The sequence below is a fragment of the Sphingomicrobium clamense genome (assembly GCF_019264355.1).
GTDB classification, from domain to species: domain Bacteria; phylum Pseudomonadota; class Alphaproteobacteria; order Sphingomonadales; family Sphingomonadaceae; genus Sphingomicrobium; species Sphingomicrobium clamense.
Window position 1 is genome coordinate 1,720,058 of the sequence record NZ_JAHVAH010000001.1, and the last position, 111,462, is coordinate 1,831,519.

At 62.9% G+C, this 111,462-nt stretch carries 108 protein-coding genes and 3 tRNA genes (2 of these 111 only partly in view); 55 read left to right on the top strand and 56 right to left on the bottom strand.

What is annotated here, in order from left to right; translation table 11 throughout:
* Nucleotides 1–1,436: the 5' portion of an HWE histidine kinase domain-containing protein gene (locus tag KTQ36_RS08845; RefSeq protein ID WP_218633306.1), read on the bottom strand. It extends 100 nt beyond the left edge of the window; the window shows 1,436 of its 1,536 coding nt (coding positions 1–1,436); the start codon lies at nt 1,434–1,436; its stop codon lies off the left edge, out of view.
* A 278-nt stretch (nt 1,437–1,714) separates the two neighbouring features.
* Nucleotides 1,715–2,002: a PilZ domain-containing protein gene (locus tag KTQ36_RS11555; protein WP_218633307.1), complete on the bottom strand. Its 288-nt coding sequence runs from the start codon at nt 2,000–2,002 to the stop codon at nt 1,715–1,717.
* A gap of 241 nt (nt 2,003–2,243) precedes the next feature.
* On the opposite strand from KTQ36_RS11555, the gene KTQ36_RS08855 reads away from it, so the two are divergent.
* The 4 genes from KTQ36_RS08855 (at nt 2,244) to KTQ36_RS08870 (ending at nt 7,727) form a co-directional block, all read left to right on the top strand.
* A complete protein-coding gene (locus KTQ36_RS08855) occupies nt 2,244–4,556 on the top strand; it encodes an EAL domain-containing protein (RefSeq protein WP_218633308.1) in 2,313 nt (770 codons plus the stop codon).
* A gap of 129 nt (nt 4,557–4,685) precedes the next feature.
* On the top strand, nt 4,686–6,173 hold the full coding sequence (locus tag KTQ36_RS08860) for a FecR domain-containing protein (RefSeq protein WP_218633309.1): 1,488 nt from the start codon (nt 4,686–4,688) through the stop codon (nt 6,171–6,173).
* 65 nt (nt 6,174–6,238) lie between these two features.
* A complete protein-coding gene (locus KTQ36_RS08865) occupies nt 6,239–7,159 on the top strand; it encodes an outer membrane beta-barrel protein (RefSeq protein ID WP_218633310.1) in 921 nt (306 codons plus the stop codon).
* 494 nt (nt 7,160–7,653) lie between these two features.
* Nucleotides 7,654–7,727, top strand: a tRNA-Gly gene (locus tag KTQ36_RS08870).
* A gap of 98 nt (nt 7,728–7,825) precedes the next feature.
* Here the strand turns inward: KTQ36_RS08870 and KTQ36_RS08875 are convergent.
* Together KTQ36_RS08875 and KTQ36_RS08880 are read right to left on the bottom strand one after the other, a co-directional pair.
* Nucleotides 7,826–8,416, bottom strand: coding sequence for an OmpA family protein (locus tag KTQ36_RS08875; protein WP_218633311.1), 591 nt, complete (start codon nt 8,414–8,416; stop codon nt 7,826–7,828).
* Nucleotides 8,413–10,278: a cation:proton antiporter gene (locus KTQ36_RS08880; RefSeq protein ID WP_425600738.1), complete on the bottom strand. Its 1,866-nt coding sequence runs from the start codon at nt 10,276–10,278 to the stop codon at nt 8,413–8,415. The genes KTQ36_RS08875 and KTQ36_RS08880 overlap by 4 nt, the downstream gene beginning before the upstream one ends.
* A gap of 121 nt (nt 10,279–10,399) precedes the next feature.
* Between KTQ36_RS08880 and KTQ36_RS08885 the strand changes: the two genes are divergently transcribed.
* Nucleotides 10,400–10,732 (top strand): hypothetical protein, encoded by a 333-nt coding sequence (locus KTQ36_RS08885; RefSeq protein ID WP_218633313.1) that lies wholly within the window; start codon nt 10,400–10,402, stop codon nt 10,730–10,732.
* Here KTQ36_RS08885 and KTQ36_RS08890 read toward each other — a convergent pair.
* Both KTQ36_RS08890 and KTQ36_RS08895 read right to left on the bottom strand, forming a co-directional pair.
* Complete coding sequence (locus KTQ36_RS08890; RefSeq protein ID WP_218633314.1) at nt 10,705–11,460, bottom strand: competence/damage-inducible protein A; 756 nt, start codon at nt 11,458–11,460, stop codon at nt 10,705–10,707. The genes KTQ36_RS08885 and KTQ36_RS08890 overlap by 28 nt on opposite strands.
* Nucleotides 11,457–11,927 carry a GFA family protein gene (locus KTQ36_RS08895; protein WP_218633315.1) on the bottom strand — a complete coding sequence of 157 codons (471 nt, stop codon included), beginning with the start codon at nt 11,925–11,927 and terminating at the stop codon, nt 11,457–11,459. Before KTQ36_RS08895 ends, KTQ36_RS08890 begins: the two co-directional genes overlap by 4 nt.
* A gap of 45 nt (nt 11,928–11,972) precedes the next feature.
* On the opposite strand from KTQ36_RS08895, the gene KTQ36_RS08900 reads away from it, so the two are divergent.
* Genes KTQ36_RS08900 through KTQ36_RS08920 form a run of 5 tightly spaced genes read left to right on the top strand, consistent with a single transcriptional unit; the run spans nt 11,973 to nt 14,632 of the window.
* Complete coding sequence (locus KTQ36_RS08900; RefSeq protein ID WP_218633316.1) at nt 11,973–12,902, top strand: MBL fold metallo-hydrolase; 930 nt, start codon at nt 11,973–11,975, stop codon at nt 12,900–12,902.
* A gap of 40 nt (nt 12,903–12,942) precedes the next feature.
* Nucleotides 12,943–13,776, top strand: coding sequence for a type I methionyl aminopeptidase (gene map / locus KTQ36_RS08905; RefSeq protein ID WP_218633898.1), 834 nt, complete (start codon nt 12,943–12,945; stop codon nt 13,774–13,776).
* A gap of 1 nt (nt 13,777) precedes the next feature.
* The gene (locus KTQ36_RS08910; RefSeq protein ID WP_218633317.1) at nt 13,778–14,116 is read left to right on the top strand and encodes a P-II family nitrogen regulator; all 339 of its coding nucleotides are present in this window, start codon (nt 13,778–13,780) and stop codon (nt 14,114–14,116) included.
* Nucleotides 14,113–14,424, top strand: a complete 312-nt coding sequence (locus tag KTQ36_RS08915; protein ID WP_218633318.1) for a DUF6968 family protein — start codon at nt 14,113–14,115, stop codon at nt 14,422–14,424. The genes KTQ36_RS08910 and KTQ36_RS08915 overlap by 4 nt, the downstream gene beginning before the upstream one ends.
* Entirely contained in the window at nt 14,417–14,632 is a 216-nt protein-coding gene (locus KTQ36_RS08920) for a helix-turn-helix domain-containing protein (RefSeq protein WP_218633319.1), read from the top strand. The genes KTQ36_RS08915 and KTQ36_RS08920 overlap by 8 nt, the downstream gene beginning before the upstream one ends.
* Here KTQ36_RS08920 and KTQ36_RS08925 read toward each other — a convergent pair.
* Nucleotides 14,629–15,957, bottom strand: a complete 1,329-nt coding sequence (locus tag KTQ36_RS08925; protein ID WP_218633320.1) for a sensor histidine kinase — start codon at nt 15,955–15,957, stop codon at nt 14,629–14,631. The genes KTQ36_RS08920 and KTQ36_RS08925 overlap by 4 nt on opposite strands.
* Before the next feature lie 179 nt (nt 15,958–16,136).
* Here KTQ36_RS08925 and glnA point away from each other — a divergent pair, with 179 nt between their 5' ends.
* Together glnA and KTQ36_RS08935 are read left to right on the top strand one after the other, a co-directional pair.
* On the top strand, nt 16,137–17,549 hold the full coding sequence (glnA, locus tag KTQ36_RS08930; protein WP_218633899.1) for a type I glutamate--ammonia ligase: 1,413 nt from the start codon (nt 16,137–16,139) through the stop codon (nt 17,547–17,549).
* A 129-nt stretch (nt 17,550–17,678) separates the two neighbouring features.
* Nucleotides 17,679–17,837 carry a hypothetical protein gene (locus tag KTQ36_RS08935; protein ID WP_218633321.1) on the top strand — a complete coding sequence of 53 codons (159 nt, stop codon included), beginning with the start codon at nt 17,679–17,681 and terminating at the stop codon, nt 17,835–17,837.
* On the opposite strand, the gene KTQ36_RS08940 is transcribed toward KTQ36_RS08935, so the two are convergent.
* The 5 genes from KTQ36_RS08940 to KTQ36_RS08960 all read right to left on the bottom strand — a co-directional run bounded on the left by KTQ36_RS08940 (nt 17,834) and on the right by KTQ36_RS08960 (nt 25,637).
* Nucleotides 17,834–21,976: a translocation/assembly module TamB domain-containing protein gene (locus KTQ36_RS08940; protein WP_218633322.1), complete on the bottom strand. Its 4,143-nt coding sequence runs from the start codon at nt 21,974–21,976 to the stop codon at nt 17,834–17,836. The two genes, KTQ36_RS08935 and KTQ36_RS08940, sit on opposite strands and share 4 nt — an antisense overlap.
* Nucleotides 21,976–23,943, bottom strand: a complete 1,968-nt coding sequence (locus KTQ36_RS08945) for an autotransporter assembly complex protein TamA (protein ID WP_218633323.1) — start codon at nt 23,941–23,943, stop codon at nt 21,976–21,978. Before KTQ36_RS08945 ends, KTQ36_RS08940 begins: the two co-directional genes overlap by 1 nt.
* Before the next feature lie 70 nt (nt 23,944–24,013).
* Entirely contained in the window at nt 24,014–24,223 is a 210-nt protein-coding gene (locus KTQ36_RS08950; RefSeq protein ID WP_218633324.1) for a hypothetical protein, read from the bottom strand.
* A 270-nt stretch (nt 24,224–24,493) separates the two neighbouring features.
* Entirely contained in the window at nt 24,494–25,066 is a 573-nt protein-coding gene (locus KTQ36_RS08955) for a hypothetical protein (protein ID WP_218633325.1), read from the bottom strand.
* 34 nt (nt 25,067–25,100) lie between these two features.
* Complete coding sequence (locus KTQ36_RS08960) at nt 25,101–25,637, bottom strand: type 1 glutamine amidotransferase domain-containing protein (protein ID WP_218633326.1); 537 nt, start codon at nt 25,635–25,637, stop codon at nt 25,101–25,103.
* Nucleotides 25,638–25,704: 67 nt separating this feature from the next.
* On the opposite strand from KTQ36_RS08960, the gene KTQ36_RS08965 reads away from it, so the two are divergent.
* Genes KTQ36_RS08965 through KTQ36_RS08980 form a run of 4 tightly spaced genes read left to right on the top strand, consistent with a single transcriptional unit; the run spans nt 25,705 to nt 29,770 of the window.
* Nucleotides 25,705–26,748: a DNA topoisomerase IB gene (locus KTQ36_RS08965; RefSeq protein WP_218633327.1), complete on the top strand. Its 1,044-nt coding sequence runs from the start codon at nt 25,705–25,707 to the stop codon at nt 26,746–26,748.
* A gap of 32 nt (nt 26,749–26,780) precedes the next feature.
* Entirely contained in the window at nt 26,781–28,061 is a 1,281-nt protein-coding gene (locus tag KTQ36_RS08970; protein ID WP_218633328.1) for a mechanosensitive ion channel domain-containing protein, read from the top strand.
* 56 nt (nt 28,062–28,117) lie between these two features.
* Entirely contained in the window at nt 28,118–28,573 is a 456-nt protein-coding gene (locus KTQ36_RS08975; RefSeq protein ID WP_218633329.1) for a MaoC family dehydratase, read from the top strand.
* Nucleotides 28,574–28,588: 15 nt separating this feature from the next.
* Complete coding sequence (locus KTQ36_RS08980; RefSeq protein ID WP_218633330.1) at nt 28,589–29,770, top strand: acetyl-CoA C-acyltransferase; 1,182 nt, start codon at nt 28,589–28,591, stop codon at nt 29,768–29,770.
* A 70-nt stretch (nt 29,771–29,840) separates the two neighbouring features.
* Here KTQ36_RS08980 and KTQ36_RS11440 read toward each other — a convergent pair whose 3' ends face one another.
* The 3 genes from KTQ36_RS11440 to KTQ36_RS08990 all read right to left on the bottom strand — a co-directional run bounded on the left by KTQ36_RS11440 (nt 29,841) and on the right by KTQ36_RS08990 (nt 31,850).
* Entirely contained in the window at nt 29,841–29,969 is a 129-nt protein-coding gene (locus KTQ36_RS11440) for a hypothetical protein (protein WP_255554476.1), read from the bottom strand.
* Between the two features lie 126 nt (nt 29,970–30,095).
* Nucleotides 30,096–30,521, bottom strand: a complete 426-nt coding sequence (locus KTQ36_RS08985; RefSeq protein WP_218633331.1) for a DoxX family protein — start codon at nt 30,519–30,521, stop codon at nt 30,096–30,098.
* Between the two features lie 66 nt (nt 30,522–30,587).
* Nucleotides 30,588–31,850, bottom strand: coding sequence for a metal-dependent hydrolase family protein (locus KTQ36_RS08990; protein ID WP_218633332.1), 1,263 nt, complete (start codon nt 31,848–31,850; stop codon nt 30,588–30,590).
* A 98-nt stretch (nt 31,851–31,948) separates the two neighbouring features.
* Here KTQ36_RS08990 and KTQ36_RS08995 point away from each other — a divergent pair, with 98 nt between their 5' ends.
* Nucleotides 31,949–32,560, top strand: a complete 612-nt coding sequence (locus KTQ36_RS08995) for a DUF4126 domain-containing protein (RefSeq protein ID WP_218633900.1) — start codon at nt 31,949–31,951, stop codon at nt 32,558–32,560.
* Here the strand turns inward: KTQ36_RS08995 and KTQ36_RS09000 are convergent.
* Nucleotides 32,557–33,795 carry a polyhydroxyalkanoate depolymerase gene (locus tag KTQ36_RS09000; RefSeq protein ID WP_218633333.1) on the bottom strand — a complete coding sequence of 413 codons (1,239 nt, stop codon included), beginning with the start codon at nt 33,793–33,795 and terminating at the stop codon, nt 32,557–32,559. The two genes, KTQ36_RS08995 and KTQ36_RS09000, sit on opposite strands and share 4 nt — an antisense overlap.
* Nucleotides 33,796–33,940: 145 nt before the next feature.
* Here KTQ36_RS09000 and KTQ36_RS09005 point away from each other — a divergent pair, with 145 nt between their 5' ends.
* From KTQ36_RS09005 to KTQ36_RS09015, 3 genes are read left to right on the top strand one after another with little or no spacing between them, the layout of a single operon-like run.
* Entirely contained in the window at nt 33,941–35,704 is a 1,764-nt protein-coding gene (locus KTQ36_RS09005; protein WP_218633334.1) for an ABC transporter transmembrane domain-containing protein, read from the top strand.
* Nucleotides 35,705–35,746: 42 nt separating this feature from the next.
* Entirely contained in the window at nt 35,747–36,244 is a 498-nt protein-coding gene (msrB, locus tag KTQ36_RS09010) for a peptide-methionine (R)-S-oxide reductase MsrB (protein ID WP_218633335.1), read from the top strand.
* Nucleotides 36,241–37,947 (top strand): cytochrome c biogenesis protein DipZ, encoded by a 1,707-nt coding sequence (locus tag KTQ36_RS09015; RefSeq protein WP_218633336.1) that lies wholly within the window; start codon nt 36,241–36,243, stop codon nt 37,945–37,947. The genes msrB and KTQ36_RS09015 overlap by 4 nt, the downstream gene beginning before the upstream one ends.
* Nucleotides 37,948–38,121: 174 nt before the next feature.
* On the opposite strand, the gene KTQ36_RS09020 is transcribed toward KTQ36_RS09015, so the two are convergent.
* The 6 genes from KTQ36_RS09020 to KTQ36_RS09045 all read right to left on the bottom strand — a co-directional run bounded on the left by KTQ36_RS09020 (nt 38,122) and on the right by KTQ36_RS09045 (nt 41,969).
* Nucleotides 38,122–38,550 (bottom strand): ExbD/TolR family protein, encoded by a 429-nt coding sequence (locus KTQ36_RS09020; RefSeq protein ID WP_218633337.1) that lies wholly within the window; start codon nt 38,548–38,550, stop codon nt 38,122–38,124.
* A 16-nt stretch (nt 38,551–38,566) separates the two neighbouring features.
* Nucleotides 38,567–39,055: an ExbD/TolR family protein gene (locus KTQ36_RS09025; RefSeq protein WP_218633338.1), complete on the bottom strand. Its 489-nt coding sequence runs from the start codon at nt 39,053–39,055 to the stop codon at nt 38,567–38,569.
* Nucleotides 39,056–39,154: 99 nt separating this feature from the next.
* A complete protein-coding gene (locus KTQ36_RS09030; RefSeq protein WP_218633339.1) occupies nt 39,155–39,940 on the bottom strand; it encodes a MotA/TolQ/ExbB proton channel family protein in 786 nt (261 codons plus the stop codon).
* Nucleotides 39,941–39,971: 31 nt separating this feature from the next.
* Nucleotides 39,972–40,643, bottom strand: coding sequence for an energy transducer TonB (locus KTQ36_RS09035; protein ID WP_218633340.1), 672 nt, complete (start codon nt 40,641–40,643; stop codon nt 39,972–39,974).
* A gap of 181 nt (nt 40,644–40,824) precedes the next feature.
* Nucleotides 40,825–41,241: a dihydroneopterin aldolase gene (locus tag KTQ36_RS09040; RefSeq protein ID WP_218633341.1), complete on the bottom strand. Its 417-nt coding sequence runs from the start codon at nt 41,239–41,241 to the stop codon at nt 40,825–40,827.
* A complete protein-coding gene (locus tag KTQ36_RS09045; RefSeq protein WP_218633342.1) occupies nt 41,238–41,969 on the bottom strand; it encodes an SDR family oxidoreductase in 732 nt (243 codons plus the stop codon). Before KTQ36_RS09045 ends, KTQ36_RS09040 begins: the two co-directional genes overlap by 4 nt.
* Before the next feature lie 66 nt (nt 41,970–42,035).
* Here KTQ36_RS09045 and KTQ36_RS09050 point away from each other — a divergent pair, with 66 nt between their 5' ends.
* Genes KTQ36_RS09050 through KTQ36_RS09060 form a run of 3 tightly spaced genes read left to right on the top strand, consistent with a single transcriptional unit; the run spans nt 42,036 to nt 44,340 of the window.
* Complete coding sequence (locus tag KTQ36_RS09050) at nt 42,036–42,593, top strand: DUF1285 domain-containing protein (protein WP_218633343.1); 558 nt, start codon at nt 42,036–42,038, stop codon at nt 42,591–42,593.
* Nucleotides 42,590–43,165 (top strand): CoA pyrophosphatase, encoded by a 576-nt coding sequence (locus tag KTQ36_RS09055; protein WP_218633344.1) that lies wholly within the window; start codon nt 42,590–42,592, stop codon nt 43,163–43,165. The genes KTQ36_RS09050 and KTQ36_RS09055 overlap by 4 nt, the downstream gene beginning before the upstream one ends.
* Before the next feature lie 35 nt (nt 43,166–43,200).
* A complete protein-coding gene (locus tag KTQ36_RS09060; protein WP_218633901.1) occupies nt 43,201–44,340 on the top strand; it encodes a CCA tRNA nucleotidyltransferase in 1,140 nt (379 codons plus the stop codon).
* A 13-nt stretch (nt 44,341–44,353) separates the two neighbouring features.
* On the opposite strand, the gene KTQ36_RS09065 is transcribed toward KTQ36_RS09060, so the two are convergent.
* From KTQ36_RS09065 to parC, 3 genes are all read right to left on the bottom strand, one after another.
* On the bottom strand, nt 44,354–44,647 hold the full coding sequence (locus KTQ36_RS09065) for a PilZ domain-containing protein (RefSeq protein WP_218633345.1): 294 nt from the start codon (nt 44,645–44,647) through the stop codon (nt 44,354–44,356).
* Between the two features lie 70 nt (nt 44,648–44,717).
* On the bottom strand, nt 44,718–46,439 hold the full coding sequence (locus KTQ36_RS09070; RefSeq protein WP_345777699.1) for a putative bifunctional diguanylate cyclase/phosphodiesterase: 1,722 nt from the start codon (nt 46,437–46,439) through the stop codon (nt 44,718–44,720).
* Between the two features lie 104 nt (nt 46,440–46,543).
* Nucleotides 46,544–48,796, bottom strand: coding sequence for a DNA topoisomerase IV subunit A (parC, locus tag KTQ36_RS09075; RefSeq protein WP_218633347.1), 2,253 nt, complete (start codon nt 48,794–48,796; stop codon nt 46,544–46,546).
* A 376-nt stretch (nt 48,797–49,172) separates the two neighbouring features.
* Here parC and KTQ36_RS09080 point away from each other — a divergent pair, with 376 nt between their 5' ends.
* The 5 genes from KTQ36_RS09080 to KTQ36_RS09100 all read left to right on the top strand — a co-directional run bounded on the left by KTQ36_RS09080 (nt 49,173) and on the right by KTQ36_RS09100 (nt 56,277).
* Complete coding sequence (locus KTQ36_RS09080) at nt 49,173–49,784, top strand: hypothetical protein (RefSeq protein ID WP_218633348.1); 612 nt, start codon at nt 49,173–49,175, stop codon at nt 49,782–49,784.
* Between the two features lie 163 nt (nt 49,785–49,947).
* Nucleotides 49,948–50,733, top strand: coding sequence for a phosphoribosylaminoimidazolesuccinocarboxamide synthase (gene purC, locus KTQ36_RS09085; RefSeq protein ID WP_218633349.1), 786 nt, complete (start codon nt 49,948–49,950; stop codon nt 50,731–50,733).
* Nucleotides 50,730–52,895, top strand: coding sequence for a primosomal protein N' (locus KTQ36_RS09090; RefSeq protein ID WP_218633350.1), 2,166 nt, complete (start codon nt 50,730–50,732; stop codon nt 52,893–52,895). The genes purC and KTQ36_RS09090 overlap by 4 nt, the downstream gene beginning before the upstream one ends.
* A gap of 89 nt (nt 52,896–52,984) precedes the next feature.
* A complete protein-coding gene (locus KTQ36_RS09095) occupies nt 52,985–54,673 on the top strand; it encodes a DUF1570 domain-containing protein (protein ID WP_218633351.1) in 1,689 nt (562 codons plus the stop codon).
* A 53-nt stretch (nt 54,674–54,726) separates the two neighbouring features.
* The gene (locus KTQ36_RS09100) at nt 54,727–56,277 is read left to right on the top strand and encodes a cryptochrome/photolyase family protein (protein ID WP_218633352.1); all 1,551 of its coding nucleotides are present in this window, start codon (nt 54,727–54,729) and stop codon (nt 56,275–56,277) included.
* On the opposite strand, the gene KTQ36_RS09105 is transcribed toward KTQ36_RS09100, so the two are convergent.
* A complete protein-coding gene (locus tag KTQ36_RS09105; RefSeq protein WP_218633353.1) occupies nt 56,246–57,154 on the bottom strand; it encodes a CPBP family intramembrane glutamic endopeptidase in 909 nt (302 codons plus the stop codon). The genes KTQ36_RS09100 and KTQ36_RS09105 overlap by 32 nt on opposite strands.
* A 58-nt stretch (nt 57,155–57,212) precedes the next feature.
* Complete coding sequence (ada, locus tag KTQ36_RS09110; protein WP_218633354.1) at nt 57,213–58,253, bottom strand: bifunctional DNA-binding transcriptional regulator/O6-methylguanine-DNA methyltransferase Ada; 1,041 nt, start codon at nt 58,251–58,253, stop codon at nt 57,213–57,215.
* Nucleotides 58,254–58,319: 66 nt separating this feature from the next.
* Here ada and KTQ36_RS09115 point away from each other — a divergent pair, with 66 nt between their 5' ends.
* Nucleotides 58,320–58,835, top strand: a complete 516-nt coding sequence (locus KTQ36_RS09115; protein WP_218633355.1) for a GNAT family N-acetyltransferase — start codon at nt 58,320–58,322, stop codon at nt 58,833–58,835.
* Here the strand turns inward: KTQ36_RS09115 and KTQ36_RS09120 are convergent.
* Nucleotides 58,832–59,620 carry an alpha/beta hydrolase gene (locus KTQ36_RS09120; protein WP_218633356.1) on the bottom strand — a complete coding sequence of 263 codons (789 nt, stop codon included), beginning with the start codon at nt 59,618–59,620 and terminating at the stop codon, nt 58,832–58,834. The genes KTQ36_RS09115 and KTQ36_RS09120 overlap by 4 nt on opposite strands.
* Before the next feature lie 241 nt (nt 59,621–59,861).
* Here KTQ36_RS09120 and KTQ36_RS09125 point away from each other — a divergent pair, with 241 nt between their 5' ends.
* The 7 genes from KTQ36_RS09125 (at nt 59,862) to KTQ36_RS09155 (ending at nt 67,092) form a co-directional block, all read left to right on the top strand.
* A complete protein-coding gene (locus KTQ36_RS09125; protein WP_218633357.1) occupies nt 59,862–60,416 on the top strand; it encodes a F0F1 ATP synthase subunit delta in 555 nt (184 codons plus the stop codon).
* A 3-nt stretch (nt 60,417–60,419) separates the two neighbouring features.
* Nucleotides 60,420–61,949 carry a F0F1 ATP synthase subunit alpha gene (atpA, locus tag KTQ36_RS09130; RefSeq protein ID WP_218633902.1) on the top strand — a complete coding sequence of 510 codons (1,530 nt, stop codon included), beginning with the start codon at nt 60,420–60,422 and terminating at the stop codon, nt 61,947–61,949.
* A 32-nt stretch (nt 61,950–61,981) separates the two neighbouring features.
* Nucleotides 61,982–62,860, top strand: a complete 879-nt coding sequence (locus KTQ36_RS09135; RefSeq protein ID WP_218633358.1) for a F0F1 ATP synthase subunit gamma — start codon at nt 61,982–61,984, stop codon at nt 62,858–62,860.
* A gap of 23 nt (nt 62,861–62,883) precedes the next feature.
* Complete coding sequence (atpD, locus tag KTQ36_RS09140; RefSeq protein ID WP_218633359.1) at nt 62,884–64,332, top strand: F0F1 ATP synthase subunit beta; 1,449 nt, start codon at nt 62,884–62,886, stop codon at nt 64,330–64,332.
* A gap of 5 nt (nt 64,333–64,337) precedes the next feature.
* A complete protein-coding gene (locus tag KTQ36_RS09145; protein ID WP_218633360.1) occupies nt 64,338–64,520 on the top strand; it encodes a glutathione S-transferase in 183 nt (60 codons plus the stop codon).
* Nucleotides 64,521–64,526: 6 nt separating this feature from the next.
* On the top strand, nt 64,527–64,781 hold the full coding sequence (locus KTQ36_RS09150) for an ATP synthase F1 subunit epsilon (protein WP_218633361.1): 255 nt from the start codon (nt 64,527–64,529) through the stop codon (nt 64,779–64,781).
* A 748-nt stretch (nt 64,782–65,529) separates the two neighbouring features.
* On the top strand, nt 65,530–67,092 hold the full coding sequence (locus tag KTQ36_RS09155) for an ArnT family glycosyltransferase (RefSeq protein ID WP_218633362.1): 1,563 nt from the start codon (nt 65,530–65,532) through the stop codon (nt 67,090–67,092).
* Between the two features lie 39 nt (nt 67,093–67,131).
* On the opposite strand, the gene KTQ36_RS09160 is transcribed toward KTQ36_RS09155, so the two are convergent.
* From KTQ36_RS09160 to KTQ36_RS09170, 3 genes are read right to left on the bottom strand one after another with little or no spacing between them, the layout of a single operon-like run.
* Nucleotides 67,132–68,058 (bottom strand): phosphatase PAP2 family protein, encoded by a 927-nt coding sequence (locus tag KTQ36_RS09160; RefSeq protein ID WP_218633363.1) that lies wholly within the window; start codon nt 68,056–68,058, stop codon nt 67,132–67,134.
* 34 nt (nt 68,059–68,092) lie between these two features.
* Entirely contained in the window at nt 68,093–68,737 is a 645-nt protein-coding gene (locus KTQ36_RS09165; RefSeq protein ID WP_218633364.1) for a PI-PLC domain-containing protein, read from the bottom strand.
* 40 nt (nt 68,738–68,777) lie between these two features.
* A complete protein-coding gene (locus KTQ36_RS09170) occupies nt 68,778–69,803 on the bottom strand; it encodes a glycosyltransferase family 2 protein (RefSeq protein WP_218633365.1) in 1,026 nt (341 codons plus the stop codon).
* A 189-nt stretch (nt 69,804–69,992) separates the two neighbouring features.
* Here KTQ36_RS09170 and KTQ36_RS09175 point away from each other — a divergent pair, with 189 nt between their 5' ends.
* From KTQ36_RS09175 to KTQ36_RS09195, 5 genes are all read left to right on the top strand, one after another.
* Entirely contained in the window at nt 69,993–71,519 is a 1,527-nt protein-coding gene (locus KTQ36_RS09175) for a TadA family conjugal transfer-associated ATPase (RefSeq protein WP_218633366.1), read from the top strand.
* Nucleotides 71,520–71,583: 64 nt separating this feature from the next.
* Nucleotides 71,584–72,402 (top strand): class I SAM-dependent methyltransferase, encoded by an 819-nt coding sequence (locus KTQ36_RS09180; protein ID WP_218633367.1) that lies wholly within the window; start codon nt 71,584–71,586, stop codon nt 72,400–72,402.
* A gap of 2 nt (nt 72,403–72,404) precedes the next feature.
* A complete protein-coding gene (locus KTQ36_RS09185; protein ID WP_218633368.1) occupies nt 72,405–72,731 on the top strand; it encodes a TraR/DksA family transcriptional regulator in 327 nt (108 codons plus the stop codon).
* Between the two features lie 74 nt (nt 72,732–72,805).
* Nucleotides 72,806–73,189, top strand: coding sequence for a response regulator (locus KTQ36_RS09190; protein ID WP_218633369.1), 384 nt, complete (start codon nt 72,806–72,808; stop codon nt 73,187–73,189).
* Between the two features lie 65 nt (nt 73,190–73,254).
* Nucleotides 73,255–74,778, top strand: coding sequence for a tryptophan halogenase family protein (locus KTQ36_RS09195; protein WP_218633370.1), 1,524 nt, complete (start codon nt 73,255–73,257; stop codon nt 74,776–74,778).
* Nucleotides 74,779–74,808: 30 nt separating this feature from the next.
* Here KTQ36_RS09195 and KTQ36_RS09200 read toward each other — a convergent pair.
* Together KTQ36_RS09200 and cpdR are read right to left on the bottom strand one after the other, a co-directional pair.
* A tRNA-Val gene (locus KTQ36_RS09200) sits at nt 74,809–74,883 on the bottom strand.
* Nucleotides 74,884–74,968: 85 nt separating this feature from the next.
* The gene (cpdR, locus tag KTQ36_RS09205; protein WP_218633371.1) at nt 74,969–75,346 is read right to left on the bottom strand and encodes a cell cycle two-component system response regulator CpdR; all 378 of its coding nucleotides are present in this window, start codon (nt 75,344–75,346) and stop codon (nt 74,969–74,971) included.
* 9 nt (nt 75,347–75,355) lie between these two features.
* Between cpdR and KTQ36_RS09210 the strand changes: the two genes are divergently transcribed.
* Nucleotides 75,356–76,276, top strand: a complete 921-nt coding sequence (locus tag KTQ36_RS09210) for an N-formylglutamate amidohydrolase (RefSeq protein ID WP_218633372.1) — start codon at nt 75,356–75,358, stop codon at nt 76,274–76,276.
* A gap of 55 nt (nt 76,277–76,331) precedes the next feature.
* Here the strand turns inward: KTQ36_RS09210 and KTQ36_RS09215 are convergent, their stop codons facing one another.
* Entirely contained in the window at nt 76,332–77,135 is an 804-nt protein-coding gene (locus tag KTQ36_RS09215; protein ID WP_218633373.1) for a SapC family protein, read from the bottom strand.
* A 250-nt stretch (nt 77,136–77,385) separates the two neighbouring features.
* On the opposite strand from KTQ36_RS09215, the gene KTQ36_RS09220 reads away from it, so the two are divergent.
* A complete protein-coding gene (locus tag KTQ36_RS09220; RefSeq protein ID WP_218633374.1) occupies nt 77,386–77,883 on the top strand; it encodes a hypothetical protein in 498 nt (165 codons plus the stop codon).
* 105 nt (nt 77,884–77,988) lie between these two features.
* A complete protein-coding gene (locus KTQ36_RS09225) occupies nt 77,989–79,380 on the top strand; it encodes a DEAD/DEAH box helicase (protein WP_218633375.1) in 1,392 nt (463 codons plus the stop codon).
* Here the strand turns inward: KTQ36_RS09225 and tgt are convergent.
* From tgt to KTQ36_RS09265, 8 genes are all read right to left on the bottom strand, one after another.
* Nucleotides 79,377–80,522: a tRNA guanosine(34) transglycosylase Tgt gene (gene tgt, locus KTQ36_RS09230; protein WP_218633376.1), complete on the bottom strand. Its 1,146-nt coding sequence runs from the start codon at nt 80,520–80,522 to the stop codon at nt 79,377–79,379. The two genes, KTQ36_RS09225 and tgt, sit on opposite strands and share 4 nt — an antisense overlap.
* 23 nt (nt 80,523–80,545) lie before the next feature.
* Nucleotides 80,546–81,448 (bottom strand): DUF481 domain-containing protein, encoded by a 903-nt coding sequence (locus KTQ36_RS09235; RefSeq protein WP_218633377.1) that lies wholly within the window; start codon nt 81,446–81,448, stop codon nt 80,546–80,548.
* A 52-nt stretch (nt 81,449–81,500) separates the two neighbouring features.
* Complete coding sequence (gene queA / locus KTQ36_RS09240) at nt 81,501–82,526, bottom strand: tRNA preQ1(34) S-adenosylmethionine ribosyltransferase-isomerase QueA (RefSeq protein ID WP_218633378.1); 1,026 nt, start codon at nt 82,524–82,526, stop codon at nt 81,501–81,503.
* Nucleotides 82,526–83,152 (bottom strand): peptidylprolyl isomerase, encoded by a 627-nt coding sequence (locus KTQ36_RS09245; protein WP_218633379.1) that lies wholly within the window; start codon nt 83,150–83,152, stop codon nt 82,526–82,528. The genes queA and KTQ36_RS09245 overlap by 1 nt, the downstream gene beginning before the upstream one ends.
* A gap of 87 nt (nt 83,153–83,239) precedes the next feature.
* On the bottom strand, nt 83,240–83,716 hold the full coding sequence (gene coaD / locus KTQ36_RS09250; RefSeq protein ID WP_218633380.1) for a pantetheine-phosphate adenylyltransferase: 477 nt from the start codon (nt 83,714–83,716) through the stop codon (nt 83,240–83,242).
* 2 nt (nt 83,717–83,718) lie between these two features.
* Nucleotides 83,719–84,636, bottom strand: coding sequence for a polyprenyl synthetase family protein (locus KTQ36_RS09255; protein WP_218633903.1), 918 nt, complete (start codon nt 84,634–84,636; stop codon nt 83,719–83,721).
* Nucleotides 84,626–84,895, bottom strand: a complete 270-nt coding sequence (locus tag KTQ36_RS09260) for an exodeoxyribonuclease VII small subunit (RefSeq protein WP_218633381.1) — start codon at nt 84,893–84,895, stop codon at nt 84,626–84,628. Before KTQ36_RS09260 ends, KTQ36_RS09255 begins: the two co-directional genes overlap by 11 nt.
* A gap of 32 nt (nt 84,896–84,927) precedes the next feature.
* Nucleotides 84,928–85,635, bottom strand: coding sequence for a DUF1013 domain-containing protein (locus tag KTQ36_RS09265; protein ID WP_218633382.1), 708 nt, complete (start codon nt 85,633–85,635; stop codon nt 84,928–84,930).
* A gap of 197 nt (nt 85,636–85,832) precedes the next feature.
* On the opposite strand from KTQ36_RS09265, the gene KTQ36_RS09270 reads away from it, so the two are divergent.
* Nucleotides 85,833–86,081 carry a hypothetical protein gene (locus tag KTQ36_RS09270; RefSeq protein WP_218633383.1) on the top strand — a complete coding sequence of 83 codons (249 nt, stop codon included), beginning with the start codon at nt 85,833–85,835 and terminating at the stop codon, nt 86,079–86,081.
* Here KTQ36_RS09270 and megL read toward each other — a convergent pair.
* Nucleotides 86,078–87,313, bottom strand: a complete 1,236-nt coding sequence (gene megL, locus KTQ36_RS09275; RefSeq protein WP_218633384.1) for a methionine gamma-lyase — start codon at nt 87,311–87,313, stop codon at nt 86,078–86,080. The two genes, KTQ36_RS09270 and megL, sit on opposite strands and share 4 nt — an antisense overlap.
* A gap of 104 nt (nt 87,314–87,417) precedes the next feature.
* Here megL and KTQ36_RS09280 point away from each other — a divergent pair, with 104 nt between their 5' ends.
* Nucleotides 87,418–87,879, top strand: coding sequence for an Lrp/AsnC family transcriptional regulator (locus KTQ36_RS09280; RefSeq protein WP_255554489.1), 462 nt, complete (start codon nt 87,418–87,420; stop codon nt 87,877–87,879).
* Here KTQ36_RS09280 and KTQ36_RS09285 read toward each other — a convergent pair.
* Complete coding sequence (locus KTQ36_RS09285; protein WP_218633386.1) at nt 87,876–88,862, bottom strand: NAD(P)H-quinone oxidoreductase; 987 nt, start codon at nt 88,860–88,862, stop codon at nt 87,876–87,878. The genes KTQ36_RS09280 and KTQ36_RS09285 overlap by 4 nt on opposite strands.
* 82 nt (nt 88,863–88,944) lie before the next feature.
* Between KTQ36_RS09285 and KTQ36_RS09290 the strand changes: the two genes are divergently transcribed.
* The 6 genes from KTQ36_RS09290 (at nt 88,945) to KTQ36_RS09315 (ending at nt 97,104) form a co-directional block, all read left to right on the top strand.
* Complete coding sequence (locus KTQ36_RS09290; RefSeq protein ID WP_218633387.1) at nt 88,945–89,139, top strand: DUF1192 domain-containing protein; 195 nt, start codon at nt 88,945–88,947, stop codon at nt 89,137–89,139.
* A gap of 73 nt (nt 89,140–89,212) precedes the next feature.
* On the top strand, nt 89,213–91,588 hold the full coding sequence (clpA, locus tag KTQ36_RS09295; protein WP_218633388.1) for an ATP-dependent Clp protease ATP-binding subunit ClpA: 2,376 nt from the start codon (nt 89,213–89,215) through the stop codon (nt 91,586–91,588).
* A gap of 379 nt (nt 91,589–91,967) precedes the next feature.
* The gene (locus KTQ36_RS09300) at nt 91,968–92,834 is read left to right on the top strand and encodes an OmpA family protein (protein WP_218633389.1); all 867 of its coding nucleotides are present in this window, start codon (nt 91,968–91,970) and stop codon (nt 92,832–92,834) included.
* A 154-nt stretch (nt 92,835–92,988) separates the two neighbouring features.
* Nucleotides 92,989–94,638: a M20/M25/M40 family metallo-hydrolase gene (locus KTQ36_RS09305; protein WP_218633390.1), complete on the top strand. Its 1,650-nt coding sequence runs from the start codon at nt 92,989–92,991 to the stop codon at nt 94,636–94,638.
* An 11-nt stretch (nt 94,639–94,649) separates the two neighbouring features.
* Entirely contained in the window at nt 94,650–95,279 is a 630-nt protein-coding gene (locus KTQ36_RS09310; RefSeq protein WP_218633391.1) for a glutathione S-transferase family protein, read from the top strand.
* Nucleotides 95,280–95,361: 82 nt separating this feature from the next.
* Entirely contained in the window at nt 95,362–97,104 is a 1,743-nt protein-coding gene (locus KTQ36_RS09315) for a M1 family metallopeptidase (protein WP_218633392.1), read from the top strand.
* Between the two features lie 3 nt (nt 97,105–97,107).
* On the opposite strand, the gene KTQ36_RS09320 is transcribed toward KTQ36_RS09315, so the two are convergent.
* The gene (locus tag KTQ36_RS09320) at nt 97,108–98,184 is read right to left on the bottom strand and encodes a retropepsin-like aspartic protease (protein ID WP_218633393.1); all 1,077 of its coding nucleotides are present in this window, start codon (nt 98,182–98,184) and stop codon (nt 97,108–97,110) included.
* Nucleotides 98,185–98,342: 158 nt separating this feature from the next.
* The gene (locus KTQ36_RS09325; RefSeq protein WP_218633394.1) at nt 98,343–99,089 is read right to left on the bottom strand and encodes a Bax inhibitor-1/YccA family protein; all 747 of its coding nucleotides are present in this window, start codon (nt 99,087–99,089) and stop codon (nt 98,343–98,345) included.
* A 253-nt stretch (nt 99,090–99,342) separates the two neighbouring features.
* Here KTQ36_RS09325 and uvrA point away from each other — a divergent pair, with 253 nt between their 5' ends.
* Complete coding sequence (uvrA, locus tag KTQ36_RS09330; RefSeq protein WP_218633395.1) at nt 99,343–102,267, top strand: excinuclease ABC subunit UvrA; 2,925 nt, start codon at nt 99,343–99,345, stop codon at nt 102,265–102,267.
* Here the strand turns inward: uvrA and KTQ36_RS09335 are convergent, their stop codons facing one another.
* The 8 genes from KTQ36_RS09335 to KTQ36_RS09370 all read right to left on the bottom strand — a co-directional run bounded on the left by KTQ36_RS09335 (nt 102,268) and on the right by KTQ36_RS09370 (nt 107,835).
* Nucleotides 102,268–102,825 carry a superoxide dismutase family protein gene (locus tag KTQ36_RS09335; protein WP_218633396.1) on the bottom strand — a complete coding sequence of 186 codons (558 nt, stop codon included), beginning with the start codon at nt 102,823–102,825 and terminating at the stop codon, nt 102,268–102,270.
* A 51-nt stretch (nt 102,826–102,876) separates the two neighbouring features.
* Nucleotides 102,877–103,296, bottom strand: a complete 420-nt coding sequence (locus KTQ36_RS09340; protein WP_218633397.1) for an OmpA family protein — start codon at nt 103,294–103,296, stop codon at nt 102,877–102,879.
* A 291-nt stretch (nt 103,297–103,587) separates the two neighbouring features.
* Entirely contained in the window at nt 103,588–105,156 is a 1,569-nt protein-coding gene (locus KTQ36_RS09345; protein WP_218633398.1) for a PAS domain-containing protein, read from the bottom strand.
* A 68-nt stretch (nt 105,157–105,224) separates the two neighbouring features.
* Nucleotides 105,225–105,836, bottom strand: coding sequence for a GTP cyclohydrolase I FolE (gene folE, locus KTQ36_RS09350; protein WP_218633399.1), 612 nt, complete (start codon nt 105,834–105,836; stop codon nt 105,225–105,227).
* Nucleotides 105,837–105,867: 31 nt separating this feature from the next.
* Nucleotides 105,868–105,944 (bottom strand) — tRNA-Arg (locus KTQ36_RS09355).
* A gap of 33 nt (nt 105,945–105,977) precedes the next feature.
* Nucleotides 105,978–106,802, bottom strand: a complete 825-nt coding sequence (locus tag KTQ36_RS09360) for a carbon-nitrogen hydrolase family protein (protein WP_218633400.1) — start codon at nt 106,800–106,802, stop codon at nt 105,978–105,980.
* Complete coding sequence (grxC, locus tag KTQ36_RS09365) at nt 106,802–107,062, bottom strand: glutaredoxin 3 (RefSeq protein ID WP_218633401.1); 261 nt, start codon at nt 107,060–107,062, stop codon at nt 106,802–106,804. The genes KTQ36_RS09360 and grxC overlap by 1 nt, the downstream gene beginning before the upstream one ends.
* A 35-nt stretch (nt 107,063–107,097) precedes the next feature.
* Nucleotides 107,098–107,835 (bottom strand): ComF family protein, encoded by a 738-nt coding sequence (locus tag KTQ36_RS09370; protein ID WP_218633402.1) that lies wholly within the window; start codon nt 107,833–107,835, stop codon nt 107,098–107,100.
* Between the two features lie 43 nt (nt 107,836–107,878).
* Between KTQ36_RS09370 and KTQ36_RS09375 the strand changes: the two genes are divergently transcribed.
* Entirely contained in the window at nt 107,879–108,664 is a 786-nt protein-coding gene (locus KTQ36_RS09375; protein ID WP_218633403.1) for a methyltransferase domain-containing protein, read from the top strand.
* Between the two features lie 94 nt (nt 108,665–108,758).
* Nucleotides 108,759–108,941 (top strand): Flp family type IVb pilin, encoded by a 183-nt coding sequence (locus tag KTQ36_RS09380; RefSeq protein ID WP_345777700.1) that lies wholly within the window; start codon nt 108,759–108,761, stop codon nt 108,939–108,941.
* Between the two features lie 48 nt (nt 108,942–108,989).
* Here KTQ36_RS09380 and KTQ36_RS09385 read toward each other — a convergent pair whose 3' ends face one another.
* Both KTQ36_RS09385 and KTQ36_RS09390 read right to left on the bottom strand, forming a co-directional pair.
* Nucleotides 108,990–110,459, bottom strand: coding sequence for a M48 family metalloprotease (locus KTQ36_RS09385; protein ID WP_218633404.1), 1,470 nt, complete (start codon nt 110,457–110,459; stop codon nt 108,990–108,992).
* A 103-nt stretch (nt 110,460–110,562) separates the two neighbouring features.
* Nucleotides 110,563–111,462, bottom strand: partial view of an acetyl-CoA carboxylase carboxyltransferase subunit alpha gene (locus tag KTQ36_RS09390; protein ID WP_218633405.1) — the 3' portion only. 42 nt of this gene lie beyond the right edge of the window; 900 of the gene's 942 nt are visible here — the last part of the coding sequence; its start codon lies off the right edge, out of view; its stop codon occupies nt 110,563–110,565.

Here is a 111,462-nt window from a genome sequence, read left to right on the forward strand (position 1 = left end):
GTCACGTGAAGGCCGGCGCGCGCGTAGTCTATTTCGACTGCGCCTCTCAGGCTGGCTCGAAGCGAACTGGCAATTAGGGTAGACCCGAAGCCCGTCTTGGTCGGCGGGACGACCTCCGGTCCGTTCATTTCCTGCCAAGTCAGTTTGAAGGTCTCCAGATTACCGACGTGCTTGATTTGCCATTCAATCTCGACTGAGCCGTCGTCGTTTGAAAGAGAACCATATTTGGCGGCGTTCGTGGACAATTCGTGCAGCGCCATGCCGATACTTTGAGCCGCTGCCGATTTAAGTCGCACGATCGGTCCATCGATTTTAACTCGGGACCCAAAAAGTTGGCTGAAATGCCCGAGCTGCGCGCACACTAGATCCCGCAGACTTACGCCCTCTTTAGGATTTTCAACCAGTAGATCGTGACTCTTCGCCAATGCTGCGATGCGGTCTTCGAACCGATCGGCAAAATCGTCCAATCCGGCAGCTGCAGTCTGGCGAGCGACGACCTGGATAATGCTAAGCAAGTTCTTGGCTCGGTGATTGACCTCTCGCATTAATAGTCGTTCGCGCTCTTCGGCCATTTTGCGTTCAGTGATGTCGAAAATAGATGCGAAAAAGATGTTGTCCGCACCGCCGAAATATTGGAGGCGGACGAATACGTCATAGTGCGAACCGTCTTTACGCTCGTGGATCGTCTCGAACTCGAGAAAGGGGACCTCGCCAGCCTTGAGGGGAGCCACAAAATCGCGAAACTGCTCTTCGCTGAATTCTGGCTTGATGTCCCAAGGCGTGAGTTTTTGAAGTTCTGTGAGACAATAGCCCAAATTCTCGCGCGCTCCACGGTTAACGAGCTCGAAGCGACATGTGTCTCCGTCGAACACAAATGCCTCACTAACGGATGCCTCCACTATCCGGCCCATCCGCTCGTGGCTTGAGGAAGTGCTTATCCGTTCCAGCTCAGAAGCCGCCCGACCTGCGAATAAGGCCAAGATCTCTCTTGAAAGATCGGGATTGCCGATTGGTCGATCATTAACACCCGCAAGCAGTCCGATGACTTCTCCGGTTGATGATCTCAATGGAATTCCAACGTAGCTCTGCGCGCCCATTTCGCGCAGAAGAGCATCTTGAGGGAAGAGCGATTGTACATCGTCTGTATAACAGCACGGGCCGTCCCCGATGATGTCTGCGCAGGGCGATCCAGCCAGATCATACACAATATTCTCGGCTGGGCCGTCGCTCCAGACTGCCAAAGTTTCAGCTTTGGTCTTGTCGTTGTCGGATGGGCGACTCAGAAACACCCATCGAACGCCTAGAGATTTTGAGATCCCTTCGACTAGCGCCGGAAATATGTCCTCGCCGACGAGGTCGGCGGTCGCTGCAAGCGTCTTGATTGCCACGTCAATCGACATTGCCGAGTGCGTCGCACGAACCGAGGCCGTATCCATTTGAATACCCTTCTCAAGGAACCATACGCGCACTCATCAGTGGAGGCAAAGAATGATTAGAGTCTAAAAGACGCACGGAAAATCACGGTTGGTAGCGACCGTAATCGCTGTGTCGGTGATGCATCTCCGCCGCGCGTGTTGCAGAGACCAGCGGAACATTTCGACTGATGTTTCGTTATTGATTTGAAGCATTGTTGCCGAGCATGCTTCAATAAGGGAAGTCTCGTCACGATGTGGCGAGACTTTTCGCGCAGTGAGTATTCCGGCCGTGATCTCTCCTAGCGGATTTGCGACATGATGTGGCTCAAAACCGCGGGATATATCGGCTTCTCGAACTCCAGACCGGCTTCGAATTTTTCGCACCAGCAAACATAGGCCGCAATAGCTTCTAACCCCGGGAACCTAATGAACACACGGGTGTCTAACTTGACCCGGCTGACCAATGAGACCCGACAGCCGAGCGGGCTGACGTCTAACACCTTCAATTTCTGAGGATGCGCCCCTGGCTCACGAACTTCGACAGTCGCAACGAATGGCTGGCGTGGGGCTCGGCGTTCGGTCGTCATAGATCGGCTAAATCGTTAATCATTGAGAGAAAATTGAAAAGAAATGGTCGACGAGAAGGGCGAATATTCATTGTTTCCGTCTCGTGAAAACCCGCAGTCGACTAGCCAAGAGACGAATGACTTCATTGTTCCTTAGTTAATTCCGTGCACAAGAAAATTCATGGCAGAGAGCTTCTCTTTTTCCATGCGTTTTCGCTTTGCCTCCGTTGGCAAGCGCCGCGCATAGGAGGGGTCGATCATTATGGATCGCTTCGCCAAGTTGTCACGCCTTCCTCTCGTAAAAGTGATGCTGTTAGCAGCCGTAGTCATCGCGTTATGGGCAATGACAATCTTCACGTCTTTCGAGCATTGGCTTCAAGACGCACGCTCGAGTTTAATCGATCGCCAACCGACGAATGACGTGGTCATTGTTGAAATCGATTCTCGCAGTATTTCAGAACTTGACCAATGGCCATGGCCAAGATCGCATCACGCGAAGTTGGTTGACCGGCTGACAGCCGCAGGCGCCTCAACAATTGCTTTCGACATCGACTTCAGTTCGCCTTCCTACCAGGGAGATGTGGAATTTGCCGCCGCTATCGAGAAATCTGGGAAGGTGGTTCTGCCCATCTTCTATTCTCATGCGCTTGGTGGCGACGGGAATGACATCGATACCGTAAATCGTCCGCTAGATGATTTCAGCATGGCTTGGGTAGGCGCAGTCAACATTTATCCTGACACAAGCGGAACGGTGCGCGACTATCCAGCGGCAATTCATATCGATGGACAGGTCACGCCATCGCTAGCCACGGTGCTAGCTGCGAACAGCGCTTGGAGCGATCTCACATTCAGTCCAGACTGGTCGATCAACCCTTGGGCCATCCCCCGCTATGCGTTCGTAGACGTGATTGAAGAGCGCGTGCCAGCGAATGTCTTTTTAGATAAGCGTGTCATCGTGGGCAGTGCTGCCGTTGAACTAGGCGACCGTTATGCTGTCCCAGTGCACGGAATCATACCGGGCGTCTTTGTTCAGGCATTGGCAGCGGATTCGCTCATGCAGGGCAGGGCAATGGCAAAGACCGGATGGGCAGTTACCGTCTTAGGTATCCTGCTAATTGCTCTTTGTTTTCGTCCTCGCAAAGTTGCTCGCCCCGCGCGATATGCGCTTGCGGCGGCCGCGACGCTACTCGCTCTATTGGTAGGGCCATTGGCGATTCAAGCGTCGATACCGCTTTTAATTGATAGCGCGCCGTGGATTGTCATGTTGATCTCCTGTGCAGTCGCGCAATTTGTCCTTCTGGTCCGGCAAAACATGTATGAGCGCGCTCGGAGCGATGCAGAAAGTGGCCTTCCGAACCGACTTGCCTTCGAAGAGGCGCTCGATGGCGAACCAAACGTTTCCGTTGTCATCGTCGCTTCCATCCACCGGTTTGCTGATATCCGCGAGGGGATGGGAATGGCCGCGAGCAGCGAGGCAGTAGTTAAAACTGCTTCGCGTTTGTCTGAGCGATTAGGCGTCCAAGTTCATCGGATCGCACCGGACCTGATTGCATGGCTGGATCCTGCGGCCACCACTGTTGCAGCAGAGAAACGGATTAGGATCGCCATGGCGATATTCCGAAACGCTGTCCGCACTTCTGAAGGCCTAGTCGATGTGCAGCTATCATTCGGTGTCGACGCCGACATGGCTACGCCTAGCGTTTCAAGGATCGAGCATGCCCTTGCAGCGGCTGAATCAGCGCGGCGCGAGGGGCTTCTTTTCGCAGTGAAGGGCTCTCCTCGCCGGGAACTACGCCGACAACTTGGTCTCATGAGTGAACTGCGGTCTGCCCTGCACGAAGGTCGAGTTTCGCTCGCCTATCAGCCGAAATTCTCGCTGTCTGATGATAGGATAGTTTCTGTTGAGGCATTAGTCCGCTGGAAAGGTGCGGATGGACAGAACATCCCGCCCGATCACTTCATACCGCTTGCCGAGACCACTGGCATGGTAACAGAGGTGACCTTGTTTGCTCTTCGAGAGACAGCTGCGCAGTTGGTCACTTGGCAGCAGTTTGGGCATGCATTGCATGCTTCAGTGAATATTTCCCCGGTCGATCTCGCTGAGTCTGAATTTGTCAGCAATGTCGAAGCAATCTTGGAAGAGGAGCGACTCGACTCTTCGGTCTTGACCTTGGAAATCACCGAAAGTGCTTTCATTCGTTCGCCCGCGCAGACCATTGCGAGTCTTAAGCGTCTGCGCGAACTTGGTTTGCGTCTTTCGATAGACGACTACGGGACTGGTCTTTCCACTCTATCCTATCTTCAACAGATGCCAGTGCAGGAGCTCAAGATCGACCGTTGTTTCATCGAAGGCCTGTCAAAGATGTCCAGCGATCAGGTGCTTGTGCGCTCCACAATCGAAATGGCGCATGAGCTCGGACTGACGGTGGTAGCCGAGGGGGTCGAGGACAAAGAGACCCTCGAATTACTTCGCCGTCTCGGATGCGACCAGGTGCAGGGCTATCTTATCGGAAGGCCAATGACGGCTGGTGAGATAATGAAGATATGCGGTGCCTGCCGAAAATTTGTCGCGTAATTTCAGTCGGTTGCTTAGTTAAAATCGTAACAACCGAGTATGGTCAATCGTTGTTAGCTCAGTCCAGTTAAATTCTGCAAGATGAGCCAAAAGCTATTCTCGCAAATTCGAGTTCTTTGCGGACTCTTTTTGATCTTCATCGCGGCCCCCGCAACTGCCAGCAGCGGAGCATGGACCGTCACGCAAAAATCGGGACAGGTCGAGGTCATTCGGGCTGGCATGCATCCGGCGTCAGTCGATATAAACTCCAGCCTTAATGCTGGTGATACGGTGGTGACCGGCAGCGATGGCCGGGCTATGCTGGCACGTGGAAGCGACTATGTGCTCATAAACGCTAACAGCCGGCTCACTATTCCAGTCGAAAAACGACCCGACGGTTTTACTCGTCTGAAGCAATGGTTCGGATCCGTTTTTTACAGTGTAGAAACCACTGGGAAACCACATTTCGAAGTCGAGACGCCATTACTCGCGGCCGTCGTGAAGGGCACACAATTTACGGTGTCTGTCGAAGCTGATCGTGCTTCGGTGCGGGTGACTGAAGGTGTTGTAGAAGTTAGCACTGCAGATCGTCTCGCAAGCCGCGAAGTGGAAGCTGGCACTATCGCAACAGTCTCGGTTGGCACCAACGGTGTAATCGATCTCACCCCAGCCTTCGACCATTCGGCGGAGCCTGATCAAGGGGTCCCGGCCGACCGTGCAAGTAGCGTTTCACCAGCTTTTCTAGTCCCCAACAATCTGCCTGGTGCCGTAATAGCCTCCCTACCGCTGCAATTGTCTGTCGATCTTTATGAGGGTGTGGCTCCTCAAGCGAATTCCGTTGTAAATGGAAGCGCATTGAAGAGCGCGGCGCTAGACGCACTATCCCCGCACTCCGTCGACCAATCATCAGTGGTTGGAACTAAGGCTGTTGAGGGGGCCTCTGCAGCTCTGGAAGACACTCATAAAGAGCTGTCAGTCGAGTTGGTTGACGAAATTCTTAGCGAGACGAGCGACGCGGTTACAGAGGTGGTCGAGGAGGCCATGAGCGAGGCGGTCGAGGAAAATATTGAGGCGGTAGTTGACATCGTCGATGAAGCGGTTGGCGATGTAGTGTCCGAGACGGTCTCCGATGCGGTCGATGAGGTCGTTGATGACACCGTCGAAGAAGCGGTTGAGGAAGTCGTCGAAGAGGCTGTCGAGGAAGTCGTCGAAGAGGCTGTCGAGGAAGTCGTCGAAGAGGCTGTCGAGGAAGTCGTCGAAGAGGCTGTCGAGGAAGTCGTCGAAGAAGCGGTTGAGGAAGTCGTCGAAGAGGCTGTCGAGGAAGTCGTCGAAGAGGCGGTTGAGGAGGCTGTCGAAGAAGTCGTCGAAGAAGCGGTTGAGGAAGTCGTCGAAGAGGCCGTTGAGGAGGTCGTCGAAGAAGCGGTTGAGGAAGTCGTCGAAGAGGCCGTTGAGGAAGTCGTCGAAGAGGCTGTCGAGGAAGTCGTCGAAGAAGCGGTTGAGGAAGTCGTCGAAGAGGCCGTCGAGGAAGTCGTCGAAGAGGCTGTCGAGGAGGCGGTTGAGGAGGCTGTCGAAGAGGCCGTCGAGGAGGTCGTCGAAGGGGCTGTGGAAGAAACGGTTAGCAGCTTGCTGGGGGGCTGAGTCCCTTAGGAGCGGTAAAAATCGTCCTAACCTTCTCTCAATCAATTTCAGCGATAAAGCGCGGCATGAATTCGTTCGAATATCTCTGCCGTCTGACTGCGGTCATCTTTTCCATCATTGGAATTGCTGTTTCTTCATACGCTCAGTCGGGTGAGCGTTGGGAAGCTTCATTCGAAGCGACCAGCTTTTACGATAGTCAGTTGGCCGTCGAGGAAGCGGATGTATCGCAAGAATCCGGCGATATCGGCATCCAACTAGGGGTAAATCTTAATTTTAAGCCGGTGAAGACAGAGACCCTAGACGTCGAGATTGCATATAAGTTCGGGCAGACGCTTCACACGGAATTCAGCGAATTCGATCTTCAATCCCACCGTGCGAGTGCTTCACTCACGCGCCGCATCGGGAAAGTCAGGATCGGACTGCGGGCTGATGGCACGAATATTCGGCTCGCAAATGACCCGTTTTTGAACCTCTTGTCTGTGTCGCCCAGTGTCGGCATCTTCTTGCAAGAGAGTGTCTTTCTGCGCGGACATATCCAGGTGGCAGAGAAGAGCTTTACTGAGCTCGAACAACGAAACGCGAGCATACAGCAGGCTGGTGCCAATTTATTCCGGTTTCACAAAGGCGGACGCGGCTACTTGCAGGGTAGTCTGCTGCTCGAGCGTGAAAATGCGGTAGACCCGGCGCTCGACTTTGACGGAGTGAGCGGCTCTGTTGCTTGGAAGCATCCGCTAGGTAGCGACCGTGACGCGCCTTCTATCAAGCTCACCGCCGACTACCGCCACCGCGATTATGATGCCATCACCCCTGTGATGGGTGCAGAACGAACAGAAACCCGTTTCCGAACTGGTGCAGATCTCGAGTGCATCCTGACACAGGAATTGAGTGCCGAAATTGCCTATCGTTATACCGATCGCAACTCCAATTTCCCTTCGGCAGATTACAATGAGCACCGCGCCGCACTAAAGCTCATGTTTCGTTTCTAAGCCGATGATACTGGGCCGCCCAACTAGATGACGTGTCGGCCCTTATAACCCTCGACCGCTACGAACGAATACTACGAGTAAGGTGCGTTTTTCGGTTTAGGGGTAGAAAACTGATGTTATGGCTGATGTCCGCTTCTGGGTCGTTAGTGGACATCGCGGATGATAAGCGTTCGAGCGGCCCCTCTCTACTCAAACGTCGCCAAGAGCTGACATTCGGCTAACGGCCCAGGTGCGGACCTCACGTCGGCTAGCTGCTACTTGTTTGTAGGGGAGTAAGCGGATCGGAATCGGAGAATAACCTGCCGAGCGTAGTTGGGAGGTCTAAATCGCATGCCTACAGTTCCCCGCAGTTTACACGCCAAAAAGCAAGAAATGGCGATTAAAGCATTGTCTTTTCACGCAAATGTACGGAATCGTCTTAAGCTTAAATGGGCGCAGTTTACATTCGATCTTGACGCCGAAATTAAGAAATCTATGAGCGTCCTCAATGCGATGCGGGTGTAGCTCAATGGTAGAGCAGGAGCTTCCCAAGCTTAAGACGAGGGTTCGATTCCCTTCACCCGCTCCATCGACTTTTCGTCCGGGGGATGAAAATCGGTGGAGCGCTGCGGTGTGGCCAAGCCGCCCGCAGGCGACTGGCTACATTCCTTTCGCAGGATTGTATGTCTAAGGCGTCGGCTCAGATCCATCGACGGGCGCAGCGTCCGGCCCCGCCGGTTCCGGCAGGTCGCCGACCTGGATGACCACGCGGCGGTTGGCGCGCTGGCCTTCCACATTGTCGCTCCCGTCCGGCAGGTAGTTGGGCTGCGCGGGGTTGCCTTCGCCCAGCGAAACGATCTCGAACCGCTCGCGGTCGACGCCCCTTTCTTCCAGGAAATTGGCCACCGCCAGCGCGCGCGCTTCGCCGGCGCGGAAATTGGCGGCATCGCTGCCGACCGTGTCGCTATGGCCCCAGAGATAGACGGTCTGCTCGCCCCTTACCCATTCTGGGTCGAGCAACGCCTCCAGCGCGGCAACGGCATCGTCGTCGAGATTCGATCCTCCATCCGGGAAGCCGATGATGGCGCGGATCGGTCCTTCTTCTTCCACCAAGTCCGCGCCTGCTTCCGCGCGGACGTCGTCACGGATGATCGAGACGGGTTCTTCGGTTTCGCCCGGCTCGCCGATCGTTGGCGTCGGCTCTTCGGCGGTGTCACGATCGCCGCACGCCGCCAGTGCGAGCGCGAGGACCAGCGGGGTCAGATAGGCTCGGCTCATTGGTCCATCTCCGATTGTTCGATTTCGGTCGGCTTCTCGTCGCCATCCTCCGGATAGCGCTCCACCGTCACGCCCGGCGGGACGTAGAACACGATCGTATCGCCCGGCTCGGGCGAGGGGCGCGAAGCGTGGGTGAAGAAACGCAGACGCCCGCTTTCGCGCAGCACGTAGAGCAGGTCCGCATCGGGCGGCAGCAAGGCCTTCGCGGCCTCGAAGTCGAAACGCAACGTGAGGTCGAAGCTCTGGAGCGTCCACCCCCTCGCCTCGCTCTCTGCGACGTCCTCCACGCCGTGACCGCTCGTGAAGAGCGCGCGGCCGCGCAGCGTGTCGGGTAGCGCGTGCGGATCGTCGCCTGCCGCATCGCCCAACTGATAGACATTGTCCGACCCGATCTCGGGCGAGAATTCGGAGCAGACGAGCGCGTTATAGGCCTCGTTATCGGTCGTCGCGACCATCAGCTGGAATTGGTGGAGGTCGAGCTCTTCCTCGGTCGCCTCGGACAGGATCTCGCCGTGGAAGATCGGGATGCCCGCATTGCGCGCGGGGCTCAACCGCTGCCAGCTGCGATCGGTGATCATCACCGGCACCTTCAGTTTCCTCAGGCTTTCGGCAAGCGAGAGCGAGAAGGGACTGGTGCCGACGATGAGGACGCCGTTGCTGTCCTTCTGGTCGAGTTTGAGGAAGCGCGCGAGCGGGCCGATGGTAAAGCCGTGCGCGACGATGGTTGCGGCAACGACCGCAAAGCTCAGCGTCACCAGCAGCGACCCGTCGCCATAGCCGATCTCGTCCAGCCGCAGCGCGAACAGGCCTGCGATCGCGACGGCGACGATCCCGCGCGGCGCGATCCACGCGATGAGCACGCGCTCGCGCCACGGGATCTTCGAGAAGGCGAGGCTGATGAAGATGGTCAGCGGACGCACCACGAACAGCAGCACCAGCAGGAAGGCGATGAAGCGCAGTTCGAACTGGCGCAGCACGTCGATGTCGAGGCTGGCCGAGAGGATCACGAACACGCCCGACAGGAGGAGGATCGTGATATTTTCCTTGAACGGCAGATAGGTGCGCGCGCTCGATAGCTTCATGTTGGCGAGCGCAATGCCCATGACTGTCACGGCGACGAGGCCGGTCTCGTTCTGGATGAGGTTGGAGATGGTGAACGTGCCGAGCACGAACACGAGCAGCACGGGCGCCTTGAGGAATTCGGGCACGAGTCCGCGCGGGAAGAGGTAGCGCACCGCGATGGCCGCGCCGTAACCGATGCCGGCCGCGAAGGCCGACGACACGACAATGCCGATCATGTTGTCGATCGGCGACTTGCCCGCCTGCGCTTGCACCAACCACTCGTAGGTAAAGACGGCGAGCAGCGCCCCGATGGGATCGTTGACGATGCCTTCCCACTTGAGGATGGCGCGCGGGCGTTGCTTGAGGTTGGTCTGTCGCAGGAGCGGGATGATCACGGTCGGGCCGGTCACCACGAGGATGCCGGCGAACAGGATCGCGACCGGCCAAACCAGTCCCGCAACTTCGTACAAGGCAAGGGCGCCGAGGCCCCAAGCGACTGGCACACCGATGAAGACCAGCCGCGGGACCGCATCGCCGGTTTTCTTCAGTTCGGGGAAGCGCAGGCTAAGCCCGCCTTCGAACAGGATGATCGCCACCGCGACCGAAATCATCGGCTCGTAGAGCGCGCCGAACGTCTCTTCGGGATCGAGGATACCGGTGACCGGGCCGAGGAAAATGCCGGCGACGAGCAGCAGCGCAATGGCCGGCCAACCCGTGCGCCAGGCGATCCACTGGGCGCCGATCCCGGCAAGGCCGATCAACGCAATGATGAGCAATAATTCGCCCGAACCGGCGGCCAGCAGGAACGGTAGCAGATCGGTCACGCCGGAAATTCCCCGTTTTTCGTCATTGCTGGGATAACAAAGCGATGCGCGGCACGTTCCCTTGCAACCTCGACGCGGGTCGAAGCGTCGAAAGCCCATGCGCTATCCCATTACCCCCGACGGTCGCTATTTCCTCGTGCGGGGTAGGCTGTGGCGGATGAGCGATCCGTCGCTCGATCCGGAGCGGCGCGACGAGTTGGTCAAGGAGCTCATGAGCGCCCGTTCCGCCAAGGGGCGCGCCATCCGTGCCGGAGACAGGGAAGCACGCGAAGCCGCGCGGCAGCGGGTCGATGCTGCCAAACACGCGCTGGGCGAACGCGGACCGGTATGGTGGGACGAAGGCGCGCCCGACTATAATCGAAAGATGGCGAGGAACACGCCCTATGCCGATTGGGCCGAGGCTCAGAGCCCGCCCGGGGTCGGCTCGTAGCCCAGTTCCGACAGGCCGCTGGCGAGCGCCTTGGCGGCGGCGGCGGCGAGGCCCTCATCCTCCGCGCGCACCACGAAATTGGCCCCCACCTTGCCTTCCTTGAAGAAGGGGTAGCTGCCGAGCTGTGTGCCTTCGTGGGCCTTCTCGATCGCGATCAGAAGCTCAAAAACCTCGCTCTCCGGTGCAAAGGCCCCGACGGTCACGGAGACAAGCGGACGCCCGCCCTCGAGCGTGCCCGAAAGCCCCTCGATCATGCCCGCGGTGATGTGCGGAATACCCGCCATCATGTAGATATTCTCCACGACGATCCCGGGCGCCCCGGAAACCGGGTTGGGGATGAGGTCGGCACCCTTGGGCACCCGCGCCATGCGCAACCGCGAAGGCGTCAGTTCCTTGCCGATCTTCGCATAATAGCCCTCGAGCATCGCGCGTGCCTCGGGATGTTCGACCACCGGCACATCGAGTGCGGCGGCGACCGCGTCGACGGTGATGTCGTCATGGGTCGGACCGATCCCGCCTGTGGTAAAGAGATAGTTGTTGCCCGCGCGCAAGGCGTTGACTGCCTCGACAATGCGTTCGAGCACGTCGGGCACGATCCGCACCTCGGACAGGCGAATGCCCTGCAGATTGAGCCACTTCCCGATCTGCGCGACATTCTTGTCCTGCGTCCGACCGGACAGGATTTCATCGCCGATGATCAGCAGCGCGGCGGTCCAGGTCTTGCTCATCGGCCCAACGCCTTTTTCACGCGGGTGACGCTGTCCTCGGGCCAGGCATCCCGCGTCCGGTAAAACTCTTCGTAGGCCGGGATGCCGGGATCGAGCGCGATCCAGTCCTGCTTGGTCGCGGTGAAGATGTGCGCGTGCGGCGAGATACCCGATACGTCTTCAAACGTCCCGACCCGCAGGAAGTGCACGGCCTCGCCCAGCCCCGGATAGTGGCTCGACAGTGCGACCTTGCATTGCGGGCAGCGCAAAATGCGTTGGCCCTTGCCGCTGGCGCTATCGGTCAGCACTTCCTCGACATCGCCGTTCCATTCGACACGATCGGCCTCGATCAGGAAGTTGAGGCCGAACGACGCGCCGCTTTCGCGCTGGCAATAGGTGCAGTGACAGCAATTGACGAATAGCGGGTCGTCGGGCGCTTTGAAAGTGACGGCGCCGCAAGCGCAGCGGCCGGTGCGAGGCTGGGTCATGGCCCCTGCCTAGCAATCGAGCGGGCACAGGCATAGCGTGGACGAATGTCCATCATCGCCGCCCTCGCGCTCGCCACCATCCCGCCACCGCCGTGCAATACCGAGCTTGTCGTCCTCGGCGCCGGGCAGGACGCGGGCGCGCCACAGCTCGGCAACCTGTCGGACCCGGCGTGGACTGACCGGGACAAGCGCTTGCTGGCGACATCGCTGCTGCTGATCGACTGGGGGCAGCGCAAGCGCTTCATGTTCGAGGCGACCCCCGACATCGTCGAGCAGTTGCAGGCTTCGTACGAGGTCAAGCCACTGCTTCGCGATGATGGCAGCCTCGACCTCGACGGCATCTTCCTCACCCACGCGCATATAGGACATTATGCGGGGCTGCTTCATCTCGGGTTCGAGAGCGCGAACACCAAGGACGTGCCCGTCTATGCGATGCCGCGAATGGCGTCGTTCCTGGCCTCGAACGCACCGTGGTCGCAGCTGATCGATTTGAACAATATTAGCATGACCACGCTCCAGCCGGAAGCCGCGACCAACATCCAGGACACGTTTGCTGTCCTGCCGCGCGTCGTGCCGCACCGCGACGAATTTAGCGAAACGGTCGGCTATTCGGTGGTCACGCCGGGCAAGCGCTTCTTCTTCCTGCCTGACATCGACAGTTTCGACGAATGGGAAGCCGCAGGCGGTCCGAGCCTCTCCGCACTGGTCGAGGGCCACGACCTCTTGTTTCTGGACTCCACGTTCTTCGACGATGACGAGCTCGATCGCGACATGAGCGCGATCCCGCATCCGCGTACCAAGGGGACGATGGAGGCGCTTGCATCACTCCCGGCCGACCAGCGGGCGAAAGTGCATTTCATCCACTACAACCATTCCAATCCGATCCGCTTCCCGGACTCGGCGGAATCGCAAATGGTCGAAGAGAATGGCTTCAACGTCGCGCGGCGCGGCGATCGTCACTGCCTCGACCTTTGAACCGTTCGACAAGTCAGGCGCCCGACCCTATATCGCCCCAATGACCGAATATATCCAAGTCGGGCCCGAGGACCGGGTCGAGCCCAAGAACGGCGTCATCAAGCTTCACGGCCCCGAGGGGTTCGAAGGCATGCGCAAGGCCGGACGGCTGGCTGCGGAAATTCTCGATGCGCTGGTCGACCATGTCGTGCCGGGCGTCACCACGGGCGAGCTCGACAAGATCGTCTATGACATGATGATCGCGGGCGGATCGGTGCCGGCGACCATGGGCTATCGCGGATACGAGAAGAGCAGCTGCACCTCGATCAACCACGTTGTGTGCCACGGCATCCCTGGCGACAAGGCGCTGAAGGACGGTGACATCGTCAACATCGACGTGACCCCCCTGCTCGACGGATGGCATGGCGATACGAGCCGTATGTATGTCGCGGGCAAGCCCAGCGTGAAGGCACAGCGCCTGATCGAAGTCACCTACGAATGCCTCATGCTCGGGCTCGATCAGGCCAAGCCCGGCAACCATCTCGGCGACATCAGCCACGCGATCCAGAGCCATGCCGAAAAGCACCGCTATGGCGTCGTGCGCGACTTTTGCGGTCACGGGCTCGGCCGCCTGTTTCATGACAGCCCCGAGGTCGTCCATGCAGGGCGCCCCGGCACCGGCCCCGAACTAAAGCCCGGCATGTTCTTCACTGTCGAACCGATGATCAACATCGGCCGCGCGGACGTGAAGATCCTCGACGATGGCTGGACCGCCGTGACGCGCGACAGAAAGCTCTCGGCGCAGTTCGAACATTCGATCGGCATCACCGAGGATGGCTGCGAGATTTTCACGAAGAGTCCCAAGGGCCTCGATTGCCCGCCTTACGGAGGCTGACGTGAAGAAGATCGAGGCGATCATCAAACCGTTCAAGCTCGACGACGTGAAGGACGCGCTGCACGAGGTCGGCGTGTCTGGACTGACCGTGACCGAGGTCAAAGGCTTCGGTCGCCAGAAAGGCCACACCGAACTCTATCGCGGCGCCGAATATGTCGTCGACTTCCTGCCCAAGGTGAAGGTCGAAGTCGTGGTCGAGGAAGACCAGGCGCACCGCGCCGTCGAGGCCATCGAACATGCCGCGCGCACCGGGCGCATCGGCGACGGCAAGATTTTCGTCAGCAATATCGAACAGGCGATCCGCATCCGCACCGGCGATCGCGACGTGGACGCGCTGTGAACGAACCGATCGCCGAACGCGAGTTCACGAATAAGGACGGCACGATAACGCTGAAGATATTCGCGCCTATGCTGGAAATGATCGACGGAAATGAAGACTGGACAAGTGAGCCCGAGATCACTTGGCCTTCTGGACGGGTAATACGACGCAAGGCACATGGTGTCGATAGTATGCAAGCACTATTGCTCAACATCGCCATGGCCAACAACCATATCCATTTCCCGGTTGTGGGTGAGCGAGACAAGAGCCTGAAATACTTCGACATAGAGGGCACGGACCTAGTCGTGCCGCAATATCAGGATGACTGATAAGGACCCCCGCCTCGCCTCGATGGCGCCCGAGGAACTCCGGCGGATCATGCGCGCGCTCGGCTATCGAACGCAGGGCCAACTCGCCGAGGCCATCGGCGTTTCGCGCAGTGCGGTTAGCCTATGGCTGGAAGGCAAGGTCGGTGTCCCGCGCCCCGTCGCGATGCTCCTGCGCATGCTCCTTTCGGCGCAGCGCCGCTCTTATTAAGCCGCGTCCGCCGCGAGCGGAATGTCGAGCAGGAAGAGCAGGCCCTTGGCGGTCCATTTGCGATCGGCCTTGGCACCCAGCTGACGCACCGCCATGTCGATCATGGTCGAACCGAAGCCCGTCTTCTTGGGCGCGGTCACGGCCTTGCTGTCTTCGCGCCAGGTCAGGTGAAGGGTCGGGAATTCTCCCTTCCGGTCCACCTTCCAGGAAACGGTGACGTGACCGTCCTCCCCTTCCCAAGCGCCATATTTGACGGCGTTGGTGGCAAGTTCGTGGACGATCATGCCCATCGGCGACGCCATTTCGCTGGAGAGCTCGACCGGCGTTCCGTCCATCGTCAGACGGTCAGCCAGATCGTCATAGGGAGCCAGCGTTGCGCCCAGGAGCGAATCCAGCGTGACGATGGGACGATCGAGCGCGCCCTGGCTGACATCGTGCGCGATCGCGAGCGCCTCGATCCGGCTGTGCACCTTGTGCGCGGCCTCGGCCATGTTCTTCTCGTGCCGCAGTGTCGATCCGACGACCGCGCTGACCACAGCGAAGATGTTCTTCACGCGATGGTTGAGCTCGCGCGCGAGCAGGTCGGCGCGCTCGTTCGCGACGCGCAGCTGCTCGGCATCACGCGCGGCGATTTCGGCTTTTTCGGTCCGGACAAGCTGCCAAACGCCAAGAACGATCAGGCCGAGAACAAGCAGGCCGAGCATGATCAAAATTGGTGTGTTGCGGGCCTCGATCCGCTCGGTGTCACTGACGGCTTGTGCGAGAATTTCTTCTTCCGCGGATTCCAACTCTTCGATCGACGAACGGATCGTGGCCATCAATTGGAAACCGGTATCGGTCTCGATCAAGCGAACAGCTTCGCCGCGCCGGTTTTCGCGCACCAATTCGACCGCCATCTCCAGCTCGCGCAGCTTCGACAGTACCGCCCTGCGGAGCGTCGCAAGTGTTTCGCGCTGGTCCGCATTGGCAATGGGCTCGAGCTTTTCTTCGACTGATTCGAGCGCCGGCACCGCCTGTTCGATCCCGTAAAGATAGGGTGTCAGATAGCGATTGTCTGAGGTCAGCACATAGCCGCGCTGCCCCGTCTCGGCGTCGCTCATGATGACCTGGAGTTCACGCAGCTCGGCAAGGATGCCGCTGGTCGTCTCCACCTGCTGCCGCAGGTCGCGTTCGGCGCGTTGCGCATCGATCAGCGAATAGACGATCCCGGACATCGCCGCCGAGATCAGGATCAGGAGAACGAGGCTTGAGAGCCGAGGGCCGGAACGCCACCAGCGATTGACCGCACTTCCCCGCTCGCGCGGAGGTTGCTTGACGCTATCCATTACTTTTTTTTCCTGTCTTTACGCCGTTACGCAGGCGTTTCGAGAACCCTTTCGCAATCGTCAGGTGCGGTCAAGCCCGGCTTTCGGCGTGAAACATTCACCTCGGGCCGAGTCGCGCTTGGCTTTGCTTCGCCAAGCTGGAATCGATGCGCCAATTCTATTTTCCGGAGAAGATCAACATGGCCATCAGCGGCAAGGACATCCTCAAGCGCATCGACGACGAAGAGATCGAATGGGTCGACCTTCGCTTCACCGATCCGAAGGGCAAGTGGCAGCATCTCGCGATGGTTGCCTCGGCGCTCGATGAAGACCAGCTCGACGACGGCTTCATGTTCGATGGCAGCTCGATCGCGGGGTGGAAGGCGATCAACGAGAGCGACATGATCCTCAAGCCCGACCTCGACGCGGCTTATGTCGATCCGTTCAGCGCCACGCCGATGATGATCCTGTTCTGTAATATCGTCGAGCCGTCCTCGGGCGAGCTTTACGGCCGCGATCCGCGTTCGACCGCGACCCGCGCGGAAGCCTATCTCAAGAATACCGGGATCGGCGACACGGTCTACGTCGGTCCCGAAGCCGAATTCTTCATGTTCGACGACGTCCGTTTTGAAGACAGCTATGCCGGCTCGGGCTACGAATTGGACGATATCGAGCTGCCCAACAATTCGGGTCGCACCTACGACCAGGGCAATATGGGGCATCGCCCGCGAGAAAAGGGCGGCTATTTCCCTGTCGCTCCCGTCGACAGCGCGCAGGACATTCGCGGCGAGATGGTCGCGACCATGATCGAAATGGGCCTGCCGTGCGACAAGCATCACCACGAAGTGGCGCCGGCACAGCACGAGCTCGGCCTGACCTATGGCGAACTCGTCCAGACGGCAGACCGCATGCAGGTCTACAAATATGTCGTCCACATGGTCGCGCAGGCCTACGGCAAGACCGCGACCTTCATGCCCAAGCCGATCGCCAAGGATAACGGTTCGGGCATGCACACCCATTTCTCGATCTGGAAGGATGGCAAGCCGCTCTTCGCAGGCAATGGCTATGCCGGCCTGTCGGAAACCGCGCTCTACTTCATCGGCGGCGTCATCAAGCATGCCCGCGCGCTGAATGCCTTCACCAACCCGACGACCAACAGCTACAAACGTCTGGTTCCGGGCTTCGAGGCGCCGGTGCTACTGGCTTATTCGAGCCGCAACCGCTCGGCCTCCTGCCGCATCCCTTACGGGACGGGCGACAAGTCCAAGCGCGTCGAATTCCGCTTCCCCGATGCGATGGCCAACCCCTATCTCGCTTACTCGGCGCTGCTGATGGCGGGTCTCGACGGGATCGAGAACCGCATTCACCCGGGCGATGCGATGGACAAGAACCTCTACGATCTGCCGCCGCAGGAACTGGTCGATGTCCCGACCGTCTGCGGCTCGCTGCGCGAAGCGCTGATCGCGCTCGACCAGGACCGCGCCTTCCTGACCAAGGGCGACGTTTTCTCGGACGACCAGATCGACGCCTATATGGAACTCAAGTGGGAAGAAGTGATGCGTTGGGAAACCACGCCTTCCCCGGTCGAATTCGACATGTATTACAGCGCCTGACGAGAGGGTCCCACCCCGCGGGCGCACTTGCGTGTAATCCAGTCGATAGGGGGGCGGTGTCTCAGCGGGAGACGCCGCCCTTCGTTTTTTTGACTCTTTCTTAAGGAGTTGGGGGCGAAAGTTGCGGCCATGTACGCACCGGCTCGCAACCATCCCGCGCTCCGCTTCGCCGCGCTTTGTCACGGCGGCCCAGACTGCGCGCCCGTGAAGATGGTCGCCGAGCGTATGCCGCGCTTCCTCAAGCGCGACCCGCGCGACCGCCGCGTCGCCGACAGCCCCTGGGGCTAATAATCCTTTGAAATGCGCGCGTTGGCGCCGACCCGGCCAAGCGAGCTGACCGTGGCCAAGATCGAGAGCCAGCGCGTGACGCGATATTCGAGCTGCGTCGCCGTATAGTCGTCGCCGTCGGTGATCACCTCGACATAGAGACGCCGGGTAATGTTCTTGCCTGCGGCGATGCTGGTCCCCTGCCCCGTCGCGACATCCGCCGGGAGGATGCGTAGCCGGTCGAGCCCGACGGCGTTGCGCAGCGCATTGATCGGGTCGAGCCCCCCGCCGCCGCCCTGAAGCGAGGCGACCGCCGCGGCCAGCTGCACCGCTTCGGCCGCCGACAAATTGGTGATCGAGGTGCCGAACAGGATGCGCGACAGCAATTCGTCTTCGGGCAGCGCGGGCACGCTGGTGAAGCGGATGCGCGGGTTCGCGCCCGTTCCCTCGACGTTGACCGTCGCCGACAGGCCCGACACGTCGGCGTCCGCCTCGATATCGAGCAGCGGATCGGGCGGGCTCTCGCTGCGGAAGCGTATGAGGCCGTTCTGCAGCCGGAAATTACGCCCTGCAAAGTCATAATCGCCGCGAATGAGCCGCGCCTCGCCGCGCATGCGCGGATCGTCAAGCGTCCCGCCAATGGCAAGGTCGGTGCTCCATTCGCTCTCGATCCCGAGACCGCGCACCGCGAGTGGGCCACCGGTCACGTCGACGTCGAGCCGCCACGGCACCAGCTGCTGGCGCGTGATGAGCTGGCCGGGCGGCGTACCGCGTTCGACAACATCGAGCCTCGGCACTGCCGCGACGGTTCCTGCCGTTCCCAACCGGAAACGCCCGTCGACCAGGTCGACGTCGCCCGAAATCGTCCCGCCATTGCCGTCGGAGCGGATGCGCAGCGGGCCGGTGACGGTCGCGGCGATATCGTCGCGGTCGAGCAACTTGGCACGGTCGGCCTGGAAATCCATTTCGATCCCGATTGCGCCACCTGCAAAGTCGAGCGCGCCCGACCCGCTGACCGATCCGCCGCCCGGCGTGGTGCCGGCAATACCGCTTAAGGTAAGGCGCGATCCGGAGAAGCGCCCGTCGCCGCGCAGATTTTCGACCACCGTGCCCGAGACAGGGCTTTCGATCCGCGCACCCTCGGTCGACAGCCGTCCGGCAATGCGCGGGACGAGCAGCGAACCGCGGACATCGACGCCCGCTTCGAGCGGGCCGGTGAGGTCGAACAGTTCGAAGCCCGACAGACGCCATAACGCGTCTGCAGGGCCGTCATAACGAAGCTGCGCGAGGAGCGGCGAAGCCATCAACTGGCCGGGGAGCCCGCCGCGCCCATTGAGCCGGATACGCGCCTGCGCCCTGCCCACCGTCTCACCGTCGAGTGCGGCGACCGCGCGGAAGCCCGCAATACCTTTGTCGAGCCGACCGCGCAGCGCAACATCGATCGGCTGCGATGCCGTCAGCAGTCCGGACCGGGTCAGGCCCCTGACCTTTAGATCGACCTCGCCACTCGGCTGCGCGCCGAGGTCGAGATCGATGCTCCCGTCGGCTGTGCCACCCAGTTCGATCTCGGCATCGACAAGGTCGAAAATTCGCAGCGGCATGCGCTTCAGCTCGGCCGCGAAACGGGGGACCGGTCCAAGTTGTCCGGATACCGTCGCGCTCCCGCGACCGTAAGTCAGGCTGGTCGCCTGGAGACGCCAGTTGCCGTCCGCATCGGCGACGAGGATGGCGGGCGACGTCAGCTCGAGCGCATCGCCCTCAAGGTTGCCCTCGGCGCCGATGGTAATGCGATCGGGCGCGAGCGTGCCCGACAAGACGAGATCGAAGTCGGCCCCGCGCTGGCCTTCCATCTGCGCATCGAAACTCCCGCGCCCGTTGGCATAACGTACCGACGCGTCGAGCCTCGTCACGTCGAGCCCGCCAATGTCGGCGCGGCGGGTCGCGATCCGGCCCTGCGCCTGGAGACCGCCGTCACCGCCGAGCAGGATCACGGCGTCGACATCCCCGTCGGCGAATTGCATCGGCGGTGGGCCAGGGAAATTGGCGTCATCGAGCGTCAATTCGAGGGCAATTCGCTGCTGGCCATCGCCGACCGGCGCAATCGCGATCGTCCCGCCAATCTCGCCCCCCGCCAGCCGCAGCGTGCCGTCCAGCCCGCCCTCGACGATATTCAGCCGTCCGCTGCCCTCGCTCCCCGCGAGGCGGAGCGAGGCGATATCGACGGCGCCCTGCCGGCCTTCGGGCAAGAGGATCGCGCCTTCGCTTGCGAAGGGACCGAAGCGCGATTGGCCCTCCGCCTCATAGAGAAAGCCGTTTTCGTCGGGCGTCAGGTCGAGCGTGACGTCGCGCAGGCCTAGCGCCTCGTTGGGCGCGGCCAATTGCAGCAAAATCGTCGGCCGCGTGAGCTCCCCGTCGAGCGTCAAGATCACGGGCCCATAATCGTCATGCGTGCCTTCCGCCTCGAACGCGAATGTCCCGTCGGCGCGCCGTCGACCGCTGCCCGACAGCGAAAGCTTGGGCGCCTCGATCGACAAATTGTCGAAGCGCAGTTCGCCCCCCGGACCCTGCGCGATGCGCGTCTCGATCACCGGATTACCGCCAGCGATTCCCGCAAGGAATTCATTGTCGAACCGCGTGACCTCCGCCCGCGCTCGGCCGCGGAAACCGCGTTCGTCGAGGTCGAGATCGGCGGTCACGTCGACCCGGCCCAGTCCGGGAATTTCATATCCCGGCAGCCGCCCGTCGAGCGCGACCGCGGTGGCTCCCGTGGCCAGGTCGACCAGCACGTCGAGTGTCCCGGACAGGCGGCGGGTGCGATACTGCAAGTCGTCGCCCCGCAGCTGCGAATCGGACCACATGAGAATGCCGCGCACCTCGAGATTCTGGAGGATCTTCTCGACCTGCGGCCCCGCGCCTGTCACCCGCCGTGCCGAGAAGGTCAGCGGAATGCGCCGCGGCAGCCGCGACCAGTTGCCCTGCCCGTCGGCCTGCGCGTCGATCAGCGTCGTCCCGTCGACCGAGAGGCGCGGCGCGGTGGCCCGATAAGCGAAGCGTACCGTGTCGAAGGCCCCGTCGAGCGTGAGAGACAGCCGCACCGGCGCGCCGCTTGCCTGCGCGATCAGCGCGGAGGGTCGCTTGAGCTCGGCACCGATGGCGAGATCGACGAACCGCTCGGCGGCAAGGTCGACCGCTCCATCGGCGACCAGCGACAGCGCGTTCCCCGAAAGGCGGACATTACCCGAATAGAGCTGCCCGCCCTGCGCCACGTCCGCCTCGATCCGGGAATCGCCGGCCAGCAGGGTTGCCGCGGTGCCGGACAGGAAGGGCGCCGCGCGCACCGTGCCTTCGATCCCGTAGCGCCCGTCGGCCGCGCGCAGGTCCAGGTCGGCGACTGTCTCGTCGCCGAGCGTCATGTTCGCGGCTCCGGCCCAGTCGGACCAGCTTCCCTTGCCCTCGATCCGCGCCGTCACGGCTTCGTCGACGCCGAGCAGCGTCGGGATCAGCCCGTCACCCGGTGCCTCGGCGACCAGCGAAAGATCGAGCCGGTCGGCGTCGGGCGCCGCATCGAGCCCCAGCCGTACGCTATCGCCACCGTCGAGCGCGGCATCGAGACGCGCCAACGCGCGCCCCGCGCGGATTGTTAGCGCGCCCTCGACCGACCCACTGCGCGCCGTTCCAGTGACCTCTTTTTCGACGACCAGCCGGTCGATCGCGAGCCGCCCGATGTGGATGTCGAAGGCCGGCAGGATCGGCTTGTCTTCATTGGAAGGCGTGGTCCTGGGAAGTCGCAGCAGGGTCACCTGCGGCGACTCCAGCCGGTCGATATGCAGCTTGTCGTAGAGCCAGGCCGTCGGCGCCCAATCGACCTGGATTTCGGGCGATGTCAGGAACACGCCTTCGGGATCGTGTAGCTCGACATTGCGCAGCACCATCTCGTTATAGATCGACCCGTCGATCCGCCCGATCTTGGCGCGCAGGCCGCCGCCAAGGTCACGCTCCTCGATCCGGTCGATCAGGAAACGATGGCCGGGGCCCGTATCGATGAAGACGAGCGCGCCTGCGACGAGACCGAGAATGACGATCAGCGCGACGAGGATCTCGTTGCCGATCCGCCGCTTGAGGCTCTTGCGTTTGGGCAGCGCGGGGTCGCGTTCGGCCATCAGAAGGCCTGCCCCAGGCTGACGACCACCGCGATGCGACTGTCGCCCTCCTGCCGATTGATCGGCGTCCCGACGTCGAGCCGGATGGGCCCGAAGCTGGAATAATAACGCGCACCGACGCCGACCCCGAACTGCCAGTCGCGCGTGCCCGGCCACGGTCCCGACGACAGGCGCCCTGCATCGATAAACGGGACAATCCCGAATTGACGGTCCGCGCCGAAGCGATAGCGCGCCTCGAGCGAGAACTCGGTCAGCGAGCGTCCGCCGATCGGGTCGCCGACCACGTCTTTCGGGCCAAGCTGCTGATAGCCATAGCCACGTACCGAGCTGCCGCCGCCGGCATAGAAGCGCCGCGACGGGGCGATATTGTCCCGCACAGCGCCCCAGATCGTCGCGACCTTGGCGCGGCCGGCAATGACGAGATTTTCGTTGGCGGGCCAGTAGGCGCTACCCTCGACTTCGGCGCGGAGGTAGGTCTCGCGCGTGCCAGCCTCGATCTGGTCTCCCGCCAATGTGAACGTGTCGAGCTCGACGCTGAGCTCGGGCGAAAGGCGTCCGCCGAGCCGGAACCCGCTGGTCGGGTCGAGCAAGCTGTCGGTGCCGTCGTAGCGCAGCGCCCCGCCGATTGCGGCGATGAAAAAGGCGCGTTCGAAGGTAAAATCGACATCGGGCAAGCGGTCGCGCTCGTCCAGCGCAAGCATCTCGGCCTCGAGCGACCATACCCAAGGCTTCTGCCACAAGAAGTTGGTGACCCGTTCGACACCGGCGCCAAGGCCGACGAATTTCGACTGGTAGGCGTCGCGCTCGATATTGCCCGCGATCAGCTGCGCGGTCAGGATGCGGTCGCGCTGTTTCCAGTTGGACCGGCGGTACAGGACCCCCGCCCTTTGCTCCTGCGTCCCCACGACGCCCGTCAGCGTCAGCGCGCCTTCGGGATTGAAGAAGTTGCGATGCGTCCAGCTGGCTTCCGCGCGAAGGCCCTCGCCAGTCTGGAAACCCGCCGCCCCGGAGATGGTCCGCGGCGGCGCGGGCGAAAGGTTGATGTCGAGATCGACCACTCCATCCTCGACATTCTCGACAATCTCGATGTCGCCGATCAGGCCGGTCTGGATCAGGGCGCGACGCAGGTCGCCGACAAGCGTGCTGTCATAGGTGTCGCCCGGTTCGAAGCGGGCCAGCGTCGTGACGTGCTTGTCGGGAAATGGCGGCGCGCCGGACACCCGGATGGCCCCGAACTGCGCCTCGAGACCCGGATCGACGGGAAGCGTCAGGCTGGCCGATTGCGTGTCATGATCGATGACGATCTGCTGCTCGCCAATCTCGGCGAGCGCATAGCCGCGGCGCCCCATTGCGTCCTCGATGCGCGCGCGGGCGGCAATGACTTCCTCGGCGCGTACGGGGCCGCCTTCGCGAATGCCGAAGATGGCGCGCAGCGCGCTGGCCTCTTCGGCGCCGGTCGCCTCGATACCGGGCAGCGCCACCGTCTCGAACCGATAGACTGGCCCTGCCTCGACCTCTAGGGTGACCAGTATCCAGCCCTCGTGCGCGCGGGTGCGCGGCGTGACGGTGGCGGCGTAATAGCCCTCGGCGCGCATCAGTTCGGCGAGGATCAACGCATCGGCCTGCGCACGGCGGTCGACTTGCGAAACGGTTTCCGCTTCGCCGTCGCCTTGCTCGAGATTGGAGAGGCCGTCGAAGGCGCTGCGAATATCCCCATCGACCGCATCGGGAACGCCGGTTAGCGTGATGGTGTAGCGCGGCGTGCCGGGCTCTACCGGCGCAGGCGCGGCGTCAGGGTTGCCGTCGATCGCGATCGCGTCCGGCCGTTCGTCGCCGGGCGCTTCGGGCCAGGCGATGCCGAGGTCGGGCAATTCCTCAAGGTCGGATAGAGGATCGGTTTCCTGTGCGAGCGCGGCTGTAGGATCGAGCCATAGCGCGGCCCCGCACAGAAACCATGCGTGACGCATGGACAAAACGCCCGACCCGCGAACCATAAGGAGGCGAGCCTAGTCCGGCTTTGGACGGCGTGAAAGCTCTTTAGTGGATCGTGCCCGCGGCTTCGCGATCGCCCAACGCGACGATCAGCCGTTCGATCTGCCGCCAGTGGCAGTAGCGGATGACGTTGCCGTTGGCGCGGCTGGTTTCGGCACGCGCGGCCGCTTCATAGCCGGCATCCTCCCCGAAGATGGAGATGAGCTGGGTGGCGTCGTCGACCGCTTGGGGGCCGGAAATGAAGGGCGTGTCCATGACCCACCCTTTAACCCCGCGGCGATTGCATCATCGCCAACGGTCATGATCAACGCCGCGGTAACCATGAAAATTTCAGTCGAGCTTGCGCCCCGCCCAGAGCACGCGTCCCACGATGTCGAGATCGGCAGGCGAGCGGTCGGGCCAGTCGGGATAGGAAGGATTGTCCGGCCATGTCGTGATCGACGTCGTCATGCCGCAATCGCCGGTGATCGAAAAAGACGGGTCGGTCGTGATCGACCCCGAAGCTCTGACCATCCGCTCGGACGACTAGCCCTTGTCCGAGCGCAACCCCTTCAACGCGGCCGCGAGGGCATCGCTGGCATCGGGCACCAGCTCGGGACCACCGGGCGCCGGGGGGCGCGGCCCCTCGCCAGCCGCAAGATGCGCGTCGATGCGCGCCTTGATCTTGGCCGGGTCGCCGCGACCGCCGCGCTCGCCCCCGAACAGGGCGACGACGCGATTGTCGTCGCGCGGTAGCGGGTCGTCGAGCAGCAGCACGTCTTCGTCGACGTCATGCTCGGCCGCGGGCGCGGCAAGCGCGTCGAAAGCCGACGCAATCCGCTGCTGCGCGTCGGCGACCGCCGTTGGGGCGGGTTGATCGAGCAACAGCTCTTCGGGTTCCTGGAACTCGGGAAGCGGCAGCGGCTCGAGCGCGATCGGGCGCGTGCGGCCGCCAGACCCCACCCGCTTCATCAGCGCAAGAACACCGACAAAGCCGACACCGCCTGCGGCCACGGGCGCGAGGGGCGAGCCGACCAGCATGGCGCAGCACCAGCCGCTGGCTCCGCCGGCGATGGCCGAGGTGCCGTAATCAAGCAGTGATTCGAACCGTTTTTCCATGCCGTCATCCTAGGGCGGACTGGTTGACCAATCCTTAGCCGCAAAGCGCCCTGGCGATGGCGGCGTTGAAATCGGGCACATCCTCGGGCTGGCGCGAGGTGATGAGATTGCCGTCGACCACGACGCTACGATCGACTACCTCGCCGCCCGCATTGCGCAAATCGGTGCGGATCGAGGGCCAGCTGGTGACCGTCTTGCCGCGCACGATGTCGGCTTCGACCAGCAGCCACGGCCCGTGGCAGATCGCCGCGACCGGCTTGCCTGCCTCGTCGAAAGCGCGAATGAGCGCGACGGCGGTGTCATTGGTGCGCAGATGGTCGGGATTGATAACCCCACCGGGCAGCACGAGCGCGTCGTAATCGCCCGCGTCGACCTCTTCGATTTTCAGGTCGGGCTGGACCTTGATGGTCGGCTCGTCGGCCACGCGCGCCTGGATCGGCTGCAGGTCGGGTGCGGCGATCACGACCCTTGCGCCCGCCTTGGCAAGGTCGTCGCGCGGGCCGGTGAGCTCGACTTCCTCGAACCCGTCGCTCGCCATGATCAGCACGCTCTTGCCCGTCAAATCGTCCATGAAATCCTGTCTCCGTCTGATGATCGCTCGTGGAACCGAACGCCCTGCCAGCGCTTCATGATCCGTCATGCCCGCCGACTTGCGCCAATCGAACGATGAAGAACCCGGCTACTCACGCCGCCGGTTCGGCAAGGGGTTCGCCTTCTACGATGCGGGCGGACATAAGGTCGAGGACGAGGCGATCAAGAAGCGCCTGAACGCGCTTGCCGTGCCCCCCGCCTATCGCAACGTCTGGTATTGTCGCGACGAGAACGGGCATATCCAGGCGACCGGCTATGACGAGAAGGGCCGCAAGCAATATCGCTATCATGACGAATATCGGCTTCACGCCGAGGCCGACAAGTTCGCGCGCACGGCCGAGTTCGGCAAGGCGCTGCCCAAGATCCGCAAGCGCGTGGCCAAGGACCTGCGCAAGCGCAAGCTATCGCGCGAAACGGTCCTTGCTGCGGTGGTACGCCTGCTCGACACGGCGCATCTTAGAATCGGCAATCGCCGTTACGCGAAAGGGAATAAGAGCTTTGGCCTGACGACGCTTCGAGTGCGCCATGTCGAGCGGCTGAAAACGCGGCTGAAGGTCAACTTTCGCGGCAAGCACGGGGTCAAGCGCGACGTGACCATTACCGAACCCGCGCTGGTGCGCATCCTGTCGGAATGCCAGGACCTGCCGGGGCAGGAACTGTTCCAATATCTCGATGACAACGGAAAACGCCGGACGATCGATAGCGCCGACGTGAACGACTATTTGCGCGCGATCAGCGGCACCGACTTCACCGCGAAGAAATTCCGCACGTGGGGCGCCTCGAAGCTGGCGATGGAGGAGATCCTGGCGGCGAAGAAGGAGCGGCGGCCCTTGTCGGTTGCCAACCTGATCGAACCGGTCGCCGAGGCGCTCGGCAATACGCCCGCGGTCACGCGCTCCTCCTATATCCACCCCTTGCTGGTCGAAGCCGTGAAAGCCGAGCCACTCGACCCGCTCAAGGGCAAGAAGCCGGTCAAGCGCAAGCGCCGCGGGCTGAGCAAGGCGGAAACGCAGCTGCTTGCCTTCCTCGACGGCGACAAAAAGAGCATGCGTCGTCGCCTGCTCAACGTGCTTCGGGTCGACCGCGGTTGAACTTGCGCGCTTGTGCCCCCATTGAGGAGCGCATGACCGATGCCTTGACCCAAGTCGCGGAGACCGCCCTCTCCGAAGATGCCGCCATTGTCGAAGAAACCGCCGAGCGCTTCGAGCGCCCGATCGAACAGACGATCGAATGGCTGGCCGAGAATTGGCAGGGACTGTCGATCGGCGCGCTGGTCGCGCTGGGTATCGTCGGGTTGATGCTGATCGCGCGGACGATCGGTCGCCGGTATCAGGACCGCCATCCCGAGCGCACCAGCTTCAAGGACATTATCGCCAGCGTCTTCGCCAAGACGACCCTGATCTTCATGGTCGTCGCGGCAAGCAACATCGTCATTCACTACACCAAGGTGCCAGCAACGATCGACCGGCTGTTCGACATCGCCTTCATCGTCGTCGCGGCATTGCAGGGGGCGATCTGGGCGCGCGAACTGATCCTCGGCATCATCACCTCGAAGGTGGCCGAGGACGACGATCCGGAAAGCACGCTTGCCAACGCATTGTCGTTGATCCGCGTGCTGGTCAGCATCGCCGCCTTCGCGATCGCGATCCTGATCATCCTCGACAATCTGGGCGTCGATGTCGGCCCGCTCATCGCCGGTTTCGGGATCGGCGGCATCGCCATCGGTCTCGCCGCGCAGGGCATCTTCTCCGACCTGTTCGCCGCGCTCTCGATCGTGTTCGACAAGCCCTTCAAGAAGGGTGACACGATCACCTATGGCGGGGTCGGCGGCACGGTCGGCACGGTCGAGAAGGTCGGCATGAAGTCGACCCGCATCCGCTCGGTCACGGGCGAGCAGGTGGTGATCAACAATACCAAGCTGCTCGACCAGGAAGTGTCGAATATCAACGAGGCGTTCAAGCGCCGTCGCACCATCCCCTTCGGCGTGATCTACCAGACATCGCCCAAGAAGCTGAAGCAGATGCGCGCGCTGTGCGAGGAGGCGCTGTCGGGCTTTGACGAAATCGAGATCGTGCGCTGTGTGTGCACCGGCTTCGGCGACAGCTCGATCAATTTCGAGCTGGTTTACGAGCATGAAAGCACCGACTTCAACGAAATCGTGGGGACGCAGTCGCTGATCCATATCACGATGCTCGAAATCTTCTCGCGCGAAGGAATCGAGTTCGCCTACCCGACGCAGACGACGTTCACGTCGGCGCCCGATGGCACGATGATCATGCCCTACCCCGCAGCGCTGTCGGGAGCGCTCGCCGAAATCGACCAGCGTGACGATCCGCCGGCTGCGCGCAAACCGGCGGCCAAGGTGCGTCAGGCCAAATCTAGTCCCGACACTGATTGCGAATAAGTTTCGCTTCGCAACGGGCCTTGCGTTTACGTAAACGTCAACCTATGTAGAGCCCCATGCCTGTCGCCACCCTCGAAGAGATCCAAGCCGCGCTCGGCACCGAGATCGGTATTTCGGGCTGGATCGAGGTCGGCCAGGAGCGCATCGACGCCTTCGCCGAGGCGACCGAGGACCGGCAGTTCATCCACACCGATCCCGCAGCCGCCGCGCAGACGCCCTTCGGCGGCACCATCGCGCACGGCTTCCTGTCGCTCAGCCTGTTAAGCCGGATGGGCGCCGACGTCATGCTGGTGCCCGAAACTACCAAAATGGCCGTCAATTACGGCCTCGACCGCGTCCGCTTCCTCGCGCCCGTACGCGCCGGGAAACGAGTTCGCGGCCGCTTCGTTCTAAAGGACATGAAGGACAAGGCACCCGGCCAGATCCTCATGACCTTCGGCGTCACCGTCGAAATCGAGGGCGAAGACAAACCCGCATTGCTGGCCGACTGGCTCGGCCTGATCATCACCTAAGAAGGAATCCACGATATGTCCCGCGACGCAGTCATCGTTTCCACCGCCCGTACCCCCATCGGCCGTGCCTATAAGGGCGCGTTCAACGCCACGCCGGGCGCCACGCTGGGCGCCTTTTCGCTGGCCCCTGCGATCGAACGCGCCGGGATCGAGGCGGGCGAGATCGACGATGTCGTGTGGGGCGCGGTCCTGACCCAGGGGACGCAGGCGGGCAATATCGGCCGCCAGGTCGCGCTCAAGGCAGGCTGCCCCGTCACTGTCTCGGGCCAGACGATCGACCGCCAATGCTCCTCGGGCCTGATGGCGATCGCGACCGCGGCCAAGCAGGTCATCACCGACAAGATGGATATCGTCGCCGCTGGCGGGCAGGACAGCATCAGCCTCGTCCAGACGCCCGAGATGCGCATCGCGATGGATCCCAGCCTCGTGGCGATGCACAAGGATGTTTACATGCCGATGCTGCAGACCGCCGAGACGGTCGCGCAGCGTTACGGAGTCTCGCGCGAGGCACAGGACGAATATGCGCTCCAGTCGCAGCAGCGCACCGCCGCCGCGCAGGAGGAAGGCCGCTTCGACGACGAGATCGTGTCGGTCTCGACCACGATGATGGTCAAGGACAAGGAAACGGGCGAGGTCTCCAAGCAGGACATCACGCTCGAAAAGGACGAAGGCAACCGTCCTTCGACCACGCTTGAGGGCCTCAACAACCTGCAGCCGGTCATGGGGCCGGACACTACCATTACCGCGGGCAACGCCTCGCAGCTCTCGGACGGCAGTTCGGCCTGCATCGTGATGGAAGCCGGAGAAGCCGCCAAGCGCGGGCTCCAGCCGCTCGGCCGTTATGTCGGCATGGCGGTTGCTGGCACCGAGCCCGACGAAATGGGAATCGGCCCGGTCTTCGCCATCCCCAAACTGCTCGACCGGTTCGGGCTGAAGATGGACGATATCGGCTTGTGGGAGCTCAACGAAGCCTTCGCGGTGCAGGTGCTCTACTGCCGCGACAAGCTGGGCATCGACAATGACATCCTCAACGTCGACGGCGGTTCGATCTCGATCGGCCACCCCTACGGCATGACGGGTGCGCGCTGCACCGGCCACGCGCTGATCGAAGGCAAGCGTCGCGGCGCCAAATATGTCGTCGTCACCATGTGCGTCGGTGGCGGCATGGGCGCGGCGGGGCTGTTCGAAATCCTCTAGAGACCAAAGGAAACGGCCCGCACTCTCCACAAATGCGGGCCGTCCCCCTTTTTAGCACCCTCGCGTCGCTTTAGGCGCTAATCTCGTCTCCGGCCTCGACAGCCACGCCGGTCTGGGCGGTGGCGGGCTCGAACATCGCCAATGTCCCCACGATCAGGAAGAAACTGGCGGCAAAGGCCTTGGTCATCTGGGTGAACATCGCTCTTCTCCTTTTTGGGATTACAAACGTAATCACCGGAGAATGACGCGTCCATGCCGCTGATCGAAGGCGGCCTGCCGTTTGTCGTCCCAAGATGAACCTCAGCTTTCGCGCCGAGGTTTTTCGCTATTCTGCGGGCGCGGTCGACGCTTTCCTCGACTCGAGCGAGAAGAGGCCCGGGCCGTTGGCGACGATCATCGCCATCCCGCCGGCGATCGCGACATCCTTCCAGAAGTGCGAGATGTGGCCGTAGAACAGGTCGGGATCATAGGCTTCGAGCGCAGGCATGAGCTGGAACACCAACCCCGCCGCAAGGCTGAACAGCGCCAACACGCCCGCCGCGGTGCGCGCATGCCAACCCGCCGCCACCATCAAGCCACCGCCAATCTCGACGAGCAGGACGACCGGCAGCAACACGCCGGACACACCCTGGCTTTCCATGTAGGCGACGGTCTCCTGATAGGACCCGACCTTCTGCAATCCGGCCACGATGAAGACCATCGCGAGCATCAGCCGCGCGACTGGGGAAAGATAATCTCTTAGGCTGTTCATCCCACAAGCTCCTACTGGTGAGGGGGAAGATTTCTCCCGTTTACCGTAATTCTTGCGCTTTCGCCACTATTCGAGCGTCCGTCCGCGCACCATCACCCAATCGACTTCCTCCAATACGGTGACGTCTTGGTAGGGATCGCCGTCGAACGCGATGAGGTCCGCGCTCATGCCGGGGGCGATCCGTCCGATCTCATTACCCATGTCGAGGACTTCGGCGGCCGTGATGGTGGCCGAAACCAGCGCCTGCGTCGGGTTCATCCCGGCATCGACCAGCATCTGGAATTCCTCGCCGTTGCGGCCATGTTCGAACACGCCGCTGTCGGTGCCGAACGCGACGGTGACACCCTCGGCGAGCGCCATGCGCACCTGTTCCCCGGTCAGCGCGACGGTGGCGCGCACCTTGGGCACGACGACGGGCGTGTACATGTTCTTGGCCAGCCCCTCCTCGATCCCCTTGAACGCCATCAGCGTGGGGACGAGCACGGTGCCATTAGCCTTCATCGCTCGCGCCGCCTCGCGATCGAGATAGGTTCCATGTTCGATCGTGCGCACGCCCGCGTTCGAGGCCGCCTCGATCCCGCGCGCGCCATGCGCATGTGCGGCGACATGGATGCCCAGCGTCGCGGCGGTGTCGACGATGCTCTTCATTTCCGCGTCGGTGAAATGCGCCTCGAGCCCCCTGCCCTGCTGGCTGAGCACGCCGCCGGTCGCGGTGATCTTGATGAAGTCGGCACCATTCTGGCTCGCCAGCCGCACCTTGGCGGCGCACTCGGTCGGTCCGGTGCAGTTATAACCGCTGTCGAGCAATTCGTTGATCTCGGGGCGGAAGCCGTTGGTGTCGCCGTGGCCACCGATGATCGCCAGCGCGGGGCCTGCCGACCAGATGCGCGGTCCCGGCACGACCCATTGCTCGGTCGCGCGGCGCAGCATGTGGGCGCTATGCTGGTCGCTGCCCGGGTTGCGGACGGTGGTGAAACCGGCCTCGAGCGTCTTTCGCGCATTCTTGACCGCCAGCACCGTATTCCATTCGACCGGAGTCGTCGCCGCGCGCCAGTAATCGCCGCTGGGATCGCCCGACAGATGCGTGTGCAGGTCGATGAGGCCCGGCATCACCGTCTTGTCCGACAGGTCGACGACTTCACCCGAAGGAGGGCGTTGATGCCCCGGCTCGACCGCCACGATCCGCCCCTGGTTGACCGTAATGGTCGCGGGCCCCGTTCCGCCCTCTCGCGCGTCGGCGATGAGGTTGCCGACGAGGATCGTGTCCTGCGCAGCAGCAGGTGTCGCGGCAGCCAGCATGGCAGTCGCGGCAAGCATCAGTCGTTTCATGAACGGCCCCTTTTTCCCTGTTCGCGATGGATGCTGCGCCGCTCGACGCGAATTGGCAAGCCTTGCCAGCCTCGCGCGTCGGTGCCAGCGTCATCGCCATGGACGCCGTCGAACTCATCGCACTGGCCGCCTCGTCCTCGCTACTGGCGGGGTGGCGGCTTTATCTCGTCACCTTCATTACCGGGCTCGGCATGAAGTTCGGCTGGGTGCCGCTGCCCGACAATCTGCAGATGCTCGACGTGCTCGCGAACAACTGGGTGCTCGCCATCGCGGGCGTCGGCACCTTTCTTGAATTCTTCGCCGACAAGATCGCCTGGGTCGACAGCGTCTGGGACAGCATCCACTCTGTCATTCGCCCGCTCGGCGGCGCGCTGCTGGCGCTGGCGATCCTCGATGCCAGCGACCCGGCCTTCCAGATCGTCGCTTTCCTTCTGGGCGGCGGCGCGGCCTTTGCCAGCCATGCCGGCAAGGCGAGCGCCCGCGCAGCGGTCAACATGAGCCCCGAACCGGTCAGCAACATGGTCGTGTCGACCGGCGAGGATATCGCTACGGGCGGGCTGCTCGCGCTTGCCATCCTCAACCCCGTCGCCGCCGCTTTGATCGCGGCGATGATGGTCGGGCTGACCCTCTGGCTGATCTTCGCCGCGCGCAAGGCGATCCGCAAATTGCTGGGACTAGGCGAACCGAAGGACGTGACGCCTCGCGCTTAGGCGCGGTGCTTCTCGACAAACTCCTCGACCACCGGAGCGATTTTGTCGCGCCACTTGCCGCCGTGGAAGATGCCATAATGGCCGACGCCTTCGGCCATGTAGTAGCGCTTCATCTTCTCGGGCAGGTGGGTGGCGAGCTTGAGCGCGGCCTTGGTCTGGCCAAGCCCCGAAATATCGTCGCGCTCGCCCTCGATCGCCAGCAGCGCGGTGTCGGTGATTTCGGTCAGGTCGACCAGCTTGCCGCGATGCATGAACTCGTTCTTGGGCAGCAAATGCCGCTGGAAGACGACGTCGACCGTCTGGAGGTAGAATTCCGCCGTCATGTCGGCGACGGCGCGATATTCGTCGTAAAATTCGCGGGTCTTGTCGGCGCTTTCGTCATCGCCCTCGACGAGATGCTTGAACATCTCCCAATGGCTCATGAGGTGGCTGCCGAGGTTCATGGTCATGAAGCCCGCAAGCTGGAGGAAGCCCGGATAGACCTTCCGGCCCGCGCCCGGATACATGTAGGGCACGGTCGCGATCACGTTCTGCTGGAACCAGGCGTGCGGGCGCTGGGTCGCCAGCGTGTTGACTGCGGTCGGCTGCTCGCGCGTGTCGATCGGGCCGCCCATCATCGTCAGCGTCGCGGGGCGTGCGGGGTCGTCCTCGCCGCCCATCACCGCGGTCGCGGCAAAGGCCGGGACCGACGGCTGGCACACGGCGAGCATGTGCGGGCGCTGCCCGGTCTTGCCATGAATATCGCGCAGGAAGTCGATCAGGTAATCGACATAATTGTCGAGGTCGAAGCTGCCCGCCGTGAGCGGCACCGTCTTCGCGTCGGCCCAGTCGGTGATGTAGACATCGTGCGCGGGCAGCATCCGCTTGACCGTTCCGCGCAGCAGCGTCGCGAAGTGGCCCGACATGGGCGCCACGATCAGCATCGGCGCCTGCCCTTCGCCCTTGCCGTCCGCCTTGTGGAAGTGGAGCAGGTTGCCGAATGGTCGTCGCTCGACAATGTCCTCGTCGACCGCGACGTGGTGGCCGTCGACCAGGGTCTCGGTGATTTCCCACTCGGGCTTGGCGCGGGTGGCGGTCGCGTGCGCGAACACGTCGAGCCCCGCGGCGACCACCGGCCCCATCGCACCATAGGCGAAGGGGTTGCTGGGGTTGGAAATCCATCCGGCGCCGAGTCCCGCCATGCGGCTGGCTCCGGCTAGCAGCGAACGCTGCACTTCATAGGCGTCGTAAAGCATGTGGCTCCAATGGGAGGTGAATCTCTTGGGATCGACAACGACTGTGGCGGCGTGAGGCTCCCACGGCAAGCCCCGATGTTGCGGTGCAATAGTTGCAACGCGGCGATTGAGGCCCGCGCGACACACTGTTAGGGGCAATGTCCACATGGCAACCGAACCTCCCCCGAAGAAATCGCTCTCCAACCTCCGCATGGTGTGGGAGCGAGTGCTGCGCTATCCCGGGCACCTGACCGCCGCCGCGATCGCGCTGCTGATCGCCGCCGGGGCGACCTCGGGCATTCCCTACGCCTTCAAGCTGATCATCGATCGCGGTTTTTCGGGCGAAGGCGATATTGCGCGCTGGTTTGAGTATCTCATCCTGCTGGTGATCGTGATGGCGCTCGCCACCGCGACCCGCTTCTACTTCGTCAGCTGGCTGGGCGAGCGGGTCGTCGCCGACATTCGCCGCGATGTGCATGCCAACCTGCTCCAGCTCTCGCCCGCCTATTTCGAGGAAAACCGACCCGCCGAGATTACCAGCCGCATCACCGTCGACACGACCGTGATCGAGCAGGTCGTCGGCACCACCATCTCGGTCGCGCTGCGCAACCTCGTGCTGGGCGTTACCTGCACCGTCATCATCTTCCTGATCGCGCCCAAGCTGGCGGGGATGATGCTACTCGGCATTCCGTTCATCGTCGTGCCGATCACGCTGCTGGGCCGCAAGATCCGCGCCGTTTCGGTCAGCAGCCAGGACCGCATCGCCGATGTCGGAACGCTCACCAGTGAAGTGCTCGGCGCGATGAAGATCGTCCAGGCCTTTGGGCAGCAGGATCGCGAAACCGACCGCTTCACCGACGCGACCGAGACCGTCTTCGCGGTCGCCAAGAAGCGCATCCTGCTGCGCGCGATCATGACCGCGATCGTCATCGCGCTGATGTTCATCGCCATCACGCTGGTCATCTGGCAGGGCGCGACCGACGTCATTGCGGGGCGGATGACCGGCGGCGATATCGCGGCGTTCGTGCTTTATGGCGGCCTGCTCGCGGGCGCGTTCGGCGCGCTCAGCGAAGTCTATGGCGACCTGTTGCGCGCCGCGGGCGCCTCGCAGCGCCTGGACGAGCTGATGCGGGTCGAGCCGGTCATCACCGCGCCAGCCAACCCCACGGAGCTGCCCAGCCCGCCGGTTGGCAGCCTGACGTTCGAGAAGGTCGACTTTCGCTATCCCACGCGCCTCGACACGGCGGCGCTCGAAGAGTTCAGCCTGGAAGTGAAGCCCGACGAGCTGGTCGCGATCGTCGGCCCCTCGGGCGCGGGCAAGACCACGCTCTTCCAGCTCGCGCAGCGTTTCTACGATCCGCAGGGCGGCCGCGTCCTGATCGACGGGGTCGACCTCAAGGACACCGACCCTGCCGCGCTGCGCCGCCGCATCGCGATGGTCCCGCAGGAGGTCATGATCTTCGCTGCCAGCGCGCGCGACAATTTGCGCTACGGCCGTTGGGACGCGAGCGACGAGGAGATCTGGGACGCCGCCCGCCTCGCCAATGCCGAAGAATTCCTGCGCGCCATGCCCGAAGGGCTCGACACCTATTTGGGCGAAGGCGGCGCACGTCTGTCCGGTGGCCAGCGCCAGCGCATCGCCATCGCCCGCGCGCTGCTGCGCAAGGACGCGCCGCTCCTGCTGCTCGACGAGGCGACCAGCGCGCTCGACGCCGAAAGCGAAGCCAAGGTGCAGGCCGCGCTCGACAATCTCATGGGCAAGCGCACGACGTTGGTCATCGCCCACCGCCTCGCCACCGTGCGCGCCGCCGATCGCATCGTGGTCATGGACAATGGCCGCATCGTCGAACAGGGCACGCACGCCGAGCTCGCGGCAGCCGGAGGCCTCTATGCCCGCCTCGCCAGCCTGCAGTTCGACGACCCCGCCTGAGGTCCATGTAACGTTCAGCGCGGTTGTGGCGTACTAGGAGGCATGACACAGCTTCACCGCCGCGCCCTGCTCGGCCTCCTTGGCACCGGTTCGCTCGCTGCGTTTGCCCTCGGCGGCAAGCGCGCCGAGGCCAATCCGCATGGCAGCCATCGCCATCCCGTGACCCTTTCCGACGCCGCCTGGCAGAAGAAGCTCGGCCCCAAACGCTACCGCATCCTGCGCAAGGCCGGGACCGAACCGCCCTTCAGCCATCGCTATAATGACGAGAAGCGCGCGGGCATGTATCACTGCGCAGGCTGCGACACGCCGCTTTTCTCCAGCCGCACAAAATATGACAGCCGGTCCGGCTGGCCCGCATTCTGGGCGGCCGAGGACGGCGTCATCCATTATGCCCGCGACACCAGCATGTTCATGACCCGCACCGAGGAACATTGCGCGCGGTGCGGCGGGCATCTCGGCCACGTGTTCGACGACGGCCCCCAGCCGACCGGCAAGCGCCACTGCATCAACGGCCTCGCGCTCAAGTTCAAACCGGCATGACGCTGATCCTGCTGCTCGCCTATCTGGGCGGCATCCTCACTATTCTTTCGCCCTGCATCCTGCCGGTGCTACCCTTCGTGTTCGCGCGCGCGGACAAGCCGTTCCTGCGCCATGGCCTGCCCATGCTGGCGGGGATGGCGGTGACCTTTGCGGGCGTTGCCACCCTCACCGCCTTCGCGGGCGAGTGGGCGGTCGGCGCGAATAATGCCGGGCGCTATATCGCGCTCGCCATCATGAGCTTGTTCGCGCTCATGCTGATCGTGCCCTCGCTCGCCGATCGCGTTATGGCGCCCGTCGCCAACCTCGGCAATCGCCTGTCGGGCAGCGAGGATGGCGGCCCGGCGGGCAGCGCGCTGCTCGGAGTCGCCACGGGACTGCTCTGGGCACCCTGCGCGGGCCCGATCCTCGGTCTTATCCTCACCGGCGCCGCGCTCTCGGGCGCGAGCGGCGAAACCGCGTTGCTGCTGTTAGCCTACTCCGCAGGCGCGGCGACCAGTCTTGCAGGCGCACTGCTCGTGGGCGGCAAACTCTATGCGAAGATGAAAGCCTCGCTTGGCGCCGGACAGGCGATCCGTAAGGCGCTCGGCGTGCTGATCCTCGTCGCAGTCGCCGCGATCGCGCTGGGTCTCGACACGCGCGTGCTTGCACGCCTTTCGGCAGGCCCCACTAACCAGATCGAACAGGGCCTCGCCAAGGTGCTGGGCATGGAGAGCCGCGACCTTACCACCGCGCTCGACGATGGCCCGCTCCCCGACGAGGAACCTTGGCCCGGCCTCGAGGGCGGCACGCTGTGGCTCGACGGCACCCCGCTCACCCCTGCCGACCTCGACGGCAAGGTCGTGCTGGTCGACTTCTGGACCTATAGCTGCATCAATTGCGTACGCACCGCGCCCTTCGTCGAGGCCTGGCACCAGCGCTACGAGGATGATGGGCTCGTCATCGTCGGCGTCCACACCCCCGAATTCGCATTTGAGCGCGATGCCGACAATGTCCGCAAGGCGGTGCGCGACCAGCGCATCACCTACGAAGTCGTGCTCGACAATAACTGGGCGATCTGGCGCGCCTTCGAAAACCGTTTCTGGCCGGCGCATTACTTGCGCGATGCTGGGGGACGCCTGCGCTACCATCATTTCGGCGAAGGCGGGCACATGGAAACCGAGTTGGCGATCCGCAAATTGCTGGTCGAGGCCGGCGCCGACCTCTCTCCCGAATGGTCCGACGCCGCACTCGACGATCGCCAGATGCAGGCCGACTTCAAGCGGATCGGCACGCGCGAGACTTATCTCGGCTGGAAACGCGCGAAGAACTTCGCGTCTCCCGGCGGCTTCGCCCAGGACGAAACCAAACTCTACAGGCCGGCAGAGCTTGCCGACAACGAATGGTCCCTGTCGGGCGTCTGGCAGGTCGAACGCCAACGCGCCATCGCCGGCGAAATCAATCCAGTCCTGTCGATCAACTTTTCCGCGCGCGATGCCAATCTCGTGCTCACCAGTATCGACGGCCAGCCCAAGCGCGGCCGCATCCAGCTCGACGGCGAGGCACCTGGTGCCGACGCCGGTGTCGACGTCGCACCCGACGGCAGCTTCACCATCGACGGCCAACGCGTCTACCAGCTCGTGCGACAGTCGGATGGCGCGCGTCGTCGCCTGCTGACCATTGCACTGGAAGACGGCACGGCAGCCTACGCCTTCACCTTTGGTTAGGTCGCAGAGCATGAACTTCGTTCCCACGAGACTGAGCTTGATAACGGCATCGTTCGTCTCGGAGCGCGCGGCTGGCCTACCCGTTCGTAACGCAAGCCGCCCGGCTTAGCTTCGCGCAAACGAAAAAGGGCGACCCGATGGCCGCCCTGATCCTTGGTTCCGTGTGCCCGAAACCTATTCGAAATTCATATAGGCTTCGTTGCCCACAAACCCCATCTTCTGTACTTCCGCGCGCTTGGTCACGGCGAGCACTTCGTCGACCAGCTCGTAGCGGGCCTCGGGTTCGGGCTGCAGGTGCAGCTCGGGAACCGGGACCATCTGCTGCGAGATGTCGAGGAACTGGCGCAACTGGATGAGATTCACCGGCGCGCCGTTCCACAGCACATCGCTGCTCTGCGTGACCACGATCTTGTTCTTGACCGGGTCGACCGGCGGCGGTGTATTCGATCCATCGTCCTGCGGAAGGTCGATCTTCACCGCGTGGCTCTGGATCGGGATGGTGATGATGAACATAATGAGCAGAACCAGCATGACGTCGATCAACGGCGTCGTGTTGATGTCCATCATCGGTTCGCCATCTTCGCTAAGCGTAGCAGCAGCCATTGCTTAAATCCTTAATCTAGAGGCGTTCGACAGCGGTACCGGCAGGCGGTTCGGAGATGAAGCCGACCCGCGCGAAACCTGCGCGCTGCATGGTGAAGATCGCGCCGCCGATGCACTTGTAGGGTGTATCGATATCGCCGCGGATATGCGCTTCGGGCATATTCTCGTCGGTGATGTTGTCGACACCGCCGACCCGTTCGATCTCTTCTTCGAGCTTGGCCACCGCACGATCGAGCAGCTCGTCGCTGCTGAGTCGGGTGAGGTCCCAGTACACGTTGCACTGGCCATTCTCGTAATTGACCGAGAGGTTGACGTTTTCCGGCTTGGTATCGGTCGGCTCATAGACGACCTGCGGCAAGCGCACGGGGACCGTGTCGAGCACGATCGGGATCGCGATCAGAAAGATGATGAGGAGAACCAACATAACGTCGACGAGCGGCGTCGTGTTGATGTCGGACATCGGAATGTCCTCGCCCGACTGTTCCATTCCTACGTTCATACCCATAGGGCGGTCTCTCTCTTCAAAAGTTCAGATGCGTAAGGACGGTTCTAGCGGGCAGGATCCGGTCGCGGATCGGCCGGACCCTGCCGCTGGAAGTCGTTCTTAGCTGCCGGGCTTGACCGGCGTACCGCCAGTGGTCGTGCCGGGCTTCGGCGCGGCCGTCGGGGCAGGCTTCTTGGCGGCCGGGGCCGACATGGCAGGCTTCACCTGGCCGTTCGACATGATGTAGCCGTGAACGTCGTTGGTGAAGGCCGAAAGGTCTTCCATGATCGACTTGTTACGACGGATCAGCCAGTTGTAGGCGAGCACCGCGGGCACCGCGACGACGAGGCCGAGCGCGGTCATGATGAGCGCTTCACCGACCGGGCCGGCAACCGTCGAGATCGAGGCCTGACCGGCAGCACCGATCTTCACGAGCGCGCGGTAGATGCCGACAACGGTACCGAACAGGCCGATGAACGGCGCCGTCGAACCAACCGTCGCGAGAAAGGCGAGGCCTTCGCCGAGGCGGCTGTTGATCGAGCCCTTCGAACGCTCGAGCGAACCGAGCATCCAGTCATGCTGGTCGACCGGGTTGGTCAGCTTGTTGTGCTGTTCGTCAGCGAGGATCGCGTCCTCGACGATGGCGCGATAGGCGCTCTTCTTCTCGAGCTTGCCCGAGGCTTCCTTGAGGTTCGCCGAGTTCCAGAAGTTGGCGCGAACCTTGTTGGCCTGGCTCATGATCTTCTGCTGCTGCAGAAGCTTGGTGAACAGGATGTAAAAGGTGCCGACGCTCATCAGCACGAGGATGGCAAAGGTTGCGATCGCGATCGGACCGCCTTCACGAAGCGCAGCCTGGAGACCGTAGGGGTTCTCTTCGACGGCTGCAGCGAGGATCAGTTCAAGCATATTGGTTTCCTAGCTTGGTAAGAAAATTGATTTAACGACGAGGGATTTCCCAGCGGATCGGCGGAGTATTGTACGTTCCCTGGACCTTGGCACCCGAGCTGTCGGTAGCCGGGTCGAACCGGGCGCGACGCTGCAGCAGGCGGCAGGTCGTGTCGTCCAGCAGCGACGATCCCGACGACTGCGTGACCGTACAAGCCGAAACGCGACCACGCGTATCGATCGTCAGGCGGGCGCGGACCGTGCCTTGCTCTTCGTTACGAAGCGCGCGGCTGGGATAATCGTCGGTCGAGAACAGACCACGCACGTCACCGCGCGGGTTGGCCGGTTCGATCCTGGGCGGCGGCGGCGCGGGAGGCGCCGGCGGCGCGACCGGAGCGGTCGGCGTAACTACCGGAGGCGGTGCCACGCGCGCGGTGGTGACCGGCGGCGGCAGGACGTTGGTACGCACGATCGGCGGCGGGGCGACGACCGGCGGAGGAGTTTCCACCTGCGGCTGTTCGGGCGGCGGGGGAGGTGGTTCCTCGGGCGGGGGCGGCGGCTCTTCTTCGACGTTGAAAGTCTTGAGGTCTTCCGCAACGTTCTTGACCACATTTGCGGCAAGGCCGGTGACCAGAACGTAGCCCAAGACCACGTGGAGCAGCGCCACGATGATGATCGGGCCGGTACGGTTGGCCTTCATCTCTCTGCGTTGGGCGTAGGACATTACGTCACTTCTCTCCTCGGCTTCCGCGGGTGGCTCCGCGGTTGTGTCGTTCCAGCGGGGCGCTGGACGATCACAGGATCATGAAATGCCGTGTACTAAGGTTACATTCGGCAATGGTGGGCTTCCTTATAGGTGGAAAATGGGCGTGGCAACGCATTTGTTCCCAATCCGACAGTGCGTGTCACTTCGTCGGCGGAACGACTTCGAACGAGCAAAGTTCGACCCCAACCCCTTGCGCATCTTCGTAAATATCGGGCTTTTCGGAACGCACGCGTAATGCCTTCACGCCGTGAAGCGCGCCCACGCGGTCGAAAATTTCGCCGACCAGCGTTTCCTGCAAATTCCAGCGCCTCGTCTGGGCGATGCGAATCACTTCGCGGCGCAGAAAGTCATAGTCCCACGCCTGCTGCGGATCGTCCTCGTGATTGGCCGCCGGATCCTCCAGCCACAGCTCGACGCTGACGATCAGTCGTTGCGGCGTGCCGATCTCGAAGTCATGAAAGCCGATGTCGGCTTCGACCTCGAGCCGGTCGAGCAGGATGCTCCGGCTCTTGGGCACCAGCCGCTTGATCCCGTCCAGTTTCACAGGGCCGCTCATTCATCCTCCACATCGATAAAGGCCACGTCGCGCGGCAAGGCAAGAAAGCGCTGGCCGGCATCGAGGGTCAGGGTCTCGCCGGTCACGCCCGGCGCGTCGATCAGGTAGCGCAGCGCGCCGACCAGTTCCCCGGGCTCGACCCCGTGGCCGAGCGGGTTGAGGTCGTGGACCATCTCGAAGTCGTTTTCTTCCATGTCGCCCGAGGGCAGCATCAGGGCGGGCGCGATCGCATTCACGCGTACGCCTGCGCCTGCCCACGCGCGCGCGGCTATATCGGTCCACCCCGCCAGCGCGGATTTCGAAAGCGTATAGCTGAGATAATCGGGGTTGGGCGCGGCGAGCTTGGCATCCAGGATATTGACGATCATCGCCTCGCCGCCCTCATGGGCATCGGCGAACGCCTCGGCGATCAGCGCGGGCGCGCGCACGTTGACCGCCATGTGCGCCTCGAACTCGTCTGATGACAGGCTGCCCAGCGAGTCTTCGGCAAAGCGCGCCGCGACATTGACCAGCAGGCTCGGCGCCTCCCCCTCGACCTGCGCGTAGAGATTCGTGCCGATGTCGGGGCGCGACAGGTCGCCCGCGATACGCTCGACGCCATCGGGCACCGGGTCGTTTTGATCGCGCACCTGGCCGATCACGCGCCAGCCATCGTCGCGCAATGCCTCGGCAACGGTTTTGCCGATGCGCGCCTTGACGCCAGTCACGAGTGCGGTGCCGCGGTTCATGGCCCGCCCCATGCCCGCTTCGCCGCGCACTGGCAATAAGCGGCGCGGCGCCCTATCTGCTGATCAATGCCCGAAACCAAGCCCTCCGTCAGTCTGGCCGGCCAGTCGCTCGCAGCCATCGCCAAGGCGATCGAAGAGCGCGGCAGCGCGCCGGTCGACCAGTGGAACCCGACCCACTGCGGCGACAGCGAGATGAAGATCCTTCGCGACGGCACCTGGCTCCACCAGGGCAGCCCCATCACGCGCCCCGCCATGGTCCGCCTTCTCTCCACCGTGTTGCGTCGCGAGGAAGATGGCAGCCACGTGCTCGTAACCCCCGTCGAGAAACTCACGATCGAGGTGGAACGCACCGCCTTTCGCGCCATCGCGATGACGATGGAAGGGGCTGGCGAAGATCGCCGCATCGCCTTCGAACTCGACAGCGGCGATGCCGTGATCGCCGGCCCCGACCACGCCATTTCGGTGATCGAAGAGGAGGACGGCCCCTCACCTCGCGTCCATGTCCGGCACGGGCTAGAAGCCGAAATCGCCCGCCCGCTTTATTACAAACTTGCCGAGACCGCGCTGGCCGAAGAGGCCAAGGGCGTCTGGTCCGACGGTGTCTTCTTCAGTCTGGAACCATGAGCTTCGAACTTCAGCTTCGCACCGCGCTTGCCGCCCCGTCCCCCGGCGAGAGCCAGGACGATCTCGACCCGTCCGAATTTGGCGAAATCACGCCGGCCGCCGTGCTCGTGCCGATCACCAAGCGCGAGCGCCCGGGGCTGATCCTCACCGTCCGCCACGGCGATTTGCGAAATCATGCCGGTCAGGTCGCTTTTCCCGGCGGCCGGATCGACCCGGGCGAAAGCGACGAGGAAGCCGCGCTGCGCGAAGCATGGGAAGAACTCGCCCTGCGCGCGCGCGATGTCGATCTGATCGGCCCGCTTGACCGCTATCTCACCGGCACCGGCTTCGCCGTGACGCCTGTGGTCGGGCTCGTCACGCCCGACGTCCCGCTCGAACCCAATCCGGGCGAAGTCGAGGAATGGTTCGAGGCGCCGCTTGACCGCCTGCTCGATCCCAAGCACCACCATCGCGAACGCACCGAATGGAGGGGGCGCATGCGCAACTATTGGCGGATCGATTATGGCGACCGGAATATCTGGGGCGCCACGGCAGGGATGATCGTCGGTTTGTCCAAGAGGTTCGCCGCGTGAGTTTCGACCTTGTCACCCTGCGCGCGCTGTCCGGCATGGCGCGTCTTCTTTCCGCGCTCGGCGAAGAGGAGGGCGCGGTCCGCTTCGTCGGCGGTTGCGTTCGTGATCAGCTGCTCGGACTGGACAGCGCCGACATCGATCTCGCGACCACCCACGATCCACACGAAGTCGTGCGGCGGCTCGAGGCGAAGGGCATTAAGGCGATCCCGACCGGCATTGAACACGGGACGATTACCGCCGTGTCCGACCATACCGTCGTGGAAGTTACGACGCTGCGGAGCGACGTGTCGACCGACGGCCGCCGTGCCACGGTCGCCTTCACCGACGACTGGAAAGAGGATGCTGCGAGGCGCGATTTCACCTTCAATGCGCTCTTCGCCGACCCGCTGACCGGGGAGATCAGCGATTATTTCGGCGGTCTCGACGATCTCGAAGCGCGACGTGTCCGTTTCATCGGCACGCCCGAGGCAAGAATCGAAGAAGATCATCTGCGCATCCTGCGCTTTTTCCGCTTCCACGCCCGCTTCGGCGAAGGCGAGCCCGACGCCGAAGGTCTCGAAGCCTGCGCCCGCAAAGCCAACAACCTCATGGCGCTGAGCCGCGAGCGGATTGCAGACGAATTGCTCAAGCTCCTCGCGCTCCCGCGGCCCGGCGACACGGTTGCGTTGATGCACGACAAAGGCATCTTCACGCCCGTCCTGCCCGAAATCGACGCCGACGGCGTAGGCCGCCTGAAAGCGCTGGTCTGGACCGAGGCCGAAACCAATCTCGACCCGCACCCGATCCGCCGCCTCGCCGCGCTGCTCCCCGCCGACCCGGCCATCGCGCGCGAGGTTGCGGGGCGCCTCAAGCTGTCCAAAGCGCAGCGGCAGCGTCTTGTGCTCGCCGCCACGGCTCATGAGGGCACTCAGCGCGCGCTCGCCTATCGCCGCGGCCGGGATGCAGCACTCGATGCGCTCGCGCTGGTTGATGACCGTGTCGGCATGGCCGACGTCGCCGAATGGGAAATTCCGGTCCTGCCGATCAAGGGCGGCGACCTCATCGAACGCGGCATCAAAAAGGGCCCGCAAGTCGCGAAGACGTTGCGGGCCCTTGAGGAAGAATGGATCCGGCAGGGATTCCCGGAGGGGACCGGATTCAATACCCTGCTGCAATCCGCCCTCGACAATTCCTAGTCGCGCGCGCGACCTAGTCGACGTGCCCCTGCGCTTCGATGAAGCGAAGCCCTGCTTCGTTGCCAAGAGCCCAGCGCACCTGGGCGGGCACAGCGCCGGCACGACCGACCTTCAGCGTGACGCGCTCGCCGATCATGACGTTTCCGTCGGTGAACAGACGGCAGCCCTCGCGCGAAATATCGGCGACCTTCACCGCCACTTCAGCGCCCTCGCTGTCGATCAGTACACCCTCATGTTCAACGCGCACGCGCGGCTGGCGCTTCACCTGGCCGGGTTCGCGGCGGAAATCATGGTTTTCGGCATTCATGATTCAAACTTTCAAACTCTGGTCGCAGAGTCGCCCCCCGGCGACCTATGCAAAAACTAATCAATGCTAGTTAATTTTTGGTTATCGTTGGATTGGCCTCGCGAAAGAATTGGAGCGCGTCGTCGGGCGCGAGCGGGCGGGCAAAGTGATAGCCCTGCCCTGTCCGGCACCCGAGCGCCGCCAGCGTGGTCGCAAGCGGCGCGCCTTCGATCCCTTCGGCAGTCGTCGCCATCCCCAACGCCTCTGCCAAGCTGAGAATGGCTCGGACAATCGAAACACTGTCGCTGTCATCGAGCATCTGGCGCACGAAACTCTTGTCGATCTTGAGCACGTCGATGGGCAGTTTCTGGAGGTAGGCGAGGCTGGAATAACCGGTGCCGAAATCGTCCATCGACAGGCTCGCGCCGAGCCCTTTCAGTCCCTCGAATACACGCATGGCGCGCCCCGGGTCCTGGACGATCGCGCTTTCGGTCAGCTCGAGCGTCAGCCGGTCGCCCGACACGCCGTGATGGCGCAGCGTTTCGCCGACGCAGGTGACGACATCGTCGCGCGCGATCTGGATCGCAGACAGGTTAACCGCGACGTAGAAAGGCAGCCCTCCCTCGTTCTGGCGGTCCCACGCTGCGATCGTGGCGATCGCGCGGTCGAGCGCCCAGCGCCCGAGGTCTAGGATCAGCCCGCTTTCCTCGGCGACCGGGATGAACTCGGTCGGCCCGATGCGTCCGCGATCCTCGTGGGTCCAGCGCGCCAGCGCCTCGAACCCCGTTACCGCGCCCGACCTGAGGTCGACCAGCGGCTGGTAGGCAAGCTCCAATTCCTCATTGTCGATCGCGCGGCGCAGCTCGGTCTCGATGCTGAACCGGCGACGCGCCTCGCGCGCTTCGCTGGGCGCATAGACTTCGGGCTTGCCGCTCGCCTTGGCCTGCTTGACCGCGAATTGGGCGTTGCGGAATAGCTCTTCGGCCTCCACGTCGCCGCTCTTGAGCGCGATGCCGATGGCGCAATCGACCTTGATCTCCAGCTCCGACAGCTTGAACGGCGTCGACAGGAGGTCGTGGATTCGCGCGGCGGCGGCCATCGCGTCCTGCACCCCGCGGCGCAGGCTGACGAGGATGCCGAACTCGTTCCCCCCGGTCCGCGCCAGCATGTCGCCCGAGCGCAGCGCGCTCATCAGGCGGCGCGCAAAGGTAATCAGCAGTTCGTCGCCCGCCAGGCTCCCCATGCTCTCGTTGATGCGCGAGAACCGCAGGATATCGATCGCCAGCACGGCATGATCGATTCCCCGCGCCGGTGTCTCGTCAAGCGCCTCGATCGTCTCGGTAAAGCGCAGGCGGTTGGGCAGCCCGGTCAGGCTGTCGCGCAGCATCTCGGCGCGCAAATTCTGCTCCGCCTTCACCTCCGCGGTGACATCGACCGCGCTCAACAGGCATCGCGCATGGCCTTCGCCATCGGGTAGCAGCGGCGCTAGCTTGAGCTTGCAATAGCGCTTTTGCGGCGTCTCGCCGACTTCATAGTCGAGATCGGTCGGAGCGGTTGCCGGATCGTGCAGGAAGTTTGCGACGAACGCTCCCGCCTCGCCATTCGCATGATGCGCATAAAGGTTCTTGCAGTCGTCATCGGCCGCCGAACGAAGCAGCGCAAGAAAGGCATCGTTAAAGCCGCACACCCACAGCTTGTCATTCTTCCAGCTGTAAATGCTCGCCGCCATGGGCAAGGCGTTGAGCAAGGGCAGATGATCGTCGGACGGGTCGATGTCCGGCACGCCGACAACGCCCGCATTACGCGGGCTCACGTCCACCCCTTCGGGAGTGACGGTTCGTTCGGCTCCGGCCTTCATGGGCGCTCGCATTAAACGAGAGGCGTTAACAGGCCCTAAAACAAGGGATTAACACGGGTTTAGTCGTCGTCCGACTTTTCCACCGGCGGGGTGAAGACATTTTCCTGCGGGAAGCCCATCGGCGCCATGCGTCCGGCAGCCCCGCGCGCCACCTTCCACGGCAGCACGTCGCTCTCGGTCCGGTTGCGCTTGCCCCCGCCCATCGCCCAGCTGATCCCGTCCTCCAGCTTGAACGCGATCGCGTCCGACAATCCGCCGTCGCGATAGCGCTGCAACTGCACCCCCGCGCCGCGGCTCATTTCCTTCAATTCATCGAGCTTGAACACCAGCATCTTGCGGTTCTCGCCTACCACCGCGATCGCGTCCGCGCCCTCGGGCACGTGCTTCAACAGCTTCATCCGATGCCCCTCCTTGAGGTTCATCAGCTGCTTGCCCTTCTTGGTCTCGGCTATCACCGCTTCGCCGCGCGCCAGGAAGCCGCGCCCGTCGCTCGCCGCGCACAGCAGCTGCATGTCCGGGGTCACCGGGAACATCGTCACGATGTCCACCTCACCCTCCAGGTCGACCATCAGCCGCACCGGCTCCCCGAACCCGCGCGCACCGGGCAGCTTGTCGCCGCCCACGGTGAACACCTTCCCGTTCTGCGCCCCGATCAGCAATTTGTCGGTCGTGTAGGCGTGGAAGTGGATGTCCGCCTCGTCGCCCTCGCGGAATTTCATGTCGGGGATGGTGGCGAGCTCGGCATGCCCCTTCATCGCGCGGATCCAGCCCTTCTTCGACAGGATGACGGTAATCGGCTCCTTCTCGATCATCGCAGTCCAGTCGAGGTCGCGCGCCACCTCTTGCTCCTCGACCACGGTCCGCCGCGGATCGTCGGCATAGTCTTTCGCCAGCGCGCGCATGTCGGCCTTCAACCGCTTCTTTTGCAGCCCCTCATCCTTGACCAGCTCGTCTAGCCCCGCGCGCTCTTCCACCAGCGCCTCGCGCTCCTTGGTCAGCTCCATTTCCTCGAGCTTGCGCAAGGACCGCAGCCGCATGTTGAGGATCGCCTCGGCCTGCCGGTCGGTCAACTCGAACTCGGCCATCATGACCTGCTTGGGCTCGTCCTCGGTGCGGATGATCTCGATCACCCGGTCGAGGTTGAGGAACGCCTTCAGGAAGCCCTCGACCAGCTCCAGCCGGTCGTCGATCTTCCCGATCCGGTGCAGCGAGCGATTGACCAGCACCTCGATCTGGAAGCGGATCCACGCGAGCAGCGCCTCCTTGAGGCTCATCACGCCCGGCGTCCGCCCGTTCTCCAGCACGTTCAAGTTGAGCGAAAAACGGCTCTCCAGATCGCTCAACTTGTAGAGGCTTTCAAGCAGCAGGTCCGGGTCCACCGTCCGCGCCTTGGGCTCGAGCACGATGCGGATATCCTCCGCGCTCTCGTCGCGCACATCGGCAAGGATCGGCAGCTTCTTGTCCCCGATCAGCCCCGCGATCTGCTCGATCAGCTTGCCCTTGCTGACCCCATAGGGAATTTCACTGACGACGAGGTGCCATGCCCCGCCCTTCTCCTTGATCACCTCGATCCTGGCGCGAATGCGGAAAGAGCCGCGCCCCGTCACATAGGCTTTTTCGATCGTCCTGGGATCGTCGACCAAGACGCCGCCCGTCGGAAAGTCAGGCCCCTGGACATAGTTCATCAGCGTCGCGTCATGCGCGTTCGGCGTATCGATCAGGTGCACTGCGGCCGCGACCAGCTCGCCGACATTATGCGGCGGGATCGAGGTCGCCATTCCCACCGCGATCCCCGCCGCCCCGTTGGCGAGCAGGTTGGGGAACAGGCCCGGAAACACTTCGGGCTCCTCGTCCTCGCCATTATAGGTCGCGCGATAGTCGACCGTCCCGGCGTCGAGCCCGTCCATCAGCCGCATCGCGGTCTTGGTCAGCCGCGCCTCGGTATAGCGGTAGGCGGCGGCATTATCGCCGTCGATATTGCCGAAATTCCCCTGCCCCTCGACCAACGGGTAGCGCAGCGAAAAGTCCTGCGCGAGCCGCACCATCGCATCGTAGACCGACGCGTCCCCGTGCGGATGATATTTACCGATGACATCGCCGACCACACGCGCCGATTTCTTGTACGCGCCGGTGGGGTTCAGCTTGAGCAAGCGCATGGCCCAGAGCAGGCGACGGTGCACGGGTTTAAGACCGTCTCTGACGTCGGGAAGGCTACGAGCCGTGATCGTCGAGAGGGCGTAGACCAGGTAACGGTCGGAGAGGGCGGAACTGAAGGGTTCTGGAGTGATCAGGGAATCGGGTTCGGTGGTCATGGCCGGGACGTTAGCGGGAGAGGGGTTGGGGGGCTATGGGGAATGCTCATTCGGGTTGAAGCCACCAACGCCAATTGCGCCTTAGCCCTTGCTAACCCCGTCGGACGGGTTCGGCTGGGCCGACCCGCCGGCCGCGCGGCGCCGACTCTTCGCCCAACTCGCTTATTGCTTCGCAAACGCTTCGTTACACTCGGCGGCGCGCGCTGGGTGAACCGCATATGAACAATTAACGTTAGTTTTCCGGGAAAAACTGACATTGCTGTCGATAAGAACGGCTGGGCGCTTTGCGGCCTCGATTGGGCGAATTTGGGGCATCCGGCGGCGATCGATGCGCGTATCTGGGCTCCATTCGAAATCAATCGAAGGACCAGAAACCATGAACAAGTATAGCGTAACCCTTTCGGCCCTCGCGGTCGCCGTCGCGGCGCCCTCGCTCGCACAGGCGCAGTCGATCGGCATCGGTGGCGGTGCCGGCGGCATTGTCGGCGTCGGGATCGGCCAGGATATCGGCGGCGCCATCGGCGTCGGCGCACGCGGCAATGCGGGTGCAAATGTCGGTTCGGTCGTGGACCGCGCCACCGGCACCGCGCGCCAGGCGGTCGGCGTCGTGCGCGAAAGCGTTCGTGACATGCCCCCGCCCCCGGGCGCAGAGGTCTCGGCCCGCGCCAGCGCCGATGCCCATGGTCATGGTCATGGTCATGGTGCGGGCGGTGTCGCCGACGTGCATGGCCGCGCGCTGATCGATCTCGATGCCGTTGCGCTGGGCAGTGCCGTCGCCAACCGCGCGGGTGAAGTCGTCGGCCGCGTCCGCTCGATCGCCCGCAACGCCAGCCGCACCCCGGTCGGTCTCGCGGTCGAACTCGACAGCGGCACCGTCGTCACCGTGCCCCACGCCGCGTTGGCTATGGAAGGCGACGCGCTCGTGATGCTCGAACAGCCGATGGCGGACGATCATCACGACCATCATGACGACATGGACCACGAATAGTCCGTGACTGGCAGGCCGGATGGCGAAGGGCTCCCCGACCATCGCCCCGGCCTGCCGCAATCGGCGAGCAGTCGACATTCCCCCAAGGCAACTGCTCGCCGATTGCCCCCTTTCGCGCTTGGCCCTATAGCCGCCGCTCAACCCCTCAAAAGGACGGATTCGCGTGAGCAGAAGGCGGCAAATCTACGAAGGCAAGGCAAAGATCCTCTACGAGGGGCCCGAGCCCGGCACGCTCGTCCAATATTTCAAGGACGACGCGACCGCCTTCAATGCGCAGAAGAAGGGGCAGATCGCCGGAAAAGGCGTGCTCAACAACCGCATCTCCGAACATATCTTCAAATCGCTAGCGACCATCGGCGTGCCGACCCATTTCATGCGCCGCCTCAACATGCGCGAACAATTGATCCGCCAGGTCGAGATCGTGCCGATCGAGGTCATCGTGCGCAACGTCGCCGCAGGCACTTTGTCGAAGCGCCTCGGGATCGAGGAAGGCACGCAGCTGCCCCGCACGATCATCGAATATTGCTACAAGAATGACGAGCTCGGCGATCCGATGGTCGCCGACGAGCATATCGCCTGCTTCGGCTGGGCGAGCCAGGACGAGATGAACGACATCGCCGACATGGCGATCCGCATCAACGACTTCATGTGCGGCATGTTCTCCGGCATCGGCATCCGCCTCGTCGACTTCAAACTGGAGTTCGGCCGCCTGTTCGACGGCGATTTCTCGCGCATCATCCTCGCCGACGAAATCTCGCCCGACAGCTGCCGCCTGTGGGACATGAAGTCGAACAAGAAGCTCGACAAGGACCGCTTCCGCCAGGACCTCGGCGACGTCGCCGAAGCCTACCAGGAAATCGCCCGCCGCCTCGGCCTCCTCACCAACGAAGACGGCGAAGCCGGCGCGGTCCTCGACCTCGACGCGCACAGGAATAAAAAAGGTAAGTGAGTGTTCGGCGCACCCGCGTCGTCACCCTGAACGCCGCGCTCGGGCCTCTCGATTATCGCGTGCCCGACGGCGTGGAGGTTGCGCCGGGAGACGTCCTGCACGTCCCGCTCGGCCCCCGCCAGCTGGTCGGCGTCGCGTGGGAGCCTGAGCGGCTCCCGACCGAAGAAGTCGGCGACAACCGCCTCCGCCCGTTCCTTGGCAAGGTCGACATTCCCCCGCTCCCCGCCCCGCTCCGCCGCCTGTGCGAGTGGACCGCAGACTATTACCTCTCCCCGCTCGCCAGCGTGTTGCGCATGGTGCTGCCAAGCGCCGCCTTCGCCAACCCGCGACAGCTCACCGAATATCGCCCCACCGGCACCCGCCCCGACCGCATGACGCCCCAGCGCACCCGCGCGCTCGAAAAGCTCGAAGGGCGGCAGGGCAGCGTCCGCGAACTCGCCCGCCACGCGGGGGTCAGCGACGGCGTGATCCGCGGCCTCGTCAACGCGCTGGCCTTGGAGCCCGTCGCCATCGACGCCGACGCGCCCTTCCCCGTCCCCGATCCCGATTTCGACCCGCCCGAGCTGCGCCCCGAACAGGCCGACGCCGCCAAACGCCTGCGGTCATCGATCGGCCAGGGGTTCCAGCCCTTCCTGCTCGACGGCGTCACCGGCAGCGGCAAGACCGAAGTCTATTTCGAGCATGTCGCCGAGGCGCTCCGGCAGGACAGGCAGATCCTCGTCCTGCTCCCTGAAATCGCGCTCACCGAGCCCTTCCTCACCCGCTTCACCAAGCGCTTCGGCTGCGAGCCCGTCGCGTGGCACAGCGACCTGCGCGCCTCCGAGCGCCGCCGCGCCTGGCGCGCCATTGCCACGGGCGAAGCCAAGGTCGTCGTCGGCGCCCGCTCCAGCCTCTTCCTCCCCTACGCCAAGCTAGGCCTGATCGTCGTCGACGAGGCCCACGAGACCAGTTTCAAGCAGGAAGAAGGCGTCCAGTACCACGCCCGCGACGTGGCCGTGATGCGCGGAAATTTCGAGGACATTCCGGTCCTGCTCGCCTCCGCCACCCCCGCGATCGAAACCCGCCACATGGTCGACATCGGCCGCTACGAGGAGGTCAGGCTCACGGAGCGCCACGCCACCGCCGAGCTGCCCGAGTTGAGAGCCGTCGACCTCACGCAGGATCCGCCCGACCGGCAGCGTTGGCTCTCCCCTTCGCTGGTGCGCGAACTCGAGAAGAATCTCGAGGCTGGTGAGCAATCTTTGCTCTTCCTTAACCGCCGCGGCTTCGCCCCCCTCACCCTCTGCCGCACCTGTGGCCACCGCTTCCAATGCCCCAACTGCACCGCCTGGATGGTCGAACACAGGTTGATGGCAAGGTTGGCTTGCCACCACTGCGGGCATGTGATGCCTCCACCCAGCGAGTGCCCCGAATGCGGTGAGGAGGACACGCTGGTTGCCTGCGGCCCCGGCGTCGAACGCATCGCCGACGAGGTGAAAGCGCTCTTCCCCGACGCCAAGACCGCGGTCGTCACCTCGGACACAATCTGGAGTCCCGCGAGAGCCGCAGAGTTCGTGCACGCCATGGAGGCGGGCGAGATCGACATCGTGGTCGGCACCCAGTTGGTGACCAAAGGCTACCACTTCCCCGACCTCACGCTCGTCGGCGTGGTCGATGCGGACCTCGCGCTGCAAGGCGGCGACCTGCGCGCGGCCGAGCGGAGTTTCCAGCAGATCATGCAGGTCGCGGGGCGCGCCGGGCGTGGTGAGAAACCGGGCCGCGTGCTGATCCAGACCCACGACCCCTCCGCCCCCGTGCTCGAAGCACTGGTCGCGGGCGACGGTCCGGGCTTCTACGAGGCCGAGACCGAGGCACGGCGCGGCGCCGCCATGCCGCCCTTCGGCAGGCTCGCCGCCATCATTGTAAGCGCGGAAGAAGAAGCCGACGCGGTCGGCACCGCCAAGCGATTGGGGGACAAGCGACCCAATGTGGAGGGAATGGCGATCTACGGCCCCGCGCCCGCACCGCTCGCGATGCTGCGCGGCCGCAACCGCCAACGGCTGCTGGTCCACGCCGAACGCAAGCTCGATGTCCAGGCCGAAATCCGCAAATGGCTCGACCAGGTCGACTGGCCCAGCCGGGTACGCGTCACGGTCGATGTCGATCCCTATAGTTTCGTCTAAACAAGCACTTAACCGCGATTAATGCTTGCGATGATGGTCTTGATGCACAAGACTGGGACCATCAGTTTGAGAAAGGTCCGGGGGACAGGATGAACAAGTTTGGGTTGGGGCTGCTTGCCGGTGTGGCGGGCATGGTGGCATTTCCGGCGGCGGCGGATGCACAGTGGAAGCGCGCGGAAACGCCGCACTTCATCATCTATTCGGAAGAATCGAGCGACAAGCTCGAAGACTTCGCGCGCGAACTGGAATTGTTCGACGGCGCCTACCGCATGGCGCGCGGCGTTCCCAATCGCGAACTGGACGAAGGCAACAAGGTCCGGGTGTTCGCGGTCGAAACGCTGAACGAGGTCGAAGAAGCCGCAGGCGGCGCAAGCGGGGTCGCGGGCTTCTACATTCCGCGCCTCTCGGGTCCGGTCGCGGTCGTCCCGCGCGTAGGGGGCGGCAACAACGCCCGCGGCATCACGCCCGAGGTGATCTTCTACCACGAATACACCCATCACCTGATGTTCGAGACGCTCTACAGCCCGATGCCGGCATGGCTGCGCGAAGGCTTTGCGGAGTTTTTTGGCACTGCAGAGGTCGACGTCGACAAGAGCCAGGTGGAGCTGGGCCGACCGGCCATGCACCGCGCGGACCAGCTGCAATATGTCAATCCGGTCCCGATGGAGCAGATGCTCGGCGACGATCTCGACTATAGCGATTTTCGCGACGTGACGTCGGTCTATGCCTGGGGCTGGAAGCTGACGCACTATCTGACGTTCGAGGAGAGCCGCGCCGGCCAGCTCGACAACTATATCGCCGGCCTGATGCGCGGCGAGGAGCCGGTCGCGGCGGCCAAGGCTGCCTTTGGCGACCTCGATCGACTGGGCGGCGAGATGCGCGGTTATCGCAAGAAGCAGCGCCTGCCCTACGTCCGCCTCGACGTACCGCGCCTGCCTGACAATGCGGTGCGCATTCGCGACGTCACGCCCGGCATGGAAATGGCCATGCCCGCTTATATGCGCTCGCAGGTCGGCGTCTCGAGCGAGGAAGAAGCGCAGGCCGTTGTCGACGACGTGCTCAAGGCGGCGCGTGCCCATCCCGACGACGCGATGGTGCAGCGCGTGCTGGCCGAGGCGCAGTATGACCTGCGCAATTTCGACAAGGCCAAGGAAGCGGCCGAACGCGCGATCGAGCTCGATCCCGAGCTGGTCGATGCGCATCTCTATATCGCCAAGATCGCCATGGCGCGCGTGAACCCGCCCGACAGCTGGGAAGAAATCGAACGCCAGGTCGAGGAAGCCAAGAAAAAGGCGGAAGCGAAAAAGAAGGGCGAGAAGTATGAGGAGCCCGAGAAAGTCGAGAAGGACAAGCCCGATCTCGACCCCGACGTGCGCTACGCGCTGTTCCAGGAGGCTCGCGAGCATATCCAGATTGCCCGCGACCTCGCGCCCAAGGATCCCGAGCCGCTCTACATGTTCTACGACACGTTCGTCGAAGAAGGCGTCGCGCCGCCGATGGTCGCGCTACAGGGACTGATCCAGGCGGTTCAGCTTGCGCCCTATGACACCGAAGCACGGTTCGAGGGTGCCAAGGCGCTGCTGACCCATAATAACACCAAGGACGCCGAGGTCCTGCTCTCGGCCATCGCGTACAATACGCACGGCCTTGGCTCGGCGAAGGCCGCGCGGGCGATGATCGACCTCATCCGCGAAGGCAAGACCGAGGCCGCGATCGCGATCGACCCCGAAGACTTTTCGGGCGACGAGGACGAAGAGGAAGAGGGCGCCGAAGCCTAGGGCTTTGGTCCACCCGAGGGAGCGATGGGTCGCCTTGCCCCGTTAGGACGGGCATGGCGACCCTTATTCCCGTCTTAGGCGACCAGCTGAGCCTCGATCTTTCCTCGCTCGATGTCGAGGACCGCTCGGATTGTATCGTCCTCATGATGGAGGTCTGGGACGAGGCGACCTATGTCCGCCACCACCAGCAGAAAATCGCGTTGATCTTCTCTGCCATGCGTCACTTCGCCGAGGAATTGCGCGAGGGCGGTTACGAGGTCGATTACGTCAAGCTCGACGATGACGACAATTCAGGCAGCTTTACCGGCGAGGTCGAGCGCGCGCTGGCTCGCCACGACATTGATGCCATCCGCATCACCGAAGCGGGCGAATATCGCGTGATGGACGCGATCGAGGGTTGGTCGGACACATTCGAGCTCCCCGTCGACATCCGCCCCGATACGCGCTTCGTCTGCAGCCTCGACGAATTCACCGCCTGGGCGCAGAGCCGCGACGGTGGGCTGCGCATGGAATATTTCTATCGCGATATGCGTCGCAAGACCGGGCTCCTCATGGACGGCGACGAGCCCGTTGAAGGTCGCTGGAACTTCGACCACGAAAATCGCGACAGTGCCGATCCCGACACCGACTTCCCGCCCCGCCCCACCTTCGAGCCCGACGCCATCACGCGCGACGTCATGGACCTCGTCGCCAGCCGCTTCGGCAACCATTTCGGCGACCTCGAAAGCTTTACCTGGCCGGTGACCGCCGCCGAGGCCAAAGACGCACTCGAACAGTTCCTCGACCACCGCCTCCCCTGTTTCGGCGCGACGCAGGATGCGATGCTCACGGGCGAGGACTTCCTCAACCACGCGCTCCTCTCGACCTCGATCAATCTCGGCCTGCTCGACCCGCTTTACGTCTGCGAGCGCGCCGAGCGGCGCTACAATGACGGCAAGGTCCCGATCGAAGCCGCCGAGGGCTTCATCCGCCAGATCATCGGCTGGCGCGAATATATTCGCGGCATCTATTGGTGGGAGGGGGAAGGCTATGGCGAAGAGAATTACTTCGACGCCAAGCGTGACCTGCCCGACTTTTACTGGACCGGCGAGACCGACATGCACTGCATGGCCGAAGCCGTCCGCGCCACCCGCGAGCATGCTTACGCCCACCATATCCAGCGGCTCATGGTGCTCGGCAATTTCGCACTGCTTGCCGGGATCGAGCCACGCCAGGTCCAGGACTGGTACCTCGTCGTCTACGCCGACGCCTACGAGTGGGTCGAGATGCCCAACGTCGTCGGCATGGCGCTCTTCGCCGACGGCGGCGCGATGGCGTCCAAGCCCTACGCGGCTAGCGGCAACTACATCAACAAGATGTCCGATTATTGCAGTTCATGCCGCTATAACGTCAGCAAGAAGACCGGCGAGGACGCCTGCCCCTTCAACGCGCTCTACTGGCACTTTCTCGACCGCCACCGCGACAAGCTCTCCAGCAACCACCGCCTCGGCCGCATCTATTCCAACTGGGACCGGATGGATGACGCGCGTAGGCAAGAGTATCGCGACAGCGCCGACGCCTTCCTGAAAACGCTCACTCCTCCGCAGGAGCCGTGGGCGCGCTGAGCGCCTGTTTGCGCCGCACCCACCACGGCGCCATCACCTCGCCCTTGTCCATCGCTTGTTTGAGCATCCACAGCCCCGCCGCGGTCGCCAGCACCAGCGCGATCAGCGACGCCTCCAGCCCGAACGCCCCGCCCGACAGCAACTCCGGCCCCGACAACTCCGCCGTCACCAGCCCTTCGACGTCGTTGCCCGACACCGGCACGTCGAACACGAATCCCTGCGTCATGTTCCAGCCGAAATGGATCCCGATCGGCAGCCACAAGGACCGCGTCCACATATAGGCCGCCCCCAGCAGCAGCCCCGCCTCGATCGAAATCGCGATCGAGGAAAAGGTCGTCGCATTGGGATTGGCATCGTGCGCGAAGCCGAAGAAGAGCGCGGTCAGCACCAGCGCCGCCCAGCTGCCCGCAAACTCCTCGATCCAGCGGAACAGGATGCCGCGAAAGATCAGCTCTTCCATGAAGCCTGCGATCAGCCCCGCCCCCGCGAACAGGAAAACGAAATCCGAAAAGCCCCCCTCGCCGACGATATTGTAGACGTCGAACACCGCCGCGATCCCCACGATCGCCGCCATCAGCAGGAACGAGCCGCCGATGCCCAGCCCGAGATCGCGAACGGCATTCTCGGCGCGCAGGTCGTCATGCTTGCGCTCGCCCAAGTGCCGGATGACCAGCTTGTAGGCGAGGAAGGACAAGGTGATCACGATTACCGCGCCGAGCAGCTGGCCGGCCGTCTCGCCGACTTGCGGCGTCAGCACCGCCATGACCTCGCCAACCGTGAAGACCACGACCGCGATCACCAGCAGCGCGATGATCATCGCCACCAATGGAAAATCGACGGTCTTCTTCCAGAGCGGCTGGCTCACTGCATCGGTCATACGGTCCTCCCCCGGGGTCACGCCGGGAAGAGTGCGCCGCGCGCGCGGCCCATGCAAGCTAAAGGTCGAGCTTCGCCTGGTCGGGCGTCACGCCCTCGGCCTCGAGCAACCGCTTCTTGATCTCCAGCCCCCAGGCATAGCCGCCAAGGCTCCCGTCCGAGCGCACCACGCGATGACAGGGGATCAGCACCGAGACATGATTGGCTCCGTTGGCGCTGCCCGCGGCGCGGACCGCGCCCGGCTTGCCGACCGCCGCCGCCAGTTCGGCATAGCTGCGCGTCTCGCCCGGCGGGATCTTGCGCAACTCCTGCCACACCGCCTCTTGGAACGCGGTGCCCGCCACGTCGAGCGGTAGGTCGGGCATGGCGAGCGGGGCTTCGACCGCCTGCACCGCGCCCGCGACCCAATCGGCGATTTTCCCGTCATCGGGCAGGATCGTCGCCTTGGGGAAACGCTTCGTCAGCGCCGCCTCGTCCTCGCCGAAGCTCAGTCGGCAGATGCCCTTGTCGGTCGCCGCGACCAGCATCGGCCCCATCGCACTGTCGACCACGGCGTAGCGGATCGTCGCGCCCGCCCCGCCTTTCTTCCACGCGCTCGCGCTCATGCCCTTGCCCTTCCGGTCCTCGTAAAATCGGCTCGGCGCTTCGTAGCCGGCCTCGTAAATCGCGTCGGTGACGCGCGTCTCTCGGCTCAACGCCTCGTCCGCCCTGCCCTTGCGCCTAGCCCGCGCATAGGCGGCGGGCGACACGCCCATCGCCCGCTTGAAAACGCGCTGGAGATGGCCGGGCGAGTAGCCGGTCGCCGCCCCCAGCTCCTCGAGCGTCGCGGGGCCTGCCTCGAGCAGTTCGACCGCCTTGGCCACCGCCGCTTCATCGGGTGCGACATCGTCGGGGTGGCAGCGCTTGCATGCCCGCAGCCCCGCCCCCTGCGCCGCGCGCCCGTCATCGAAAAAGCGGACATTGGACCGCTTGGGATGCCGCGCCGCGCAGGACGGCCGACAATAGATACCCGTGGTCAGCACCCCGGTCACGAACAGCCCATCCGCGCGTCGGTCGCGCGCCTTCACCCGGGCCCATCGTTCGTCGTCGTTCAGAATCATCGTGTGGATCATGACAGCAAGCAGTAGCCGCGCCAACGGTCACTGGCTTCCCGAAGCTTGCGGTCAATGTTTCACCTTGCCCGCAGCCGCGCCGCGGCGCAGCAGCAGGCCATGGGCAAACGCACGACCCACGAGGGCGAACTGAGCCGCGACGACGTGCAGGCGTTGCTAGCGCAGCATTTTGCCGAGATGCGCGCCGACAGCCCGCCCGATGCCTGCCACGTGATGACGGCCGAGCGGCTTGACGACCCGGCGATTCTCGTCCTGACGCTGCGCGAAGAAAACGGAACGCTCGCCGCGGTCTGCGCACTGCGCACGCTCGATGACGACCATGGCGAGATCAAGTCGATGCGCGCTGCCGATCACGCGCGCGGCACGGGCGCGGGCAAGGTCATGCTCGACGCCTTGATCGATCGGGCGAAAGCGGCCGGGATGACGCGTCTGTCGATGGAAACCGGAAACAGCCCGCTCTTTGCTGCCGCCAACCGGCTCTACGAAGGTGCGGGCTTTACGCGATGCGGTCCGTTTGCGGGCTACCGCCCGACCCCGTTCACCCACTTCTTCACGAAGCGCATCGCTTAGTCGAGATTGGCCAGCCAGTCGGCCATCACCGGCAGGGCGCCCGCGGCAATGTCGTTATGCCCCGCGCCCTCGATCCGCACGAAGGTCGCATCGGGGCGAAGCCGCGCGAGCCGTTCGCTGTGGGAAGCGGGCACGATCCCGTCATTCGCGCCATGGATCAGAAGCACTTTTCCCGATGCCTTGGCGATCCGGCCCTTGGTCGTGAACTTGTCGCGCAGGAGCAGCTTGTTCGGCAGGAAGGGAAAGGCCGCCGATGCCGCGTCGGGCAATGACGTGAAGGCCGCGATCAGGATCAGCCCGGCAAACTTCCCGTCGAGCGCCAGCCGGCTCGCCACCCCCGTGCCGATGGAGAAGCCGCCGATCACGATGTCGCCGTCGTCCACGCCCTGCTTGCGCACGAAGCGCAAGGCCGCTCTTGCGTCGCGCTTCAGCCCCTCTTCACTCGGCGCGCCGGGATTGCCGGCATAGCCGCGATAGGAAACGAACAGCGCGCCATCGTCGGGCCCCAGCGCCCCGTCCACCCACGAGGCGCTGTTGCGCGCACTGTCGCCATTGCCGTGAAAGAAGATGAGGGTCTTGCCGCCTTCCCTGGCAGGGCGGAAGAAAGCCTTCAGGCGCAGCTCGTCCTCGGTTGCGAGCTGGACGACCTCATAGCCTGCGGGCGGCGCGCTCCAGTCGCTCGCATCGCGACTCGTGCCGGGGTAGATCATCGTGCGTTGCAGGGCGAAAAGCATAAGAAGAACCAGTCCGATCGTCAGGAAAAGGCTGAGAATGAAATTGCGCATGGCCTAGGGGCCTATGGGTCGCGCAAAGCGCCCGGATGCACAAGCCCGGCAAGGCGGATCGTCGCCGATTTCGACCCCCTCTCGGGCTCTTTTTCGAAAAGCTTCAGGACAGTGCCTTGCATCCTTTCCCACCCCTTGCTAGGGGCGCGCCAACCCATGGGGGGCGCACGGTTTTTTACCCAAGAGCCGCAGCGCCCCGTTTGATGCATGGATGGACCATTTGTCTGGAGCTTGAGCCAACGTGAATAGCAGCGGCGGCATCCGGGCCAGCCTGGCGGGGCGTTACGCTTCGGCCTTGTTCGGCCTGGCACGTGAGGAAAACGAAATCGACACGGTCGCGGCGAATCTCGATTCGCTTCGCGCGGCTCTGGCCGAATCGAACGATCTCGACGCGCTGATCGCGTCGCCCGCGATGACCCGCGACGATGCGGCGCGCGCGACCCAGGCGATCGCCCGCGAGTTCAAGCTGCACCGGCTGACCGCCAACTTCCTCGGCGTGCTCGCCGAGAATGGCCGTCTCGACCAGCTCGGCGCCGCGAGCGAAGCGTTCGCCACGCTCGTCGCCGATCACAAGGGCGAGGCCCGCGCCGAAGTGACCAGCGCCCGCGCGCTGTCAACCGACCAGCTCGCCGCGCTCCAGAAGAAGCTTTCGGCCCGCGTGGGCCGCGACGTGACGCTCGACACCAGCGTCGATCCCGATCTCTTGGGTGGCCTCAAGGTCCAGCTCGGTTCCGAACTGATTGACGCCACCGTCCGTACCAAACTCAACACCCTCGCCCAGGCGATGAAAGGCTAAATGATGGATATCCGCGCCGCTGAAATTTCCCGCGTCATCAAGGACGAAATCAAGAATTTCGACGCTGACGCCAAGGTGACCGAAGTCGGTTCCGTCCTCTCGGTCGGTGACGGCATCGCCCGTGTCCACGGCCTCGACAACGTCCAGGCCGGTGAAATGGTCGAATTCGAAGGCGGCGTGCAGGGCATGGCGCTCAACCTCGAGCATGACAATGTCGGCGTCGTCATCTTCGGTTCCGACCGTGAAGTGACCGAAGGCTCGACCGTCAAGCGGACCGGCACCATCGTCGACGTCCCCGTCGGCAAGGGCCTGCTCGGCCGCGTCGTCGACGCGCTCGGCAACCCGATCGACGGCAAGGGCCCGATCGACGCGACCGAACGCAGCCGCGTCGAAGTCAAGGCGCCGGGCATCATCCCGCGTAAGTCGGTGCACGAGCCGGTCCAGACCGGTCTCAAGGCATTGGACGCGCTCGTCCCCGTCGGCCGCGGCCAGCGCGAACTGATCATCGGCGACCGCCAGACCGGTAAGTCGGCCGTCGCCATCGACACGTTCATCAACCAGAAGAACGTCAACAAGTCGGACAATGAGAGCGAGAAGCTCTACTGCATCTACGTCGCCGTCGGCCAGAAGCGCTCGACCGTCGCGCAGATCGTCAAGCAGCTCGAAGAAAATGGCGCGATGGAATATTCGATCGTCGTCGCCGCGACCGCTTCGGAGCCCGCACCGCTGCAGTTCCTCGCGCCCTACACCGGCTGCGCTATGGGCGAGTATTTCCGCGACAACGGCATGCACGCCGTAATCGTCTATGATGACCTTTCGAAGCAGGCCGTCGCCTACCGTCAGATGTCGCTCCTGCTGCGCCGCCCGCCGGGCCGCGAAGCCTATCCGGGCGACGTCTTCTACCTGCATAGCCGCCTGCTCGAGCGTGCGGCGAAAATGAACGAAGACAATGGTGCCGGGTCGCTGACCGCGCTGCCGATCATCGAAACGCAGGCGGGCGACGTGTCGGCCTACATCCCGACCAACGTGATCTCGATCACCGACGGCCAGATCTTCCTCGAAACCGACCTCTTCTACCAGGGCATCCGCCCCGCCATTTCGGTCGGCCTCTCGGTCAGCCGCGTCGGCGGCGCCGCCCAGACCAAGGCGATGAAGAAGGTTGCGGGCTCGATCAAACTCGAACTTGCCCAGTATCGCGAAATGGCCGCCTTCGCCCAGTTCGGTTCGGACCTCGACGCTGCGACGCAGAAGCTGCTCGCACGCGGTGCCCGCCTTACCGAGCTGCTCAAGCAGCCGCAGTTCCAGCCGATGCCGATGGAAGAGCAGGTCGTCTCGATCTACGCCGGTACCAACGGCTTCATCGATGACGTGAAGGTCGAGGACGTGACCCGCTACGAGGCCGCGATGCTCAGCTACATCCGTTCGGATCATGCCGACATCCTCAACACCATCCGCGAGACCAAGAAGCTCGAGGACGACACGGCTGCCAAGCTCAAGGACGCGCTCGAAGCGTTCGGCAAGCAGTTCGCTTAAGCGCAACGAGGACCAATAGGAGACGCTAGCCGATGGCCAGCCTCAAAGACCTCAAGGGACGGATCAACTCGGTCAAGTCGACCCAGAAGATCACCAAGGCGATGAAGATGGTCGCCGCGGCGAAGCTTCGCCGTGCGACCGAACGCGCCGAGGCCGGACGTCCCTATGCGCAGCGCCTGTCCGACGTCATGTCGAGCCTCGCCGCGCGTATCACCGTCGGCCCCCAGTCGCCCAAGCTCATCGCGGGCACGGGCAAGGACGACGCGCATCTCATCATCGTCGTGACCGCCGACAAGGGGCTCGCGGGCGCCTTCAGCTCGAACATCGTCAAGGCCGCGAAGGCCAAGGCGGACGAACTGATCGCCGATGGCAAGGACGTCATGTTCTACGTCGTCGGCCGCAAGTCGAAGCCGATCCTCAATCGCTTCTTCCCCGGCAAGGTTGTCGGCCAGCACGACACGATGGGCATCAAGAACCCGTCCTACAGCGACGCGCAGGCGATCGCCGACGACATCATCGACCGCTTCAATTCCGGTCGCTTCGACGTCGCGCATCTCGCCTACGCCGAATTCAAGACCACCCTGTCGCAGATCCCGCAGGTCGACCAGATCATCCCGGTCAAACCCGCCGAGGTCCAGGAAACCGACGCTGCCTCCGCCGCGGTCGAATATGAGCCGGGCGAAGAGGAAATCCTCGCCGACCTGCTGCCCAAGAACGTCGCGATCCAGATTTATCGCGCGCAGCTGGAAAACCAGGCCGGCTTCTACGGCTCGCAGATGACCGCGATGGACAATGCGACGCGCAACGCAGGCGACATGATCAATCGCCTGTCGATCCAGTATAACCGCCAACGCCAGGCGGCGATCACCACCGAACTCGTCGAAATCATTTCGGGCGCCGAAGCGCTCTAATCGGAAGGCAAGGAAGAGATACCATGGCCACCGCCACCAAGACCCAGACCGGCCGCATCGCGCAGGTCATCGGCGCCGTCGTCGACGTCGAATTTGACGGCGAGCTGCCGCCGATCCTCGGCGCGCTCGAGACCGACAATAACGGCAACCGTCTCGTGCTCGAGGTCGCCCAGCACCTCGGCGAGAATATCGTCCGCACGATCGCGATGGACGCCACCGAGGGCCTGACCCGCGGCCAGGAGGTCAAGGCGACGGGTTCGATGATCGAAATGCCGGTCGGCCCCGAAACGCTCGGCCGCATCATGAACGTCATCGGCGAGCCGATCGACGAACTGGGCCCGATCAACGCCAAGCGCACCGCCCCGATCCACGCGGAAGCGCCGGAGTTCGTCGACCAGTCGACCGAAGCCGACATTCTCGTCACGGGCATCAAGGTCATCGACCTCCTCGCCCCCTACGCCAAGGGCGGCAAGATCGGCCTGTTCGGCGGCGCGGGCGTGGGCAAGACCGTGCTCATCCAGGAACTGATCAACAACATCGCCAAGGGCCACGGCGGCGTGTCGGTCTTCGCGGGCGTCGGTGAACGTACCCGTGAGGGTAACGACCTCTACCACGAATTCCTCGACGCCGGCGTGATCGCCAAGGACAAGGACGGCAACGCAACGCCCGAAGGGTCGAAGGTGGCGCTGGTCTACGGCCAGATGAACGAACCGCCGGGGGCCCGTGCCCGCGTCGCCCTGTCGGGCCTGACCCAGGCGGAATATTTCCGTGACGAGGAAGGTCAGGACGTCCTCTTCTTCGTCGACAACATCTTCCGCTTCACCCAGGCGGGTTCGGAAGTGTCGGCGCTGCTCGGCCGTATCCCGTCCGCGGTGGGTTATCAGCCCACGCTGTCGACCGACATGGGCGCGCTGCAGGAGCGCATCACCTCGACCAACAAGGGCTCGATCACCTCGGTGCAGGCCATTTACGTCCCCGCGGACGACTTGACCGACCCTGCGCCGGCGACCTCGTTCGCCCACTTGGACGCGACCACCACCCTGTCGCGCGCCATCTCGGAACTCGGCATCTATCCGGCGGTCGACCCGCTGGACTCGACCAGCCGCGTTCTCGAGCCGCGCGTCGTGGGCCAGGAGCATTACGAAACCGCCCGTGCGGTCCAGGAAATCCTCCAGAAGTACAAGTCGCTCCAGGACATCATCGCCATTCTCGGCATGGACGAACTGTCGGAAGAAGATAAGCTGACCGTGGCTCGCGCCCGTAAGATCCAGCGCTTCCTCTCGCAGCCGTTCCACGTCGCGGAAGTCTTCACCAACATTCCGGGCCAATTCGTCCAGCTCGAAGACACGATCAAGTCGTTCAAGGCGGTCGTGAACGGCGAGTATGACCATCTTCCCGAAGCCGCCTTCTACATGGTCGGCGGTATCGAAGACGCGGTCGCCAAGGCCGAGAAGATGGCGGAAGACGCCTAAGCCCCGTGGCGAAGACCGCTCTTCGCCTCGAGGACTGCATCAACCGGGTCTGCCCCTGGTCGGGCGACCCGGTGCAGGCCGACAGCCTCACGCACTATCGCGGCAAGGTCGTCGGCTTCTGCAACCCGGGATGCCGGGACAAGTTTGAGAAAGCCGCATCCGATTTCGACGCGGCGATCGGAGATTAGAAGCCCATGTTGAACTTCGAACTGGTCACTCCCGAAAAGCTCGTCCGCGCGGACGAGGTGCACATGGTCGTGGTCCCCGGTGTCGAGGGCGACTTCGGCGTCATGGAAGGCCACGCGCCATTCATGACCACGCTCAAGGACGGCGCGCTCGAAATCTACAAGAGCGCCGGCGGCGAGCCGGAGCGCGTCATGGTCTCGGGCGGTTTTGCCGAAGTCGGCGACAAGGGCCTGACCGTGCTCGCCGAAAAGGCTGAAGGCTAAGCCTTCACGACCGCATAGAGCGACAGGCCGGCCGGGAATTTCATCCGGTTCACCAGTTTGCGCTCGAACGCGAAAATCTTCTCGAACGTGCCGTTGACCAGCGGCGGCGGAACTTCGCCTGCATTGGCGGCCGCCTTGCTGAACCGCGCCAGCCCGCGCTGCGCGATGGTGAGGGGGAAGAGCTTGCCTCCCTATTTGTAGATCGCGCCACATACTGGATCGATTATGAGGCTATGACGCCTGCACAGTTCGAGATCGCAATTCTGCTGGCCTTAATTATTGCCGTCGGCGTGGGCTTGGCTTGGTGGTCAGGGCACTGGATCATCGCGCCAATATTATTATCTGGAATCTATTCTGCCACGATTGCGGCCGCTTTAGTCGAGCGTCGACTGGCTACAAACGATTCAAACGAACCCGGATCCTAGCCAAGAGTTTTCATCCCAGCTGATCTATTCGTTGGGGACCATGCAAAGTGCCTTAATTGAGCACGGCGCGTCGCCCCTCGAACCACCAATGGCGGTCCTCGGTCGCGTCCATCTCTTCGTAAATCTCGCGTTCCATGCCCGTCCCCGTTCGCTCGACGGTCCGAACGCTAACGCGAAGGGCACGCCGACGATAGTGGTGTAAAGCGCGCGCACTCTGGCGTGGAGTGCTTCTTGTAATCTGTCCGTCTCTGGGACAGCGTAGGCTCTAGGCGTGCACGGGGGCGCGGCGTTTGGTTAGCAGGGACGCTGACGCGAGGGGGATCATGAAGGGCAATTGGCGCGAAGCGGCGTATGAAGAGCGGGGCCTGCTCGGCCTGACCGCTGCGCTGCTCGCCGCCATCTTGCTGCTCAACCCCGTCGGCTTCCAGGGCGGCGGCATGGACGACTGGCAATATCTCAATGCTGCTCGTTGCTGGATCGAGTACGGGCCGTGCCTACCGGAGGATCATTGGCAATCTCGATGGCCGGTCATTGCGCCTCTGCTGGCCTCCCTCGGTCTATTGGGTGAGTCGCGATGGTCAGCCGGACTTCCTTCTCTACTTTTTGGGCTGACAATCCTCACGATGTTGTGGGGACTCTTTGTGCGGACCGGTCATGCGAGAATCGGTTCAATGGTTACCCTGTTCGTCGTTATTACACCCGCCTTCACCACTCGCCTTCTCCAACCGAACGTTGAATATCCAGAATTACTAATGCTTCTTGCGTGCGCTCATAGCATGCTTAGCTATCGAAATAGCGCAAAAAGACACTGGGCATTTGCGGCCGGGATATTCTTTGCGCTTTCAGTACAGGCTCGGGAGACGGCTGCCGTTGCCTTGCCGATCCTGCTGCTCTTTGCATGGAAGTGGGCTCGCTCGGACATCAGAGCCCTAATCGCCGCTGCTTTTGGCACCGCAATTCCCACTGCGGTCGAACTATTAATCTTCTTAGTTGAGACAGGTAATCCGTTTTACCGACGCACTCTATCGATAGACCACACTCAAATTCTATCGACAGAGCTCAAGTCGCAACCCGACCCCAACGCCCCTCCTTTCTTCAATACCACCTACATAGCGAATTGGCGTCACCAACCGGGAATCGCAATTCATTGGTCCGTCGATGGGCTAATCAATCTAGTCTTCAATGCAGTTGGTGGATTAAGTCTCCTTTTCAATTTGCTCCTATGGCCTGTGACGGCGGGCAAGGTGAGCGAGAAAGAAAGTCGTCTCATAAAGTTTGCTGTTCTTGCGATGGCCTATTGGTCGTTCGTTATCGTCTACGCCCTAGCAATCGATCCCAACCCGCGAATGCTTTTGGTGCCGATCCTGGGAAGTCAGGTAATATTGGCTATCCAATTAGGCGTTCTCGAACGGCTCGGCTGGAGGTTGGCTAGGTTCATGATTCTAACGGCAATGACGGTGTCTGGTTTGGCTGTCATTTTAACGGTCGCTGGCAATCACCACGCAGAAGACGAGCTAGAACACCTCTTGATTAAGTTTGATGGTCAAATTGAATCCGACATCAATACCCGAAAACAGCTCGAACTCATTAGTGGTCGCGAAACCCTAACTACAGTGTTCGACGACAGACCATTACTTCTTGTCCAGCTGGGGGAGCAGTGTGCTCCGTGGGCAAATGAGAAATTCGGCGAAGACCTTAGTTTAGTTCGGTCGATTGACATGAATCCTTTGCGCTCGCTCTATCAAACCGACGCCGGATTCTTTTGCCTGTTTAGATATAGGCAGCCAATCGAACCCAAAGACTTCCTAGTCGCACGCTTTCCCATGTTGCCTGACGAAATCCAAAAACAGATGGGTTCAGACGCACGTCAGAACTTTGAGAGGTGATGCCAGCATACACCGAACAAGCCTTCTATAATTCTGCGGCTAGATGCGATTGGAAGGGCTTGTCTGCGGCTCCATCCATCGGTTCACAAATCTTGCGATCCAAAATGAGAAGATCGCCAAGAGCGCTCCGACAATCCCGTCGATTGCATAGTGCCATCCTAGTCCGATCGAGAGCAGAAACATGCCTACGCAGAATAAGACTGCAGGAAGAAACAACATTGTCCGATGCCATGCGAGAGCGACCCAGGCTGAAGAAGCGATGTGCAGCGAAGGCATCGCGCTTATCCCGGACGACAGACCTTGCGCTCCTGCAGTGTAATGGGCCCAAAGATAATCCGCCAAAACGGAGACGACCTGTGGATAGGTTCGCGAAGCAAACAAGCTGCCGTAGCCTAGTCGTTCATAGAATATTGGGCCGCCAGCTGGAATGGCAAGCTGGACCAAAGGTGAAATGACGCACCACAAAAAAAAGTACGCAATGATAAGGTTGGTTCGTTTATTGCTGGCTTTCCGCATACCGACCGCCATTAACGTACCGCAGACCCCAGCGAACCACCCGATATGATAGATGTTCCCGAAAATGCTCGGAGCGTCAAAATACAACCACCCGAAAAGCGCCAAATCGATCTGCGCGAGCAGAGGATCCGCCCAAAGGGGTCGTTCATTGATCAATGTTTTTACGGCATTGTAGGCAGGCATCGCAAAGCCGCCTAGGACGACCAAGGGAATTGACCTAATAAGCCGTGGCACCACTGTTTTGGGAGAACGATGTCGTAAGGTGACATACGCTATGACCAGTGACGCTAAGCCAACAAATATTTGCGACCAAAGTGCGAACCATTCCCATTGCACCGTGGGATCAAAACTGTCGAATACGAGGCCGACCGCAAGAAGCAAAAGAACCATTGCGAAGCACGCCGGAAACCACTCTTTCGCAGCCCAGCCGTCAAATAGTTTTCGTTCCATGGTTCCTTAAATCTAAAGATTGCGGCTCTGAAAATTATGATGCCAGGGACGACCGTTTTGGAACTAGGCAGTCCGTGTACAATCCATATCCGTCGATCGGAATATTGACCGTATGAAGATATACAGGATGGTCGATTCCTTTAGCTAACCAAGCTGCCTCTTTCGGAACTGTGACCGCGAATAAGTCCAGTTCGTTCGCTCGGTCCTGCCAATCATAGCTGTCCATCTTATAGGCTGTGAGAATGATGTCTCTGAAGCCAAGTCTCTTCACTTGGTCATACTCGTCCAGTTCATAGATCTGCGGAATAAATTGATCGCGTGGCAAATTTTGTAGTCCTTGGTTACCGCTTTTCATGTCTGTCACAATGCGAATATCGGGATGTTGTGCCAGCCACTCCAGCAACTGCGACAATGTCAGGTCACTTACATTTTGTTCATCATGACCTAGTCGCAATTCACCATCAATTTCGATGAAGTCCAACTCGATCAGATCGAATCCGTGGTGCGCCGCGAGGTCGAGCGCTTCGATATTGTTCGCATAGGTCGCTCTGGGAGTCCCCCCCCCCGCATGTGCAACTAGAGGAGCATCGCTAGCAGTATATTCGTCACAGCCTGGAGAGTGGACAAAATTCCCGTAAAGAACGTAAGTAAGTGCACTGCCTAAGCCGAGCGCCGCCACGACTAAGATTGTGAGCCGTAAGCTTGGAGAAACTGGCGTGCTAAAAATGACTGCTCTCCGTCCTGCGATCCGCCACCTCGCCAATGCGTTCGCCAACGATGTAGATCGGGCGACCCTTCACCTCTCGCAATATGCGGCCGACATATTCACCGAGCACGCCGAGCGAGATGAGTTGAACCGAGCCCAGGAACAGGACGGCAACCATCAGCGATGCATAGCCAGGCACGTCGATGCCCGTAATTAGCGTCTTGGCGACGATAAATCCCGCGAAGATCAACGTGCCGATGGCAATGAGGCCGCCGAGATAGCTCCAGACGCGAAGCGGGACGGTCGATGCCGACGTCAGCCCGTCGAGCGCAAGCGTCCATAGCTTCCAGTAGCCGAAGTGGCTTGTTCCATCCTCGCGTTCGGCGCGTTCGTACTCCACTGCTGCCTGGCGGAAGCCGGTCCAGGCGAACAGGCCTGTCATGAAGCGGTTTCGCTCGGGCATTTTCTTGATGATCTCGACGACCTTGCGATCGAGCAGGCGGAAGTCGCCGGCATGTTCGGGAATCTTGTCGTGACTGAGCGCATTGTGCGCGCGATAATATAGGTCGGCGGTCAGCCGCTTGGGCAGGCTGTCCGAGCTGCGGTTGGTGCGCACGCCGTAGACGATGTCGTTGCCCTCGCGCCATTTACGCAGCATCTCTGCGATCGCCTCCGGCGGGTCCTGCATGTCGACATCGAAGGGGATGACAGCCTTGCCTTGCGCATGGTCGAGCCCCGCGGTGAGCGCCGCTTCCTTGCCGAAATTGCGCGACAGCGAGATCGCACCGATGCGCGGATCGGTCGCGCTCGCCGCGCGAATCAACGACAAGGTTTCGTCGCGACTGCCGTCGTCGATGAACAAGATTTCGAACGATCCCGAAGCCGGATCGTCCATCTTTTCGAGCAGCGGGACCACACGCTCGAGGAAGGCGGGGATGGCCTCTTCCTCGTTCATGACGGGAACCAGCAGCGTCAGCTCCGCCGCCTCTCGCGCCGGTCCGTCGTCGACCCGCCGCCGAAACTCCTCGTTCCCCGTCATGCGTCGTCTCCCCCACTCATCCATTGGAGCATAGCGCAATTTGCCGGATCGCAAAGGCTCTCCGGCCGTAGCCGAGCCGTGACGTCAGCGAAGGAATTCCTCGACGATTAACCAATTTTGAAAGGTTTGCCTTCTATTTACCTTCCCACGAGAGAGTTAATCCATGTCAATCGGGGTAAGGTTGAGCGCATGAACGCATTTGGAAATCGTGGCGGTATGGGCAAGGGGGCGCGTCCTTCCTTCGGTGTCGCTCGGCCCATGAAGGGCGCTCCGGCCAGCCCCGGCAAAGACAAACATTCGCCCGAGAGCGAAGAGCAACTTCCCTCGGACGAAGAACTCGACAAGGCAGCGACCGAAACTGCCGCTGCGCCCATGGCCGCCCCCGGTTCCGCGATGGACAAGCTCAACCAGCGCATGAACGACGACCATAAGGGCGAGGACAAGGCCGAAGGGTTCGAGGCGTCGGTCAACAAGATCAAGGACCAGGTGCTCCCGCGCCTGCTCGAGCGCGTCGACCCCGAGGCCGCCGCCACGCTCGGCAAGGACGAGCTGGCCGAGGAATTCCGCCCGATCATTTCCGAAGTGCTCGCCGAGCTGAAGATCACGCTTAACCGCCGCGAGCAGTTCGCGCTGGAAAAGGTGCTGGTTGACGAACTGCTCGGTCTTGGGCCGCTCGAAGAGCTGCTTGCCGACCCCGACGTCTCCGACATCATGGTCAACGGCCCCGACCAGACCTTCGTGGAAAAGAAGGGCAAGCTGCAACTGTCCAAGATCCAGTTCCGCGACGAAGAGCATCTCTTCTCGATCGCGCAGCGGATCGTGAACAAGGTCGGCCGCCGCGTCGACCAGACCACACCGCTCGCCGACGCCCGTCTCCAGGACGGCAGCCGTGTGAACGTCATCATCCCGCCGCTGTCGCTCAAGGGCACGGCCATCTCGATCCGTAAATTCTCGGACAAGCCGATCACGATCGACATGATGAAGGGCTTCGGCTCGATGTCCGATGCGATGGCCACCTGCCTCAAGATTGCGGGCGCCAGCCGCATGAACATCGTCATCTCGGGCGGTACCGGCTCGGGTAAGACGACCATGCTCAACGCGCTGTCGAAAATGATCGACCCGGGCGAGCGTGTGATCACGATCGAAGACGCGGCCGAACTTCGCCTGCAGCAGCCGCACTGGCTGCCGCTCGAAACCCGCCCCGCCAACCTCGAGGGCCAAGGCGCGATCCACATTCGCGATCTCGTCATCAACGCCCTGCGTATGCGTCCCGACCGCATCATCCTGGGCGAAATTCGTGGTCAGGAATGTTTCGACCTCCTGGCCGCGATGAACACGGGCCATGACGGTTCGATGGCGACGCTCCACTCCAACAGCCCGCGCGAATGCCTGGCTCGTATGGAAAACATGGTCATGATGGGTGACATCAAGATTCCGAAGGAAGCCATTTCGCGCCAGATCGCGGACTCGGTCGACCTCATCGTGCAGGTGAAACGTCTGCGCGACGGTTCGCGTCGTACCACCAACATCACCGAAGTGATCGGGATGGAAGGCGACGTCATCGTGACGCAGGAATTGTTCAAGTTCGAATATCACGACGAGAGCGCGGACGGGAAAATCATCGGCGAATATGCCTCGATGGGCCTGCGCCCCTACACGCTCGACAAGGCCAAGCAGTTCGGTTTCGACCAGCCTTATCTCGAGGCCTGCCTCTAAAGACTTGCACGCGGGGTCAAAGCCCCCATCTTGGCGGGACACTCAATTGGGGAGTCCCAGTCTCATGCGTGATCGTTCGCTCGCTTTTCTCGTCCTTCTCTTGGCTGCATGTTCGCCCGAGGCGGACATCGCCACTTCCTCAGACAATGGCGAAGTCGCCGAGCAGAACCGGCTGGATGCCGTGATCGCAAGCGACTTGCGCAGCGCCGAGAACAAGGCGCGCGACCAATATCGCCACCCCAAGGAAACGCTCGAATTCTTCGGTGTCGAGGCCGACGACCTGGTCGTCGAAATGTGGCCCGGCGGCGGCTGGTATACCGAGATCCTCGCCCTTTACCTCGCCGACGAGGGCAGCCTCGCGCTGGTCGCGGCCGACGACCGCCTCGATTCCGTGCGCAAGCTTGCCGAAGCGCATCCCGACGCCTTCAAGTCGGTGCTCTTCTCACCCGTCGACTCGCCGCGCGACGCGACGACCTTCCCCGCGGGCAGCGCCGACGTTGTCCTGACCTTCCGCAACGTCCACAATTGGGAAATGGGCGACGAGCCCTATGGTGACGACATGTTCGCTGCCATGTTCGACATGCTGCGCCCCGGCGGGACGCTGGGTGTGGTCGAGCACCGCCTGCCCGAAGACCGCCCCGACGAGGACATGAAGACCTCGGGCTACATGAAGCAGAGCCGCGTCGTGGCGCTGGCCGAGGCCGCCGGGTTCGAACTGGTCGAAGCCAGCGAGATCAACGCCAATCCCAACGACACGGCCGACCATCCGCGCGGGGTCTGGACCCTGCCCCCGCGCCTGCGCCTCGAAGACCAGGATCGCGACATGTATCTCGCGATCGGCGAGAGCGACCGCATGACGCTGAAGTTCCGCAAGCCCGAGTAAGAATGGACGAGGCGACCGCCCGCCGGCTGCTCGAAGAGAAGCTCGCCGAGCTGCTCGACGAGGACCGGCTGGGCGACGCCGATCGCGCCACGGTCGAGCTTGACCAGGAGTCGGTCGGTCGCCTGTCACGCATGGATGCGCTGCAGGTGCAGGCCATGGCGGAAGCGCAGGCTCGACGGCGATCCGCCGCTCGGAACCGCATCCGTGCTGCGCTCAAAAGGCTCGACGACGGCGACTTCGGCTACTGCATCGAATGCGGCGACGACATCGCGGCGAAGCGCCTCGAACATGATCCCAGCGTGACACACTGCATCAAATGCGCCTCGTGACCGGGGAACCTTCCGGCTCCAGAACAATTCAACAGATGTGAACGGGCGCTCGGGCCCGACTGGAGGATTATTGCGTGACACAACAGGGGGATAAAGGCCGGGTTCTCATCGTCGAGGACAGCCCGGTCATTGCCGTGGATGCCGAGCAGCGTCTTCAGGACGACGGCTGGTTCGTCGTCGGCCCCGCCTATGACATGGATCAGGCGATCGACCTCGCCAAGCGCGAGCAATTCGACGCTGCCGTCCTCGATCTGAATATTCGCGGCGAAAAAAGCTTTGCAGTCATGCAAATTTTGCATGAGCGCAATATCCCGTTTCTCATCACGTCGGGCTACGCCGACTGGTCGATGCCCGAGGAATGGCGCGATCGTCCCCGCCTTCAAAAGCCTTACAAGCTGGGCTCACTCGTCGGTGCGGTTTGCGAACTTGCCGGTGCCGATCAGCCCTCGGATGGCTAAGCCCTTCGACCATCATTGATTCTGCGACCCTCGCTGCTAGGAAGGCGGCGGGAGATCGAATTTTCATGAATGCAATCAAGCGGGTCGTCATCGTCGGCGGCGGAACGGCAGGCTGGCTGACGGCTGGCATCCTGGCTTCGCGCCATCCCAGGCGTGACGAACAGGGAATTTCCATTACGCTGGTCGAAAGTCCCGACACGCCGACCATCGGTGTTGGCGAAGGGACCTGGCCGACGCTTCGGGAATCGCTCGAACGGATCGGTATTTCCGAACATGAGTTCATCCGTCGGTGCGACGCGTCGTTCAAGCAGGCGTCGCGCTTCGACGGTTGGCGCAACGGGACGGACAGCTACTATCACCCGTTCACGCCGCCCCCCGAAGAGCAGCCGGTCGACCTTTACGCCGCATGGCGTTCGCTCGACCCGGACCGGTCCTTCGCCGACTTCGTGACTCCGCAGGTCGCCGCTTGCGACCGCCATTTGGCGCCCAAGGCGCCGGGGCTGGAAGAATATCGCGGCGCGCTGAACTACGCCTACCATCTCGACGCCGGCAAATTTGCCGAGATGCTCCGCGAACATTCCACAGAGAAGCTCGGCGTCACGCATCTCAGCGCGCATGTCACGAGCATCGAAGCCGCCGACAATGGTGACATTGCCGCGATCGAGACTAAGCAGGCCGGTCGCATCGAGGGTGATTTCTTCATCGATTGCACGGGCATGCGTTCGCTGCTGCTCGGCGACCATTACGGGGTTGCGAGCAACGACGTGTCCGACCGCCTGTTCAACGACCGCGCGTTGGTCGTGCAGGCGCCGGTCGAGGAAGGCAGCCCCATCGCCTCGCAGACGATCGGCACTGCTCACTCGGCCGGCTGGATCTGGGACATCGGCCTTCCCACGCGCCGCGGCATCGGTTTCGTCTATTCCTCGCGCTACCTCGACGAGGAAAAGGCCGCCGAAGGGCTCGACGCCTATCTCAAGAAGAGCGGCTCCAAGTCCTCGCTCAAGGACCTGAAGTCACGCACCATCCCCTTCAAATCGGGATGGCGCGAACGGTTTTTCGAACGCAACTGCGTGGCGATCGGACTGAGCGCCGGTTTCGTGGAGCCGCTGGAAGCATCGGCGATCGTGACGATCGAACTCGCCGCCAGCTTCGTTGCCGATCACTTCCCGGGCGACCGCAGCGCGATGGACGTGCTGGCGCGGCGCTTCAACCGCAGCTTTTCCTACCGCTGGGACCGGATCGAGGATTTCCTTAAGCTTCACTACGTGCTCAGCGAGCGTGACGAGCCCTATTGGAAGGACAATGTCGACCCGGCCTCGATGAGCGACACGCTGGCGGGCTCGCTCGACTTCTGGCGAGTCAGTCCGCCGAGCCTGATCGACTTCCCCCAGGCCGAGGAAATGTTCCCGGCCATCAGCTATCAGTTCATCCTCTATGGCATGGGCTTCAGAAGCGAGCTGCCCGGGAGCTACCGCGCCATCAATCCCGAACGGCTGATAAAAGACCTCAAGCATATCGCGCAGGCACGCGACGTCTTCGCACGCCAGCTCCCGACCAATCGGAAGTGGCTCGACGACCTGCGCGCTTGAGTTGTTAAGGTGTTGACGTAGGGGGAAAAATGGTGGGCGTGGCAAGGATTGAACTTGCGACCCCTACGATGTCAACATAGTGCTCTACCACTGAGCTACACGCCCACGCTGGAGGGTGCCTTTAGAGGGCGAATCAGCGCTTGCCAAGGGGGTATGGCGACCTTTTTTGAAGGCGACCGCGAGCGTTGCCCTAAAGCCGCCCGTGCTGGTCCTCGCTCTGGAAGATGCGATCCACCTCGGCAACCAGATCCTTAAGGTGGAACGGCTTCGACAGAAGCTTGGCTTCGGGCGCGGTCTTGCCGCCCTGGAGCGCCACCGCGGCGAAGCCAGTGATGAACATCACGCGGATCGAAGGGTCGATCGCGCTGGCTTTCTGCGCCAGCTCGATGCCGTCCATTTCGGGCATCACGATGTCGGTCAGCAGCAGGTCGAACTTGTCCTTTTCAAGCAGCGGTACCGCTTCGGTGCCGCAGCCCACGGACTCGACCTCGTACCCCACGCGTTCAAGTGCTCGCGAGAGATATTCGCGCATCGACGTATCGTCTTCAGCCAGGAGAATCTTTGCCATGGCCACTCTATGAGGCCTCGCAGCGCGTTTGACCAGATGCTGGAACGCCACTTGTCGATTGATGTCGCAAAACGGCACGCCTATTTCTGCGCGACGATGAACGAGCCGCCTCTCCCGACCCCGACCATGGTACACGGCAACGATGGTTCGCCCGTCATCCTGTCCATGCCGCACAGCGGGCGAGATATTCCGGACTGGCTTGCCAGCCGCGCAGTCGGTGGACGAGACGCGCTCCTGTCGCTCTCCGACCCTTATGTCGATGCCATCGCCGCGCCCTTCCTCGACGAGGGGTTAGCGGCAGTCATCGCGCATGCGCCGCGTGCGGCCATCGACCCCAATCGCCGCCCCGACGAGCTCGATCCGATGATCGCCGACGGTCCCCCTCCCCCACCCGGCAGCAAGGCCGCGAACGGGATCGGGCTCATTCCCTCGCGAGGGCGTGGGCGAAAACCGTTGTGGAAGACGCAAATCGGCACCGCCAATGTCGCGAAGCGTCTGCGAAGTGCCTGGGACCCCTACCACGAAGCGCTGGGGGCGCTGATCGAACAGTCACTCGCGCGGCACGGCCAGGCCATCCTGCTCGACCTCCACTCGATGCCGCCGGCGCGGCGGGGCTTGCCGCGCGTGGTCCTCGGCGACCGGCATGGCAAGAGCGCGAATGCCGATCTGGTCGAAGCGATCCGGCGTGCGCTGGTCGATGTCGGAGAAGAGTGCGCGCTCAACCATCCCTATGCCGGCGGCGCGATCGTCGCGATGCATGGCGACCCCGATCGCCATGTCCATGCGGTGCAGGTCGAATTCGATCGCTCGCTCTATCTCGAGCCGCGACTGCGCCAGCCCGGCCCCGGTCTCGCTCGCGCGCGTCGCCTGTTGGCAGCCATCATCGACGCCGCGACGCCAGACGAGGCCCATACGCTCGCTGCCGAATGAAAAAGGCCGCCCCCGAACCAACGGGAGCGGCCTTCTCGTCGTTTGCGATCAAAGCTTAGGCGTCGGCCTTGGCCTTGTTCGCCTTTTCCATCATCTCGGTCAGTTCCTTGGGACCCTTGCCGAGCTTCATCTGACGCTGGAAGATCTCGCGGATCTGCGCCAGCGACAGGAGGTGCGCGAGAATGACCGGCAGCATCCCGTTCTGGTTCATCTTGCGCAGCTTGTCGCCCGACAGTTCGGAGAATTTCTTCTCGTCGACCATCTGGAAACCGCGATAGACGAACGGCTGCTCAAGCCCTTCGGGCTGGATCGAGACTTCGCCTTCCATCAGAAGGTCGAGTTCCTTGAGTTCCTTCATGAACATCGCGGTGCGCTGGGCGCCCATCTCGAACTGCTCGCAGAACTGCATGACGCGCTTCGTGGCTTCCGACGGCTCGTCATTTTCGAACAGCGGATGGCCCTTGTCGCCGATCGCGCCCGAAGTCGGGTCGACGCACAGCGAAAGGTCTTCCGCGTCCTTGGTCAGGCGCGCGAGCATGAACGGGTAGCGGCGGATGTAAGCCGGGATGTAGAGGAAGTCGTCGTCGAGGCGACCCTTGTCGTTGACGAACGCATTGACGCCTTCGTGGAGGCCCATCAGCGCGAGCGGCACGGGATTGTCGCCCGCCGAGAAGACCACGGGATAGTGGCGCTGCAGCATCGGGAATTCTTCGACCGTCACGGGGACGGCATGTACCTTCGACATGATGGCCGGACCATCGATATTGTCGATCTTGAGGTCGCCATGCTTTTCCTTGCTGATCGGCTCGAGGCCTTCGTAAAGAACCGGCAGGGCGTGTTGGGGCGCTTGGCTCGCCATGGTGTATTCTCCTGGGTGCAGGGCCACATTGCGCTGCGCCGCGCGCGGTCGCAAATTGGCCCGAAATTTCGATGCGCTGCCTCTACGGCGTTGCGGCCCGCGACGCAACCGTCCTTCGGCCCTGTCAACCCCGCATTTCGCCCTTTTCAGGAACGGGTTGCACAAAAAGTTCATATGGGGTTCAAGGCATGCATGGCAGGCGGTGTGAGAGGACATGGCCTGACAAACGGCCGCAACCCCAAAGGATTGCATGACCGCGAGAGCGACCCGAACCCTGATCGTTGGACTGGCACTGGCTGCCGGCACGTCCAGCGTTGGGCAGACGCAAGACAATCCCCGCGGTCTCGATCTTGCCAATCGCGATGTCGGGATGGTGTCGACGACCGCCCGTCCGCCAGCCGTTCGGCGCGTCATCATTCGCAATCAACTCATCCTCAAGATTCCACTGCAGCCGCGCCAGGCGACGCCGATGCAGTATCAGGTGCTCGAAGCACCGCGCTGCCTCGCGACACGCGCAATCGCAGGCGCGCGCCTCTCGGGTGAGCGCTCAATCGATTTCCTTATCTCGCGCGACCGGAGGCTGCGCGCGCATATGGACAGCGACTGCAAGAGCCTCGACTTCTATGGCGGCTTCTATTTGCAGCCAACCGACGAGCGTCTGTGTGCCGGCCGTGACGTCATTCGCACCCGCATGGGCGGCAACTGTCGCATCGAGCGTTTCCAGCTTCTCCAGCCGGTCGAAAGTTAAACCTCACCCGGGCGCGACTTTCCTTGACTTTTGAAGGTGTAACGGGCATCCGCCCACCCGTTGCCGGCGTGCCTGGCAACTCCTTGAATTTTTCCGGATATTTGCATGTCTTTCGCCGATCTCGGCCTTTCCGATTCATTGCTCAAAGCCATCGGCGACGCTGGCTATACCGAGCCCACTCCGATCCAGAAGGGCACGATCACGCCCGTCCTCATGGGCAAGGACCTGATCGGTATTGCACAGACGGGGACCGGCAAGACCGCAAGCTTCGTGCTGCCGATGATCGATGTGCTCGCCGAGGGGCGTAGCCGCGCACGCATGCCGCGCTCGCTGATCCTCGAGCCGACGCGCGAACTCGCCGCGCAGGTCGCCGAGAATTTCGAGAAATACGGAAAGTATCACAACCTCTCGATGACGCTGCTCATCGGCGGGGTGCAGATGGGTGACCAGATCAAGGCTCTCGAAAAGGGAGTCGACGTGCTGATCGCCACGCCCGGCCGCCTGCTCGACCTGTTCGAACGCGGCAAAATCCTTCTGACCGGTTGCGACCTGCTCGTCATCGACGAAGCCGACCGCATGCTCGATATGGGCTTTATCCCCGACATCGAGAGCATTTGTCAGAAGCTTCCGAAAAACCGCCAGACGTTGCTGTTTTCGGCGACCATGCCGCCGCCGATCAAGAAGCTGGCGGACCAGTTCCTGACCGATCCCAAGATGGTCGAAGTCGCGCGTGCAGCGACGACCAACGAGAATATCGACCAGCAGATCCGCTCGGTCAGCCCGCGCGGCAAGGAAAAGGCGCTCAAGGACATTCTTCGCGATGTCGAAACCGGCATCGTCTTCTGCAACAAGAAGGTGACGGTCCGCGACCTGACGACCAAGCTGCGCCGCGACGGGTTCCGCGTCGGCCAGATCCAGGGCGACATGGACCAGTCCGACCGCATTGCCGAGCTCGACCGCTTCAAGGCAGGCGAAATCAACATCCTCGTGGCTTCCGACGTTGCCGCGCGCGGGCTCGACATCAAGGGTGTGAGCCATGTCGTAAACTACGACGTGCCGTGGCAGCCCGACGATTATGTCCATCGCATCGGGCGGACTGGCCGTGCGGGCGCGACCGGCACCGCGATCACGCTTGCGACGCGCTCGGACGCCGATGCGATCGAAGCGATCGAGAAGCTGACCAAGCACAAGATCGGCACCGGCAAGTCGGACGAGACGTCGGCTCCCGAAAAGAAGAAGACCGAAGAGCGCGCACCCAAGAAAGCCGAACCGAGGGCCGACGAGGAAGCACCCAAGAAAAAGCGCAGCCGTGGCGGACGCCGGAAAAAGAAATCGGACGTCGAACCGGGCATCGAGGCGGCGGAAGCGTCGTATGAGGATGACCGTCCCGACACGCCGGCCGCCGAGGCGCTCCCGGCCAAGCCGCTCGACCCTGAAGTCGCCGATGGCGAATGGGCTGGCCCGGTCCCGGCCTTCCTCTCGCAGGGCGCGCGCTAGGCGCCGCGGCGGCGGTAGCGATCCAGGAATTCGTTGGCGAAAGCGTCGAAGCGACCATCGACGATCGCCGCACGCATGTCGCTCATGAGCCGCTGGTAGAAGCTGAGGTTATGCTCGGTCATGAGCATGGCACCGAGAATCTCGCCCGAGCGCACCAGATGATGCACGTAGGCGCGGCTATAGGTCGAACAAGTCGGGCATTCGCAGGACGCGTCGAGCGGCGATGTATCCTCGGCAAAGCGCGCGTTGCGGATATTAATCGGCCCATCGAGCGTGAAGGCCTGCCCAGTCCGCCCCGACCGGCTCGGTAGCACGCAGTCGAACATGTCGATCCCGCGCCGCACGGCCTCGACCAGGTCGTCGGGCTTGCCCACCCCCATCAGGTAGCGCGGCTTGCCGATCGGTAGCTGGTCGGGTGCGAAGTCCAGGCAGCCGAGCATCGCTTCCTGCCCTTCGCCCACTGCGAGCCCGCCGACCGCATAGCCGTCGAAGCCGATGTCTATCAGCGCGTCGGCGCTCTCCTTGCGGAGCTTCTCGTCGAGCACGCCTTGCTGGATGCCGAAGATCGCGGCGCGCTCGGCATGCGCGCCGCCGCGGTCGAACTCGGCGCGGCTACGCTTGGCCCACGCGATCGAACGGTCCATCGCCTCGCGCTGCTTCTCGGCGTTCACGTCGGGGCGCACCAGTTCGTCGAACTGCATGATGATGTCGCTGTCGAGCAGGCGCTGGACCTCGATCGAACGCTCGGGCGTCAGCAGGTGCCGCGATCCGTCGAGATGGCTTTTAAAGTTAACGCCCTCGTCGGTGACTTTCGAAAGGTCCGACAGGCTCATCACCTGGTAGCCGCCGCTGTCCGTCAGGATCGGGCGCTTCCAATTCATGAATTTGTGGAGCCCGCCAAGCTTCGCCACCCGCTCCGCGCCCGGGCGCAGCATCAGGTGATATGTATTGCCCAAGATGATGTCCGCGCCAGTGCGTCGCACAGCCTCGGGCTTCATCGCCTTGACCGTCGCTGCAGTACCGACCGGCATGAAGGCGGGCGTGCGAATTTCGCCGCGCTGCATGGTGAGCGTGCCGGTGCGCGCCTTGCCGTCGGTGGCGGCGATCTGGAATCGGAAACGAGGAGTCGTAGATGATGACATGGGGCGCGCTGTTAGCGGCTCGGCTAGAAGTCGTAAACGACCGTGATGCGCGTCAGCGTGTCGGTCTCGACCGCGCCTGCTGGCGGATCGCTTTCATGATCGACTTCGAACGACACGCGTCCGAGCAGGTGGTCGGAGAAGCGTGCTTCGAGCCCCGTCACCGAGCTGTAGCTGCTCTGTCCGTTGACAATGGCTTCGGCTTCCTCGGTCAGCGCGATCGTGTCGGTAATCGCCCAGCGCGCCGACAAGCCGGAAAGGCCCGACAGACTGCTCTCGTTGGGCGCATCGATATAGTTGGTGCGGCGCCAGGCGGGGCCGGCCTTGAGCGACAGCGCGAAGTTATCGCTTTCGATCACGCGCCAGCCGACACCGCCCGACAATGTCGTGCGCCAGCCAATGCCCTGCAGCCGGTCGCGCTCGACCCCGGCAAGTCCGAAGGCGAAAGCGCGCGTACCGATGTCGCGCTGCGGCTCGTAGGCGAGCGAAAAGATTTCGCGATCGGTTTCGCCGTCTGAACGCTGGTAGTCGGCCGATCCGGTCAGCTTGTGACGCCAGTCGATGCCGTTGCGGGCCAAAGCGAAACCGGCGCTGACGCCCACGCTGTCGCTATTGCCGGTCGACTGAAACCCGCCCAGCTCGCCGCGCCCTTCCCAGCGCTCGAACATCGAAGCTTCCAGGAGCGCCTCGATCCGCCGCGCTTCGACACGGGCGGCGATCGCACGGCGGTTGGCACGCGCCTCCGTCTCGATCGCGTCGATCTCCGCCAGATTGTCGGGATAGGCTTCGCGCGCGATCCCTAGCACCGTGTCGAGCTTGGGCTTGTCGCCCGTTTCTGCTGCCGCTTCGATCATGGCGCGCACGCCCTCGGGCAGCGGCGCCTGCGGCTCGTCCTGCACCAGCGCCAGTGCAGCCAACATCTCGAACATGAAAGTCCCCTTTTCGGTCGGCGCGCGGGCTAACGCGACCGCGCGGCACGGGTCAAGGGATCAGCAGCGAACTGTCGCCATAGCTGTAAAAGCGGTAGCGCTCGGCGATTGCGTGCGCGTATGCCGCCTTCATCGTGTCGAGCCCCATCAGCGCGCTGACGAGCATGAACAGCGTCGACTTGGGAAGGTGGAAATTTGTCATCAACCCGCCCACCGCGCGGAAACGGTAACCCGGGGTGATGAAGATATCGGTGTCGCCCTCAAACGGCTGAATGACGCCATCCTCATCGGCCGCGCTTTCGATCAAGCGTAAAGCCGTAGTGCCGACCGCGATCAGTCGCCCGCCCTTCTCGCGCGCCGCATTGAGCCGCTCGGCGGTGGCAGCGTCGATGCGCCCCCACTCGCTGTGCATCTTGTGATCGGCGGTATCGTCCGCCTTCACCGGCAGGAAGGTCCCGGCACCGACATGGAGGGTCAGCGTCTCGCGCCCGATGCCTTTGGCATCGATCGCCTCGACCAGGCGGTCGGTAAAGTGCAGCGAGGCGGTCGGCGCGGCAACCGCGCCATCCTCCTTCGCAAACATCGTCTGATAGTCCTCGCGGTCGCGCTCGTCCGTGCCCCGCTTGCTGGCGATATAGGGCGGTAGCGGCATGGTGCCAGCGCGCTCGAGCAGCAGCTCGACCGGCTCATCGCCCAGGAATTCGAAGAGGACCGCGCCATCGTCGCCCCGGCGGAGTGCCGTTGCCTCGACCCCGCCACCGAACTCGACCGTGTCGCCATCACGCACGCGCTTGGCATTGCGCACGAAAGCCCACCACTGGCGCAGCCCCTCGCGCTTGTGGAGCGTGACGCCGACTTTCGCTTCGCCGCGCCGCCCTTCGAGCTGCGCCGGAATGACGCGCGTGTCGTTGAACACGAGGACATCATGCTCGTCGAGCAGGTCGGGCAGTTCGAGCACCATCCGGTCCTCGATAACACCGCCCTTCACGTGCAGCATGCGCGCGGCATCACGCGGCACTGCGGGGCGCAGCGCGATCAACTCTTGCGGAAGCTCGAAATCGAATGCGTCGACGCGCATTATTCGCTGTCGGCGGCCTTTGCCATTTCGACCGGAGTCGCGGGCGCGGAAGGCATCGGTCCGCCGAGATAGGCGCGCACGATCATCGTCGGTTGCGCAGGCGGCTGACCCGGCGCGATGCGATCGACCACGTCCATGCCGCTGGCGACGCGGCCGACGACCGTATAGTCGAAGTCGAGCGACAGGTTGGCAGTGAACATGATGTAGAATTGGCTGTTCGCGCTGTTCGGGTCGGTTGCGCGCGCCATGGCGAAGGCACCGCGCACATGCGGCAGACGGTTGAACTCGGCCTCGAGGTCGGGAAGCTCGCTGCCGCCCTGGCCCGTACCGGTGGGATCGCCGCCCTGCGCCATGAAGCCCGGAATCACGCGGTGGAAGATGATGCCGTCATAGAAGCCCTGCGTCGCCAGCTGCTGGATGCGATAGACATGCTGGGGCGCGATATCGGGCCGCAGCAGGATCTCAACCGTGCCGCCATTGGTCAGCTTGAGAAACAGGCGATTGGACGGATCGGCCTTGATCTCCTCGGGCGCCTTGTGGCTCGCCACCTTCACCTCCTGCGCAACGGCGGGCGAGGCAACGCCCAGCGCAAGGGCCGACAGGGCCAGACCGACAAGTTTCAACATCCCAGAACCCTTTCGACTTCAATTCCTTGGCCACCCGCCTAGCCAAGCGAGCGGTGTGCGACAAGCGCCTAGCGGGCGCAAGATGAACTAGAGCTTGGCGGCGACGTCCTTCGCCACTTGCGGCGTCACGAATTTGTCGATCGGGCCGCCATAGCGGGCGATCTCCTTGACCAGCTTCGACGCGATAGGCTGGAGCGAGACGTCGGCCATCAGGAAGACCGTCTCGATCTGGTCGTTGATCTGCTGGTTCATGCCCGCCATCTGGTATTCATACTCGAAATCCGCGACCGCGCGCAGGCCCCGGATAACCATCGACGCATCCTGCTCGGCGGCGAAATTCATCAGCAGGCTGTCGAAGCCCACGACCTCGATCGTGCCGTCGATCTCGGCAACCTCGCGCCGCACCATGTCCAGCCGCTCTTCGGTGGAAAACATCGGGTTCTTGGACGGGTTGGTGGTTACCCCGATGACCAATTTGTCGACCAGCCGCGCGCCGCGGCGGATGATGTCGAGATGCCCCAGCGTGATGGGGTCGAAGGTCCCGGGATAGACGCCGATGCGCATGATCAATGGTTCCTTTTCACGACGTAGCGGGCGATGGCGCGCAGGAGATCGGCCTCTTCGCCATGCTTGGCCAGATGCTCGATCGCCTGCTCGACCAGCAGGTCGGCCTGCTGGCGCGCGGCGTCCTCGCCCATGAGCGAGACGAAGGTTGCCTTGCCGGCCTCGGCATCCTTGCCGACCCTTTTGCCCGCTGCTTCCTCGTCGCCCGAATGATCGATCAGGTCGTCCGCGATCTGGAAGGCGAGCCCGATATTGCGTGCATAGCCGCGATAGGGGGTGCGCTCGGCCTCGGGCAGTTTGGCCATGATGCAGGCCGCCTCGACGCTAAATTCGATCAGCGCGCCGGTCTTGAGCTGCTGGAGCCGCGTGATCGCGTCCATGTCGAGCGGCCCCTCTTCTTCCGCGACAAGGTCCATCATCTGTCCGCCCGCCATGCCCGATGGCCCGGAGGCGCGGGCGAGCGCAGCGATCAGTTCGGCGCGTACTGAGGGCCGCTCGTGCGTCGCTTCGTCGGCAAGCACGGTAAAGGCGATGTCGTGGAGGCAGTCGCCCGCCAGCACGGCGGTGCATTCGTCGAACGCCTTGTGCGTCGTCGGCTTGCCCCGGCGCAGGTCGTCATCGTCCATGCAGGGCAAATCGTCATGGATCAGCGAATAGACGTGGATGCACTCGATCGCGGTGCCGACGCGGAGCGCGCGGTCGCGGTCGATCGCGAACAGGTTGCACGCCGCCACGGTCAGGAGCGGACGCATCCGTTTGCCCCCGCCGATCGCGGCATGGCGCATCGCTTCGTAGAGGCGGTCGCGGCGGTCGCCGGGAATAGCGAGCAACTTGTCGAACAGCGCATCGACGTCTTCGCCCACACGCGCGGCTTCACTGGCCAGCTCGGGTGGCAGGCCGCTCACCGGATCAGCCTGCATCATACTCGGCGGTGCCGGTCGGCTGCCCGTCGGCACCCAGCGTGATCTGCTCGATTTTCTCGCGCGCGGCCTTGAGGCGCGCTTCGCAATGCTTCTTCAGCTGTTCGCCGCGCTGGTAGAGCGCGATCGAGGCGTCGAGGCTTTCCTCACCCGCCTCGAGCTTGCGCACGATGGCTTCGAGTTCTTCGAGCGCTGCCTCGAAGGAGAGGTCGTCGACCCCATTATCGCTTCCCGCGGAGGTGTTTGGTTGGTCCGTCATGGGTGCGACTGTGCCGACCTCTCCTCAAAGGATCAATGCTTGAACGGGTCCTTGATGCCGGGCACGATCTCGTCCGCCGTATCGTCTTCGCCGTTCGCAGCCGCTTCCTCGGCAGCCAGCGCGGCTTCGGCTTCGGCAGCGTGACGCTCGCGCTCGGCGCGCAGCTCGCTGATCAGCGCTTCACGATCCTCGGCCGACGGATTGGTGTCGGCGACTTCGTTGCCGCTTGCCTTGGCCGCCTTGGCGACGGCAGCATCGAGTTCGCGCTGCGTGGTCAGGCCGAGCGTCACCGGATCCTTGGGCTGGATGTTGGCCATGTTCCAGTGGGTACGCTCGCGGATCGCGCCGATCGTGGTGCGGGTCGTGCCGATCAGCTTGCTAATCTGCGCGTCGGTGACGTCGGGATGGTTCTTGATGATCCAGGCGATGCCGTCGGGTTTGTCCTGACGCTTCGACACGGGGGTGTAGCGCGGGCCCTTAGTGCGTTCGGGCGCGTCGGCGGCCTTCTGGATCTGGAGGACGTAGTCGGGGTCTTTCTCGCCCTTCTCGATTTCTTCGTGGGTCAGCTCGCCCGAACGCAGCGGGTCGCGACCGGTCAGCTTGGTCGCGGCCGTGTCGTCGGCGATCGCCTGCACTTCGAGGATGTGAAGACCGCAAAATTCGGCGATCTGCTGGAAGCTAAGTCCGCTATTGTCGACCAGCCAGGCGGCGGTCGCATGGGGCATGAGTGGCTGGGCCATGTCTCGACTCCGAAAATAAGAAGGGCCGCCCCTTTTCGGAGCGGCCGGAATATGTGGCATGCCGAATACTCCTCCGGCCCGCGAGAGGCAACCCGTTAACGGCGCGGGCGGGTTGACGCATGTTATCATCTTTACTCTTTGTTAGGACTTTGCTCAGAAACTTCCCGTTAATCGCATCGGAGTAAACGAGTAGTCAGGTGTTCCACTTTCGCAAGCCGCGCCGTTGGTGCGGCCTCATACCCGATAAAAGAGGCTGGTTCGCCGTGGTCACAGGCGGGCGGAAGATCGGCTATGTGCGTCGTGAAAGTGCCGGGCGCTGGATCGGCTGCTTTTCCCGCAACACCGAAGAGTCTCAGCCGCCGGTCGTGGGATCGACCCGCGACACCGCCGCCGAGGCGCTCTACTGGCGCGTGAATGCACGCGCGGAGGGGACCGGCGAGGTCTAGGCGAGCGCGCGGTCGAGGTCCGCGATCAGGTCTTCGGGTGCTTCCAGCCCCACCGAAATCCGCACCAATCCATCGCTGATGCCGTGCTTCGCACGATCTTCGGGCGCGTAGGTCGAGTGGGTCATCGATGCAGGGTGCTGGATCAGCGTTTCGCAATTGCCCAGGCTGACCGCGCAATGGATCAGGTCGAGCCCGCGGATGAGGTCCATGCCGGCCTGCATGCCTCCCTTCAGTTCAAACGCGATCATGCCCCCGAAACCGGCCATCTGGCGCTTGGCGACATCGTGACCGGGATCGGATTCGAGTCCCGGATAGTAGACGGCTTCGACGGCCGGATGCTCGGCCAGCCAGCGCGCGAGCGTGCCAGCGCTTGAGGAATGACGGTCCATGCGTAGTTGCAGCGTCTTGAGCCCGCGCATGATCAGCATTGCGGAAAAGGGGCTGAGCACCGAGCCGGTGATGTCCTTGAGGCCCTTCATGCGGATCTCACCGATCAACTCGGCCGTTCCCGCAACGACGCCGGCGACGATGTCGCCATGACCGCCCAGATATTTGCTCGCGCTATGCACGACGAGGTCCGCGCCGAACGAGATCGGGCGCGTCAGATAGGGGGTAGCATAGGTGTTATCGACGATGGTCAGCGCGCCGCTCGCCTTGGCAATCTTTGCGATCGCGGCAATGTCGACCACGCGCATGTTCGGGTTGGCGGGCGTCTCGAAATAGACGATCCGCGTCTGCCCGGAAATCGCGGCCTCGAGCGCCGCGGCGTCGGTCAGGTCGACATGAGTAACCTTGATCCCGAACCGCGCGAGCCCGTCGTGGAGCAGCGCATAGGTGCATCCGTAGAGCGTCTTGTCGGCGATGATCTCGTCGCCCGGCGAGAGAAGCGTCCAAAAGGCCGCCGAGATTGCGCCCATGCCCGAGCCCATGCCCAACGCGGCCTCCGCGCCTTCGAGCACCGCCATGCGCTTTTCGAGCAGATCGACCGTCGGGTTGGAAATGCGCGAATAGATGTGACCTTCGCGCTCGCCGGCGAAGCGGTCGCCCAGCTCTTCCGCATCTGCGGTCGTGAAAGTCGAACTGAGGTGCAGCGGCGGGTTGATCGCGCCCTGCTCGTTCGCCGGATCATAACCCGCATGGATGGCCAGCGTTGCGAAATCGCGATCGGGAACGGCGGTTTCGGCAGTAGGCTCGGCAGCGCGGTCGAGCAGGTCGTAAAGCGTAGTGGCCATCGGGCTTCCCTTTGCGGACGTTTCCTCCTTTTACTGCGGAGGTCGCGCCAAGTGCTGCCAAATGTCGCTGTCAATCGAGTAATTTTTGGCATATTATGCCACCTATGGAACTTGACAGGACCGATATTGCCATTTTGCGCGCCCTCCAGGCCGATGGCCGCCAATCCAATCTTGCGCTAGCCGAGAAGGTTAACCTGTCCCCCTCGCCCTGCTTGCGCCGAGTTCGTCAGCTGGAGGAAGCGGGGGTCATTCGCGGCTATACGGCGCTGGTCGACCCCAAGGCTTATGGCCTGCCGCTCACGCTCTACGTCCGTATCTCGCTGGAGCGCCACGCGAGGGACGTGGTCGAGACGTTTGAGCAGGCGATCGAAAAGCTCGAGGAAGTGGTCGAATGCCATCTGCTCACGGGCGGCGCGGACTATCTGTTGCGCGTCGTAGTCGCCGATCTCGAAGACTATCAGCGTTTCATGAGCGAGGAGATCCACGTCATACCGGGCGTCGCCTCGATCGATACGAGCTTCGCGCTCAAGACGGTGAAATCGAGCCGGGTCTACAAGAAGCCCTAGGGAGTCAGCACGATCTTCCCGACATGGTCGCCCGCTTCCATACGGGCGTGGGCCTTGGCCGCCTCATCAAGCGGGAAACACTCGTCCATCGCTGGCTTCAGGCGGTTGCCTTCGACGAACGGCCAGACCGTTTCGCGGATCGTGTCGCGCACCATCTGCTTATAATCGAGCCCGCGCGGGCGCAGCGTGGAGCCGGTGAGGATCAGCCGGCGGCGCATGATCTGCATGACGTTGATGCTGGCCTCCGCCCCGCGCTGGAAGGCGATCGACACGTGCCGCCCGCCATTGGCGAGGCAGTCGAGATTGCGCGGCACATAGTCGCCGCCGACCATGTCGAGCACGACATCGACGCCCCGCCCTTCCGTCATATCCTTGACCCGGTCGACGAAATCCTCGGTCTTATAGTTGATCGCCTGGTCCGCGCCGAGGTCGAGCGCAGCCTCGCATTTTTCCTCGCTTCCGCAGGTGACGATGATCTGGAGACCGAAGAGGTTGGCGAGCTTGATCGCCATCGTGCCGATCCCGCTGGTCCCGCCATGCACCAGCGCGATTTCACCATCAGCGGCGAAGCCGCGTTCGAACAGGTTGGTCCAGACGGTGAAGAGGGTTTCGGGTAGAGCAGCGGCTTCCTGAAAAGACAGGATCTCCGGGATTTCCAACAAGGTCTCGACGGGGGCGGTGCAATATTCGGCGTAGCCGCCACCGGCGACCAGGGCGCAAATCCTACGCCCCATCCATTCGCTCGCGCCAAGCCCCGCGCCGACCACTTCACCGGCGATTTCGAGGCCAGGAATGTCGGAGGCGCCGGGCGGCGGGGGATAGGCGCCCATGCGCTGGAGCACGTCGGGGCGGTTGACGCCCGCGGCCGCGACCTTGACCAGCACTTCGCGCGGGCCGGGCTGCGGGATGGGTCGCTGGGCGAGCTTGAGTGCCTCGGGCCCGCCCGGCGTCTCGATCTCGATCGCCCGCATCATCTCGCCCATACGCCCCACTCCTTCGATCCCCGATCAATAAGGTCGAGTCGGCTTATTGACTTGGCGCCAGCGCGGGTCAACGCTGCGATCCATGGACGAAGAAGACGACTTCCGCCCCGACGATCCGATCAACCTGTTGGGCAAGGAAGACCTCGACCCGCTCTCGGTGAGCGAACTCGAAAGCCGCGTCGCCCTGCTCAAGGCCGAAATCGAGCGTACGCAAGCGCACAAGGCCGGCAAGTCGAGCCACTTGAGCGCCGCCGACGCGCTCTTCAGGAAGAGCTGAGCCAGCCGTGGGACGAGCAGCCCTTGATTTGTTACCGTCCATCCCGACCTTGGGTGCGTAAGGAGAATTTTTGATGCCCAGTTTCGCCCGCGAACTCGAAGCCACCCTGCACAATGCGCTTGGGGAGGCCTCGAAGCGGCGCCACGAATATGCGACGCTCGAACACCTGCTCATCGCGCTGATCGACGACGAGCATGCCGCGCAGGTGATGAATGCGTGCGGGGTCGACCGCGAGGAATTGCGCAACGCGGTGAAGCAATATCTCGATCAGGAACTGGGCGCGCTGGTCAGTGACGGATCGACCGACCCCAATCCCACGAGCGGGTTCCAGCGGGTCGTGCAACGCGCGATCCTGCACGTGCAAAGCTCGGGCCGCGACGAAGTGACGGGTGCCAACCTGCTCGTCGCGCTGTTCTCCGAGCGTGAAAGCTATGCCGTCTATTTCCTCCAGCAGCAGGACATGAGCCGCCTCGATGCGGTGACCTATATCTCGCACGGGGTCGGCAAGGGCGAGCCGTCGGCGATAGAGGGGCCGGACGACGACGATAGTGACGGGCAGCCGACCGAGACCAAGGCGGCGCCGGGCGACAAGAAGGAAAGCGCGCTCCAGCAGTTTACGGTCAACCTCAACCAGAAGGCCAAGGACGGGAAGATCGACCCGCTGATCGGCCGCGGCAGCGAGGTCGACCGCACGGTGCAGATCCTGTGCCGCCGCTCGAAAAACAACCCGCTCTATGTCGGCGATCCGGGCGTCGGGAAGACCGCGATCGCCGAAGGGCTCGCGCGCAAGATTGTCGAGGGCGATGTCCCCGACGTGCTGCAGGACGCGGTCATCTATGCGCTCGACATGGGCGCGCTGCTCGCGGGCACGCGCTATCGCGGCGATTTCGAAGAGCGCCTCAAGCAGGTCGTCACCGAGCTGGAAAAGATGCCCGAGGCGATCCTGTTCATCGACGAGATCCACACGGTGATCGGCGCAGGCGCGACCAGCGGCGGGGCGATGGACGCCTCGAACCTGTTGAAGCCGGCGCTGTCGTCGGGCGCGATCCGCTGCGTCGGGTCGACCACCTACAAGGAATTCCGGAACCATTTCGAAAAGGATCGCGCGCTGCTGCGCCGGTTCCAGAAGATCGATATCGTCGAACCGACGGTCGAGGACACGATCAAGATCCTGATGGGCCTGCGCCCCAATTTCGAGGAGCATCACGGCGTCCGCTACCTCCCCGATGCGATCAAGAGCGCGGTGGAGCTGTCGGATCGTTACATCAACGACCGCAAGCTGCCCGACAAGGCGATCGACGTGATCGACGAGGTCGGCGCGATGCAGATGCTCAAGCCCGTGTCGAAGCGGCGCAAGACCATCAACGTCGCCGAGATCGAGGCGGTGGTCGCGACCATGGCGCGCATCCCGCCGAAAAGCGTGTCGAGCGACGACAAGCGCGTGCTCGAAACGCTCGAGCAGGACCTGAAGCGCGTCGTGTTCGGTCAGGACCTGGCGATCGAGAAATTGTCATCGGCGATCAAGCTGAGCCGTGCGGGGCTGCGCGATCCCGACAAGCCGATCGGCAACTATCTCTTCTCCGGCCCGACCGGCGTCGGCAAGACCGAGGTTGCGCGCCAGCTGGCGAGCATCATGGGCATCCCGCTCCAGCGCTTCGACATGTCCGAATATATGGAGCGTCACGCGGTCTCGCGCCTGATCGGCGCGCCTCCGGGCTATGTCGGATACGACCAGGGCGGACTGCTCACCGATGCGGTCGACCAGCATCCGCACAGCGTGCTGCTGCTCGACGAGATCGAGAAGGCGCATCCGGACCTGTTCAACATCCTGTTGCAGGTGATGGATAACGGCTCGCTGACCGATCATCACGGCAAGACGGTCGATTTCCGCAACACGATCCTGATCATGACCACCAATGCCGGCGCCACCGACATGGCCAAGGAATCGATCGGGTTCGGCAATGTCAGCCGCGAGGACGCGCAGGACGATGCGGTGAAGAAGATGTTCACCCCCGAGTTCCGCAACCGCCTCGATGCGGTCGTGCCGTTCGGTTACCTGCCGCCCGCCGTGGTCAAGCGCGTGGTCGACAAGTTCATCCTGCAGCTCGAACTGCAGCTCCAGGATCGCGACGTGCATATCGAACTGGACGACGATGCGCGTCAGTGGCTGGTCGATAAGGGCTATGACAAGCTGTACGGCGCGCGCCCGATGGCCCGCCTGGTGCAGGAGAAGATCAAGCAGCCGCTGGCCGAGGAATTGCTGTTCGGCAAGCTGGTCGACGGCGGCGAGGTCAACGTCCACATCAAGGACGGCGCCCCGGCGTTCGAAATCGTCCCCACCCCGCCCAAGCCCAAGCGCAAACCGCCGGCGAAAAAGAAAAAGCCGGCCGCGAAGAAGAAAGCTGCGCCAAAGAAGGCCGAGGACAAGGCGGCGAAGTCGGAAGACTAGCTGCGGGGCCGGACCACCCGGCAGCAATAACCGTCCTGATGAGCGGAGGTTTGTCGCCGATCCATCGCGAGCGACTGAAGCGTTGCGCTCTGACTCAAAGGAATGCGGCAAGCCATTCGCGTCGTGAGCGCAGCCCAAAGCTGCCGACGAAAGGTCGTGCTATCCGCCATCACAAACGGCTTGCCGCTCTTCAAGCCCGCAACATCCGTAAATTTAACGACCGCTAAACGGGCCCGAGTCTCGTTCATCTGCCAGCAAGGGTAGGTTGAACAGTCGGGCGGCCAAACGGGGCAGAATTCGTGTCGTCCACGCGGCACGACGATCACTTTAAGGAGCGAGATTTGTGAATAGTTTCAACCGATTAAAGCTATCCGTACTTATGACTGCGATGGTCATCCCGGCCACTGCGGTCTCCGCCCAGGACGTCGAGGGCATGGACCCGATCACGATCAATGGTGAATTGCCGGCGACCTTGGAAGGGCTGCCCGAAGGCCCTGAAGTCGAGGGTTTCATCGCTGCACGCGGCGGCGGGCAGCTAGCAATCACGGGCGAAAACGGTGCCAACACGACTGTTCTCGTCGCGCCGGCCACCGAAATCCGGTCAAAAGGCGGTTTCCTCGGGCTCGACAAAGACAGGTTGACTGCGGACTCGCTGCTCAACGGGCTGCCGGTCAAGGTCAAGACGGTACAATGGGGCGGCGGTCTGATCGCGACCCGCGTCAAGCTTTCGAACAAGGATCTCGAGACCGCCGCGATGATCCGTAACGGAACCGCGCAGCGCTTTGGCGAGCATGATACCGCCATTGCCGAAAACGCGGCAGCGACCGAGGCCCTTCGCGGCCGTTTTGGCGACATCGACCAGTACAACATCAAAGCCACGACCGACGTCTATTTCGACACGGCCAAGTGGGCCATTTCGCCGGAACATCAAACCCAGCTCTGCGCTGCGGCGGCCGAGGCCGAGGCGATCGACAATGCGCTCTTGCTGGTCGTCGGCTATACCGATTCGGTCGGTAGCGAGGACTATAACCAGGTGCTGAGCGAGAAGCGTGCCGGCAAGGTCGTCAACCACTTGCAACAGAAGTGCGGCTGGGCGCCGTGGCGCATGCTGACCCCGACCGGAATGGCCGAAGCCGACCCGGCCGCGGATAATTCGACCGAGCAGGGCAAGGCCCTGAACCGTCGTGTCGCGGTCAATATCCTCGTCAGCAAGGCCGTCGACAGCATCGATCATCCGGGCGGGTAACGTCGGGACGGTTCCCGGTGGCACCCGGCATATATCAGGTGCCATCGGATCGTCTCCTCCACGTATGAGCGAGGCGATCGTTAAAGCGTCGCTTCGGGCTTCACAGGGACGGCGGGGCCGCTATGGTCTCGCCGTTCTTGTATCCGGAGGTCTCATGTCCCGCTTTCTCGCCGCCACCGCGCTCGTCGCCTTTGCCACCCCTGCCCTCGCGCACGATCCCGTATTCGATGCCGAGCGCATCTCGACCCACGTGCGCACGATGAGCTCGGACTATTATGAAGGCCGCGCGCCGGGGACGCCGGGCGAGCATAAGGCGGTCGGCTATATCTCGGGCGCGCTGGCGATGGCGGGGGCGCAGCCGGGCGGCGACTATGACGAAACGGGACTGCGCAGCTTTACCCAAGACGTGGTGCTGGCGCGCTCGACCATGGTCGACGAACCGCTCGCGAGCCTCGATTTCGGGGACGAGACGCTTGACCTCGTGCAGAATACCGACCTCGCGGTGCGCGCGCCGGTCAACGGCGAGGCGCACGTCCAGATCGCCGACGCGCCGCTGGTGTTCGTCGGCTACGGCACCCACGCGCCCGAGCGCGGCTGGTCCGATTTCAAGGACGAGGATATCGCAGGCAAGATTATGGTCGTTCTCGTCAACGACCCTGACTTCGAGGGCGGCGAAGGCGACTTCGGCGGCAAGGAAATGACCTATTACGGCCGCTGGACCTACAAGTATGAGGAAGCCGCGCGGCGCGGTGCTGCGGGCGTGATGGTCATTCATGAGACCGCGCCCGCCTCCTATGGCTGGAACGTGGTCGCCAACGGCAATGACGAGACGCTCGACATCGTGCGCGAGGACCCCAAGGCGGCGCATACCGGCTTCGAAAGCTGGATTTCGAGCGACCTCGCCGGGCGGCTGTTCAGCCATGCCGGGACCACGCTGGAGGAAGCCAAGGCCAAGGCGCGGCGCAAGGATTTCCAGCCGATGGAGCTGGGCGTGACGCTCGACGCGACATTGCTCGCCGAGCTCGAGCAGATCACGACCAAGAATGTCGTTGGCATTATAGAGGGCAAATCGCGCCCCGACGAATATGTGCTCTACACCGCGCATTACGACCATCTGGGCATTGAGCCCGAGCCCAACGAGGAGGGCGACGTCGTCTATAATGGCGCGCTCGACAATGCGACGGGCACCGCGATGCTGATCGAGCAGGCGCGCGCCTTCGCCGAGATGGGGCCGCAGGAACGCTCGATCGTGTTCCTCGCCGTGGGCGCGGAGGAAAGCGGGCTGCTGGGCGCCAAATATTATGCCGCCAACCCGCTCTACAGCCTCGAAAAGACGGTCGGCGTGCTCAACACCGACAGCCAGGGCGTGTTCGGGCGGGCCAACGACTTCTCGATTTCGGGAACGGCGAAGCTCGGGCTGCTCGACCTGCTGATCGAGGAAGCTGGCAAGATGGACAAGAGCTTTACTCCCGACCCGCGGCCCGAGGCGGGCGGCTTCTTCCGCTCCGACCATTTCGCCTTCGCGCTGGCGGGCGTGCCGGCGGTGAGCTTCAAGTCGGGGCAGGACCTTGAGGAAGGCGGCGTCGAGCGCTCGGCGCAGCTTGCCAGCCAATATGTCAGCCAGCTCTATCACCAGGTCGACGACGAATGGTCGTCGGACTGGAATTTCGAGGGGATCGTCGAGGACAACCTCTTACTCCATCGCGTCGGAACGCGGCTCGCCAACGAAGGCATGTGGCCCAACTGGGGCGAGGGCAGCGAATTTAAGGCGGTCCGCGACGAAAGCGCCGAGGCGCGGCAATAGGTGGGCGAGCCATGTCGATCATTTTCTACACCAACCCGATGAGCCGCGGGCAGATTGCGCGCTGGGCGCTGCACGAGGCGGGCGCGGAATATGAGCAGCGCATCGTCGGCTATGGCGAGGAAATGAAGGGCGACTATGCCCGCGACGTGAACCCGATGGGCAAGGTGCCCGCGCTCCAGCATATCGGCCAGGTCGTCACCGAATGCGCGGCCATCTGCCATTATCTCGCGGAGACTCACCCCGAAGCCGGATTGCTCCCGAACGATCAAGAGAAAGCCGACTATTTCCGCTGGCTCTTCTATGCTGCCGGTCCGCTCGAACAGGCGATCAGCAACAAGGCGCTGGGGTTCGAGATACCCGACGACCCGTCCAAGCGCGGGACGGTCGGATACGGCCATTACGACCTCGTCGTCGACGTGCTCGAAAAGAAGTTTGCCAACAGCGACTATGTCTGCGGCGACCGCTTTACGATGGCGGATGTCTATGTCGGGTCGCACGTGACGTGGGGCATGCAGTTCGGTTCGCTGCCCGAGCGTGACAGCTTCCACGCCTACGCGTCGCGGCTGACGGGGCGCGAGGCCTACAAGGCCGCCAAAGCGATCGACACCAAGCTGATTGAAGAAGCGCAGGCGCAGGGCTGACCGCCGCTGGTCGAAAGCGCTCTTGCCAGCCGGAGCGGATCGCGTTCATCTTCCCTGCCGACCGCATGAACAGGGGGACAGAATGAGCGAGACGACAGGCAAAGAGCGCGACTGGATGCCATGGGCGATCATCACCCTCCTCGCCGCGGTCTTCCTCGCGCTGTTCCTGACCAAACCGACACCGCCCGCCCCGCTCGACGAGGGCACCGAGGCGTCGGGACGCTTGCTGAGCGAGGACCAGCAGTCGGTACGCTTCACCCACGCCGATCTCAGCTTCGACATCGATCCAAAAGCGAAGGCGATTGCGGCACGCGCCGTCCATCGCCTCGACGTGACCCGGCCCATCGAAAATTTCCAGGTCGACCTCGACCCACGCTACGATATCACCGAATTCACGGTGAACGGCACCACCGTCACCGATTATGTGCATGAAGACGGGCAGCTTCGCTTCGCGCTTCCCGAACGGCTCGACGTCGGCGACACGCTCGAAATCGCGATTGCCTATGAAGGCAAGCCGCACGTCGCCCGCCGCGCTCCGTGGGATGGGGGCTTCGTCTGGTCCTCGCACAACGGCAAGCCGTGGATCGCAACCGCGGTCCAGGGTGAAGGCTGCGACCTTTTCTGGCCCTGTTACGACAATCCCATGTCGGAGTTCGAGACGGTCGAGCTGCACATTACCGTCCCCGAAGGCCTGAGCGCGCCCGCCAACGGCGTGCTGCAGGGCATTGACGAAAATGACGACGGAACGGTTACCTGGCATTGGAAATCCAACCAGGTGAACAGTTACAACGTCGCGCTCAATGTCGGGCCATACGAGGAGCTGCGCGGCAGCTACGACAGCCGCTACGGCAACACGATCCCGCTCCATTTCTGGTATCTCGAAGGCAACAAGGAGAAAGCGGAAGAGCTGTTCGCCGAATGGCCCGACGTCATCGATTTCTTCGAAAGCCAGGTCGGCCCCTATCCCTTCGCCGACGAAAAGCTCGCCGCGGTCGAGACTCCGCATCTCGGCATGGAGCACCAGACGATCAACGCCTACGGCAACCACTACACCAAGACGCCCGAGGGCTATGACTGGCTGTTCCATCACGAGCTGGCGCACGAATGGTTCGGCAACCAGGTCAGCAACCGCAACTGGGACGAAATGTGGATCCACGAAGGCTTCGGCGCCTACATGCAGCCTTATTACCTGCGTTGGCGCGATGGTGAGATGGCCTATCTGAAGGCCATGTCGAACCAGCGCAGCGGCCTGCTCAACCGCGCGCCGATCGTCTCGAACAGCCCCAAAATCGAGCATGAAGTCTACGAAATCGACAAGGGGGGTCCCGCAAGCGATATCTACGCCAAAGGAAGCTGGGTCCTCCACACGCTTCGCGAGCTGATCGGCGACGAGGCCTTCAACATGGCGACCCGCCGCCTCGTCTACGGACGCCCCGACCCTCAGCCCGGCAATTTCAAGCCGCGTTTCGGCACTAGCGCCGAATTCCAGCAATTTGCGGAAGAGGAATCGGGCCGCGATCTCGATTGGTTCTTCGACGTCTATCTCTACGGCGCGGCGCTGCCCGAACTCGTCACCGAGCGTGACGGCAACCAGCTGACCGTGTCGTGGAAAGTGCCGGGCGACATCGCTTTCCCGATGCCTGTCGACATCACCGTGGATGGCGCGCCGCAAACGCTCGCGATGACGGGGGGAAGCGAGACGATCACGCTGCCCGATCCACGTGCTCGCGTCGTGCTCGATCCACGGCAGCGCATCCTGAAAGTGTCGAAGGCGATCGATCGCTACCAGGAATGGCAGCGCGGATCGGCGCGTCCGATCGGCTGATTGTTATTGCGGCGGCGACGGCGATCGCTCGGTCGCGACACGCTCGCGGTTGCGCTTCTGCTCCTGCTCGATGAACCATGTCGAGCGTGAGTTGAAACCCGGCACGTCGCGCGCCTTGAACAGCGCCTGCTTGCTGGCGAAATCGATCTCGAGCTGCTGGAAGGCGCGCATCGCCTCCATCCCGAAATAGAGAACCGGCTCGTCGGCATAGCCAAGGTAGGAAAAGGACGTCGACTGGACGAAGGCGACCGGCATGCGCGCGATGGTAAAGCCGTCGACGTCGACATTGCGCACGACCCCCATCTCGACCGGCACCAATTGCCCCGTGAATGTCAGCATCACGCCCTCTGTAAGGACGTCTAGCTTGCCGCGTCGGCGCAATTCGTCGCGCAATGCATAATTGCCCACCGAAACCGCGCTGCCCGTGTCGATGATCAGGTCGACGTTGAGCCGGTCGATCTTCGCATTCGAGATGATCATGCGCCCGTCGCGCTCGTCGAGCGCCACCGCGATCTCACGATTGCCGGCCGACTGGCGCTTGCCCGTACTCGGTCGCATTCGCATTTGCTGGTTGGCAAAGTCGAAGGTGACGATCTTGTCCTGGAGACTGTCGATCCCGAGAACACCGTCTGCCCCGATAGCCCGACGTCCGAAGGTCAGCAATTCCATGCTCCGATGCTGGCTATCGGTGAGGGCAATGGTCGGGGCAACGACTGCAGGGACGATCGTCGTCCCGGCGAAACTGACAACCTTTTTCCGGCCCGTTTCGCGCAACCCCATTTCATCCGCCACTTCCTGCGAAATGGCGCTGCGCTCCGCGCCCGTGTCGATCATGAATTTAAGGTCGTCGCGTCCTCCCATCGAAACGGGAAGCGTCATTCGATCGTGCCGCTCGAATTCGAACAGGATGAGCTGCTCTTCGACATCCGCAGCAAGGCTGCGATCGGCCCTAGCCGACGTCGGTTGATTGGATTGGGGGACGCCGCCGAGGGGGATGGAACCGGCCAAATCCTGGGCCGAAGCAGCGGAAGGAACCCCCATCATGCTCCCCATCAACAGGGTGATCATGAGTCGCGTCATGGCGGGCCTCCTCTCGGTGCGTGTCGTTCTCTTATCCGTTCTTGCAGCCTGAATTGTTACGCAATTTCGACGAACCGGTCGGTGGAAGGCACAAAAAAGAAGGGCCGGTACCGACAGTACCGACCCTCCATCATCCAAGCTTTCGCCAGGATTAATCGCTATTCGCGTCCACCCATGAAGCTGAGCAGGAACTGGAACATGTTGATGAAGTCCAGATACAGGTTCAGCGCACCCATGATGATCGCGCGGCTCATCAGGTCGCTGCTATGCGCGACATGGCGATAGATGCTCTTGATCTTCTGCGTGTCGTAGGCGGTGAGGCCGGCGAAGATCAGCACGCCGATCGCCGAAATGGCGAGGCTCATCGCGCCCGACTGGAACACGAACGCGTTGAGCAGCATCGCGATGATGAGGCCGACGACACCCATGATCAGGAAGGTGCCCCAACCGCTGAGGTCCTTCTTGGTCGTGTAGCCCCACAGGCTGAGGCCCATGAAGGCCGCCGCGACTGCGAAGAAAGTCTGGGCAATCGACACGCCGGTATAGACCAGGAAAATGGTGCTCATCGAGAGACCCATCAGCGTGGCGAAGCCCCAGAAAAGCATGTGGAGCGTACCGGTCGACATGCGGTTCTGCCCAAAGCTCATGGCGATGATGATCGCAAGCGGCGACAAGATGATCACCCACGGTAGGATGCCGCCGCCCAGGAACACCTGCGCGGCCATGCCCGAGCTGTAGAAGAGCAGCGCGACGATGCCGGTGAGCAGGACGCCCGATGCCATGTAATTATAGACGCTGAGCATATATTTGCGCAGCCCCGCATCGCGCGCGGCGCGCGGTACGCCGACCGAAACGGTAGGGTCGAAACCGCCCGTCTGGGTGCGCTCGTCAAACTGGTTAGCCATTCTCTCTCCTTCGCCCGAGGGCGTAAAAAACGCTGTTGTCGAGGGACAATATCGGTCTGATCGGCGCGAATTTCAAGAAAGATCGGAGGGCGGGTCGCAGCGGGTCGGACGGAGGCGAACGGGGCGCTGCAGACTTTGGCCGGTCTTGAATGACCTCGTGGGGACCCCCAATTGGCCTGACACGTTCATTTCCCACACTTCTTAGCTGCGCGCATCTTGCACGCTGCGAACAAATATGGAACAAATAGGTCCGATGCTGACCAATATCTCCGTCCGCGGCGCGCGCGAGCACAACCTCAAGGGTGTCGACATCGACATCCCGCGCGAGAGCCTGACCGTCATCACCGGCTTGTCGGGGAGCGGCAAGTCCTCGCTCGCCTTCGACACGATCTATGCCGAGGGGCAGCGACGTTACGTCGAGAGCCTGTCGGCCTATGCGCGCCAGTTCCTCGAAATGATGCAGAAGCCCGACGTCGAGCATATCGACGGGCTCTCCCCCGCCATCTCGATCGAGCAGAAAACGACGAGCAAGAATCCGCGCTCGACCGTCGCGACGGTTACCGAGATTTACGACTACATGCGCCTGCTGTGGGCGCGCGTCGGTGTCCCCTATTCGCCCGCGACGGGCGCGCCGATCGAAGCGCAGCAGGTCAGCCAGATGGTCGACCGCACGATGACGCTGCCCGCCAAATCGCGCCACCTGCTGCTTGCGCCCGTGATCCGCGGGCGCAAAGGCGAATATAAGAAGGAAATTGCCGACTGGCAGAAGCAGGGCTTCACGCGCATCCGCATCGACGGTGAGGTCTATCCGATCGAAGACGCGCCCGCGCTCGACAAGAAATACAAGCACGATATCGAGATCGTCGTCGATCGTATCGCGATCAAGGAAGGCATTGAGGCTCGCCTCGCCGACAGCTTCGAAACCGCGCTGAAGCTTTCGGGTGGTCTTGCCTATCTCGATCCGGTCGATCCGCCCGAGGATGCGGCTACCGGCTCGGGCATGAAGCTCGACAATGCGCCTCCGGGTCGCCTCGTCTTCTCGCAGAAATTCGCCTGCCCCATCTCGGGCTTCACGATCGAGGAAATCGAGCCGCGTCTCTTTTCGTTCAATGCGCCGCAGGGTGCGTGCCCGGCCTGTGACGGGCTGGGACAGCGAATGGAGTTCGACGAGGATCTCGTCGTTCCCAATCACAGCCTATCGATCAAGAAGGGTGCGGTCGTGCCATGGGCGAAGAGCCAGCCGCCCTCGCCTTACTATATGCAGGTGCTGGGAAGCCTGGCGCGTGCCTACGGGTTCAGCCTCGACAAGCCCTGGATCGACCTAGACGAGGAAGCCAAGCGGGTGATCCTCTACGGCACCAAGGGCAAGCCCGTCGTGCTCCGCTTCGTCGACGGCAAGAAAAGCTACGAAGTGAAGAAGCCCTTCGAGGGTGTCATCGGCAATCTCGAACGGCGGATGCGCACGACCGAGAGCGCCTGGATGCGCGAGGAGCTGGAGAAGTATCAGGCAGCACACGACTGCGAGAGCTGTGGCGGCGCACGCCTCAAGCCCGAGGCGCTATCGGTGAAGATCGCCGGCGAGGATATCAGCCAGTCGGCCCGCCGGTCGGTCGCCGATGCGCGTGACTGGTTCCTGAGCGTAGAGGACAAGCTGACTGCGCAGCAGCAGGACATCGCGCGCGCGATCCTCAAGGAGATCAACGAACGGCTCGGTTTCCTTCATAATGTCGGGCTCGACTATCTCAATCTCGACCGCAAGAGCGGCACGCTATCGGGTGGTGAAAGCCAGCGCATCCGCCTCGCCAGCCAGATCGGCTCGGGCCTTTCGGGTGTGCTATATGTGCTCGACGAACCCAGCATCGGGCTGCATCAGAAGGATAATGACCGATTGCTGGAGACGCTCAAACGGCTGAAGTCGCTCGGCAACACCGTGCTTGTCGTCGAACATGACGAAGATGCCATCCGCACGGCCGACCATGTGATCGATATGGGTCCAGGTGCGGGCGTGCGTGGGGGCGAAGTAGTATGTGCAGGCACCCTCAATGAGATACTCAGCTGCGAAGAGAGCCTGACCGCAGATTATCTGTCGGGCCGTCGCGAAATTGCGGTCCCGGCCAAGCGGCGTAAGGGCTCGGGCAATAAGCTGACCGTTCACGGTGCCACGGCAAACAATCTTCAGAAAGTCACCGCGTCGATCCCGCTCGGCACGTTCACCTGCGTCACCGGCGTGTCAGGCTCGGGCAAGTCGAGCTTCACGATCGACACGCTCTATGCCGCCGCCGCGCGTTCGCTGAATGGCGCGCGCATCCTCTCCGGCAAGCATGACAAGATCACCGGGCTCAATCATCTCGACAAGGTCATCGATATCGACCAGTCACCGATCGGTCGTACGCCGCGTTCGAACCCTGCGACCTATACCGGTGCGTTCACCCAGATCCGCGACTGGTTCGCCGGCCTTCCCGAAAGCCGTGCTCGCGGATACAAGCCGGGACGCTTCAGCTTCAACGTGAAGGGCGGACGTTGTGAGGCGTGCAAGGGCGACGGTCTTCTCAAGATCGAAATGCACTTCCTTCCCGACGTGTACGTCACCTGTGACGTCTGTCACGGCAAGCGGTACAATCGCGAAACGCTGGAAGTGAAGTTCAAAGGCAAGTCCATCGCCGACGTCTTGGATATGACGGTCGAGGACGCCGTGGAATTCTTCAAGGCCGTGCCCAGCATTCGTGACAAGATGGAGATGCTGCGCCGCGTCGGTCTCGGCTATATCAAGGTCGGCCAGCAGGCGACCACCCTATCCGGCGGCGAAGCGCAGCGCGTCAAGCTCGCCAAGGAGCTTTCCAAACGCGCAACCGGTCGCACTCTCTATATCCTCGACGAGCCGACGACGGGACTGCATTTCGAAGACGTGCGAAAGCTCCTCGAAGTCCTCCACGCTCTGGTCGAGCAGGGAAACACGGTCGTGGTGATCGAGCATAATCTCGACGTCATCAAGACCGCGGACCACATCCTTGACCTTGGTCCCGGTGGTGGCGTGAACGGAGGAACGGTGGTCGCCACTGGCACGCCTGAGAAAGTCGCGGAGTGCAAGGAAAGCGCTACCGGCTCCTATCTTGCTCCGATGCTCAAGCGGAAGTCGACGAAGGCTCAAAAGCCTGCCGAGATGTCACCCGCCAAATAGTCAGCTTTGCGGCGCCGACAGCACTGCGCAGCCTACACGCGCACCGCTATCGCCTGACGGGTCGGTCTGATAGTCGTCGGGTCCGGCATGGACGACGAGAGCCGTACCATCGTCGTCGGCCATCGTCGGCCCCGTGCCATTGCGCAGCACGCTGACGAGATAGGTCGAACTACCCGCGCCTTCTGCATCGATGGCTAGGTTCGCGAGATCACCGACATGTGAACCTTGCGGATTGTCCCGACCGTGTTCCTTCGAAGTCGGGTTCCAATGGCCGCCCGCCGAACTGAAATCGGGTGTCTCGCATAGGCCTGTCTCATGGAGATGGACGCCATGCATTCCTTCGGAGAGACCTCCTTCGATTGAAACACGCAAGGTCGTCCCATTGGGGTCTTCCGATACCGCTATGGTGCCGATCGCCGAGCCGCTGGCATCGACAATCTCCGCATCATATGGATCGACGAAATCTACAGGAGCTTGCTCCTTGGATGGCTCCGTTTCGCCACCACAGGCCGTCAGCCCCAAGGCGGCCAGTCCGGTCATCAAATAGTGGATTCGCATTTCAGTCTCCCTTTCGGGAGCCAACACTTCAGCTTAGGCGCGGTTGCGCCATCAATCGAAATGAATTTCAACGCGCCGGTTTTGCGCCTCGCGCACGCCGTCGGCAGTTTCTATCAAGGGTTCGCCCTCGCCATCCGGCCCGATCGTGACGTGAGATGGCGCGACACCAAGCGCAATTAGGCGATCGCGCACCGCGTCGACCCGACGCTTGGACAGCCGCTGATTGTAGGCCGAAGCTCCCGCACGATCGGTATGCCCGGTGAGCGTCAACGGCGCGTTTCCTGCAGATCGATAATCCTCGACGACCTGAATCAGGATCGCGTCGCCATCACGGTCGATCGCGCTCGAGTCGAACCCGAAGAACACGAAGTAGGGGCCGTACTCGACAGCCGCTTCCGTAGGCTGCGGCGTGCTCGGTGCCTCTTGCGGCACCGAGAACGTCATCAGCAATGCCATCCACTCGATCATCATTTTGCTCCCCGGTGTCACACGGGAGACTATGATCGCGTCGGGTCGGACGCAACCGATCAGTTCGGCGCGATCATTACAATTGGTTTTATCCCTAAAAATGGCTCGAGCGAATAGTTAGGCGTACGCGTTGAACGATTGTACGCGCGCTGCGCGGCCAACCTCAAGCCGCCGAGCGTGTCCTGCGATAAGTGTCGCTTTACCAGGCACGCGGTCATAACTCAAATCGTACTCACTAACAGCGTCTTGATTATCCATACAGCGTAGCGATGGTGGTTATTCTGCTCACTTCTATTAATAAGCTACGATTTGCTGTATCGGAACCTCGACCGTGATGCACACGCCCCGGTCCTGCCAGTCATAGTCGAGCCTGCCCTTTAATTGGCGTTCGACCGACAGTGCCACCAGGTCGCTACCGAAACCGCGGTCGCCGCGTTCGGCATCTGCTTTGATTTGCGGTCCGTCAAACTCATGCCAAGACAGGTTCACGCAGTCGTCGTCCTGCCGGATGGTCAACTTGACCTTGCCTTCGGGCACTGACAGCGCACCATATTTCACAGCATTGGTCGCAATCTCGTGAAACGTGAGTGCGAGGGGCGTAACCGCCTGTTCGCCAACCTTCAGGTCGTCCCCGACGACCTCGATCCGCGCGGCGCCATCCTGTGCGTAGGGCGCGAAGAGATCCTCCAGCAGGTTCGACAACATGGTCTCGCTCGCGGGTTCGTCGCTCACCGGGCGGACATAATTATGCGCCCGGCCCAACGCTGCGATACGATCGGTCAGCGCACCGGCGACATCGCGAAGCTCGGGACGTTCACGGCTGGCGTGGCTTACGAGCCCCGACACGACCGAGAAGATATTCTTGATCCGGTGCGTCAGCTCGCGGCTGAGCAGCTGCTCGCGTTCGACCAGCTGCTTGGTGTCGTGAATGTCGGTGTTCGACCCGAACCACCGCACGATCTTCCCGGTCTTGTCCTTGATCGGAAGCCCGCGCGCGAGCGTCCAGCGATATTCGCCATCGGCACGCAACAACCGATATTCGACTTCATAAGGCTCGCCGCTTTCTACCGAATGGCCCCAGACCTCGGCAGCTCGCTCACGATCATCCGGATGAAGCAGTTCGACCCAGCTCTCTTTGAAATGCTCGTCGCCCTGCGTGCCCGTAAACTCGTACCAGCGCGCGTTGAAATAATCGGGAATGCCATTGCCGTCGGTTGACCAGGCCATTTGCGGGATCGCGTCCGCCAGCATTTCGAACCGTCGTTCGCTCTCGGCAACGGCATCGCGCGCCGCATCGGTGGTCGCTTCGATCTCGGCCTTGCGACGACGCGCGGCCAGCCGCCGCATCACGGCATAGGCAAGCACCTGCAATCCCTCGCGCTGGAGCTCGTCCAGCCCCTCTGCGCGCGCTTCCGGGTCGATGACGCACAACGCGCCCAGCGGCGCCCCCTCTTCGCTGATCAGCGGCGCGCCGGCATAAAATCGGATATGCGGCGGGCCGGTGACCAACGTGTTGGCGACGAAACGCGGGTCCTGGCGCGCATCCTTGACCACCATGATGCGCGGCTTGACCATCGCATGCTGGCAGAAACTCTGCCCGCGCGGCGTGCACAGCGCGTCGAGCCCGGTTCTCGCGACGAAATGCTGTTCTTCGGAACCGACGAGCGAGACGAGGCAGGTCTGCGTCCCGCACAGCTTCGCGGCGAAATCGGTGATGCGCGAAAGCTCGACATCATCTCGCATGCCTTCGAAGTCATATTCCGCCAGCACCGCGCGGCGCGCGGATTCGCCCTCGGCGCCGACATAGCGCGGGTCGACCGTGCCGGACGTAGGTTCGCCGTGAAAGGGGCTGGGAATGTTCATTGGCTTCGTGACTAGACGCAACTCGTTATAAAGCAATCGAAAACCATTACGGGGACGAAAACTTTGAATCAATAACCCATGAGGGCAAGCACTTCCTTGCGGCTGCGCTCGTCTTCCCTAAACGTGCCCATCATGCGGCTGGTCGTCATCATCACGCCTGGCGTATTCACCCCGCGCGCGGTCATGCACGCATGGCTCGCCTCGATCACAACCGCCACGCCCAGCGGCTCGAGATTTTCCCAGATGCAGTCGGCGACCTCGGCGGTCAGCCGCTCCTGCACCTGCAATCGCCGCGCAAAACCATGCAGCACGCGCGCCAGCTTGCTGATCCCGACCACCTTGTTGCGCGGCAGATAGGCGATCGACGCCTTGCCGATGATCGGCGCCATGTGATGCTCGCAATGCGACTGGAACGGAATGTCCTTCAGCAGCACGATCTCGTCGTAGCCGCCCACTTCTTCGAACGTCCGCTCGAGGTGCAGCGCCGGATCTTCGCGATAGCCGCGCGCATATTCGTGCCATGCCCGCGCCACGCGCTTGGGCGTATCGAGCAGGCCTTCACGATCCGGATCGTCGCCCGCCCACTCGATCAGCGTGCGCACGGCCGCCGCAACGTCATCGGGCACGTCCACCTTCTTGGGCGGCGCTACCAAATCGCCATTGGTCGGTGTCTCGGTCATGCGCACAAGTCCTTGATAACGTTATGTAAAATGGTGGCCCCGGCAGGACTCGAACCTGCGACCTGCGGTTTAGGAAACCGACGCTCTATCCACCTGAGCTACGGAGCCTCACCCACCCCATATGGGGCTTCGCATTTCCGATCAACGCCTCGGCGGTGCAATCGTCTTTCGATGTGACAATGCCGGCACCCGCGACCGCACTTCCGCGATCCGTTCCAGCTCGACCTCGCAGAACGTCACGCCGCGCTTCTCCCCGGCATCGCACAGCACCTCGCCCCATGGATCGACGACCAGCGAATGCCCGAACGTCTCGCGCCCGTCCTCATGCTTCCCGACCTGGGCGGCCGCGACCAAGAACAGCCCCGCCTCGATCGCCCGCGCGCGCAGCAGAACATGCCAGTGTGCCTTGCCCGTGGGCACCGTGAACGCCGCCGGTACCGCGATCGTATCGGCCCCGCTTTCCGCCAACGCCGCGAACAGCGCGGGAAACCTCAAATCATAACAGATGGTCAGCCCCAACGCGCCGACCGGCGTGCCTTCCACGAGCGTCGTCGCCGCGCCGCCCTGGTAGACATTCGACTCCCGCCAGCTTTCGCCGGTCGGCAAGTCGACGTCGAACAGGTGGATCTTGTCGTATCGCCCACGCACCTTACCCTGGTCGTCGATGACGAAGGCGCGATTGAGGAACTTGTCCCCCTCATCCTTCACCGCCAACGACCCCAGGTGCACCCAGATGCCGGCCCGCGCCGCGGCTTCGCGCACCGCCGCGAGCACGCGATCGTCAGCCTCGTCGACCACCGATTGCGACGCGCGCTTCGCATCGCCATCGAGCAGCCCCGACATCTCCGGCGTAAACAGCATCTGCGCGCCGCCCGCCGCGGCCTCTTCGACCGCGCCAACCAGCGCTTCAGCATTCTTGTCAGGGTCGATCCCGCTGGTTGCTTGGAACAGCGCGATCCGTGGCATCAGGCAGCCTTCAGGCGATCGTCAAGCTTGCCCGACATTTCGAGCTGCATCAGGTCGTCGCTGCCACCGACATGCTCGCCGTCGATGAAGACTTGCGGCACCGTGGTGCGCCCGTTCGCACGCTGGATCATCTCCGCGCGCATCGCTTCATCGCCGCTGATCTCATATTCGCAATAGTCGACGCCCTTCATGTCGAGCAGCTTCTTCGCCCGAATGCAGTAGGGACAGGTCGCCTTAGTATAGATTTCGATTTTCGCCATGTTGGTTTCGTAACCCGTTTGATGTTCTTGTCCACTCAAGAACGCGTGATGTCGCGTGGGCGCACCACCCTTGCCCACAAAATCGCCTCGACCCGTCGCGCTCCGGCCTTCAGTAGAGGCCGCGCGCATGCCTCGAGTGTCGCTCCGCTGGTCCTGACGTCGTCGACCAGGATCACTCGCCGGCCCTCGACATCGGCGCCCGGCGACATGGCCATCGCGCCGCGGACGTTCCGGATGCGCTGCGACGTCGACATGTTGGTCATCGGCACGGTCGCGCGCTTTCGTTGCAGCAGGTCCGGCACGACCTCGACATTTGAACGCCGCCCTACCTCGTGTGCGAGGAGCGCGGACTGGTTGAACCCGCGCTTCCAAAGTCTCCAACGATGCAGCGGAACCGGCACCAGGATGGGACGATCCGACGTGTCCACCTGCCGCGCCATGGCCATCCCCATGACTTTCGCCAACCCGACCCGCCGTCCGTATTTGAGCTTGAGCGCCAGGCTGCGTGTCAAATCGTCGTAGCGCACGGCCGCCCGCGTTTTCTCGATCAGCGGCGGCTTGGCCTCGCACGGCAAGCAGATGTCGTGCTCACCCCCTTCGAGCGGGGCCGCGCATCGTTCGCAACAACCACTGCCCAGCCAATCGATCTTGCCCCAGCACTCGGCGCAGAAATCGCCCACCGTTCCCACGACGTCGCCACAGCCCGCACATCGTGGCGGAAGGACGAAGTTGAGCACCGCGTTGCGTGCCCGATGGAGGATGGTCGCTGCCATTGCCCACTTGTCGCCGATTGAGCGGGCGTCCACAAGCCGCGCGATGGCAGACCTGTTCGACCCCGACCTCCGCGTTCAACGTCGCAATCGCGCGGCGCGCATCGGCACGGTCGACTTCCTTCATCAACGCGCGATCGAAGACATGCTCGACCGGCTCGCGATGATCCGGCGTCCGTTCGAGACAGTCTTGCTGTTGGGTTGCCCGACGCAGGAACTCGCCCAGCTCACCCGCGCGACTTTTCCAAAGGTCGAGCTGATCGAACCCGCCGAAAAGCTCGCTTCACTGCTCGACGCGAAGGTCGGCGCCGATGTCGACCTCGACGTCGAACCGGGCCGATATGATCTGATCCTCTCGCTGGGCACCCTCGCCGAGGCCAACGATCCGGCCCAGCACCTGCTGCGCCAGCGTTTCGCCCTCGCACCTGACGGTCTTGCACTCGGCGCATTCGTCGGTGGCGCAAGCCTTCCGGCCCTTAGGTCGGCACTACGCGCGGCAGACGCGGCGCAAGGAATGACGCGCCCTCATGTCCACCCGCGCATCGACCCCGCCAGCCTGACGCAGATCCTCACTACCGCGGGGTTCAAAGAGCCTGTTGTTGATGTCGATCGGGTGACCGTGCGTTATCCCGACTTCGACCGTCTCGTGGACGACCTCAGGCGCATGGCCGCGACCAACGTGCTGGCGGACAGGCATCGGACGCCGCTGAACAGGCCAGCCCTGGAGGCCGCGCGATCCGACTTCTCTTCGCAGGCCGCGGAAGATAGAAAAACCGCCGAGATCTTCGAGGTCGTCCACTTCGCCGGATGGCAGGAAAGCGCCGAAAACTGACAAAGGTGATCGGGCGTTAACCTCCGCGGCAGTGCAAATCTTAACGTTTCCGCTGGCATAAGCGCACTGTGGACCAGACCAGAAGGAGGGAAGCGTGGACGCTATCCCGAACATTTTCCGTACCCTTTTGAGGGACGAGGACGGTGCGACCGCCATTGAATATGGCCTGATCGCAGCGTTGATCGTGATCGCCATGATGGGCGGCCTGTCGAAGCTCGGCGGCGGCGCAAACGGCATGTGGGGCGGGCTTTCGAACGACGTTCAAAACGTCATGTAGAAAGGGGCGCCGAAGCGCCCCTCTCACAATCGTTCGGTGTCGCGCGCCCTAGCGCGAGCCGTAGACGACGAGCTTGACCTTGTCGCCAGCCTGAAGGCGGCTGTTCTGGTTCAGGCTGTTCAACACCATGAAACGTTCGAGCTGATAGTTGCGGTAGGCCATGCGGCTCGCGAGCGACTGCATCGTGTCGCCCGACCGGACGGTGACGACATCGATCACGCGCGGACGGATGGCCGCCGCCTCCTGCGAGCTGATCTGTCGCAGCGATTGCACCATCGACGAGAACGGACGTAGCCCCGCACCAGCCTGAGTAATCGTCGCGAAGTGGTAGGCGCGATCGCCACCCCACTCATAAGCGACCACCGACAGGTCGACCGCGCCACTTTGCGTCGGCACGCGCGCCGTCGTGTATGCCGCGCGCTTTCCGTTGATGGTGGTCTGCTGCGGGGTCGGAATCCTCAGCTGGTTCGAATTCTGGCCAACCACGCTCTGATACACCTGCGCGATGTAGGTGTTGAGATTGCCGTTATATTGGCCGGTCGAGAAAATAGCCTGACCGCTCGATCCCGAGATGCTTACCTGGCGGGTGCCGTTCGACATGCGATAGCCGGTCGGAACCGTGAATTGCAGGCGGAGGTCGGGGTGGATGAAATTGCGACCGTCGATGATGCCCTGTTCGGGATCGTCGTCGACGACCAATCCGTCGACGCGAGAGAGGAACTGGTCGCGATTGCGCATTCCGCCCGCGGTGCCCATCTGCTGCGCTTGCTGCTGCGCGCGCGCGGTGCGGTTTTCCGATAGCGGGTGCGTGCGCGCCCATTCGGGCGTCTGGCGAGTATTCTGTCCCTGCAGTCGCGCCTGGAGGTTGGTCGATGCGCCGAGCGAGTAGAGCATCGAGGCACCGGCCATCGTGTCGTAGCCCTGGGTCCCCATGTAGCGCAGGCCCAGCGTGTCAGCCTCATATTCCTGGTCGCGGCTGTAGCTCAGCGTGTTGAGCTGCGCATATTGCTGAGCGCCCTGCGCCAACAGGTTGCCCAGTCCGCTACCGCCACCCACGACGCCGCCGAGGATCGCACCGAGTGCGCCCAAAAGGCTGTTCTGCTGCGCCTTGGCGCGGCGCTGCTGACCGTGATCGGCAGCGATATGACCGACTTCATGGCCGAGCACGAAGGCGAGCTCCGCCTCGTCGTCCATCAGCCCCATGAGCTGGCGGGTGATGTAGATACGACCGCCCGGGACCGCGAAAGCGTTCTCCACGGCCGACGAGAGCACGGTGAAGTCGTAAAGAGCCGCGGCATTGGGCGTGCCCGAGTGGACCGCGACGCTGTCGCCGATCTGTTCGACATAGCTTCCCACGGCGCCACCGACTTCGCCGCCAAATTCTTGGAGGACTGCGGGATGCTGCTGGTAGGCCTGCTGGGCCTCCTGCTGCGAGATGGCGGGGTCGACCGGTCCGGCGGACATGCAGCCGGACAAGGTGAGCGCGGACGCGGTGACGAAGAGGGTAGAGAAACGCATGGAACACCTCCGTTTGATACGGACGCGCATCGATGCGCCCGTTTGGCGATCCAACGGGCCTTTGGCGGCGAAGGTTCCGAATGTCGGCGGTAGGCCGTGACGACTAGCCGATGGCCAGGAATTTCTCGCGGCGCTGACGCACCAGCTCATCTGCCGACAGTGTCGACATCTGGTCCAGCTCCTCGACGATCGCGCGCTTGAGGTTGGCGATTGCCTTCTGAGGATCGCGATGGGCGCCGCCCAGCGGCTCCTTCACGATCCGGTCGATCACGCCCAATTCTTTCAAATGCTTGGCGGTGATGCGCATCGCTTCGGCGGCGTCCGCCGCCTTGTCTGCCGTGCGCCACAGGATCGAGGCGCACCCTTCGGGCGAAATCACCGAATAGACGGCGTGTTCGTACATCAGCACGCGGTTCGCGGCAGCGATCGCGATGGCGCCGCCCGAGCCGCCCTCTCCGACGATAGTCGCAACCATCGGCACCTTGAGCTGCAGGCACTGCTCGGTTGCACGCGCGATAGCTTCAGCCTGGCCGCGCTCTTCGGCTTGCACCCCGGGGAAGGCACCCGGCGTATCGACCAGGCTGATGACCGGCAGACCGAAGCGATCGGCCATCTGCATCAAGCGGATGGCTTTGCGGTAGCCTTCGGGTTTGGCCATCCCGAAATTATGCTTGAGCCGGCTGGCGGTATCGTCGCCCTTCTCGTGCCCGATCATCATGACCTTGCGCCCATCGACGCGCGCAAGACCACCGATAATGGCCTGGTCGTCGGCAAAGCCGCGATCGCCGGCCAGCGCCATGAAATCTTCCGCGATGCCAGCGACATAGTCCTTGAAGTGCGGACGCTCGCCATGGCGTGCGACCTGCGCCTTCTGCCACGGCGATAGCTTGCCATAGGTATCGCGCAGCAGCTTCTTGGCTTTCACCTCGAGCTTGCGGACCTCGGGGCTCACGTCGACGTCGCCATTCTCCGCGGTTTCGCGCAAGGCAGCGACGCGGGCTTC

What these genes read in the sequence shown, in the direction of transcription:
- KTQ36_RS09220 (WP_218633374.1), top strand. Translation starts at nt 77,386, where the DNA reads ATGACCGCGAGAGCGACCCGAACCCTGATCGTTGGACTGGCACTGGCT.
- KTQ36_RS09045 (WP_218633342.1), bottom strand. Translation starts at nt 41,969, where the DNA reads ATGAACCGCGGCACCGCACTCGTGACTGGCGTCAAGGCGCGCATCGGC.
- queA (WP_218633378.1), bottom strand. Translation starts at nt 82,526, where the DNA reads ATGCGCGTCGACGCATTCGATTTCGAGCTTCCGCAAGAGTTGATCGCG.
- KTQ36_RS09285 (WP_218633386.1), bottom strand. Translation starts at nt 88,862, where the DNA reads ATGGGCGAGATGATGCGGGCGATCGAGATCGAGACGCCGGGCGGGCCC.
- KTQ36_RS08995 (WP_218633900.1), top strand. Translation starts at nt 31,949, where the DNA reads ATGGACGCCGTCGAACTCATCGCACTGGCCGCCTCGTCCTCGCTACTG.
- KTQ36_RS09280 (WP_255554489.1), top strand. Translation starts at nt 87,418, where the DNA reads ATGGAACTTGACAGGACCGATATTGCCATTTTGCGCGCCCTCCAGGCC.
- KTQ36_RS09375 (WP_218633403.1), top strand. Translation starts at nt 107,879, where the DNA reads ATGGCAGACCTGTTCGACCCCGACCTCCGCGTTCAACGTCGCAATCGC.
- KTQ36_RS09245 (WP_218633379.1), bottom strand. Translation starts at nt 83,152, where the DNA reads ATGTTGAAACTTGTCGGTCTGGCCCTGTCGGCCCTTGCGCTGGGCGTT.
- KTQ36_RS09235 (WP_218633377.1), bottom strand. Translation starts at nt 81,448, where the DNA reads ATGTTCGAGATGTTGGCTGCACTGGCGCTGGTGCAGGACGAGCCGCAG.
- KTQ36_RS09040 (WP_218633341.1), bottom strand. Translation starts at nt 41,241, where the DNA reads ATGAGCGGCCCTGTGAAACTGGACGGGATCAAGCGGCTGGTGCCCAAG.
- KTQ36_RS08935 (WP_218633321.1), top strand. Translation starts at nt 17,679, where the DNA reads ATGTACGCACCGGCTCGCAACCATCCCGCGCTCCGCTTCGCCGCGCTT.
- KTQ36_RS08925 (WP_218633320.1), bottom strand. Translation starts at nt 15,957, where the DNA reads ATGGATAGCGTCAAGCAACCTCCGCGCGAGCGGGGAAGTGCGGTCAAT.
- KTQ36_RS09115 (WP_218633355.1), top strand. Translation starts at nt 58,320, where the DNA reads ATGTTTCACCTTGCCCGCAGCCGCGCCGCGGCGCAGCAGCAGGCCATG.
- KTQ36_RS09290 (WP_218633387.1), top strand. Translation starts at nt 88,945, where the DNA reads ATGGACGAAGAAGACGACTTCCGCCCCGACGATCCGATCAACCTGTTG.
- KTQ36_RS09015 (WP_218633336.1), top strand. Translation starts at nt 36,241, where the DNA reads ATGACGCTGATCCTGCTGCTCGCCTATCTGGGCGGCATCCTCACTATT.
- glnA (WP_218633899.1), top strand. Translation starts at nt 16,137, where the DNA reads ATGGCCATCAGCGGCAAGGACATCCTCAAGCGCATCGACGACGAAGAG.
- msrB (WP_218633335.1), top strand. Translation starts at nt 35,747, where the DNA reads ATGACACAGCTTCACCGCCGCGCCCTGCTCGGCCTCCTTGGCACCGGT.
- KTQ36_RS09135 (WP_218633358.1), top strand. Translation starts at nt 61,982, where the DNA reads ATGGCCAGCCTCAAAGACCTCAAGGGACGGATCAACTCGGTCAAGTCG.
- KTQ36_RS09160 (WP_218633363.1), bottom strand. Translation starts at nt 68,058, where the DNA reads ATGGAACGAAAACTATTTGACGGCTGGGCTGCGAAAGAGTGGTTTCCG.
- KTQ36_RS08950 (WP_218633324.1), bottom strand. Translation starts at nt 24,223, where the DNA reads ATGGACACGCCCTTCATTTCCGGCCCCCAAGCGGTCGACGACGCCACC.
- KTQ36_RS09025 (WP_218633338.1), bottom strand. Translation starts at nt 39,055, where the DNA reads ATGGGTATGAACGTAGGAATGGAACAGTCGGGCGAGGACATTCCGATG.
- KTQ36_RS09325 (WP_218633394.1), bottom strand. Translation starts at nt 99,089, where the DNA reads ATGGCTAACCAGTTTGACGAGCGCACCCAGACGGGCGGTTTCGACCCT.
- KTQ36_RS08885 (WP_218633313.1), top strand. Translation starts at nt 10,400, where the DNA reads ATGCGCTATCCCATTACCCCCGACGGTCGCTATTTCCTCGTGCGGGGT.
- KTQ36_RS09310 (WP_218633391.1), top strand. Translation starts at nt 94,650, where the DNA reads ATGTCGATCATTTTCTACACCAACCCGATGAGCCGCGGGCAGATTGCG.
- KTQ36_RS09030 (WP_218633339.1), bottom strand. Translation starts at nt 39,940, where the DNA reads ATGCTTGAACTGATCCTCGCTGCAGCCGTCGAAGAGAACCCCTACGGT.
- KTQ36_RS08855 (WP_218633308.1), top strand. Translation starts at nt 2,244, where the DNA reads ATGGATCGCTTCGCCAAGTTGTCACGCCTTCCTCTCGTAAAAGTGATG.
- clpA (WP_218633388.1), top strand. Translation starts at nt 89,213, where the DNA reads ATGCCCAGTTTCGCCCGCGAACTCGAAGCCACCCTGCACAATGCGCTT.
- KTQ36_RS09265 (WP_218633382.1), bottom strand. Translation starts at nt 85,635, where the DNA reads ATGGCCCAGCCACTCATGCCCCATGCGACCGCCGCCTGGCTGGTCGAC.
- cpdR (WP_218633371.1), bottom strand. Translation starts at nt 75,346, where the DNA reads ATGGCAAAGATTCTCCTGGCTGAAGACGATACGTCGATGCGCGAATAT.
- folE (WP_218633399.1), bottom strand. Translation starts at nt 105,836, where the DNA reads ATGACCGAGACACCGACCAATGGCGATTTGGTAGCGCCGCCCAAGAAG.
- KTQ36_RS09055 (WP_218633344.1), top strand. Translation starts at nt 42,590, where the DNA reads ATGAGCTTCGAACTTCAGCTTCGCACCGCGCTTGCCGCCCCGTCCCCC.
- uvrA (WP_218633395.1), top strand. Translation starts at nt 99,343, where the DNA reads ATGCTGACCAATATCTCCGTCCGCGGCGCGCGCGAGCACAACCTCAAG.
- KTQ36_RS09210 (WP_218633372.1), top strand. Translation starts at nt 75,356, where the DNA reads ATGAGGCCTCGCAGCGCGTTTGACCAGATGCTGGAACGCCACTTGTCG.
- KTQ36_RS11555 (WP_218633307.1), bottom strand. Translation starts at nt 2,002, where the DNA reads ATGACGACCGAACGCCGAGCCCCACGCCAGCCATTCGTTGCGACTGTC.
- KTQ36_RS08890 (WP_218633314.1), bottom strand. Translation starts at nt 11,460, where the DNA reads ATGAGCAAGACCTGGACCGCCGCGCTGCTGATCATCGGCGATGAAATC.
- KTQ36_RS08895 (WP_218633315.1), bottom strand. Translation starts at nt 11,927, where the DNA reads ATGACCCAGCCTCGCACCGGCCGCTGCGCTTGCGGCGCCGTCACTTTC.
- tgt (WP_218633376.1), bottom strand. Translation starts at nt 80,522, where the DNA reads ATGTCATCATCTACGACTCCTCGTTTCCGATTCCAGATCGCCGCCACC.
- KTQ36_RS09170 (WP_218633365.1), bottom strand. Translation starts at nt 69,803, where the DNA reads ATGACGGGGAACGAGGAGTTTCGGCGGCGGGTCGACGACGGACCGGCG.
- KTQ36_RS11440 (WP_255554476.1), bottom strand. Translation starts at nt 29,969, where the DNA reads ATGTTCACCCAGATGACCAAGGCCTTTGCCGCCAGTTTCTTCCTGATC.
- atpA (WP_218633902.1), top strand. Translation starts at nt 60,420, where the DNA reads ATGGATATCCGCGCCGCTGAAATTTCCCGCGTCATCAAGGACGAAATC.
- KTQ36_RS09175 (WP_218633366.1), top strand. Translation starts at nt 69,993, where the DNA reads ATGAACGCATTTGGAAATCGTGGCGGTATGGGCAAGGGGGCGCGTCCT.
- KTQ36_RS09370 (WP_218633402.1), bottom strand. Translation starts at nt 107,835, where the DNA reads ATGGCAGCGACCATCCTCCATCGGGCACGCAACGCGGTGCTCAACTTC.
- KTQ36_RS09080 (WP_218633348.1), top strand. Translation starts at nt 49,173, where the DNA reads ATGAACAAGTATAGCGTAACCCTTTCGGCCCTCGCGGTCGCCGTCGCG.
- KTQ36_RS08970 (WP_218633328.1), top strand. Translation starts at nt 26,781, where the DNA reads ATGACCGATGCCTTGACCCAAGTCGCGGAGACCGCCCTCTCCGAAGAT.
- KTQ36_RS09020 (WP_218633337.1), bottom strand. Translation starts at nt 38,550, where the DNA reads ATGGCTGCTGCTACGCTTAGCGAAGATGGCGAACCGATGATGGACATC.
- KTQ36_RS09305 (WP_218633390.1), top strand. Translation starts at nt 92,989, where the DNA reads ATGTCCCGCTTTCTCGCCGCCACCGCGCTCGTCGCCTTTGCCACCCCT.
- KTQ36_RS09155 (WP_218633362.1), top strand. Translation starts at nt 65,530, where the DNA reads ATGAAGGGCAATTGGCGCGAAGCGGCGTATGAAGAGCGGGGCCTGCTC.
- megL (WP_218633384.1), bottom strand. Translation starts at nt 87,313, where the DNA reads ATGGCCACTACGCTTTACGACCTGCTCGACCGCGCTGCCGAGCCTACT.
- KTQ36_RS09185 (WP_218633368.1), top strand. Translation starts at nt 72,405, where the DNA reads ATGGACGAGGCGACCGCCCGCCGGCTGCTCGAAGAGAAGCTCGCCGAG.
- KTQ36_RS08975 (WP_218633329.1), top strand. Translation starts at nt 28,118, where the DNA reads ATGCCTGTCGCCACCCTCGAAGAGATCCAAGCCGCGCTCGGCACCGAG.
- KTQ36_RS09260 (WP_218633381.1), bottom strand. Translation starts at nt 84,895, where the DNA reads ATGACGGACCAACCAAACACCTCCGCGGGAAGCGATAATGGGGTCGAC.
- KTQ36_RS09180 (WP_218633367.1), top strand. Translation starts at nt 71,584, where the DNA reads ATGCGTGATCGTTCGCTCGCTTTTCTCGTCCTTCTCTTGGCTGCATGT.
- KTQ36_RS09005 (WP_218633334.1), top strand. Translation starts at nt 33,941, where the DNA reads ATGGCAACCGAACCTCCCCCGAAGAAATCGCTCTCCAACCTCCGCATG.
- KTQ36_RS09315 (WP_218633392.1), top strand. Translation starts at nt 95,362, where the DNA reads ATGAGCGAGACGACAGGCAAAGAGCGCGACTGGATGCCATGGGCGATC.
- KTQ36_RS08865 (WP_218633310.1), top strand. Translation starts at nt 6,239, where the DNA reads ATGAATTCGTTCGAATATCTCTGCCGTCTGACTGCGGTCATCTTTTCC.
- KTQ36_RS09035 (WP_218633340.1), bottom strand. Translation starts at nt 40,643, where the DNA reads ATGTCCTACGCCCAACGCAGAGAGATGAAGGCCAACCGTACCGGCCCG.
- parC (WP_218633347.1), bottom strand. Translation starts at nt 48,796, where the DNA reads ATGACCACCGAACCCGATTCCCTGATCACTCCAGAACCCTTCAGTTCC.
- KTQ36_RS09060 (WP_218633901.1), top strand. Translation starts at nt 43,201, where the DNA reads ATGGCGCGTCTTCTTTCCGCGCTCGGCGAAGAGGAGGGCGCGGTCCGC.
- map (WP_218633898.1), top strand. Translation starts at nt 12,943, where the DNA reads ATGACCGAATATATCCAAGTCGGGCCCGAGGACCGGGTCGAGCCCAAG.
- KTQ36_RS08875 (WP_218633311.1), bottom strand. Translation starts at nt 8,416, where the DNA reads ATGAGCCGAGCCTATCTGACCCCGCTGGTCCTCGCGCTCGCACTGGCG.
- KTQ36_RS09050 (WP_218633343.1), top strand. Translation starts at nt 42,036, where the DNA reads ATGCCCGAAACCAAGCCCTCCGTCAGTCTGGCCGGCCAGTCGCTCGCA.
- KTQ36_RS09215 (WP_218633373.1), bottom strand. Translation starts at nt 77,135, where the DNA reads ATGGCGAGCCAAGCGCCCCAACACGCCCTGCCGGTTCTTTACGAAGGC.
- KTQ36_RS09195 (WP_218633370.1), top strand. Translation starts at nt 73,255, where the DNA reads ATGAATGCAATCAAGCGGGTCGTCATCGTCGGCGGCGGAACGGCAGGC.
- atpD (WP_218633359.1), top strand. Translation starts at nt 62,884, where the DNA reads ATGGCCACCGCCACCAAGACCCAGACCGGCCGCATCGCGCAGGTCATC.
- ada (WP_218633354.1), bottom strand. Translation starts at nt 58,253, where the DNA reads ATGATTCTGAACGACGACGAACGATGGGCCCGGGTGAAGGCGCGCGAC.
- KTQ36_RS09150 (WP_218633361.1), top strand. Translation starts at nt 64,527, where the DNA reads ATGTTGAACTTCGAACTGGTCACTCCCGAAAAGCTCGTCCGCGCGGAC.
- KTQ36_RS08965 (WP_218633327.1), top strand. Translation starts at nt 25,705, where the DNA reads ATGCCCGCCGACTTGCGCCAATCGAACGATGAAGAACCCGGCTACTCA.
- KTQ36_RS09385 (WP_218633404.1), bottom strand. Translation starts at nt 110,459, where the DNA reads ATGCGTTTCTCTACCCTCTTCGTCACCGCGTCCGCGCTCACCTTGTCC.
- KTQ36_RS09000 (WP_218633333.1), bottom strand. Translation starts at nt 33,795, where the DNA reads ATGCTTTACGACGCCTATGAAGTGCAGCGTTCGCTGCTAGCCGGAGCC.
- KTQ36_RS09100 (WP_218633352.1), top strand. Translation starts at nt 54,727, where the DNA reads ATGGCGACCCTTATTCCCGTCTTAGGCGACCAGCTGAGCCTCGATCTT.
- KTQ36_RS09300 (WP_218633389.1), top strand. Translation starts at nt 91,968, where the DNA reads ATGACTGCGATGGTCATCCCGGCCACTGCGGTCTCCGCCCAGGACGTC.
- grxC (WP_218633401.1), bottom strand. Translation starts at nt 107,062, where the DNA reads ATGGCGAAAATCGAAATCTATACTAAGGCGACCTGTCCCTACTGCATT.
- KTQ36_RS09320 (WP_218633393.1), bottom strand. Translation starts at nt 98,184, where the DNA reads ATGACGCGACTCATGATCACCCTGTTGATGGGGAGCATGATGGGGGTT.
- KTQ36_RS09065 (WP_218633345.1), bottom strand. Translation starts at nt 44,647, where the DNA reads ATGAATGCCGAAAACCATGATTTCCGCCGCGAACCCGGCCAGGTGAAG.
- KTQ36_RS08900 (WP_218633316.1), top strand. Translation starts at nt 11,973, where the DNA reads ATGTCCATCATCGCCGCCCTCGCGCTCGCCACCATCCCGCCACCGCCG.
- KTQ36_RS09345 (WP_218633398.1), bottom strand. Translation starts at nt 105,156, where the DNA reads ATGAACATTCCCAGCCCCTTTCACGGCGAACCTACGTCCGGCACGGTC.
- KTQ36_RS08940 (WP_218633322.1), bottom strand. Translation starts at nt 21,976, where the DNA reads ATGGCCGAACGCGACCCCGCGCTGCCCAAACGCAAGAGCCTCAAGCGG.
- KTQ36_RS08960 (WP_218633326.1), bottom strand. Translation starts at nt 25,637, where the DNA reads ATGGACGATTTGACGGGCAAGAGCGTGCTGATCATGGCGAGCGACGGG.
- KTQ36_RS08945 (WP_218633323.1), bottom strand. Translation starts at nt 23,943, where the DNA reads ATGCGTCACGCATGGTTTCTGTGCGGGGCCGCGCTATGGCTCGATCCT.
- KTQ36_RS09120 (WP_218633356.1), bottom strand. Translation starts at nt 59,620, where the DNA reads ATGCGCAATTTCATTCTCAGCCTTTTCCTGACGATCGGACTGGTTCTT.
- KTQ36_RS08955 (WP_218633325.1), bottom strand. Translation starts at nt 25,066, where the DNA reads ATGGAAAAACGGTTCGAATCACTGCTTGATTACGGCACCTCGGCCATC.
- KTQ36_RS09105 (WP_218633353.1), bottom strand. Translation starts at nt 57,154, where the DNA reads ATGACCGATGCAGTGAGCCAGCCGCTCTGGAAGAAGACCGTCGATTTT.
- KTQ36_RS08985 (WP_218633331.1), bottom strand. Translation starts at nt 30,521, where the DNA reads ATGAACAGCCTAAGAGATTATCTTTCCCCAGTCGCGCGGCTGATGCTC.
- KTQ36_RS09340 (WP_218633397.1), bottom strand. Translation starts at nt 103,296, where the DNA reads ATGATGATCGAGTGGATGGCATTGCTGATGACGTTCTCGGTGCCGCAA.
- KTQ36_RS08980 (WP_218633330.1), top strand. Translation starts at nt 28,589, where the DNA reads ATGTCCCGCGACGCAGTCATCGTTTCCACCGCCCGTACCCCCATCGGC.
- KTQ36_RS09095 (WP_218633351.1), top strand. Translation starts at nt 52,985, where the DNA reads ATGAACAAGTTTGGGTTGGGGCTGCTTGCCGGTGTGGCGGGCATGGTG.
- KTQ36_RS09225 (WP_218633375.1), top strand. Translation starts at nt 77,989, where the DNA reads ATGTCTTTCGCCGATCTCGGCCTTTCCGATTCATTGCTCAAAGCCATC.
- coaD (WP_218633380.1), bottom strand. Translation starts at nt 83,716, where the DNA reads ATGCGCATCGGCGTCTATCCCGGGACCTTCGACCCCATCACGCTGGGG.
- KTQ36_RS08920 (WP_218633319.1), top strand. Translation starts at nt 14,417, where the DNA reads ATGACTGATAAGGACCCCCGCCTCGCCTCGATGGCGCCCGAGGAACTC.
- KTQ36_RS09335 (WP_218633396.1), bottom strand. Translation starts at nt 102,825, where the DNA reads ATGCGAATCCACTATTTGATGACCGGACTGGCCGCCTTGGGGCTGACG.
- KTQ36_RS09255 (WP_218633903.1), bottom strand. Translation starts at nt 84,636, where the DNA reads ATGCAGGCTGATCCGGTGAGCGGCCTGCCACCCGAGCTGGCCAGTGAA.
- KTQ36_RS09360 (WP_218633400.1), bottom strand. Translation starts at nt 106,802, where the DNA reads ATGCCACGGATCGCGCTGTTCCAAGCAACCAGCGGGATCGACCCTGAC.
- KTQ36_RS08990 (WP_218633332.1), bottom strand. Translation starts at nt 31,850, where the DNA reads ATGAAACGACTGATGCTTGCCGCGACTGCCATGCTGGCTGCCGCGACA.